Annotated in this window: 109 protein-coding genes, 5 tRNA genes and 1 other RNA gene (2 of these 115 running past the window's edge); 58 read left to right on the top strand and 57 right to left on the bottom strand. The window is 57.0% G+C overall.

What is annotated here, in order from left to right; genetic code table 11:
- Nucleotides 1-264, bottom strand: partial view of a hydrogenase maturation nickel metallochaperone HypA gene (hypA, locus tag N7V53_RS18840; RefSeq protein WP_023480549.1) — the 5' portion only. The gene continues 84 nt to the left of window position 1, outside the view; the window shows 264 of its 348 coding nt (coding positions 1-264); its start codon is at nt 262-264; its stop codon lies off the left edge, out of view.
- A gap of 197 nt (nt 265-461) precedes the next feature.
- Here hypA and hycA point away from each other — a divergent pair, with 197 nt between their 5' ends.
- The 9 genes from hycA to hycI all read left to right on the top strand — a co-directional run bounded on the left by hycA (nt 462) and on the right by hycI (nt 8,278).
- A complete protein-coding gene (hycA, locus tag N7V53_RS18835; RefSeq protein WP_279794457.1) occupies nt 462-929 on the top strand; it encodes a formate hydrogenlyase regulator HycA in 468 nt (155 codons plus the stop codon).
- A 96-nt stretch (nt 930-1,025) separates the two neighbouring features.
- Nucleotides 1,026-1,634, top strand: coding sequence for a 4Fe-4S dicluster domain-containing protein (locus tag N7V53_RS18830; protein ID WP_279794455.1), 609 nt, complete (start codon nt 1,026-1,028; stop codon nt 1,632-1,634).
- On the top strand, nt 1,631-3,445 hold the full coding sequence (gene hycC / locus N7V53_RS18825) for a formate hydrogenlyase subunit 3 (RefSeq protein ID WP_279794454.1): 1,815 nt from the start codon (nt 1,631-1,633) through the stop codon (nt 3,443-3,445). Before N7V53_RS18830 ends, hycC begins: the two co-directional genes overlap by 4 nt.
- 2 nt (nt 3,446-3,447) lie before the next feature.
- A complete protein-coding gene (locus N7V53_RS18820; RefSeq protein WP_279794452.1) occupies nt 3,448-4,374 on the top strand; it encodes a respiratory chain complex I subunit 1 family protein in 927 nt (308 codons plus the stop codon).
- A gap of 12 nt (nt 4,375-4,386) precedes the next feature.
- The gene (hycE, locus tag N7V53_RS18815; RefSeq protein WP_023480644.1) at nt 4,387-6,096 is read left to right on the top strand and encodes a formate hydrogenlyase subunit HycE; all 1,710 of its coding nucleotides are present in this window, start codon (nt 4,387-4,389) and stop codon (nt 6,094-6,096) included.
- Between the two features lie 17 nt (nt 6,097-6,113).
- Nucleotides 6,114-6,656 carry a formate hydrogenlyase complex iron-sulfur subunit gene (locus N7V53_RS18810; RefSeq protein ID WP_023480689.1) on the top strand — a complete coding sequence of 181 codons (543 nt, stop codon included), beginning with the start codon at nt 6,114-6,116 and terminating at the stop codon, nt 6,654-6,656.
- Nucleotides 6,656-7,420, top strand: a complete 765-nt coding sequence (locus tag N7V53_RS18805; protein ID WP_042714733.1) for an NADH-quinone oxidoreductase subunit B family protein — start codon at nt 6,656-6,658, stop codon at nt 7,418-7,420. Before N7V53_RS18810 ends, N7V53_RS18805 begins: the two co-directional genes overlap by 1 nt.
- Nucleotides 7,420-7,830, top strand: coding sequence for a formate hydrogenlyase maturation HycH family protein (locus N7V53_RS18800; RefSeq protein WP_054804325.1), 411 nt, complete (start codon nt 7,420-7,422; stop codon nt 7,828-7,830). Before N7V53_RS18805 ends, N7V53_RS18800 begins: the two co-directional genes overlap by 1 nt.
- The gene (gene hycI / locus N7V53_RS18795; protein WP_076769120.1) at nt 7,823-8,278 is read left to right on the top strand and encodes a hydrogenase maturation peptidase HycI; all 456 of its coding nucleotides are present in this window, start codon (nt 7,823-7,825) and stop codon (nt 8,276-8,278) included. Before N7V53_RS18800 ends, hycI begins: the two co-directional genes overlap by 8 nt.
- On the opposite strand, the gene N7V53_RS18790 is transcribed toward hycI, so the two are convergent.
- Nucleotides 8,275-9,228 carry a sensor domain-containing diguanylate cyclase gene (locus tag N7V53_RS18790; protein WP_279794451.1) on the bottom strand — a complete coding sequence of 318 codons (954 nt, stop codon included), beginning with the start codon at nt 9,226-9,228 and terminating at the stop codon, nt 8,275-8,277. The two genes, hycI and N7V53_RS18790, sit on opposite strands and share 4 nt — an antisense overlap.
- A gap of 167 nt (nt 9,229-9,395) precedes the next feature.
- Between N7V53_RS18790 and N7V53_RS18785 the strand changes: the two genes are divergently transcribed.
- Nucleotides 9,396-10,256, top strand: a complete 861-nt coding sequence (locus N7V53_RS18785) for an aldo/keto reductase family oxidoreductase (RefSeq protein WP_279794450.1) — start codon at nt 9,396-9,398, stop codon at nt 10,254-10,256.
- Between the two features lie 320 nt (nt 10,257-10,576).
- Here N7V53_RS18785 and N7V53_RS18780 read toward each other — a convergent pair whose 3' ends face one another.
- Both N7V53_RS18780 and N7V53_RS18775 read right to left on the bottom strand, forming a co-directional pair.
- A complete protein-coding gene (locus tag N7V53_RS18780; protein WP_279794449.1) occupies nt 10,577-11,572 on the bottom strand; it encodes a LacI family DNA-binding transcriptional regulator in 996 nt (331 codons plus the stop codon).
- Nucleotides 11,573-11,602: 30 nt separating this feature from the next.
- A complete protein-coding gene (locus N7V53_RS18775; protein WP_279794448.1) occupies nt 11,603-13,462 on the bottom strand; it encodes a beta-glucoside-specific PTS transporter subunit IIABC in 1,860 nt (619 codons plus the stop codon).
- A 220-nt stretch (nt 13,463-13,682) separates the two neighbouring features.
- Between N7V53_RS18775 and N7V53_RS18770 the strand changes: the two genes are divergently transcribed.
- The 5 genes from N7V53_RS18770 to N7V53_RS18750 all read left to right on the top strand — a co-directional run bounded on the left by N7V53_RS18770 (nt 13,683) and on the right by N7V53_RS18750 (nt 16,415).
- A complete protein-coding gene (locus N7V53_RS18770; RefSeq protein ID WP_200581210.1) occupies nt 13,683-13,997 on the top strand; it encodes an antibiotic biosynthesis monooxygenase in 315 nt (104 codons plus the stop codon).
- Between the two features lies 1 nt (nt 13,998).
- Complete coding sequence (locus tag N7V53_RS18765; protein ID WP_279794447.1) at nt 13,999-14,391, top strand: amino acid-binding protein; 393 nt, start codon at nt 13,999-14,001, stop codon at nt 14,389-14,391.
- A complete protein-coding gene (locus N7V53_RS18760) occupies nt 14,388-15,083 on the top strand; it encodes a winged helix-turn-helix domain-containing protein (RefSeq protein WP_279794446.1) in 696 nt (231 codons plus the stop codon). Before N7V53_RS18765 ends, N7V53_RS18760 begins: the two co-directional genes overlap by 4 nt.
- A 188-nt stretch (nt 15,084-15,271) precedes the next feature.
- Entirely contained in the window at nt 15,272-15,571 is a 300-nt protein-coding gene (locus tag N7V53_RS18755) for a helix-turn-helix transcriptional regulator (RefSeq protein WP_124967434.1), read from the top strand.
- A gap of 310 nt (nt 15,572-15,881) precedes the next feature.
- Entirely contained in the window at nt 15,882-16,415 is a 534-nt protein-coding gene (locus tag N7V53_RS18750) for a hypothetical protein (protein WP_279794444.1), read from the top strand.
- 35 nt (nt 16,416-16,450) lie between these two features.
- On the opposite strand, the gene N7V53_RS18745 is transcribed toward N7V53_RS18750, so the two are convergent.
- Together N7V53_RS18745 and N7V53_RS18740 are read right to left on the bottom strand one after the other, a co-directional pair.
- Nucleotides 16,451-16,858, bottom strand: a complete 408-nt coding sequence (locus tag N7V53_RS18745; protein WP_279794443.1) for a putative T6SS immunity periplasmic lipoprotein — start codon at nt 16,856-16,858, stop codon at nt 16,451-16,453.
- A gap of 6 nt (nt 16,859-16,864) precedes the next feature.
- Nucleotides 16,865-17,392 carry a hypothetical protein gene (locus N7V53_RS18740; protein ID WP_034813591.1) on the bottom strand — a complete coding sequence of 176 codons (528 nt, stop codon included), beginning with the start codon at nt 17,390-17,392 and terminating at the stop codon, nt 16,865-16,867.
- A gap of 336 nt (nt 17,393-17,728) precedes the next feature.
- Here N7V53_RS18740 and N7V53_RS18735 point away from each other — a divergent pair, with 336 nt between their 5' ends.
- Together N7V53_RS18735 and N7V53_RS18730 are read left to right on the top strand one after the other, a co-directional pair.
- A complete protein-coding gene (locus N7V53_RS18735) occupies nt 17,729-18,493 on the top strand; it encodes an isocitrate lyase/phosphoenolpyruvate mutase family protein (RefSeq protein ID WP_279794441.1) in 765 nt (254 codons plus the stop codon).
- Entirely contained in the window at nt 18,480-19,541 is a 1,062-nt protein-coding gene (locus tag N7V53_RS18730; RefSeq protein ID WP_279794440.1) for a methylated-DNA--[protein]-cysteine S-methyltransferase, read from the top strand. The genes N7V53_RS18735 and N7V53_RS18730 overlap by 14 nt, the downstream gene beginning before the upstream one ends.
- A gap of 19 nt (nt 19,542-19,560) precedes the next feature.
- Here the strand turns inward: N7V53_RS18730 and N7V53_RS18725 are convergent, their stop codons facing one another.
- From N7V53_RS18725 to ascF, 4 genes are all read right to left on the bottom strand, one after another.
- Complete coding sequence (locus N7V53_RS18725; protein ID WP_279794439.1) at nt 19,561-21,375, bottom strand: glycoside hydrolase family 15 protein; 1,815 nt, start codon at nt 21,373-21,375, stop codon at nt 19,561-19,563.
- A gap of 84 nt (nt 21,376-21,459) precedes the next feature.
- Nucleotides 21,460-22,353 (bottom strand): SDR family oxidoreductase, encoded by an 894-nt coding sequence (locus N7V53_RS18720; protein ID WP_023480577.1) that lies wholly within the window; start codon nt 22,351-22,353, stop codon nt 21,460-21,462.
- 136 nt (nt 22,354-22,489) lie between these two features.
- Nucleotides 22,490-23,914 (bottom strand): 6-phospho-beta-glucosidase, encoded by a 1,425-nt coding sequence (locus N7V53_RS18715; protein ID WP_279794437.1) that lies wholly within the window; start codon nt 23,912-23,914, stop codon nt 22,490-22,492.
- A 20-nt stretch (nt 23,915-23,934) separates the two neighbouring features.
- On the bottom strand, nt 23,935-25,377 hold the full coding sequence (gene ascF, locus N7V53_RS18710) for a PTS cellobiose/arbutin/salicin transporter subunit IIBC (protein WP_023480614.1): 1,443 nt from the start codon (nt 25,375-25,377) through the stop codon (nt 23,935-23,937).
- A gap of 263 nt (nt 25,378-25,640) precedes the next feature.
- Here ascF and N7V53_RS18705 point away from each other — a divergent pair, with 263 nt between their 5' ends.
- The 4 genes from N7V53_RS18705 (at nt 25,641) to hypF (ending at nt 31,797) form a co-directional block, all read left to right on the top strand.
- Entirely contained in the window at nt 25,641-26,654 is a 1,014-nt protein-coding gene (locus tag N7V53_RS18705) for a LacI family DNA-binding transcriptional regulator (RefSeq protein ID WP_279794434.1), read from the top strand.
- Between the two features lie 133 nt (nt 26,655-26,787).
- Nucleotides 26,788-27,333: an electron transport protein HydN gene (hydN, locus tag N7V53_RS18700; protein WP_023480526.1), complete on the top strand. Its 546-nt coding sequence runs from the start codon at nt 26,788-26,790 to the stop codon at nt 27,331-27,333.
- A 35-nt stretch (nt 27,334-27,368) separates the two neighbouring features.
- Complete coding sequence (fdhF, locus tag N7V53_RS18695) at nt 27,369-29,519, top strand: formate dehydrogenase subunit alpha (RefSeq protein ID WP_279794432.1); 2,151 nt, start codon at nt 27,369-27,371, stop codon at nt 29,517-29,519.
- Between the two features lie 4 nt (nt 29,520-29,523).
- A complete protein-coding gene (gene hypF / locus N7V53_RS18690; protein ID WP_279794430.1) occupies nt 29,524-31,797 on the top strand; it encodes a carbamoyltransferase HypF in 2,274 nt (757 codons plus the stop codon).
- Here the strand turns inward: hypF and norW are convergent.
- A complete protein-coding gene (norW, locus tag N7V53_RS18685; RefSeq protein ID WP_279794428.1) occupies nt 31,742-32,875 on the bottom strand; it encodes an NADH:flavorubredoxin reductase NorW in 1,134 nt (377 codons plus the stop codon). The genes hypF and norW overlap by 56 nt on opposite strands.
- Entirely contained in the window at nt 32,872-34,314 is a 1,443-nt protein-coding gene (gene norV / locus N7V53_RS18680) for an anaerobic nitric oxide reductase flavorubredoxin (protein WP_279794426.1), read from the bottom strand. Before norV ends, norW begins: the two co-directional genes overlap by 4 nt.
- A 181-nt stretch (nt 34,315-34,495) precedes the next feature.
- Here norV and norR point away from each other — a divergent pair, with 181 nt between their 5' ends.
- The gene (norR, locus tag N7V53_RS18675; protein WP_279794424.1) at nt 34,496-36,010 is read left to right on the top strand and encodes a nitric oxide reductase transcriptional regulator NorR; all 1,515 of its coding nucleotides are present in this window, start codon (nt 34,496-34,498) and stop codon (nt 36,008-36,010) included.
- On the opposite strand, the gene gutQ is transcribed toward norR, so the two are convergent.
- The 7 genes from gutQ to N7V53_RS18640 form a co-directional block, all read right to left on the bottom strand.
- A complete protein-coding gene (gene gutQ / locus N7V53_RS18670) occupies nt 36,007-36,972 on the bottom strand; it encodes an arabinose-5-phosphate isomerase GutQ (RefSeq protein WP_279794422.1) in 966 nt (321 codons plus the stop codon). The two genes, norR and gutQ, sit on opposite strands and share 4 nt — an antisense overlap.
- Nucleotides 36,965-37,738, bottom strand: a complete 774-nt coding sequence (locus N7V53_RS18665) for a DNA-binding transcriptional repressor (protein WP_042714694.1) — start codon at nt 37,736-37,738, stop codon at nt 36,965-36,967. The genes gutQ and N7V53_RS18665 overlap by 8 nt, the downstream gene beginning before the upstream one ends.
- Nucleotides 37,739-37,805: 67 nt before the next feature.
- Nucleotides 37,806-38,165, bottom strand: a complete 360-nt coding sequence (gene gutM / locus N7V53_RS18660) for a transcriptional regulator GutM (RefSeq protein WP_023480516.1) — start codon at nt 38,163-38,165, stop codon at nt 37,806-37,808.
- 324 nt (nt 38,166-38,489) lie between these two features.
- Complete coding sequence (srlD, locus tag N7V53_RS18655; protein ID WP_279794419.1) at nt 38,490-39,269, bottom strand: sorbitol-6-phosphate dehydrogenase; 780 nt, start codon at nt 39,267-39,269, stop codon at nt 38,490-38,492.
- Between the two features lie 17 nt (nt 39,270-39,286).
- Nucleotides 39,287-39,649, bottom strand: coding sequence for a PTS glucitol/sorbitol transporter subunit IIA (gene srlB / locus N7V53_RS18650; RefSeq protein ID WP_279794417.1), 363 nt, complete (start codon nt 39,647-39,649; stop codon nt 39,287-39,289).
- 10 nt (nt 39,650-39,659) lie between these two features.
- Nucleotides 39,660-40,619, bottom strand: coding sequence for a PTS glucitol/sorbitol transporter subunit IIB (locus N7V53_RS18645; RefSeq protein ID WP_279794415.1), 960 nt, complete (start codon nt 40,617-40,619; stop codon nt 39,660-39,662).
- Nucleotides 40,616-41,176, bottom strand: coding sequence for a PTS glucitol/sorbitol transporter subunit IIC (locus N7V53_RS18640; protein ID WP_042714687.1), 561 nt, complete (start codon nt 41,174-41,176; stop codon nt 40,616-40,618). Before N7V53_RS18640 ends, N7V53_RS18645 begins: the two co-directional genes overlap by 4 nt.
- A gap of 269 nt (nt 41,177-41,445) precedes the next feature.
- Between N7V53_RS18640 and mltB the strand changes: the two genes are divergently transcribed.
- The 20 genes from mltB to N7V53_RS18540 all read left to right on the top strand — a co-directional run bounded on the left by mltB (nt 41,446) and on the right by N7V53_RS18540 (nt 57,401).
- Nucleotides 41,446-42,528 (top strand): lytic murein transglycosylase B, encoded by a 1,083-nt coding sequence (gene mltB / locus N7V53_RS18635; RefSeq protein ID WP_023480659.1) that lies wholly within the window; start codon nt 41,446-41,448, stop codon nt 42,526-42,528.
- A gap of 227 nt (nt 42,529-42,755) precedes the next feature.
- Nucleotides 42,756-43,418 carry an ATP-binding cassette domain-containing protein gene (locus N7V53_RS18630; RefSeq protein WP_279794412.1) on the top strand — a complete coding sequence of 221 codons (663 nt, stop codon included), beginning with the start codon at nt 42,756-42,758 and terminating at the stop codon, nt 43,416-43,418.
- Nucleotides 43,415-44,278 (top strand): metal ABC transporter permease, encoded by an 864-nt coding sequence (locus N7V53_RS18625; RefSeq protein WP_279794410.1) that lies wholly within the window; start codon nt 43,415-43,417, stop codon nt 44,276-44,278. The genes N7V53_RS18630 and N7V53_RS18625 overlap by 4 nt, the downstream gene beginning before the upstream one ends.
- 11 nt (nt 44,279-44,289) lie before the next feature.
- A complete protein-coding gene (locus N7V53_RS18620) occupies nt 44,290-45,168 on the top strand; it encodes a metal ABC transporter substrate-binding protein (RefSeq protein ID WP_279794408.1) in 879 nt (292 codons plus the stop codon).
- A 187-nt stretch (nt 45,169-45,355) separates the two neighbouring features.
- The gene (gene pncC, locus N7V53_RS18615; RefSeq protein ID WP_023480601.1) at nt 45,356-45,853 is read left to right on the top strand and encodes a nicotinamide-nucleotide amidase; all 498 of its coding nucleotides are present in this window, start codon (nt 45,356-45,358) and stop codon (nt 45,851-45,853) included.
- Between the two features lie 90 nt (nt 45,854-45,943).
- On the top strand, nt 45,944-47,008 hold the full coding sequence (gene recA / locus N7V53_RS18610) for a recombinase RecA (RefSeq protein ID WP_279794405.1): 1,065 nt from the start codon (nt 45,944-45,946) through the stop codon (nt 47,006-47,008).
- A gap of 67 nt (nt 47,009-47,075) precedes the next feature.
- Nucleotides 47,076-47,591 (top strand): recombination regulator RecX, encoded by a 516-nt coding sequence (recX, locus tag N7V53_RS18605; protein ID WP_279794404.1) that lies wholly within the window; start codon nt 47,076-47,078, stop codon nt 47,589-47,591.
- A gap of 130 nt (nt 47,592-47,721) precedes the next feature.
- The gene (alaS, locus tag N7V53_RS18600) at nt 47,722-50,352 is read left to right on the top strand and encodes an alanine--tRNA ligase (protein ID WP_279794402.1); all 2,631 of its coding nucleotides are present in this window, start codon (nt 47,722-47,724) and stop codon (nt 50,350-50,352) included.
- Nucleotides 50,353-50,590: 238 nt separating this feature from the next.
- On the top strand, nt 50,591-50,776 hold the full coding sequence (gene csrA / locus N7V53_RS18595; protein ID WP_023480680.1) for a carbon storage regulator CsrA: 186 nt from the start codon (nt 50,591-50,593) through the stop codon (nt 50,774-50,776).
- A gap of 337 nt (nt 50,777-51,113) precedes the next feature.
- Nucleotides 51,114-51,206 (top strand) — tRNA-Ser (locus N7V53_RS18590).
- A 4-nt stretch (nt 51,207-51,210) separates the two neighbouring features.
- Nucleotides 51,211-51,287, top strand: a tRNA-Arg gene (locus N7V53_RS18585).
- 52 nt (nt 51,288-51,339) lie between these two features.
- Nucleotides 51,340-51,416: transfer RNA gene (locus N7V53_RS18580), tRNA-Arg, on the top strand.
- Between the two features lie 50 nt (nt 51,417-51,466).
- Nucleotides 51,467-51,543: transfer RNA gene (locus tag N7V53_RS18575), tRNA-Arg, on the top strand.
- Between the two features lie 183 nt (nt 51,544-51,726).
- Nucleotides 51,727-51,803 (top strand) — tRNA-Arg (locus N7V53_RS18570).
- 188 nt (nt 51,804-51,991) lie between these two features.
- Nucleotides 51,992-52,558, top strand: a complete 567-nt coding sequence (gene yqaB / locus N7V53_RS18565; protein ID WP_279794499.1) for a fructose-1-phosphate/6-phosphogluconate phosphatase — start codon at nt 51,992-51,994, stop codon at nt 52,556-52,558.
- Entirely contained in the window at nt 52,555-52,983 is a 429-nt protein-coding gene (locus N7V53_RS18560) for a YqaA family protein (RefSeq protein ID WP_023480519.1), read from the top strand. Before yqaB ends, N7V53_RS18560 begins: the two co-directional genes overlap by 4 nt.
- 80 nt (nt 52,984-53,063) lie before the next feature.
- A complete protein-coding gene (gshA, locus tag N7V53_RS18555) occupies nt 53,064-54,608 on the top strand; it encodes a glutamate--cysteine ligase (RefSeq protein WP_023480558.1) in 1,545 nt (514 codons plus the stop codon).
- Nucleotides 54,609-54,762: 154 nt separating this feature from the next.
- Nucleotides 54,763-55,278, top strand: coding sequence for an S-ribosylhomocysteine lyase (gene luxS / locus N7V53_RS18550; protein ID WP_023480587.1), 516 nt, complete (start codon nt 54,763-54,765; stop codon nt 55,276-55,278).
- 276 nt (nt 55,279-55,554) lie between these two features.
- The gene (locus N7V53_RS18545; RefSeq protein WP_023480542.1) at nt 55,555-55,926 is read left to right on the top strand and encodes a hypothetical protein; all 372 of its coding nucleotides are present in this window, start codon (nt 55,555-55,557) and stop codon (nt 55,924-55,926) included.
- Entirely contained in the window at nt 55,923-57,401 is a 1,479-nt protein-coding gene (locus N7V53_RS18540; protein ID WP_279794400.1) for an FKBP-type peptidyl-prolyl cis-trans isomerase N-terminal domain-containing protein, read from the top strand. Before N7V53_RS18545 ends, N7V53_RS18540 begins: the two co-directional genes overlap by 4 nt.
- A gap of 36 nt (nt 57,402-57,437) precedes the next feature.
- Here N7V53_RS18540 and emrB read toward each other — a convergent pair whose 3' ends face one another.
- From emrB to N7V53_RS18480, 12 genes are all read right to left on the bottom strand, one after another.
- Nucleotides 57,438-58,970, bottom strand: a complete 1,533-nt coding sequence (gene emrB, locus N7V53_RS18535; RefSeq protein WP_023480531.1) for a multidrug efflux MFS transporter permease subunit EmrB — start codon at nt 58,968-58,970, stop codon at nt 57,438-57,440.
- Between the two features lie 15 nt (nt 58,971-58,985).
- Nucleotides 58,986-60,158 (bottom strand): multidrug efflux MFS transporter periplasmic adaptor subunit EmrA, encoded by a 1,173-nt coding sequence (emrA, locus tag N7V53_RS18530; RefSeq protein ID WP_279794399.1) that lies wholly within the window; start codon nt 60,156-60,158, stop codon nt 58,986-58,988.
- A 117-nt stretch (nt 60,159-60,275) separates the two neighbouring features.
- On the bottom strand, nt 60,276-60,806 hold the full coding sequence (mprA, locus tag N7V53_RS18525; RefSeq protein WP_023480518.1) for a transcriptional repressor MprA: 531 nt from the start codon (nt 60,804-60,806) through the stop codon (nt 60,276-60,278).
- Nucleotides 60,807-61,256: 450 nt separating this feature from the next.
- Nucleotides 61,257-62,441 carry an MFS transporter gene (locus N7V53_RS18520; RefSeq protein ID WP_279794397.1) on the bottom strand — a complete coding sequence of 395 codons (1,185 nt, stop codon included), beginning with the start codon at nt 62,439-62,441 and terminating at the stop codon, nt 61,257-61,259.
- 153 nt (nt 62,442-62,594) lie between these two features.
- Nucleotides 62,595-63,590: a glycine betaine/L-proline ABC transporter substrate-binding protein ProX gene (gene proX / locus N7V53_RS18515; protein ID WP_042712559.1), complete on the bottom strand. Its 996-nt coding sequence runs from the start codon at nt 63,588-63,590 to the stop codon at nt 62,595-62,597.
- Nucleotides 63,591-63,650: 60 nt separating this feature from the next.
- Nucleotides 63,651-64,715: a glycine betaine/L-proline ABC transporter permease ProW gene (gene proW, locus N7V53_RS18510; protein ID WP_279794394.1), complete on the bottom strand. Its 1,065-nt coding sequence runs from the start codon at nt 64,713-64,715 to the stop codon at nt 63,651-63,653.
- Nucleotides 64,708-65,910 (bottom strand): glycine betaine/L-proline ABC transporter ATP-binding protein ProV, encoded by a 1,203-nt coding sequence (gene proV, locus N7V53_RS18505; protein ID WP_279794393.1) that lies wholly within the window; start codon nt 65,908-65,910, stop codon nt 64,708-64,710. Before proV ends, proW begins: the two co-directional genes overlap by 8 nt.
- Before the next feature lie 363 nt (nt 65,911-66,273).
- Nucleotides 66,274-67,236 (bottom strand): class 1b ribonucleoside-diphosphate reductase subunit beta, encoded by a 963-nt coding sequence (gene nrdF / locus N7V53_RS18500; protein WP_279794392.1) that lies wholly within the window; start codon nt 67,234-67,236, stop codon nt 66,274-66,276.
- Nucleotides 67,237-67,246: 10 nt separating this feature from the next.
- Nucleotides 67,247-69,391: a class 1b ribonucleoside-diphosphate reductase subunit alpha gene (gene nrdE / locus N7V53_RS18495; RefSeq protein WP_279794391.1), complete on the bottom strand. Its 2,145-nt coding sequence runs from the start codon at nt 69,389-69,391 to the stop codon at nt 67,247-67,249.
- Complete coding sequence (nrdI, locus tag N7V53_RS18490; RefSeq protein ID WP_279794389.1) at nt 69,364-69,774, bottom strand: class Ib ribonucleoside-diphosphate reductase assembly flavoprotein NrdI; 411 nt, start codon at nt 69,772-69,774, stop codon at nt 69,364-69,366. The genes nrdE and nrdI overlap by 28 nt, the downstream gene beginning before the upstream one ends.
- A complete protein-coding gene (nrdH, locus tag N7V53_RS18485) occupies nt 69,771-70,001 on the bottom strand; it encodes a glutaredoxin-like protein NrdH (protein WP_279794387.1) in 231 nt (76 codons plus the stop codon). The genes nrdI and nrdH overlap by 4 nt, the downstream gene beginning before the upstream one ends.
- A 265-nt stretch (nt 70,002-70,266) precedes the next feature.
- Nucleotides 70,267-70,593, bottom strand: a complete 327-nt coding sequence (locus N7V53_RS18480; RefSeq protein WP_023480666.1) for a DUF883 domain-containing protein — start codon at nt 70,591-70,593, stop codon at nt 70,267-70,269.
- 161 nt (nt 70,594-70,754) lie between these two features.
- Here N7V53_RS18480 and N7V53_RS18475 point away from each other — a divergent pair, with 161 nt between their 5' ends.
- Nucleotides 70,755-71,099 (top strand): DUF2002 family protein, encoded by a 345-nt coding sequence (locus N7V53_RS18475; protein ID WP_023480645.1) that lies wholly within the window; start codon nt 70,755-70,757, stop codon nt 71,097-71,099.
- Between the two features lie 13 nt (nt 71,100-71,112).
- Here the strand turns inward: N7V53_RS18475 and alaE are convergent, their stop codons facing one another.
- On the bottom strand, nt 71,113-71,562 hold the full coding sequence (gene alaE / locus N7V53_RS18470) for an L-alanine exporter AlaE (protein ID WP_124967464.1): 450 nt from the start codon (nt 71,560-71,562) through the stop codon (nt 71,113-71,115).
- 419 nt (nt 71,563-71,981) lie between these two features.
- A complete protein-coding gene (locus N7V53_RS18465; RefSeq protein WP_054803942.1) occupies nt 71,982-72,161 on the bottom strand; it encodes a hypothetical protein in 180 nt (59 codons plus the stop codon).
- A gap of 179 nt (nt 72,162-72,340) precedes the next feature.
- On the opposite strand from N7V53_RS18465, the gene N7V53_RS18460 reads away from it, so the two are divergent.
- On the top strand, nt 72,341-72,499 hold the full coding sequence (locus tag N7V53_RS18460) for a YqaE/Pmp3 family membrane protein (protein ID WP_023480545.1): 159 nt from the start codon (nt 72,341-72,343) through the stop codon (nt 72,497-72,499).
- 120 nt (nt 72,500-72,619) lie between these two features.
- The gene (locus N7V53_RS18455; protein WP_279794380.1) at nt 72,620-73,498 is read left to right on the top strand and encodes a hypothetical protein; all 879 of its coding nucleotides are present in this window, start codon (nt 72,620-72,622) and stop codon (nt 73,496-73,498) included.
- Here N7V53_RS18455 and N7V53_RS18450 read toward each other — a convergent pair.
- Nucleotides 73,495-74,097 carry a short chain dehydrogenase gene (locus tag N7V53_RS18450; protein WP_279794379.1) on the bottom strand — a complete coding sequence of 201 codons (603 nt, stop codon included), beginning with the start codon at nt 74,095-74,097 and terminating at the stop codon, nt 73,495-73,497. The two genes, N7V53_RS18455 and N7V53_RS18450, sit on opposite strands and share 4 nt — an antisense overlap.
- A 100-nt stretch (nt 74,098-74,197) precedes the next feature.
- On the opposite strand from N7V53_RS18450, the gene N7V53_RS18445 reads away from it, so the two are divergent.
- Nucleotides 74,198-75,094, top strand: a complete 897-nt coding sequence (locus N7V53_RS18445) for a LysR family transcriptional regulator (protein ID WP_279794377.1) — start codon at nt 74,198-74,200, stop codon at nt 75,092-75,094.
- A gap of 32 nt (nt 75,095-75,126) precedes the next feature.
- Here the strand turns inward: N7V53_RS18445 and N7V53_RS18440 are convergent, their stop codons facing one another.
- The 9 genes from N7V53_RS18440 to N7V53_RS18400 all read right to left on the bottom strand — a co-directional run bounded on the left by N7V53_RS18440 (nt 75,127) and on the right by N7V53_RS18400 (nt 85,864).
- Entirely contained in the window at nt 75,127-76,791 is a 1,665-nt protein-coding gene (locus N7V53_RS18440; RefSeq protein ID WP_279794375.1) for a methyl-accepting chemotaxis protein, read from the bottom strand.
- Nucleotides 76,792-76,904: 113 nt separating this feature from the next.
- Complete coding sequence (locus tag N7V53_RS18435; RefSeq protein ID WP_279794374.1) at nt 76,905-78,329, bottom strand: DNA cytosine methyltransferase; 1,425 nt, start codon at nt 78,327-78,329, stop codon at nt 76,905-76,907.
- Between the two features lie 66 nt (nt 78,330-78,395).
- Nucleotides 78,396-78,920: a rhodanese family protein gene (locus N7V53_RS18430; protein ID WP_279794371.1), complete on the bottom strand. Its 525-nt coding sequence runs from the start codon at nt 78,918-78,920 to the stop codon at nt 78,396-78,398.
- Between the two features lie 2 nt (nt 78,921-78,922).
- Nucleotides 78,923-79,234, bottom strand: coding sequence for a metalloregulator ArsR/SmtB family transcription factor (locus N7V53_RS18425; protein WP_042712534.1), 312 nt, complete (start codon nt 79,232-79,234; stop codon nt 78,923-78,925).
- Nucleotides 79,235-79,374: 140 nt separating this feature from the next.
- Entirely contained in the window at nt 79,375-80,382 is a 1,008-nt protein-coding gene (locus N7V53_RS18420) for a LacI family DNA-binding transcriptional regulator (protein WP_279794369.1), read from the bottom strand.
- Between the two features lie 29 nt (nt 80,383-80,411).
- Complete coding sequence (locus N7V53_RS18415) at nt 80,412-81,821, bottom strand: sucrose-6-phosphate hydrolase (protein ID WP_279794368.1); 1,410 nt, start codon at nt 81,819-81,821, stop codon at nt 80,412-80,414.
- On the bottom strand, nt 81,821-83,191 hold the full coding sequence (locus N7V53_RS18410) for a sucrose-specific PTS transporter subunit IIBC (RefSeq protein ID WP_023480595.1): 1,371 nt from the start codon (nt 83,189-83,191) through the stop codon (nt 81,821-81,823). The genes N7V53_RS18415 and N7V53_RS18410 overlap by 1 nt, the downstream gene beginning before the upstream one ends.
- A 64-nt stretch (nt 83,192-83,255) precedes the next feature.
- The gene (locus tag N7V53_RS18405; protein WP_023480624.1) at nt 83,256-84,773 is read right to left on the bottom strand and encodes a carbohydrate porin; all 1,518 of its coding nucleotides are present in this window, start codon (nt 84,771-84,773) and stop codon (nt 83,256-83,258) included.
- Nucleotides 84,774-84,937: 164 nt separating this feature from the next.
- Nucleotides 84,938-85,864 (bottom strand): aminoimidazole riboside kinase, encoded by a 927-nt coding sequence (locus tag N7V53_RS18400; protein WP_279794366.1) that lies wholly within the window; start codon nt 85,862-85,864, stop codon nt 84,938-84,940.
- Nucleotides 85,865-86,148: 284 nt separating this feature from the next.
- On the opposite strand from N7V53_RS18400, the gene tssI reads away from it, so the two are divergent.
- The 6 genes from tssI to N7V53_RS18370 all read left to right on the top strand — a co-directional run bounded on the left by tssI (nt 86,149) and on the right by N7V53_RS18370 (nt 93,474).
- Complete coding sequence (gene tssI / locus N7V53_RS18395) at nt 86,149-88,410, top strand: type VI secretion system tip protein TssI/VgrG (protein ID WP_279794365.1); 2,262 nt, start codon at nt 86,149-86,151, stop codon at nt 88,408-88,410.
- Between the two features lie 16 nt (nt 88,411-88,426).
- Entirely contained in the window at nt 88,427-88,816 is a 390-nt protein-coding gene (locus tag N7V53_RS18390; protein ID WP_279794364.1) for a DUF3592 domain-containing protein, read from the top strand.
- A 40-nt stretch (nt 88,817-88,856) separates the two neighbouring features.
- Entirely contained in the window at nt 88,857-89,246 is a 390-nt protein-coding gene (locus N7V53_RS18385; RefSeq protein ID WP_279794363.1) for a DUF3592 domain-containing protein, read from the top strand.
- A 231-nt stretch (nt 89,247-89,477) separates the two neighbouring features.
- Nucleotides 89,478-90,566, top strand: coding sequence for an ABC transporter substrate-binding protein (locus N7V53_RS18380; RefSeq protein ID WP_023480653.1), 1,089 nt, complete (start codon nt 89,478-89,480; stop codon nt 90,564-90,566).
- Nucleotides 90,567-90,641: 75 nt separating this feature from the next.
- Nucleotides 90,642-92,411: an iron ABC transporter permease gene (locus N7V53_RS18375; RefSeq protein WP_054803948.1), complete on the top strand. Its 1,770-nt coding sequence runs from the start codon at nt 90,642-90,644 to the stop codon at nt 92,409-92,411.
- Nucleotides 92,404-93,474, top strand: a complete 1,071-nt coding sequence (locus N7V53_RS18370; protein ID WP_023480677.1) for an ABC transporter ATP-binding protein — start codon at nt 92,404-92,406, stop codon at nt 93,472-93,474. Before N7V53_RS18375 ends, N7V53_RS18370 begins: the two co-directional genes overlap by 8 nt.
- 3 nt (nt 93,475-93,477) lie before the next feature.
- Here the strand turns inward: N7V53_RS18370 and N7V53_RS18365 are convergent, their stop codons facing one another.
- Genes N7V53_RS18365 through N7V53_RS18350 form a run of 4 tightly spaced genes read right to left on the bottom strand, consistent with a single transcriptional unit; the run spans nt 93,478 to nt 96,457 of the window.
- The gene (locus tag N7V53_RS18365; RefSeq protein WP_279794362.1) at nt 93,478-94,110 is read right to left on the bottom strand and encodes a DUF1109 domain-containing protein; all 633 of its coding nucleotides are present in this window, start codon (nt 94,108-94,110) and stop codon (nt 93,478-93,480) included.
- Entirely contained in the window at nt 94,097-94,648 is a 552-nt protein-coding gene (locus tag N7V53_RS18360; protein WP_279794361.1) for a sigma-70 family RNA polymerase sigma factor, read from the bottom strand. The genes N7V53_RS18365 and N7V53_RS18360 overlap by 14 nt, the downstream gene beginning before the upstream one ends.
- 8 nt (nt 94,649-94,656) lie before the next feature.
- Nucleotides 94,657-95,877, bottom strand: coding sequence for a cytochrome c biogenesis protein CcdA (locus tag N7V53_RS18355; RefSeq protein ID WP_279794358.1), 1,221 nt, complete (start codon nt 95,875-95,877; stop codon nt 94,657-94,659).
- 28 nt (nt 95,878-95,905) lie between these two features.
- Nucleotides 95,906-96,457 carry a peroxiredoxin gene (locus tag N7V53_RS18350; RefSeq protein ID WP_034813523.1) on the bottom strand — a complete coding sequence of 184 codons (552 nt, stop codon included), beginning with the start codon at nt 96,455-96,457 and terminating at the stop codon, nt 95,906-95,908.
- Between the two features lie 216 nt (nt 96,458-96,673).
- On the opposite strand from N7V53_RS18350, the gene N7V53_RS18345 reads away from it, so the two are divergent.
- A complete protein-coding gene (locus tag N7V53_RS18345; protein ID WP_279794357.1) occupies nt 96,674-98,104 on the top strand; it encodes an SgrR family transcriptional regulator in 1,431 nt (476 codons plus the stop codon).
- Nucleotides 98,105-98,495: 391 nt separating this feature from the next.
- Here the strand turns inward: N7V53_RS18345 and N7V53_RS18340 are convergent, their stop codons facing one another.
- Both N7V53_RS18340 and N7V53_RS18335 read right to left on the bottom strand, forming a co-directional pair.
- Complete coding sequence (locus tag N7V53_RS18340) at nt 98,496-98,669, bottom strand: addiction module toxin, GnsA/GnsB family (RefSeq protein ID WP_279794356.1); 174 nt, start codon at nt 98,667-98,669, stop codon at nt 98,496-98,498.
- A gap of 482 nt (nt 98,670-99,151) precedes the next feature.
- Nucleotides 99,152-99,382: a hypothetical protein gene (locus tag N7V53_RS18335; RefSeq protein ID WP_279794355.1), complete on the bottom strand. Its 231-nt coding sequence runs from the start codon at nt 99,380-99,382 to the stop codon at nt 99,152-99,154.
- A gap of 602 nt (nt 99,383-99,984) precedes the next feature.
- Here N7V53_RS18335 and N7V53_RS18330 point away from each other — a divergent pair.
- Complete coding sequence (locus N7V53_RS18330) at nt 99,985-100,266, top strand: hypothetical protein (protein ID WP_279794354.1); 282 nt, start codon at nt 99,985-99,987, stop codon at nt 100,264-100,266.
- 48 nt (nt 100,267-100,314) lie between these two features.
- Here N7V53_RS18330 and N7V53_RS18325 read toward each other — a convergent pair whose 3' ends face one another.
- From N7V53_RS18325 to N7V53_RS18300, 6 genes are all read right to left on the bottom strand, one after another.
- Nucleotides 100,315-100,515, bottom strand: coding sequence for a hypothetical protein (locus tag N7V53_RS18325; protein WP_279794353.1), 201 nt, complete (start codon nt 100,513-100,515; stop codon nt 100,315-100,317).
- A gap of 305 nt (nt 100,516-100,820) precedes the next feature.
- The gene (locus N7V53_RS18320) at nt 100,821-103,151 is read right to left on the bottom strand and encodes a primase-helicase zinc-binding domain-containing protein (protein WP_279794352.1); all 2,331 of its coding nucleotides are present in this window, start codon (nt 103,149-103,151) and stop codon (nt 100,821-100,823) included.
- An 11-nt stretch (nt 103,152-103,162) separates the two neighbouring features.
- A complete protein-coding gene (locus N7V53_RS18315) occupies nt 103,163-103,483 on the bottom strand; it encodes a DUF5375 domain-containing protein (RefSeq protein ID WP_076736647.1) in 321 nt (106 codons plus the stop codon).
- A complete protein-coding gene (locus N7V53_RS18310; protein ID WP_139567434.1) occupies nt 103,480-103,713 on the bottom strand; it encodes a hypothetical protein in 234 nt (77 codons plus the stop codon). The genes N7V53_RS18315 and N7V53_RS18310 overlap by 4 nt, the downstream gene beginning before the upstream one ends.
- A complete protein-coding gene (locus N7V53_RS18305; protein WP_279794350.1) occupies nt 103,710-104,261 on the bottom strand; it encodes a host cell division inhibitor Icd-like protein in 552 nt (183 codons plus the stop codon). The genes N7V53_RS18310 and N7V53_RS18305 overlap by 4 nt, the downstream gene beginning before the upstream one ends.
- Nucleotides 104,258-104,524 carry an AlpA family transcriptional regulator gene (locus N7V53_RS18300; protein WP_279794349.1) on the bottom strand — a complete coding sequence of 89 codons (267 nt, stop codon included), beginning with the start codon at nt 104,522-104,524 and terminating at the stop codon, nt 104,258-104,260. The genes N7V53_RS18305 and N7V53_RS18300 overlap by 4 nt, the downstream gene beginning before the upstream one ends.
- A gap of 548 nt (nt 104,525-105,072) precedes the next feature.
- On the opposite strand from N7V53_RS18300, the gene N7V53_RS18295 reads away from it, so the two are divergent.
- Genes N7V53_RS18295 through N7V53_RS18285 form a run of 3 tightly spaced genes read left to right on the top strand, consistent with a single transcriptional unit; the run spans nt 105,073 to nt 106,493 of the window.
- A complete protein-coding gene (locus N7V53_RS18295; protein ID WP_279794348.1) occupies nt 105,073-105,870 on the top strand; it encodes a capsid protein in 798 nt (265 codons plus the stop codon).
- A gap of 3 nt (nt 105,871-105,873) precedes the next feature.
- Nucleotides 105,874-106,080: an ogr/Delta-like zinc finger family protein gene (locus tag N7V53_RS18290; RefSeq protein ID WP_128483752.1), complete on the top strand. Its 207-nt coding sequence runs from the start codon at nt 105,874-105,876 to the stop codon at nt 106,078-106,080.
- Nucleotides 106,077-106,493 carry a phage polarity suppression protein gene (locus tag N7V53_RS18285; RefSeq protein WP_279794347.1) on the top strand — a complete coding sequence of 139 codons (417 nt, stop codon included), beginning with the start codon at nt 106,077-106,079 and terminating at the stop codon, nt 106,491-106,493. The genes N7V53_RS18290 and N7V53_RS18285 overlap by 4 nt, the downstream gene beginning before the upstream one ends.
- 470 nt (nt 106,494-106,963) lie before the next feature.
- Here N7V53_RS18285 and N7V53_RS18280 read toward each other — a convergent pair whose 3' ends face one another.
- A complete protein-coding gene (locus N7V53_RS18280) occupies nt 106,964-108,175 on the bottom strand; it encodes an integrase domain-containing protein (protein ID WP_279794346.1) in 1,212 nt (403 codons plus the stop codon).
- Nucleotides 108,176-108,359: 184 nt separating this feature from the next.
- Nucleotides 108,360-108,722, bottom strand: a transfer-messenger RNA (tmRNA) gene (ssrA, locus tag N7V53_RS18275).
- 573 nt (nt 108,723-109,295) lie between these two features.
- Between ssrA and N7V53_RS18270 the strand changes: the two genes are divergently transcribed.
- Nucleotides 109,296-112,127 carry the 5' portion of an Ig-like domain-containing protein gene (locus N7V53_RS18270; RefSeq protein WP_279794345.1) on the top strand. The gene runs 9,351 nt beyond the window's last position, so only the first 2,832 of its 12,183 coding nucleotides appear in the window; the start codon lies at nt 109,296-109,298; the stop codon falls past the right edge of the window.

Here is a 112,127-nt window from a genome sequence, read left to right as displayed (position 1 = left end):
GCGTACACGCTGACTGAGTAACGTCACATACTGCTGGCAAGACTCACACCAGCACTCGGCCTGTTGTTGTTCGATATGCAGTCTACAACCTTCCGCCAGGCTGCCGCGGCAGACCAGATCAAAACAAAACGTTAAAGCGTCCGTTTCGACGCAAGAAAATGCGCCCACCTTCAGCCAGACGCCGGTGACCTTGCGTGCACCATTTGCCGCCGCCTGTTGTTCAATCACCTCCAGCGCGCGCTGGCACAACGTGATTTCATGCATAACGCCTCCTTATCATTTCCCCTGTTAATGCAATAACAGTGCCACTCCCGGTTTAGTCAGGGTGACGATGACGACAATGACGAGATGACACGTCGAAACTCGCTCCTGTTTTGATAAAGTAATTGAAAATCAACCAGTTAAAAACTGGCATGGATGATGCTTATCAGCAGTTGTTTCAATTAAGCGGGTAAGCTGAGATGACGATTTGGGAAATTAGCGAAAAGGCGGATTACATCGCCGGACGGCACCACCGTCTGCAAGAGGCGTGGCGCAGTTACTGCAATACGCTGGTTCAGGGCATTACGCTCGCCAAAGCGCGTTTGCACCACACCATCGGCTGTGCGCCGGAGCAGCAGCTCTGCTTCGTACTGTTCGATCACTTCACGGTTTACATCACCCTGAGCGGCGGCTTTAACGGCCACACCATTGAGTACGCGATTGCCAATAAAGGCAGTGAAGAGAAGCGCTTAATCGCCGAAGCGCGGCTCACCAGCGACGGAAAAATTGATGGTCTGTTTGAGGTCCGCGATCGCGAAAAAGTGCTTGAGCACTACCTCGGCAAACTCGCCGCCGTGTACGACAACCTCTATGCCGCAATGGAAACCGATACGCCGGTCAACCTCACCACGCTTGCCCGCGACGGGCACTCGCCGGTGCTGGCCTGAGCTGGAGTGTCGACGGGTGTCGAGATGACACCGAAAGCGACATGTTTCGTCAAAAATGACTGCCCGTAAGCGGGCGACTCACCTGAGGATCGACTGGTGAACCGTTTTGTAATTGCCGACCCGGCGCTCTGTATTGGCTGCCACACCTGCGAGGCGGCCTGCGCCGAGACGCACCGCGCGTATGGATTGCAGGCGATGCCGCGCCTGCGCGTTATGCGCAGCCAACATGAATCCGCGCCGCAGCAGTGCCACCACTGTGAAGATGCGCCCTGCGCCGGGGTCTGCCCGGTGAACGCCATCAACCGCGTGGATGGTGCGGTGCAGCTCAATGAGAGCCTCTGCGTTAGCTGCAAGCTCTGCGCGATTGCCTGTCCGTTCGGCGCGATTGAGTTTTCCGGCAGCCGTCCGCTGGATATTCCGGCCAACGTCAACACGCCGAAAGCGCCCGCCGCGCCGCTGATGCCTGCGAAAGTGAGTTCGCTGCTCGACTGGGTGCCGGGCGTGCGCGCTATCGCCGTGAAGTGCGACCTCTGCTACTTCGACGCCGAGGGCCCGGCCTGCGTACGCATGTGCCCGACCAAGGCGCTGCACCTGGTCAGCCCGCACGATATCAATCGCGCCAGCCGCCGCAAACGCGAGCAGACCCTTAATACCGATTACGGCGATCTGGCGCGGTTTGCGCAGAATAACGGGAGTGCAAAATGACGCTTTTCTCTTTGCTGAGCGCAGCGGTCGTCACACTGAGCGCTGCTGCGCTGCTGGCGGGCCTGCTGAGCGCGTTCAAACCCCTGAGCGGCTTCTTCGCGGGGCTGGGCGGTGCGGCGGGCTGCCTGCTGGCAACGGCGGCTGGTCTTGGTGCGCTGCTCGACGGGCAAACCGTGAGCGGTATTGTGCCGCTCATCAACCTGCATCTGTTACTCACGCCGCTCGGCGCCGTCTGGCTGCTGACGCTTGGCGTCTGCGGCTTCTTTATCAGCCTCTATAACCTGGCGTGGCACCGCCATCAGGCGGTAAAAGCCAATGGGCTTTTGATTAACCTCCTGCTGGCGGCGGCGATCTGCGCGGTGAGCGCAGCTAACCTCGGCGCGCTGGTGGTGATGGCGGAGATCATGGCGCTCTGCGCGGTGTTCCTCACCGGATGCAGCGCCTCCGGCAAACTGTGGTTCGCCCTCGGGCGTCTCGGCACGCTGCTGCTGGCGCTGCTCTGCTGGCTGCTGTGGCAGCGCTACCAGAGCCTCGATTTCAGCGTGCTGAGCCTGCACCCGCTGAGCGGCGGCACCTGGCTGCTTGGCGTGATTGGTTTTGGCCTGCTGGCGGGGATTATCCCGCTGCACGCCTGGGTGCCGCAGGCCCATGCCAATGCCCCGGCTCCGGCGGCGGCACTCTTCTCCGCCGTGGTGATGAAAGTCGGGCTGTTCGGCATCCTGACGCTCTCTTTATTTGGCGGGCAACCGCCGCTGTGGTGGGGCGTGCTGCTGCTGGCATTTGGTCTGCTGACCGCGTTTGTAGGCGGGCTGTATGCGCTGATGGAACACAATATCCAGCGGCTGCTGGCTTACCACACGCTGGAGAATATCGGCATTATCCTGCTCGGCCTTGGCGCGGGCATCACCGGGCTTGCGCTGCGCCAGCCTGCGCTGGTGGCGCTCGGGCTGGTAGGCGGTCTCTATCATCTTTTCAACCACAGCCTGTTTAAAAGCACGCTGTTTCTCGGCGCGGGCGCGCTCTGGTTTGCCACCGGCTTTCGCGATATCGAAAAACTGGGCGGCCTCGGTAAACGCATGCCGCTTATCTCACTGGCGATGCTGGTCGGCCTGATGGCGATGGCCGCGCTGCCGCCGCTCAACGGTTTCGCTGGTGAGTGGGTGATCTACCAGGCCTTCTTCCGCTTAAGCGCCAGCGGCAGTTTCCTGCTGCAAGTGATGGGGCCGCTGCTGGCGGTCGGGCTGGCAATTACCGGCGCGCTGGCGGTGATGTGCATGGCGAAAGTCTATGGCGTCACCTTTCTTGGCGCACCGCGCAGCGCGCAGGCGGAAAATCCGCGCCCGCTGCCGTGGCTGATGAGTGTAAGCGTGGCGGCGCTGGCGATTTGCTGTGTGATTGGTGGGGTTGCCGCGCCGTGGCTGCTGCCGCGCCTGTTCAGTGCCGTGCCGCTGCCGCTTGAAACGGCGAACACCGTGGTGTCGCAACCGATGATTGCCCTGCTGCTGATTGCCGCGACGCTGCTGCCGCTGGTGCTGCTCGTGCTGCTGAAGGGCGACCGCCTGCCGTCCCGCAGCAGGGGGGCAGCGTGGGTGTGTGGTTACGACCATGAAGCATCGATGGTCATCACCGCCCACGGTTTTGCGATGCCGGTTAAAGCGGCCTTCGCGCCGGTACTCGCGCTGCGCAAATGGCTGGAGCCAACGCTCTCGCTGCCCGCCTGGCGGGGCGACGCCGCGCCGCTGCTGTTTCGTCGCCTGGCGCTGATTGAGCTGGCAGTGCTGGTGGTTGTGGTGATTTCCCGAGGAGCCTGAAGATGAGTTTTCTGTTTGCTGTTGTACAGGCGCTGGTGCTGTTCGCCCTTGCGCCGCTGCTTTCCGGCATCAGCCGCGTGGCGCGTGCGCGCCTGCACAACCGGCGCGGGCCGGGCGTGCTGCAAGAGTATCGCGATCTGTTCAAACTGCTCGGGCGGCAGAGCGTCGCCCCGGCGGTTTCCGGCTGGGTCTTTCGCCTGACGCCGCTGGTGATGGTTGGCGTCATGCTGACGATTGCCACCGCGCTGCCGGTAGTGACGGTGGCCTCACCGCTGCCGCTGCTTGGGGATCTGATCACGCTTATCTACCTCTTCGCCATTGCCCGCTTCTTCTTCGCCATCGCCGGGCTGGATACCGGTAGCCCCTTTACCGGGCTGGGTGCCAGCCGCGAAGCGATGCTCGGCGTGCTGGTGGAGCCGATCCTGCTGTTGGGCTTGTGGGTGGCGGCGCTGGTCGCCGGATCAACCCATATCACCCACATTACCGACACCGTTTACCACTGGCCGCTGCACACCAGCCTGCCGCTGTTTCTTGCGCTCTGCGCCTGTGCTTTCGCCACTTTTATTGAGATGGGCAAACTGCCGTTCGATCTGGCAGAAGCGGAGCAGGAGTTGCAGGAGGGGCCGCTCTCCGAGTACAGCGGCAGCGGTTTCGCCATCCTCAAGTGGGGCATCAGCCTGAAACAGCTGGTGGTGCTGCAACTGTTTGTCGGCGTCTTTTTACCCTGGGGGCAGATGACTGCCTTCAGCGTCGGCGGGCTGCTGCTGGCGCTGGTTGTCGCGCTGCTGAAACTGCTGCTCGGCGTGCTGGTTATCGCCCTGTTTGAAAACAGCATGGCGCGCCTGCGTTTTGTTGCCGCCTCGCGCGTCACCTGGGCCGGTTTCGGCGTCGCCTTCCTGGCCTTTGTCTCCTTGCTGGCGACCTATTAAGAGAGTTCATCTATGTCTGAAGAAAAGATCGGCCAACACTACCTTGCTGCGCTGCATGAAAAATTCCCCGGCGTGGTGCTGGACAGCGCATGGCAGACGAAGGATCAGCTGACCCTGACCATCAAAATCAACTATCTGCCGGAAGTGGTCGAGTTCCTCTACTACCAGCAGGGCGGCTGGCTGTCGGTGCTGTTTGGCAACGATGAGCGTAAGCTCAACGGTCACTTCGCCGTTTACTACGTGCTGTCGATGGAGCAGGGCGTGAAGTGCTGGATCACCGTGCGCGTCGAAGTGGATGCCCTGAAACCGGAGTACCCCTCGGTCACGCCGCGCGTGCCGGCGGCGGTGTGGGGCGAGCGTGAAGTGCGCGATATGTATGGCCTGATCCCGGTAGGCCTGCCCGATGAGCGCCGTCTGGTGCTGCCCGACGACTGGCCGGATGAACTCTATCCGCTGCGCAAAGACAGCATGGATTACCGCCAGCGGCCTGCGCCGACCACCGATGCGGAAACCTACGAATTCATCAACGAACTGGGCGATAAGAAGAACAATGTGGTGCCGATTGGCCCGCTGCACGTCACCTCTGATGAACCGGGCCATTTCCGACTGTTTGTTGATGGCGAGAACATTATCGACGCCGATTACCGCATGTTCTATGTCCACCGCGGCATGGAAAAACTGGCAGAAACCCGCATGGGTTACAACGAGGTGACCTTTCTGTCGGATCGCGTCTGCGGCATCTGCGGCTTTGCCCACAGCACCGCCTACACCACCTCGGTGGAGAACGCGATGGGTATTGTCGTGCCGGAGCGTGCGCAGATGATCCGCGCCATTTTGCTTGAGGTGGAGCGCCTGCATTCCAACCTGCTCAACCTCGGCCTGGCCTGCCACTTTGTCGGCTTTGACTCCGGCTTTATGCAGTTCTTCCGCGTGCGTGAAACCTCGATGAAGATGGCGGAAATTCTCACCGGGGCGCGTAAAACCTACGGTCTGAACCTGATTGGCGGCATCCGTCGCGACATGCTGAAGGATGAGATGATCCAGACCCGCCAGCTGGCGCAGCAGATGCGCCGCGATGTGCAGGAGCTGGTCGATATGCTGTTAAGCACGCCGAACATTGAGCAGCGCACGGTCGGCATTGGCCGCCTTGATCCGCAAATCGCCCGCGACTTCAGTAACGTTGGCCCGATGGTGCGCGCCAGCGGCCACGCTCGCGACACCCGCGCCGATCACCCGTTTGTTGGTTACGGCCTGCTGCCAATGACCGTCCACACCGAGCAGGGCTGCGATGTGATTTCGCGCCTGAAAGTGCGTATCAACGAAGTCTTTACCGCCCTGAACATGATTGATTTCGGGCTCGATAACCTGCCCGGCGGCCCGCTGATGGTCGAGGGCTTTACCTATATTCCGCACCGCTTTGCTCTTGGCTTTTCCGAAGCGCCGCGCGGGGATGATATCCACTGGAGCATGACCGGCGACAACCAGAAACTCTACCGCTGGCGCTGCCGCGCGGCGACCTACGCCAACTGGCCAACCCTGCGCTACATGCTGCGCGGCAATACCGTCTCTGACGCGCCGCTGATTATCGGCAGCCTCGATCCCTGCTACTCCTGCACCGACCGCATGACGGTGGTGGATGTGCGCAAGAAAAAGAGCCAGGTGGTGCCCTACAAAGAGCTGGAGCGCTACAGCATTGAGCGTAAGCACTCGCCGCTGAAATAGAAGGAGCGTTGCAAGCCATGTTTACCTTTATCAAAAAAGTGATCAAAACCGGCGCGCCGACAAGCGACTATCCGCTGTCGCCGATGCCGGTTGATAAAAATTTTCGCGGCAAACCGCAGCACAACCCGCAGCAGTGCATCGGCTGCGCGGCGTGCGTCAATGCCTGCCCCTCTAATGCCCTGACGGTGGAGACCGATCTCGCCACCGGCGAGCAGGCCTGGCAGTTTAATCTTGGGCGCTGCATCTTCTGCGCCCGCTGCGAAGAGGTCTGCCCGACGGCGGCGATTACCCTGTCGCAGGAGTATGAGCTGGCGGTGTGGAACAAGGCTGACTTTCTGCAACAGTCGCGTTTTGAACTGTGCCAGTGCCGCGAATGCGCGCGCCCCTTTGCCGTACAGAAAGAGATCGATTACGCCATCGCGCTGCTGGCGCATAACGGCGACACCCGCGCCGAAGCGCACCGCGCCAGCTTTGAAACCTGCCCGGCCTGTAAACGCCAGCAGTGCCTGGTGCCAACCGACCGGATTGAATTGACCCGCCATATGAGAGAGGCCAGCTGATGAGCCAGCTTATTGGACCGCGCGACGCAGAGGGCATTCCGCTGCCGATGACGGTGGAGGAGTCCATCGCCAGCATGAAAGCCTCGCTGCTGAAGAAGATCAAACGCTCAGCCTACGTCTACCGCGTGGATTGCGGTGGCTGCAATGGCTGCGAAATTGAGATTTTCGCTACCCTTTCACCGCTGTTCGACGCCGAACGCTTCGGTATTAAAGTGGTGCCCTCGCCGCGTCACGCCGATATTTTGCTCTTTACCGGCGCGGTCACCCGCGCAATGCGCTCCCCGGCGTTACGCGCCTGGCAATCGGCGCCGGATCCGAAGATCTGCATCTCCTACGGTGCCTGCGGCAATAGCGGCGGGATCTTCCACGATCTCTACTGCGTCTGGGGCGGAACGGACAAGATCGTGCCGGTCGATGTCTATATTCCCGGCTGCCCGCCGACGCCTGCCGCCACGCTGTATGGCTTTGCGATGGCGCTCGGGCTGCTGGAGCAGAAAATTCACGCTCGTCTGCCCGGCGAGCAGGACGATCAACCGGCAGAGATCCTCCATCCGCAGATGGTGCAACCGCTGCGGGTCAAGGTGGATCGCACCGCGCGCCGACTGGCGGGTTACCGCTATGGCCGCCAGATTGCTGATGATTACCTGCGCCTGCGCACCCTCGGCGAGCATGAAGTGATGAACTGGCTGGCGCAGGAGAACGATCCGCGCCTGACGGAGATTGTCAGCCACCTTAACCAGGTGGTGCAGGAGGCGAAAATCTGATGGGCGAAACGGTGGTCTTTAGCCAGCTGCGGCGCAAATTTATCGACGAAAACGAGGCGACGCCGCCGCAGGCGCAGCAGGTGGTCTACTACAGTCTGGCTATCGGCCACCATCTTGGGGTGATCGACTGTCTGGAGGCGGCGCTCACCTGCTCGTGGGACGACTATCTGGCGTGGATTGCCACGCTGGAGGCGGGCAGCGAGGCGCGGCGAAAAATGGAAGGGGTGCCGCGCTACGGCGAAATCGTGATCGACAGTACGCATGTGATGCTGCTGGCGAACGCCTTTGACCGCGCGCTGGCGCAGCAAAGTGAAACGCAGCAGGCGTGGAGCCGCGAGTTGTTGTCGATGCTGCATGACATTTACCAGGAGAGCGCCATCTATCTGATGGTCAGGAGGTTACGTGACTGACGTTTTACTCTGTGTCGGCAACAGCATGATGGGCGACGATGGCGCAGGCCCGCTGCTGGCGGAGATGTGCGCCGCTAAGCCTGCGGGAGAGTGGCGGGTGATTGATGGCGGTAGCGCGCCGGAGAATGATGTTGCCGCGATCCGCGATTTGCGCCCGGCGCGGTTGCTGCTGGTCGACGCTACCGATATGGGGCTTAACCCCGGCGAGATCCGCGTGGTTAACCCGGACGACATCGCCGAGATGTTTATGATGACCACCCACAATATGCCGCTCAACTACCTGATCGATCAGCTGAAAGAGGATGTCGGCGAGGTGATTTTCCTTGGCATTCAGCCTGATATCGTCGGCTTTTACTACCCGATGACGCCGCCGGTGAAGGCGGCGGTAGAGACGATCTATCAGCGGCTTGAGGGCTGGCAAGGGCAGGGCGGTTTCGCCACCCTTTAACGGCGACGTTTTTCCGCGTACATCACTTTGCCGCTCTCCTCCAGCATGTCGCGCAGGGTGGTGTACTTTTCATCCTGCTCAATCACGCCGTGAGAGTAGTTGATGTGGTAGTTTTTGCCGCCGCTCATCTCCAGCGCGTCCATTCGCGTTTGCAGATCGAAGAGGAAGGCATCGACATCGTGCTCGGCGCTGTTGCTGAGCAGCACGGCAAACTCCCCGCCGCCCATACGCGCGGCGATATCCTGCTCCTGCAGGCATTTCGTCAGCGTGCTGGCGAAGGTTTTCACCACCGCATCCCCCTCTTTACTGCCCAGCACTTCATTGATCGACTTCAGGTTGTCGATGCTGAAATAGAGCAGGCTGAAAGGGGTATTGTGCTCTTTCGACAAGGTGAAGCGCTTCTCGCCGGAGCGGTAAAAGCCGCGGCTGTTGGGCATGCCGGTCAGGGCATCGGTCATCGCCATACTGAGGATTAAAAACTCATCTTCGACGATGGCGGCGAAATCGAGCAGGGTGTTGATCTCCGCGCTGGAGAAGGGGCGCGGGTAGGTATCAATGATGCAGATGGTACCGGCAATCGCGCCATCCGGCAGACGCACCGGGCAACCGGCGTAGAAACGCACCCACGGCTCGCCGGTGACAAAGGGGTTATCGGCAAAGCGCGTATCCATCTGGGTATCTTTCACAATAAAGACGCCCTCTTCGAGGATGGCATGGGCGCAGAAAGAGAGGTTACGCGGGGTTTCGTGGGTATCGATGCCGCCGCGCGAGAGCAGCCACTGGCGATCGCGATCGAGCAGGCTGATCACCGCAATCGGCACATCGAAGGTGGTTTTCGCCATGCGGGTTAAGCGGTCGAAGCGTTCGTCATCTTTTTTATCAAGCAAATCCATCATGTATAAAGAGTGCAGACGCTCTTTTTCGTTGACTGGCATAGCTGGAAAAATCATATGACATCCTCGAGAAGGCCCGTTTTCTCAAGTGTAGACATTTCTTGTAACGATTGCGTTATATATCCATGGCTTGAGGAGCGCCTTTACCCTTCGCACAAAAGGTGCATTGCCGCCTCCAGACGCGCCGCCTACAATCGACTGACTTAACACACAGGAGCAATGCTATGTCTGAACTTTCGCTGACTTATCGTCTGGGCGACAACGAAGTGGGTCGTCTGGGTTATGGTGCAATGCAGCTCGCAGGCCCTGGCGTGTTTGGCCCGCCGGCCGACGAAGCGCGCGCGCTGCAGGTGCTGCGCGATGCGGTGGCCGCCGGGGTTAATCATATTGATACCAGTGATTTTTACGGCCCACACGTCACCAATAAATTGATCAAACAGGCGCTGCATCCCTATCCGGATAACCTGACGATTGTCACCAAAGTCGGCGCGCGCCGCGACGAGAAAGCCAACTGGCTGCCTGCTTTTAGCGACGAAGAGCTGACCCGCGCGGTGGAAGATAACCTGCGCAATCTCGGGCTTGATGTGCTGGATGTGGTGAACCTGCGCGCGATGTTTAGTGCCCACGGCCCGGCGGAAGGGTCGCTGGAGGCACCGCTGGAGACCTTAATTAAGCTCAAAGATCGCGGGCTGATTCGCCATATCGGCCTCAGTAACGTGACGGCAAAGCAGGTGGCGGATGCGCAGAAAATGACGTCTATTGCCTGCGTGCAGAATCTCTATAACGTGGCGAACCGCCAGGATGACGCGCTAATTGATAGTCTGAATGAGCAGGGCATTGCCTTTGTGCCGTTCTTCCCGCTTGGCGGTTTTTCACCGCTGCAATCGAGCGAGCTGAATGCGGTGGCGGCAGAGCTTGATGCAACGCCAATGCAGGTGGCGCTGGCGTGGTTGTTACAGCGTTCGCCCAATATTTTGCTGATCCCGGGCACCTCCTCTCCGCAGCATTTGCAGGAGAACCTCGCCAGCGCGAAGCTGGTGTTGCCGCACGAGGCGCTGGAAACATTAAACAGCATCGGCGCGTAGCAAACGATTCGGTATTTGTCGGCGTGATAAGTATTTGTAGGCCTGATAAGCGTAGCGCCATCAGGCGTTAATCGGCGGCACTGCCGGATGGCGGCTGACGCCTTATCCGGCCTACAAAGCTATCAACCGATTCGGTTTGCGTAGGCCTGATAAGCGTAGCGCCATCAGGCATTTGTCGGCGGTATTGCCGGATGGCGGCTCCCGCCTTATCCGGCCTACAAAACTCTCAACCGCTTCGGTTTGCGTAGGCCTGATAAGCGTAGCGCCATCAGGCATTTGTCGGCGGCATTGCCGGATATCCGGCCCACAAAAATCCGGTATTACCCAACCTTAACCACCGACTCGCGGCACACCAACTCGCCCTGATGGGCGCGTGGGGGCGTTTCGTCCGGCAACAACAGGATCGCCACCGCGTGGCGGATCATCTCATCCATCGGCACATGCAGGGTGGTGAGCGCCGGGTTGTAATATTTGCCAATCACCGAATCATCGAACCCGGCAAGGGATACATCCTGCGGCAGGCGCAGCCCGGCCTCCTGACACGCTTTCGCCACGCCAATCGCCATATCGTCATTCCCCGCCAGCACGCAGCTGAACGGCACATTGCGCGCCAGCAACTCGCGCCCGGCGTCATAACCGCTGTCGGTGCTCCAGCTTCCGCGCACCAGCAGCTGCGGGTCAGGCTCGATTCCGGCGTTGCGCAGCGCCTGGTGATACCCCGCCAGACGGCTGTCGCCGGTGGGCGAACCCTCGGAACCGGCGACGAAGGCAATACGCGTATGCCCCTGCGCCAGCAGGTAGGCCACCATCCTTTCACTGCTCTGCTGGTGGTCAACAAATACGCACTGGCTGCGGTTGCGGGTCAGCTCGCGGTTGATCACCACAATCGGCGTCTCGCTGGTATCGATAATCTCATCCAGCTCGTCGACGGTCAGGTATTTCGGGTAGATAAGGATCGCTTCACAGCGCAGCGACAGCAGCAGGTCGATAGCGTCCCGCTCCTCTTGCGCGCTGTGTTTTCCATCCGCCAGAACCAACTGCCGACCGTGCATTTCGCTGTCGGTCGCCGCATGGTAAATCATGCTGGAGAAGAACGGGCCGTTGTAGAGCCCGTTAGTGATCACCAGACCGACGGAGTTGGTTTTATTATTGGCAAGGTTGCGCGCCAGTTGGTTTGGCTTGTAACCCGTTTCGTCAATCGCCTGCATAATGCGGGCTTTAACCTCTTCGCGGACAAAGACTTTGCCGTTCAGCGCGCGCGATACCGTCGCTTTGGAGACGCCTGCCAGCCGTGCGACATCCAGTATCGTTACCATTCTTCATCCTCGCTCGTGTTATCTCTCTTGTCAGGCCAGCGACATCAGCGGCGCTCCCGCCGTGACGGCACCTTGTGACTGATGGTGAGTAAGCGTGAACTCATCGCTGTTCACCACCAGCACCGGCGTTGTTAAATCATACCCGGCCTGCTCAATTTTCGCCTTATCGAATGCCAGCAGAGGCGTGCCTGCGGTCACCCGGTCGCCCTCTTTCACCAGCGGCGTAAAGTATTGCCCCTGTAAATTAACGGTATTCAGGCCAACATGGATCAGTAATTCTGCGCCATTGTCACAGATCAGGCCGATAGCGTGATGGGAGTCAATTAATGTCGCGACCTGCGCATCGCACGGCGCGACCACTTTTCCCTCGGCGGGGACAATCGCGATGCCATCGCCCAGCACTTTGCCGGCAAAAGCTTCATCTTTCACGCTCTCCAGCGCAATCACTTCGCCTTTAATCGGGCTGAGCATTTGCAGTGTGCCAACGGTAACCGTCGCCGGTTTCTGCTCTGCGGGCGTCTCTTCAACCGGATCGTCAAAGCCAACAAACTGCACCATCACCACGGTGAGCACAATCGCCGTCCCGGCACCGGCCAGCTCGCCAATAAAGGACATCGGCGCATCGGTGCTGATGGCGTTCACCAGCGTAAAGAGGCCCGGCAGCGCGGCATAAGCATAATAAAGGCTGCCAAACAGGCTGGCGACCACCGCGCCGATGGCACCGCCAATACAGCCGCAGATAAAGGGCTTTTTAAAGCGCAGCGTGACGCCGTAAATCGCCGGTTCGGTAATACCAAAAATGGCCGTCACGCCCGCCGACAGCGAGGTGGCTTTCAGCTGTTTGTTACGGCTTTTGATAAACACGCCGAAGACTGCTGCCATCTGACCAATCACCGCGATGGTCTGGTAAGCCTGGAAGGAGTCATACCCCTGGGTGTCGAAGTTGGCCATGATCACCGGCGTAATGCCCCAGTGAACGCCAAAAATCACAATCACCTGCCAGACGCCGCCAATAATTGCTGCCGCCAGCGCCGGAGCGGCATGGAACAGGGCGTTGTAGCCATTTGCCACGCCAATCGCCGCCCAACTGGTCAGCGGCCCAATCACAATCAGCGTCAGCGGCACAATCACCACAAAACAGATAAGCGGCGTAAAGAGCGGGCTTATCACCTCCGGCAACCACTTTTCCACCCGGCGCTCAAACCACGACAGCGCCCAGACGAGGAACAACGGCGGCAGCACCGACGAGGTATAAACCGTTTCCGCCAGCGGGAAGAAGAGGAACTTCACTTCGTTACCGGCGGCGATTTTGCCCGCCAGCGCCGTCCACTCCGGGTTGATCAGCGCACAGCAGCAGAGCACGGCAATAAAGGGGTTGCACTTAAAGTGGCGCGCGGCGGTGATAGCGATAAACACCGGCAGGAAGGCAAACGGCGTCCAGGACATAAAGTTGAGCACCGCAAAGGTGCCGGTGGATTTGATATCCGCATCCGCAAGGCCGAGCAGGATCAACAAACCCTGTAAAATCCCGGCGGCGGCAAGAATATAGACGATCGGGGCAAACACCGCCGACATGGTGGCGATCACCGCATCGAGCCAGCGCGTTTTGGCTGGCGGCGCGTCATCGCCGCGCTCTTTCACCATGCCGCTCAGGGCGTTAAAAACATCGGCGACGTGAGTACCAATCACCACCTGAAACTGACCGCCGCTCTCAACGACCGCAATCACGCCGGGCAGACTCTGCACATTGCTTTTCGCCGTGGCGGGCGTTTCATTGAGGACGAGGCGCAGTCGTGTGGCGCAGCGGGAGAAGTTGCTGATGTTCTCTTCACCGCCAACCTCCCGCAGGATATCGCTCGCTAACTTATTGTAATCCCTGATAACGGCCATTTTTATTTACCTTTTATTATCGGAAACTGAGTAGGTGTAACTGGGTGAAACCGGTTTCATGCTAGCCTGGTGACGCACTGCCGCAACCGGTTTCATGGAAAAGTGCGAGCTAAATCACTCCTAAAAAAGAGGGGGCTGCGGCGACATTTCGTTGCCGGGCGAAGCATCGCGCCGCGCGCTGCATAACACTGGCGAGACGGAACAGTGGAGGGAGTAACCTATGATCGCAGTGTTATTTGAAGCGGATATAGCGCCTGGCGAGCAGCCGCGCTATTTGCAGCTTGCCGCAGAGCTTAAGCCGCAGCTTGCGGAGATTGACGGCTTTATCACCATTGAGCGCTTTCAAAGCCTGAGCACGGAGGGGAAGATTTTGTCCCTCTCCTGGTGGCGCGATGAGGCGGCGGTGATCGCCTGGAAGCAAAACGTCCTGCACCAGGCCGCGCAGGCGGAAGGGCAGCGCACCATCTTTTCGTTCTACCGCATTCGCGTCGCGCAGGTGTTTCGCGACTACACCTCGACCGACAGGAGAGCCTGATATGTACGATCTTCACGTTGTGCTGGATAACGCACCCGGTGCGCTGGCGGCACTTGGCAGAACGCTGGGTAGCAATGGTGTCGGTCTTGAAGGCGGCGGGGTGTTTACCTTTGAGGCGCAGTGCCATGCTCATTTTCTGGTGGAAGAGGGTGAGCGCGCAGGGCAGGTGCTGAAGGCGGCAGGCTTTGCAGTGCAGAGCGTCAGAAAGCCGCTTATCCGCAAACTAAAGCAGGAGAGGCCGGGCGAGTTGGGTGAGATTGCGCGCGCGCTGGCAAACGCCGGGATCAACATTGAGGTGCAGTACAGCGATCACGATAATCGCTTGATCCTGCTCACCGATAATGATCCACTGGCGCACAAGGTGACACAACATTGGGACGTTTCAAAAGCATGAGTTTACCTGCCGACAATTCACCGCCTGCGCTGGAGAGCGCTCTTGCCGCCATCGCCAGCGCCATGGCGGAACCGTCGCGCGCGCGGATGCTCTGCGCGCTGATGGATGGGCGGGCGTGGACCGCAACGGAGCTGTGCGCAGTGGTTGATATCGCCGCGTCAACGGCCAGCGCGCACTTAACCAAACTGCTAAACAGCGGGCTGCTGGTCTGCGTCTCACAGGGGCGGCATCGCTACTACCGGCTGGCGGGCAGCGACGTCGCCGGGCTGCTGGAAAATATGATGGGGGTCTCGATGCGCGGCGCAAAAGCGCCCGTCACCCGCACGCCGCTGGCGCTACGCCGGGCACGCACCTGTTACGATCACCTCGCCGGCGAGATCGCCGTTGGCATTTACAGCGTGATGCAGCGAGATGGGTGGATCAACGACGCGGGAGATGCGGTAACCGAAACCGGCAAGCGTGAGCTTGCGAAACTCGGCGTAGCGCTCGACCCGCACACCCGGCGTAAACCTTGCAGCGCCTGCCTCGACTGGAGCGAGCGCCGCTTTCATCTCGGCGGCGATGCCGGTGCTGCGCTGCTTATCGCCTTCGAACAACGCGGCTGGCTACAGCGCACACCGGGTTATCGTGAAGTGACGATTACTGAAGAGGGAAGAGGGGCGCTGTTCAGGGTGTTTGGTGTGCAAGGATGAGAAGAAAAATGTCGGTACGCTTGTGAAATAACCAACGATATCTTGCTTACATAGCTTGCAGGCTATAATTTTCCCCATAGCAAAAAAGCTATGAGGGAACGGGGTTTTAACGAGAAGCGGTTTTATAAAGAGATGATTAAAATTGCCGACGCAGAGTTCAGCAAGCATATGCGAAATAAGGAGTTATTATGGCAACCTTAGACGAACTATTAGCGAAACGAAGTCCTGAAAGTCTGGCGCGCATTGAAGAGCGGGTTGATGAGTTACGACGCAGCATTGTGTTAAGCCAGCTTCGTGAAGAGTTGAACATTTCCCAGACGGAGCTTGCCAGTCTGATGGGGGTGAAGCAGCCAACGCTTGCCAAAATAGAGCAGCCGGGCAACGATCCGCGTCTCTCAACCCTTAAACGCTATGTTGCGGCGCTGGGCGGCGAGTTAACCATTGATATAACGTTGCCCACCGGTAAACGGGTGGCTTTTCAGATTTGAGGCTGCCGCGCTATACCGCGTATGGCTTTCCGGTGGATGGTTGCAACATATCCAGACACCAACCACTGTGCTGGCCCCAGCTTTAACGGTCTCGATCGCCACCATTCGCGCCCAAAGTCGTCGCCTTTGTAGGCCGGATAAGGCGTCAGCCGCCATCCGGCAATGCAGCAGATTACTGCCTGATGGCGCTGCGCTTATCAGGCCTACGCAACCCAAATCGTCTGTAGGCCGGATAAGGCATATCCCTCTCTTTGTTGTGCAAAGCGATGTGCTGTAAGGTTATGTCTCGTTTTAAAGCAAGGAGAGCTCAATGCGTATCAGTGGTGTGACAACATTACTCGTAATCCTTTTTCTCAGCGCACCCGCGATAGCGGAGCCCACACAGCAAGCCTCTGAGCTGGTGAAAAAGTACACGCTGGCAGAGGATGCGGATAAAACTGCCGTGTTAGAGGATTTCGACAAGCTCGCGCGCAAAAATCCTGAAAATGTGAACGTTATTCGCAGTTATACCAGTCTGCTTGCTTCCAGAGGCGACTATCAGAAATCGCTCACTTACCTTGAGCCTGTTAACAGAGCTAACGCTAATCCATCATTATTGCTGCAAGAGTGCATGCTCAAAGAGCGTCTGGGTAAAAAAGATGATGCGTGCTATCAACGTGTAATCAGCGAATCGGAAAGTAATCATATTGAAAATATGGATTATCTGATGGCGCTGTTTTTTACCAACGACGATAAATTTCCGGCGGTTAAGCAGCGTTTATTAACAAAAAATCCGGCGCTAAGTGATGATTTCAATATCTTCTCGCAGGATAAGCGCAGTGTACTGATGGCGATTTACCCGTAAGAGAATAAATATGAGCCCAGCCACTGGGCTCAAAATCAGTTATCGCTAAATATTTCTGTATTACCGTCATTATCCTGAACGGCAAAGCCTACAGAGAATATGCGTGAAGAGGGGATTATCGCTTTCTCTCTTTTTTCGTCTGAGTCGAGGTACACGGTGAAGTTATAGGAGTGCCCTTTTTCAAACTTATAGCCATAAGTCGGCATGCAACTATCAGAGCTGGCCGCTGTATCGTTGATATCATATTTTTCAAACGCATTTTGCGGATTCCCGACTTCTGAGATTTTGACAATCGCCACTTTTTCATCGCCTTCGGGTTGAACAAGAACACAAACATTATTCGCGACGGTAACAGCCTTAGCCCGTAGCTGCGGAGGCTGTGGGTTCTGATGACAGGCTGCAAGCGATAATACTAACAGGCTTACTAACACCATTTTTTTCATTGGCTATTACCTTTGGTTTAAAAAGTGTGAAAGAACATATTCGTATTCTGGCAGGACAGTCTTATTTGTTACACCCCTGAAATTGATAAGGCGTACGTTTTTAATCCATCTGGAATACCCTAGTTTTCGAAGCAACCAATAATCAGCAATGATGGATGCTTGCTGTTCCATCGTGTAGTGATGGAGCAACCTCTTACCATCAAGGCGGTATGTATAATCAGCAACTCCGCTAAAAAGGCCGCTCAACCTTACCCACATACCTTTCTGGTGCTGCCAGACATGAGCCATTTCATGTATGAAAGTATGCTGAGATTCATCATTTCCTTGCGAGAAGTCGGATAAATAACCCTCTTTTCGAAACCACAGCTCTCCATTGGGGGCCATAGCATAAGCCGGATCTTGTAATCCGAATGGAAAGTAACTGTCACAATGTACTTTGACGTCGTTATAAAAAATTGAATTGCCATATATAGAGCGTGCCAGCACAACTTCCCCACATGTTAACGCTCTTTCAAAGCCTTCCCTGGTTTCCATCTTTATGCTCTCGGTTGTTATAAATTGCCGAGATAATCACACTTTTTGTGCGGGTATAGGCAGAGTCAAAATCTCAAAGTATTCGATGAAAAAGTCGCAAAATTAAAAAAGCTTCTGCTTTTACAGAATCGCGTACCGTCACCTTCTTCTCGAAAACACCTAACATCTTTAACTGCCCCCGATCGCCGCCCCTCGTCTTCGTAGGCCGGATAAGGCGCAGCCGCCATCCGGCAATAAACCGCGCCCGCTCAGGGTAAAAATGGTCGTCCGATTTTCGGTTGTGCGTCTATGGCTCTAAACGTCAGACTCGGCTCAACAACATCACCGGAGACGACCATGACGTTCAACGACCTTCATCAACAACCTTGCCCTTTACTGTTAGCTAACGTCTGGGATGCAAGCAGTGCCCAGGCGGCGGAGCAGGCGGGCTATGCGGCATTAGGTACTTCAAGTGCCGCTATCGCCGCACAGTTCGGCTATGCCGATGGCGAGGCAATGCTCTTCGCACACCTGCTCTTTATAGTCGAGCGCATTCGCGCCGTGAGCGACTTACCATTGAGCGTCGATCTGGAAGCGGGTTATGGCCGTTCTGCCGAAGAGATTGCGCAAAATATCCAGCAGTTAATCGCACTGGGCGTGGTCGGTATCAATCTGGAAGATAGCCAGGTGGTCAACGGCATACGATCTTTGGTTGATCCCCTACTTTTCGCGCGTAAGTTGCAAACCCTTGTCGGCCTGCTGCCCGCGGGTTTCTTTTTCAATATCCGTACCGATACCTTTCTGCTTGAGGTCGATGATGCCCTGCAGGAAACGCTGCGGCGTGGCGAACTCTATGCAGGCCACGGTGCCAATGGGTTGTTTGTGCCGGGGGTAAAACAGGACACGGATATCATCACCATTGCCAGACAGGTTGCGCTGCCGCTCAATGTGATGGCCGTACCGGGGCTGGCTGATATTACTGAACTCTCACGCTGGGGAGTACGGCGGATATCAACAGGAAATTTCCTGCATCAAGCGATACAGGCCCGGCTAAAAACGTTACTCTCAGGCATCCAGCAGAAGCAGCTTTTTGAGGAGATTTTCTGCGATGAAAATCAGTGATCCTGTTCAATGCGCGAACTGGTATCAGGCGCTGCTTGACCGCGCCTCGGAGTACACGGGCGTGTTCTTCGTCGGCGTTAAAACCACCGGTGTGTTCTGCATCTCTGTCTGCCGGGCGCGTAAGCCGAAGCGGGAAAATGTCGAGTTTTATAGCGATATGAAATCGGCGCTGGATGCGGGTTTCCGACCGTGCAAAGTGTGCCGACCAACAGAAAATGCCTGCTCTGCGCCAGACTTTATTGAGCAGGCGGTTACGCTGGTGCGTAATAACCTGAAATCCCGCATCAGTGATACGCAGCTGCGTGAACGGAATATCAGCCCGGAGCGTGTCAGGCGCTGGTTTATACAACACCACGGCATGACGTTTCAGGCCTTTCAGCGGATGATGCGCGTCAACGTTGCGTTGCAGGAGCTTAAAGGCGGTCGCAGCGCCACAGATGTGGCTTTCGACAGTGGGTATGAATCGCTGAGCGGGTTCGGTTACACCTATAAAAAACTCACCGGTGCCGCGCCGAGCGAAGGGCGGCAGACCATCATGATCCACCGCTTCACGACGCCGCTGGGTCCAATGTTTGTCTGCGCTACCGCGCGCGGGGTTTGCCTGCTTGAGTTTGTCGACAGACGTATGCTTGAAACCGAGTTTAGCGATCTGCAACGGTTGCTTAATGCCCGTATTCTTGCCGGCGAGAATGAGCATACGCGGCAGGCCGAAAAGGAGATAAGCGACTATTTTGCAGGCCAGCGCCGCCATTTTGATCTGGCATTAGATCTGCCGGGCAGCACCTTTCAACGCCTCGTCTGGCAAGGCTTGCAGGATGTGCCATATGGCCAAACAACGCACTATCAATGCCTTGCCGAGCGTATCGATAAACCGCTGGCGGTGAGGGCGGTCGCGGCGGCGAATGGTGCCAACCGGGTGGCAATAGTGCTCCCATGCCACCGTATTATCGGTAAAAATGGCACCATGACCGGCTATGGCGGCGGCATTGCCCGCAAAAAGTGGTTAATTGAGCATGAGGCGCGCCACATGCTTAACTTGGTCGGATAACGCAAGGCTCATCAACCTCTTACGAATGCTCCGTTATCGCCTGCGCGGCGCAGATCAGCGCCAGGTGGCTCAACCCCTGCGGCAGGTTGCCGCTCCATTTTCCGGTGCGCACGTCGAACATCTCGTTGAAGGTTTCGACGTTGCCTTTATCGCAGATGCACTCAAGGATCTCCTCCATTGCGGTTTTCGCGCACTCGATCTCGCCCATTGCCGCCCAGGCTTCCGCCAGCCAGAACGAACAGGCGACGAAGGTGTTCTCCTCCTCCCGCACGCCGCTGTAGCGGTAGGTCATGGCGCAGCCGTCGCCCAACTCCTCGCGGATGGCGCGGTAGGTGGATAACATGCGCTGCGGATTAACGCTGTTGCCATAGCGGTGCACCAGCGCCAGCGACGCGTCGAGGCGATCCTCGCTTTGCGGGTAAAAGAGGTAGGCCTGCTTGCGCTCAGACCAGCAGTGCTCCTCAACCCAGTCGCGAATACGGTCGCGCTCGCGCTCCCAGCGCCCCACCCAGGTCGGCTCAATATGCTTCTCGTGCGCCATCTCCACCGCGCGGTCGAGCGCCAGCCAGCAGGCCATTTTGGAATGGGTATAGTGCTGGTGCTCAGGCAGTTCCCAGATGCCGCAATCTTTTTGCCGCCAGTGATCGGCGCAGCAGTTCGCCAGTTCGCCCAGTAAACGTGACGTACGCAGATCCAGCACATGCCCGGCGTTAACAAACAGCTGCGCCGTCGCCAGCATGTCGCCATACATACTCAGCTGGAGCTGATCGCGGGCGTTATTGCCGACGCGCACCGGGCGTGAATCTTTGTAACCGCGCAGCGGCGGATAGGTCTCGGCGGGCACCGCTTCGCCCTCCAGCGTATAGCAAGCGTGGAGGCGCACACCGTGGCGAATAATCGTTTTTGATAACCAGGAGAAGGCGGCTTTGCACTCCTCCAGCGCGCCGAGAAAGGCGAAGGCTTTAATAATCAGACAGGCATCGCGCACCCAGGCATAGCGGTAGTCATAGTTTTTCTCTTTGCCGACCCCTTCCGGAATCGACGTCGTTGCCGCTGCGGCAAGGGCACCGGTCGGTGAGTACCAGAGAAACTTCAGCGCCAGCGCCGAGCGCCCGACATGATTTTCATACGCCCCGCGGTAGCTGAGACTTTTTGACCAGTCGACCCATGCGGTGTGGCTGGTCTCGATCCGCTCATCAATCGCCGCGAGGTCCGGCACCGTCAGCGGCTCCTTCTCCGTCACCAGCAGCGCCACCAGCGTGCGGCTCTCAGGCGAGGTCGTAAAGGTGCCGTGGATCTGCTCATCATCAACATCGACGATCGCCACATCCTCGCTGGTACGCAGCATCGCCATCAGATCGGCAATATGGTAGACATTGCCGTGAGCGGTTTCGTTAAGCCACGGCGAGCAGGTTTCCGCCCGCGTGCCAAAGCGCAGGGAGAGCGTCATCTTCACCTCCCCCTCAAGGCCTTCAACGCGCCGCGCCAGCTCGCTCCACGGCAGGCGGCCCGCCAGCGTGCTGTTAATCGATTCGGTGATTAGCACTTTGCCGCTGTCGGTGGTGAAGGTGGTTTCCAGCACATTGCTGTCATCACGATAGCGCCGCGTCACGCTGTAGGGCGCATCCGGCTCAAGCTGAAAAAAACCGCCGATATCGGGGTCGAGCAGGCGGTCAAACAGCGGGGCCGAATCAAGATTGGGCGCGCACCACCAGTCAATCGAACCATCCGGCGCAATCAGCGCCACGGAGCGACCCTCGCCGATGGCCGCATAATCGCCCGCCTCGACAAAGCCATTTTCCCGCACGGGAGAGGTGTATTGCGCGTTCTTCACGGTCTGTTATGTCCTGTTGAGAGGAGGGGTGAAGCGGACGTGGCCGCCGGGCGGCGACCACGAGATGCAGGATTGTGGCAATCCTTACAACGTACCGGTACCCCCGTCGGAGCACCACACCTGGCCGGAGCTGTAGCTACTTTCCGGCGACGCCATCGTTACGTACAGCGGTGCGATCTCAACCGGCTGACCGGGGCGTTTCAGCGGTGCGCTGGCACCAAACTGCTGCACTTTCTCCTGCGGCTGACCGCCACTTGATTGCAGCGGTGTCCAGTAAGGACCCGGTGCGACGGCATTGACGCGAATACCTTTCTCGCCCAGCTGCTGCGCCAGAGATTTGGTAAAGGCGACAATCGAGGCTTTGGTCTGGGCGTAATCAAGCAGGATCGGGCTTGGCTGATAAGCCTGCACCGAAGAGGTGTTGATAATGCTCGCCCCTTCCGGCAGGTGTTTCACCGCCGCTTTGGTGATCCAGAACATCGCGTAGACGTTGGTCTTAAAGGTGGCGTCGAAATCTTCCGTCGACAGGGTGAGGATCGATTCGTTGAACTGCTGGCGACCGGCGTTGTTCACCAGAATATCCAGCCCGCCAAGGCCTTTAACGGCTTCCTCTACCAGCTGCTGGCAGAAGGCTTCGGAGCGGATATCGCCCGGAATGGCAATCGCTTTGCGGCCTTCTGCTTCAATCAGTTTGATCACTTCTGCCGCATCGGACTCCTCTTCCGGCAGATAGTTAATCGCCACGTCAGCCCCTTCACGGGCATAGGCGATGGCGACAGCGCGCCCGATACCGGAGTCACCCCCGGTGATCAGTGCTTTACGTCCGGTCAAACGGCCAGAACCGCGATAGCTGGTTTCGCCATGATCCGGCACCGGGATCATCTTGCTGGCAAGGCCAGGCGGCGTTTGCGGTTGCTCGGCAAAAGGAGGGGTCGGGTAGTGCGGCGCTAAAGGTCGTTTAGTGTTTTGCTCTGCCATGCTTGCTCCTTAAACGTTATGTAGACACGTGTTTAAGCCTGGCATAGATGTGAGCGTTGTCACGTTACTGGCAGGAAAACCAGGAATATGTGAAATAAAACGGCAGCGAAAAGCGGTGTTTTCGCTGCCGTCAGGATCAGTCGAGATCCGCGCCGTTGCTGGCGATCACCTTCTTATACCACCAGAAGGATTTCTTGCGGCTGCGCGCCAGCGTGCCGTTGCCCTGGTCGTCGCGATCGACATAGACAAAGCCGTAGCGTTTGCTCATCTCGCCGGTGGAAGCCGCCACCAGATCGATGCAGCCCCAGCTGGTATAACCCATCACCGGAATGCCATCTTCAATCGCATCGCCCATCGCGCGGATATGCTCGCGCAGGTAGCTGATGCGGTAATCGTCATGGATCTCGCCGTTGGCATCGACCTCATCTTTCGCCCCCAGCCCGTTCTCTACCAAAAAGAGCGGCTTCTGATAGCGGTCATACATCATGTTCATGGTGATGCGCAGGCCAAGCGGATCGATACCCCAGCCCCATTCGCTTACTTCAACATGTGGGTTGCGCAGGGATTTGACGATATTCGCTGCGCTGGTGTTGGCAGCGTTCATCTCCGCCGAGGCGCAGCGCGAGGCGTAGTAGCTGAAGGAGACAAAATCGACGGTGTTTTTCAGGATTTCATCATCGCCATCTTCTTTAACAATCTGCACCCCTTTCTCACGGAAGACGCGTGCGGAGTAGGCCGGGTAGCTGCCGCGCGCCTGCACATCGATAAAGAAGAGGTTTTCGCGATCCTTCTCCAGCGCCGTCCAGACATCGGCCGGTTTACAGGAGTAGGGGTAGAAGTTACCGCCCGCCAGCATGCAGCCCATCTGGTTTTGCGGGTTCACCTCATGGGCGATTTTGGTCGCCAGCGCGCTGGCAATCAGCTCATGGTGCGCGGCCTGGTACTTCACCTGATCCTGGTTTTCGCCCTCTTCGAACACCAGCCCGGCACCGGAGAAGGGGCTGTGCAGCATAATGTTGATTTCGTTAAAGGTGAGCCAGTACTTCACCAGCCCGTCGAAGGCTTCAAAACAGGTGCGCGCATAGCGGGTGAAAAACTCCACCATTTTGCGGTTGCGCCAGGAGCCATACTCCGTCACCAGGTGCATCGGCACATCGAAGTGGCACAGCGTCACCAGCGGTTCGATATTGTACTTTTTGCACTCTTCAAACACCGCGCGATAGAAGGCGATCCCCTCTTCATTCGGCGTTAATTCATCGCCTTTCGGGTAGAGACGGCTCCAGGCAATCGAGGTGCGGAACACCGTAAAGCCCATCTCCGCCATCAGCGCGATATCCTCTTTGTAGCGATGGTAAAAATCGATCGCCTCATGGCTGGGATAGTACTCATCGTCGCGCAGGGCAAAACGCTTCTCCTGCCCCAGTTTCACCGCCAGACGGTTCGCGCCGTGCGGGATCATATCGACGGTGGTCAGCCCTTTGCCGCCCTCCAGATATCCCCCTTCCGACTGGTTGGCGGCCAGTGCGCCGCCCCATAAAAATCCTTGCGGAAAAACAGCCATGCGTTACCTCGCTCTATTAATCAGGCTTGTGCTTCTTTTACCGTTACCGGCTGCGCCGTCGGTGCGTTTTTCTCCGCTTCGACCGGAATATCCTCAAAGCCGAGCAGCAGCGTCAGCACAAACGACAGCACCACCGCCAGCGCCATCACGCCAAACACCCAGACGATGGTCATCGGGTTTGCCGGATCGAAGAACTGCACGCTGGTAAATAACCCCGGTGCCGCCATTGAGTGGCTGGCAAGCCCGGCGATACCGGCCACCGCGCCGCAGATAAAGCCGCTAATCAGGCTTGCGATCAGCGGGCGTTTCAGGCGAACCGCCACGCCGTAGAGCGCCGGTTCGGAGATGCCGGCGAGGATCGCCGAGGCCGCCGCCGCCATCGCTGTCTGGCGCAGCTCCGGGTTTTTCGTTTTCCACGCCACCGCTAGCGACGAGCCGCCAAGGGAGAGGTTCGCACCGATTTCCGACGGCATTACCATCCCCTCTTTGCCCGTCTCGGCAATGGTCTGAATGATAGTGGGCGTAAAGACGCGGTGCATACCGGTCATCACCAGCAGCGGCCACAGCGCGCCCATAATGGCAACCGAGAGCCAGCCGAGATAGCCGTGAATGGTGTAAACCAGCGCGGAGATGGCGCTACCGATCCAGATCCCGAGCGGGCCAATCAGCACAATCGCCAGCGGCGCGGCAATCAGCACGATCAGCATCGGCTTGAGGAAGTTTTTCGTCACCGCCGGGGTGATGCGATCGACCCAGCGCTCAATGTAGGAGAGGCACCAGGTCATCACCAGCGCCGGGATCACCGTGTAGGTATATTTCACCGCGGTCACCGGGATCAGGGCGAACTCGACGTGCTCGCCCTGCGCCGCTTTCGCCATCAGCTCAATAAAGCTCGGGTGCACCAGCACACCGGCAATGGCGATCGCCAGCGACATATTGGTTTTGAATTTTACCGCCGCCGAGGCGGCAACCATCAGCGGCAGGAAGAAGAAGGCACCGTCGCCGATCACCGTCAGGATCGTCAGGGTGGAGGAGCCTTTTGGCAGCGCGCCGGACATCTCCAGCACCATTGCCAGCAGTTTGACCATCGACCCGCCGATAATCGCCGGGATCAGCGGCGACATGGTGCCGATCAGCGCATCGAGAATGCCCGCGCCGATGCGGCGCAAGGTGAGTTTTTGTTTGGTCTGCGTCTCGACGGGCTGCATATTCTGCGGCAGCAGGCTGACCACTTCACGAAACGCCTGCGAAACCGTGTTACCGATAATCACCTGGCACTGGTTGTCGTTGCGTACCACGCCCATCACGCCGCTGATGCTTTTCAGAGTGGCGCTGTCGATGCGCGTTTCATCTTTCACCACGAAGCGCAGGCGCGTCATGCAGTGCGTTACGGCGGCAATGTTATCGACACCGCCCAGCGCATCTACCACCGAGTGGGCAAGCGCCGCATAGTTCTTAGCCATTGTTTTTTATCCTGTTTAATCAATAGGGTAATGACTTATCGCACGCCCAGGCGGCGATGAAACATGAAATAGGTAACCGGTTCCACAAAATCATGATGAGTTTATGTGAGGGAAACAAGACCTAAAAATAAGCACTTTTTCAAAGCGTGATGAAGATCACCGGATAATCACAAACGCGCGCTTTTTACCGGATGGTTAACTGTTTCAATACGCCTCGTGGCTGAAGTACACTTCGCCACAGGACATTTGCAGGAGCAGGACAGATGGCGACAATGCAGGAGGTGGCGAAGCGGGCAGGAGTGTCGAAAGCCACGGTTTCACGCGTATTGACGGGCAAAGGCTATGTCAGCGAGGAGACAAAAAGCCGCGTCTTTCAGGCGATTAGCGAGAGCGGCTACCGGCCAAACTTGCTGGCGCGCAGCCTTGCCAGCAGCACCACCCAGACGCTGGGCTTAGTGGTCACCAACACCCTTTACCACGGCGTCTACTTCAGCGAACTGCTCTCCCACGCGGCGCGCATGACCGAAGACAAAGGGCGTCAGCTGCTGCTGGCAGACGGCAAACACAGCGCGGAAGAGGAGCGCCAGGCGATCCAGTACCTGCTCGATCTGCGCTGCGACGCCGTCATCATCTACCCGCGTTTTCTCAGCGTCGACGAGCTGGATGCGATCATCGACAGCCACCCTCAGCCGATTGTGGTGCTCAACCGCCGCCTGCGAAAAAACCTCAGCCACTGCGTCTTTTGCGATCAGCACGCCGCCAGCCAGCAGGCGGTCTCGGCTCTGATTGCGCGCGGCCATCGCGATATTGCGCTGATCACTGGCTCGCTCGATTCACCCACCGGTATTGAGCGTTTATCCGGCTATAAAGATGCGCTGCTACAGCAGGGCATTGCGGTACGTAACGAATTGATTGTCGAAGGGAAATGGACACCACAAAGCGGCGCGCTCGGCGTGCGTGAACTGCTGGATCGCAAGGTCTCTTTCAGCGCGCTGGTGGCGAGCAATGACGACATGGCGGTAGGTGCCATCAAGCAGTTGCATGACAGCGGCATTGCCATACCCGGCCAGGTTTCGGTAGTGGGCTTTGATGATATCGCCATGGCCCCCTTCACCGTGCCGGCGCTCTCCAGCGTCAAAATCCCGGTCACCGGCATGATCAAAGAGACCATCAACCGCCTGATCTTTATGCTCGATGGCGGTGACTTTACCCTGCAATCCACCTTTCCCGGCGAGTTGATCCTGCGCGACTCCATCACCAGCGGCCCCTGCGCCTGAGGTGTCAGCCGTCATCGACACTTCTGTCGATGACAGCGCTGCGCTTTTACTAACATCATTAAATTCAGCCACTTAAAAAGTGGCACGCTTTATGAATACTTCAGCGGGACAAGGCTCTTAGCTGGAGAAAATGATGAACCGATTTATTATGGCCGACGCCGCAAAATGCATCGGCTGCCGTACTTGTGAGGTGGCCTGCGTGGTCTCCCATCAGGCGGATCGCGACTGCGCGGCGCTCACCCCGGAAACCTTCCTGCCGCGTATTCACGTGGTGAAAGGCGTCAATGTGTCGACGGCAACCATGTGTCGTCAGTGCGAAGACGCACCCTGTGCCAATGTCTGCCCGAACGGCGCCATCCGCCGCGATGAAGGTTTTGTGCATGTGATGCAGGAGCGCTGCATCGGCTGCAAAACCTGCGTGGTGGCCTGCCCCTATGGCGCGATGGAGGTGGTGGTGCGTCCGGTTATTCGCCACAGCGGCGCGGGCCTCAATGTGCGGGCGGAAAAAGCCGAAGCCAACAAGTGCGATCTCTGCCACCACAGCGAGAGCGGCCCGGCCTGCATTCAGGCCTGCCCGACCAAGGCGCTGGTCTGCATCGATCGTAATGTGCTGGAGCAGATGAGCGCGGATAAACGGCGTCGCGCCGCGCTCGATAGTTCGCTCTCCATTACCTTCTAACCCCTTTACTTTCACTTTTAACAGGTCTGTTACTGATGAAGAAGATCACAAGTGTTTGCCCATACTGCGGCGCGGGCTGCAAACTGAAACTGGTTGTTGATGACGGAAAAATCATCCGCGCGGAAGCTGCCGACGGCCATACCAACCAGAATGAACTCTGCCTGAAAGGCTACTACGGCTGGGATTTCCTCAACGACACCAAGCTGCTCACCCCGCGCCTGACGCAACCGATGATCCGCTATCAGAAAGGGGGCAAGCTCACCCCGGTCAGCTGGGATGAAGCGATCCGCTACACCGCTAAGCGCCTTAGCGAAATCAAAGCCCAGTTCGGCCCGCGCGCCATTATGACGACCGGTTCATCACGCGGGACGGGGAATGAAACCAACTATGTGATGCAGAAGTTCGCCCGTGGCGTGCTCAACACCAACAATGTCGACTGCTGCGCCCGCGTCTGCCATGGCCCCTCTGTTGCCGGGTTGCAGGAGACCCTCGGCAACGGCGCGATGAGTAACTCCATCAGTGATATTGAAAACTCCCGCTGCCTGCTTATTTTTGGCTACAACTGCGCCGATTCACACCCGATCGTGGCGCGAAGAGTGATTAAAGCGCGGCAAAATGGCGCGAAAATTATTGTCTGTGACCCGCGTCGTATTGAGACAGCGCGCATCGCCGACCAGCATCTGCAACTGAAAAATGGCTGCAATATGGCGCTGGTCAACGCCTTTGGCTATGTGCTGCTTGAAGAGGAGCTGTATGACAAAGATTATGTCGCCAGCTTTACCACCGGGCTGGATGCCTACCGTGAAACGGTAAAAGAGTACGCCCCGGAAGCGGTGGAACACCTCACCGGCGTGCCGGCAAAACAGGTACGCCAGGCGATGCGCACCTTTGCCGCCGCGCCGTCGGCCACCATTATGTGGGGCATGGGCGTGACGCAGTTTGGTCAGGCGGTCGATGTGGTGAAAGGGTTATCGAGCCTTGCGCTGCTCACCGGCAACCTCGGCCGCGAGCATGTCGGCGTCGGCCCGGTGCGCGGGCAAAATAACGTGCAAGGCGCGTGCGATATGGGCGTCATCCCCAACCAGTTCCCCGGTTATCAGGATGTGGTTGACCCACAGGTACGGGCGAAATTCGCCGCTGCCTGGGGGATCGATCCGGCGGTGATGGATGACCAGGTGGGCGTGCGCATTACCGAAGTGCCGCACCTGGCGCTGGAGGGCAAAGTGAAAGCCTACTACATCATGGGCGAGGATCCGCTCCAGACCGAAGCGGACCTGGGCCTGGTGCGTAAAGGCTTTGAGGCCCTCGACTTTATCGTGGTGCAGGACATCTTTATGACCAAAACCGCCGAGCAGGCAGACGTGCTGCTGCCCGCCACCTCGTGGGGCGAACATGGCGGCGTCTTTACCTGTGCCGACCGCGGTTTCCAGCGCTTCGAAAAAGCGATTGAGCCGACCTATAACGTCAAACGTGACTGGGAGATTATCAGCCTGATCGCCACCGAGATGGGCTACCCGATGCACTACGACAACAATCAGCAGATCTGGGACGAGCTGCGCGAACTCTGCCCGCTCTTTTACGGCGTCACCTACGAGAAGATGGGCGATATGGGCCATGTTCAGTGGCCGTGCCCGACCCTCGATCACCCCGGCACGCCTTACCTTTACCACGACAACAAGTTTGATACGCCGGATGGCAAAGGCCACCTTTTCGCCGCACCGTGGCGTGCGCCCGCCGAGCGCCCGGACAGCGAATTCCCGCTGGTGCTCTGTACCGTGCGCGAAGTGGGGCACTACTCCTGCCGTTCAATGACTGGCAACTGCGCGGCGCTGCAAACCCTCGCCGATGAGCCGGGCTTTGTGCAGATCAACCCGCAGGATGCCAATGCGCTGGGGATCCGCGACCGTCAGCTGGTGTGGGTAGAGTCGCGTCGCGGGAAGGTGATCACCCGCGCGGATGTCAGCGAGCGCATCAACCAGGGCAGCGTCTATATGACCTACCAGTGGTGGATCGGTGCCTGTAACGAGCTGACGCAGGATAATCTGGATCCGATATCGAAAACGCCGGAGACCAAATATTGCGCGGTACGGGTGAGTGCGATCAACGATCAGCCCTGGGCCGAAGCGTACACTCAGCGCACCTATCAACAGATGAAGACGCGCCTGCGCGATGCGGCGCTGCAATGATGATATGAGCCAAAGCCCTGGGGTTTGCTTACGCGTTTACGGAAAAGTGCAGGGGGTGGGCTTCCGCCCCTTTGTCTGGCAGCTGGCGCAGCAGCTGGCGCTGAACGGCGATGTCTGTAACGACGCGCAGGGGGTAGAGATACGCCTCGCTGGCGACGCGCAGGCTTTTATCCGCCTTCTGCACCAGCGCTGCCCGCCACTGGCGCGCATCGATCGCGTTGAGCAGCACCCCTTTCACTGGCCTGTTTTACCGCAGGCCTTCACCATCCGCGACAGCGCGGGCGGGGCAATGGATACGCAGATTGTTCCCGATGCCGCAACCTGTCCTGATTGCCTGGCCGAGATGTTCGACCCCGCCGGGCGCCGTTACCGTTACCCCTTTATCAACTGCACCCACTGCGGGCCGCGTTTTACCATCATTCATGCCATGCCCTATGACCGCCCGTTGACGGTGATGGCGGCGTTTCCCCTCTGCCCGGAGTGCGAAGCGGAGTATCGCAATCCGCTGGACAGGCGATTTCACGCCCAGCCGGTGGCCTGCGCGGAATGCGGCCCACAACTGAGCTGGCATGATGCGAGCTACCGGGCAGCGGGCGAAGAGGCGTTGCAGATGGCGGTGGCGCTAATCAAAAGCGGCGGCGTGGTGGCGGTGAAAGGCATCGGCGGCTTCCATCTTGTCTGCGATGCGGGCAACGAGGCCGCCGTGCTCTATCTGCGCGCGCGAAAACAGCGTCCGACCAAACCGCTGGCGGTGATGCTGGCGTCAAGCGACGGGCTCTCCCCTGAAGCGCAGCGCCTGCTGGCCACGCCTGCGGCACCGATTGTGCTGGTGGAGAGCGCAAGCGTCAGCGGCCTGTGCGATGCCATTGCGCCTGGGCTTGATGAGACTGGTGTGATGCTGCCTTCAAACCCGGTGCAGCATCTGCTGGCGCAGGCGTTGCAGCGCCCGCTGGTGATGACCTCCGGCAACCTCAGCGGTAAACCGCCCGCACTCACCAACGCTGCCGCGCAGGCCGAGCTGGCGTCGATAGTCGATGGTTTTCTGCTGCATAATCGCGACATTGTGCAGCGTATGGATGACTCCGTGGTGCGGGCGAGCGGTGAGATGCTGCGGCGCGCCAGGGGCTATGTACCCGATGCGCTGCCGCTGCCGCCGGGCTTTCGCGATATTCCGCCGCTGCTCTGCCTCGGCGCGCAGATGAAAAATACCTTCTGCCTGCTGCGCGGCGATCGTGCCGTGCCGGGGCAGCATTTCGGTGATTTAACCGATGAGGGCGTCGAGGCGCAGTGGCAAAACGCCCTGCGCCTGATGCAGCAGATCTACGATTTCACGCCACAGCAGGTGGTGGTGGACGCGCATCCCGCTTACCGCACTCGTGCATGGGCGGATCGTTCGGGACTACCGGTTCACACCGTGCTGCATCACCACGCCCACGCCGCCGCCTGCCTTGGCGAGTATAGCTGGCCGCTCGACGGCGGGGACGTAATTGCCATAACCCTTGATGGCATCGGCATGGGCGAGGGCGGTGCGCTGTGGGGCGGGGAGTGTTTGCGGGTTAACTACCGCGACTGCGAGCATCTCGGCGGCCTGCCAGCTGTGGCGCTGCCGGGGGGCGATCTCGCCGCGCGTCAGCCGTGGCGCAACTTGCTGGCGCAGATGCTGGCCTTTGTTGAGAGGTGGCAGGCGTACCCGGAAACGGCGCTTATCCAACAGCAGAACTGGCCGGTGCTGGAGCGAGCAATCGCGCGCGGCATCAACGCGCCGCTGGCCTCATCCTGCGGGCGTCTGTTTGATGCGCTAGCCTGCGCGCTCGGCTGCGCGCCAGAACACCTGAGCTATGAAGGGGAGGCCGCCTGCCAGTTGGAAGCGCTGGCGGCAAAGGCGGAAAACGTTGAGCACCCGGTGAAAATGCCGCTTTGCGGGAACCGGCTCGATCTGGCGACCTTCTGGCAGACGTGGCTGGGCTGGCAGGCTCTACCCTCCGCGCGGGCGTGGGCATTCCACGATGCGCTGGCGTGCGGCTTTGCCGGGCTTGCGCGCGAGCAGGCTCGAAAGCGCGGCATTACGACGCTGGTTTTCAGCGGCGGCGTGCTGCATAACCGCCTGCTCAAAGCCCGCTTACAGCACTACCTGGCCGATTTCACGCTGCTCTTTCCCCACCAGCTTCCGGCCGGGGATGGCGGCATCGCCTTCGGCCAGGGGCTGGTGGCGGCCGCGCGGGCTATTGCCCCAGCGCCTTCAGCAGCGCAAAGGCCTCTTTCATGCGATCTTCACTGACCACAAAAGCGCGCAGCTTATCATCAATGTCGATCCCTTTCGCCACCATGCCTGCGGCATCGGTAGCGATGCTCCAGCATAGGTCGGCGCGCGAGGTTTCGCCCGCCAAATGCAGCGGCATCAGAGGCGTTTTCACCTTCACCAGCATCGGCGGCAGCGTCAGTTGCGATGAGCTGCCGGTGAGGTTTTTCGCCAGCGTCATGGCGCTGAGCTGAATGGGTTGCAGGAAGGGCAGCACCTGACCGTGGATTTCGGCGCAGTCGCCCAGCGCGAAGATATGCGGATGGCTGGTTTGCAGCGTTGCGTCGACGACAATTCCGCGGCGGGTCTCCAGCCCGGCAGCTTGCGCCAGTGCGGTGTGCGGCAGCAGGCCGGTGGCGGCGACCACCACATCGGCATCGACACTGCGCTCATCATCCAGTCGCGCCCGCACGCCACTCTCCCGAGCCTCAAGCCGCGCCAGCTTTGATGCGAGCAGCAGGCGCACGCCGCTTGCCGTCAGGCAGTGTTGCAGGCGAGCGCTCACCTCCGGCGGCATCAGCGCCGGAAGGATGCTGGCGGCGTTATCCAGCAGGGTGACGGTTTTGCCCGCGCGCTGAAAATCCATCGCTAACTCACAGCCAATCAGCCCGGCACCGACAATCAGCACCCGCTTTGCCGCCCGCAGTTGCTCTTCGCAGGCGTGGTACTCCTGCAAACTGTTGAGGTTGAGCATCATTTCACGCCCCGGCAGCGGCGGCACAAACGCTTTCGCCCCGGTTGCCAGCACTAACTTATCGTACTGCCAGCTTCTGTCGGCGCTTTTCACCACCTGCGCATGGGGATCGATGGCGGTGACAAAGGTGTAGGGGAAAAGGCGCACGTTAAACTGCTCGGCGAAGTCGCCCGCTGTCTGGCGGATCAGATCCTCAGCGCGCTGCGCCTGGCTTATCACATGGCTCAGCTCCGGCTTGCTGTAATCTTCCATGCCGTCGGCGGCAATCAGCGTCAGCGGCACTTGGCTGTCCAGCTTACGGATATTTTTCACCAGCGTGCGGGCGGCGAAGCCCGAGCCGATAATCACAATCCCGGCGCTCATTTTGCCTCCACAGCCAGTTCGTCAAACACCACTTTGCCAAGGGAGCACTCCGGGCAGAGGAAGGAGTCCGGCACTTCAGACCACGGCGTACCCGGCGCGACATCCTGCATCGGCTCGCCTGTTTGCGGGTCATAAATCCACTGGCAGACGCTGCACTGCATACGCGGGCCGAGATCGGCGGCTGATTCTGCGCAGCCACAGGCGGCCTGCGCGGCGGGCTGGCTGAGCGGTTCCGGCAGCGGAGCGAGCGCCCACTGGCGGGCAATGTCGCGCCCGTGCTGGCGGCAGATCTCCAGCGCATCGACATCGGGCCGCCATTTCGCTTTCAGGCTGAGAGACATTTCAAACCCGGCATCCTGCAAACGCGTTGAGAGGCGATCGACCGCGCCGCCGCTCCAGCCGTGGGAGCCAAAGGCGCTGGCGCGCTTATTGCGAAAACGCAGGCCGGTGATCTCCTCCACCAGCCCGGCGATCTTCGGCATCATCACGTTGTTCATCGTCGACGTGCCGACCAGCACCCCTTTGGAGCGGAAGACATTGGTGAGCACGTCGTTTTTATCGCTGCGCGCGACGTTAAAGATTTTCACCGCCACGCGCGGATCGACTTCGGTAATCCCCTGGGCGATGGCGTCGGCCATCATGCGGGTGTTGTTCGACATGGTGTCGTAGAAAATGGTGATGCGATCTTCCTGATAATCCGCCGCCCATTTCAGATACAACTCAACAATCTGCGTCGGGTTATCGCGCCACACCACGCCGTGGGAGGTGGCAATCATCTCCACCGGCAGGTTAAAGCTGAGGATCTCGGTAATTTTCGGCGTTACCAGGCGGCTAAAGGGGGTGAGGATATTGGCGTAGTAGCGCTGGCACTGCTCAAACAGCTCGGCCTGATCCACCTCATCATTGAACAGATGTTCGTCGCAGTAGTGCTGGCCGAAGGCGTCATTGCTGAACAGCACGGCGTCGCCGGTCAGGTAGGTCATCATGCTGTCGGGCCAGTGCAGCATCGGCGTTTCGACAAAGATCAGCTGTTTGCCGTTGCCAATATCCAGCGTATCGCCGGTTTTCACCACATGGAAATTCCATTCAGGGTGGTGATGATGTCCGTTAATCGAGTCGATTGCGTTATGGGTGCAGTAGATCGGCGTATTGGGGATGTGCGACATCAGCTCCGTCAGCGCGCCCGCGTGATCCTCTTCAGCGTGGTTAATGACGATGTAGTCGATCATCGTCAGATCGATTTCGCCACGCAGGTTCTGCACGAACTCGCGGCTGAATTTGTGATCGACGGTGTCGATCAGCACGTTTTTGCCTTCGCGGATCAGGTAACTGTTATAGCTGCTGCCCTTCAGGGTTTTGTATTCGGTGCCGTGAAAATCGCGGACTTCCCAGTCGCGCTGTCCTACCCAGTGAATGTTGTTTTTTACGTGAATCGCCATGATCGTAGTCCTGTGCAGTTTCTCAATGTGATACATGGCTATATCAAGAGGCGTGCCAGCTTTTTATCATTTTGATATTGATATATTTTTTAAAATCCATTCAAAATTATAATGTCATTATGACTATGATAAATACAGTCAATATGACACCATGCATTGTCAAAAAGACAGTGAGGTCAGAATGAGTTTTTCACTGAATGTGCTGGCGGGCATCGCCATTGAGCTGCAAAGCGGGATCGGGCACGCGGATCGTTTCCAGCGGCTGATTACCACCCTGCGTCAGGTGCTGGCGTGCGACGCCTCGGCGCTGCTGCGCTACGAGGCGCGGCAGTTTATTCCGCTGGCGATCGATGGGCTGGCGCAGGATGTGCTCGGGCGGCGCTTTACCCTTGAAGGCCACCCGCGGCTGGAAGCGATTGCCCGCGCTGGCGATGTGGTGCGCTTTCCCGCCGACAGCGATCTGCCCGATCCCTATGATGGCCTGATCCCCGGCCAGGAGAAACTCAAGGTACACGCCTGCGTCGGCCTGCCGCTGTTTGCCGGGCAAAACCTGATTGGCGCGCTGACGCTTGATGGCATGTCGCCGGATCAATTCGACGCTTTCAGCGACGAGGAGCTGCGGCTGGTTGCCGCGCTGGCGGCAGGCGCGCTCAATAACGCGTTGCTGATTGAGGAGCTGGAGCGACAGAACATGCTGCCCGGTGCGCCCGCGGCGTTTGAGCAGGTCGCGCGCAGCGAGATGATTGGCCTGTCGCCAGGGATGGTGCAGCTGAAAAAAGAGATCGCCATCGTAGCACCTTCGGATCTCAACGTGCTGATTGGCGGCGAAACCGGCACCGGTAAAGAGCTGGTGGCAAAGGCGATCCATGAAGCCTCGCCGCGCGCCGACAAGCCGCTGGTCTACCTCAACTGTGCCGCGCTGCCGGAGAGCGTCGCCGAGAGCGAACTCTTCGGTCATGTGAAAGGGGCCTTTACCGGAGCCATCAGCAACCGCAGCGGCAAATTTGAAATGGCCGATAACGGCACGCTGTTTCTTGATGAGATTGGCGAGCTTTCGTTATCGCTACAGGCGAAGCTGCTGCGCGTGTTGCAGTATGGCGATATTCAGCGCGTCGGCGATGATCGCAGCCAGCGCGTCGATGTGCGGGTGCTGGCCGCCACCAACCGCGATCTGCGCGAAGAGGTGGTTGCCGGACGGTTTCGCGCCGACCTCTATCACCGGCTGAGCGTCTTTCCCTTACAGGTGCCGCCGCTGCGCGAGCGGGGTGAGGACTTAGTGCTGCTGGCGGGCTATTTTTGTGAGCAGTGCCGCCTGCGTTTTGGTCTGGGGCGCGTGGCGTTAAGCCCCGCCGCGCGTGCGCATTTACAGCGCTATGGCTGGCCGGGGAACGTGCGCGAGCTGGAGCATGCCATCCACCGGGCGGTGGTGCTGGCGCGCGGTACGCAGCATGCCGGGGAGATCGTGCTGGAAGCGCATCACTTTGCCCTGAGCGATGAGCCTGCGCCGCAGGCAAAGCCGGTAAGCGTGCCGTTAAGCGGGCAAAACCTGCGTGAAGCGACAGAGGCGTTCCAGCGCACACTTATCTCCCGCGCACTTGAGGAGAACGGCGGCAAGTGGGCCGCCTGCGCCAGAGCGCTGGAGATGGACGTCGCCAACCTGCACCGGCTGGCGAAGCGTCTTGGGCTGAAGGACTAGAGAATACCGGCCTGGTAAAAGTCCTGCAGGTTAATAGCGCCGACCAGTTCACCTGCATCATCCACCACCGGTGCGGCGGCGATTTTGCGCTGCATCAGGCGCTCTTTGGCATCCACCGCGCGGCTGCTGGCTTCAAGGGTAATGCCGCCCGGCGTCATCGCCTCGCTGACCGCTGCGGTTAAGGCTCCGCCCGCCACCAGCCAGCGGCGCAGGTCGCCATCCGTAAACACCCCGTGCACGTGGTGCCCGGCGTCGCAGACCGCCACCAGGCCCAGCCCGGTGCGGCTTAGCTCCAGCATCGCGTCCATCACGCTGCTGGTCAGCGTTACCTGCGGCACCTGGTCCGCTTTGCGCATCAGATGATGCACTTTGTTCAGCAGCCGTGCGCCCAGCGCACCCGCCGGATGCGAGCGGGCAAAGTCCTCTTCGTCAAAGCCGCGCGCCTGCATCACCGCAATCGCCAGCGCATCGCCCATCATCAGCGTGTTGACGGTGCTGGAGGTGGGAGCGAGGTGCATCGGGCAGGCTTCGCGCTCAACGGCGATATCCAGCACCGCGTGGGCGGCGAGCGCCAGCGGCGAACGCGGTTTCCCGGTCATCGCCAGCAGCGTGACGGCTTTCTCGTCGAGACGCGGCAGGATCAAATCCAGCTCTTTTGCCGAGCCGGAGTAGGAGATAAACAGCATCACGTCGCGGCTCTCGATCATGCCGAGATCGCCGTGCAGCGCCTCTGCCGGGTGAACAAAAAAAGCCGGTGTGCCGGTGCTGGCGAAAGTAGCGGCAATCTTTTTGCCGATATGCCCGGACTTACCGATCCCGGAGACAATCACTTTGCCTTTGCAGTTCAGCACCGTTTCAGCGGCGCGGACGAAATCGTCGCCGAGGCGCTCCGGCAGGCGGCTTGCTTCCTGTAGTTCCAGCAGCAGCGCCTGGCGGGCGGCGTTAATAAAAGAGTCACGCATTTTCTTCTCCGGCAATAATCACATCGATTCCTTTCTCTTCCAGCGCGGCACGAACGTCCGGCGGGATCCCGGCGTCGGTAATCAGCTTATCGACGCTCTCAAGGCTGCAAACAATATTGGGGCTTTTACGGCCAAACTTGGAGGAGTCCGCCATCAGGATCACTTCGCGGGCGGCGTTGCACATCGCTTTGCTGACGGTGAAGACCTCATTAAAGGTGGTCACCCCGGCGTTGAGATCGATGCCGTCGGTGCCCATAAACAGCTTGTCGAAGCTGAACTGTTCAAAGGCGTTCTCCGCCAGCTGGCCGTGGAAGGAGGCCGATTTTTTACGGAATGTGCCGCCGGGCATCAGGATGGTCTGTTCGTTATCCAGCTCTGACAGGGCGTTGACGATATGCAGGCTGTTGGTCATCACGGTGATGTTATTGAAGTGGCTGAGCAGCGGCACCATTTGCAGCACCGTGCTGCCCGCGTCGAGGATAATCGAGTCGCCGTCGTGAATGTAGCCAACGGCTGCTTCGGCAATCAGCCCCTTTTGCACGGTGTTGATCAACGTTTTGTGATCGATGGGCGGATCGGCCTCGTCTTTATTAAGCACCACCCCGCCGTAGGTGCGGATCACCGCACCGGACTGCTCCAGCGCGACCAGATCTTTGCGGATGGTCGTCCCGGTGGTATCAAAGTGGTGTGCCAGCTCTTCAACAGAACACTTTCCCTGCTTCTGAAGATGCTCAAGAATTGCCGCCTGACGCTGACGTGGTTTCATAGGCGAAGATATCCTGCGTTACGTTGCGAAATGATAATTTCGCAAGCTATTAGCGTTCACAACGAAATTATCCATGTTTCATTTTAAGCGCCAATGATAGAGCATTCTGACAGCCAGGATCATGGGGAAAGATCACATCGGGCTCTAATTCCTCTCTTTTTACGCCGATTAAGCGCTCGATTTTGCTCGGGCGGGCAAAAACCGTGAGTCCGCGCATCAGCAGCGTGTCGCTGACGCGATCGTGTTGATCGAAGGCCACCGCCAGCACCACACGCGGTTTGAAGCGCCCGCCCGAGCGCCCAACGCCGACGCGCCCGCGCTGGCAGAGGGCGTCGAAAGCTTTGTTGAACTGGCGGATTTGCCAGCCGCCAAGCGCCAGCTGGCTGAGCCAGGCGATAACGGCGAGAGTGATAAGGGATGAAACCATCGGTGTCTCCTTTATAAATCGCTGAACCCGTAGGCCTGATAAGCGCAGCGCCATCAGGCGTTAGTGCGGGCGGTTTGCCGGATGGCGGCTAACGCCTTATCCGGCCTACAAAACCACAGCGCCATCAGGCATTTGTGCGGTCGGTTTGCCGGATGGCGGCTAACGCCTTATCCGGCCTACGAAAACCCAGGTTCACATAACTCGCTGAACCCGTTGGCCTGATAAGCGCAGCGCCATCAGGCATTTGTGCGGTCGGTTTGCCGGATGGCGGCTGACGCCTTATCCGGCCTACAAAACCACAGCGCCATTAGGCGTTGGGTCGAATCAGAACATCACCTGACCGCCGGTGACGTTGATTGACTGGCCGGTACAGTAGGAGGCTTTCGGGCTGGCGTAGAACATCAGCACGTTCAGCACATCCTGATAATCGCAGCCGCGCTTCAGCGGCACTTTATCAACGTAATGCTGCTCCACTTCCTCTGCCGGGATGCCCAGCTTGCTGGCGTATTGCGGGATCAGCGACTGGAACATCGGTGACTTTAGCAGGTTGCCGAGCATCAGCGAGTGCACGGTAATGCCATACTCCGCCAGATCCAGCGCCAGGGATTGCGTCAGCCCCACGCCGCCAAACTTCGCCGCGCTGTAGCCGGAGTTGTGCTTGCTGCCCACTTTTCCGGACTTGGAGTTGATCTGGATAATGCGCCCCTGAATGCCATCGCGGATCATCAATTTGGCAAACTCGCGGGCACAAAGGAAATAGCCCACCAGGTTGACTTGCAATGAGCGGTCAAAATCCCCCAGCGCAAAGTCGCTGATAAACGCCGCTTTGGCGATCCCGGCGCTGTAGACCAGCAGATCGGCGCGGCCAAAAATCTCATCAACACCGCGCGCCAGCGCCAGCACGCTCTGCTCGCTGGTGGCGTCGGCACCAAAGCCATAGGCCATCCCTTCGCCAAACTCACTGTTAATTTCATGTGCGACCGTCGCCGCTTTATCACTCTGAATATCAACAACCGCCACGCGGTAGCCTTCTGCGGCAAGCCCACGGCTGAGGAACGCCCCGAGGGTCTGTCCTCCACCAATGACAACGGCAACCTGTTTCATACTCTTCTCCTTAGACCTTAAGCGACAAATTTTAAAATGCAGCCCGGCGCGATAGCGTCCGGTATCGGGCCGGCGACGTGCACCGTGCCCGGAAACTCCGCCTGCGTCTGTCCATCGAAACGCAGGGTGATATGGCCCAGCTCGCGCAAATTCTGCTCGGCGACCTCGCCGACGGCGGTGACGGGGTAGTGCTTTTCACCGAGCGTAAACTGCGCGCCCGGCAGCAGCGCGCCGCAGAGCGGGCCGTGGTTATGGATAAAACAGAACTCGGCGACATCGGCAGGCGCGCCCTCCCGGAAGGTGATCAGCATGTTGTCGCTGAGCGCCTCCGGTGCGCTTTCGCCAATTGCAGTTATGGTGGTTTGATAGATAACGGTCATACATCACCCCTTATTGATAGATAAAACCGGAGACAAACCAGGCGATCAGCACCGTTGGCGCACCGGTTAAAAAGCGGCTTACCAGCACGGAAGGGACACCGACGCGTACCGTCTCCTGGCGGGCTTCCGCCAGCGAGAGGCCAACGGGAATAAAGTCGCAGGCGGCCTGGGCGTTAATCGCGAACAGTGCCGGCAGCGCAAGGTGCGGAGGGATATGCCCCTGGCCTATCTGCACGCCAATCAGCACGCCGATAACCTGAGCGATAACCGCCCCCGGGCCAAGAAAAGGCGAGAGCAGCGGGAAGGAGCAAATCAGCGCCAGCGTCACCAGCCCGAGCGGATGGCTGGCCAGCGGCGCGAGGCCATGAGCGATCCAGTCGCCCAGCCCGGAAGCCATGATGATGCCGATTAGCGCCGAGACGAAGGCCATAAACGGCAGGATGGTTTTCAGCACCGTATCAATGGTGTCGCGACCGGCCTGGAACAGCACCGCCACCGCCGAACCCATGCCCATGCCGACTTTCGCCAGCAGGCCATCGCTCTGCTCGGTGATCTTTTTCGTGGTGTCGTAATCCCGCGGCTGGGGCGCGCTGGCAGCCGGAGCGTCACCCTGCAGCCGGATGTTCTCCTCTTTCACCCCGGAGACATAGATATCCTCAAGGATGTATTGCGCCAGCGGCCCCGATTTGCCCGTCGCATGAATATTGACGGTCGGAATGCGGCGTTTGGGGTAGATGCCGCAGCGCAGGGTGCCGCCGCAGTCAATTACCGCCACGCCGATCTCCTCTTCGGGCGGTTCGCCCTCTTTAAAGCCGTCCACCGCTTGCCACCCAGTCAGCTGTGCCAGTTTGTCGACAATTGCCGGGCGCGTGCCCGCGGTGATATAGACGATCTTCTTCTCGCTGCTGGCATCGATCTCCAGCGGGCCGCCCCAGCCGCCGGCACCTTTTTCAATAATGATTCGGCTCATGATTTTGCTCCGGCGAGGTGAACCTCTTGTGCAAGCTGAATGCCCATTTTTCGCTCAAAAATGCGGGTAGTGAGATCGGTGACCCAGCCACGGAAGAAGTTGGTCACCAGGCCGACCAGCAGGTAGCTCACCGCCAGCGGGCCGAGAGGTAAGCCGAGCGTAGTAAGGCCGCTGGCGATACCGAGGTAGACAAACAGCTCGCCGGGGTTGATATGCGGGAAGAGGCCGTTCATTGAGTGGCAGCTGTAGGAAGCGGCGGCGTAGTAGCTTGGTTTGTATCTCTCCGGCATAAAGCGCCCGAGGCTTAACGTCATCGGGTTACAGAACACAAATGTGCCGATGCAGGGCAGCAGTAAGTAGCGGGCGAGCGGGTTGCCCGCGCAGCGCTGGGCAAGTTTTTCAATGCGGTGTTGGCCAATAAAATTAATCAGCGCGTTCATGATCACCAGCAGGCTTATCAGCAGCGGCAAAATACCGGTCACCATGCCGGTAAAGACCTCACCGCCTTTCTGAAACAGCCCGATGAACCATTCGGCACCATGCGTGATGGTTTCCATTGTTCTCTCCTGTAGGGGGTTTTGTTATGTCACCGGGCGCTATCATAATCATGATGAAAGGTCTTAATGTGTTATTTAGATCTCACTATGAAAGAAAAAATGATCATTTTGAAAGTTTTTGCGAGATGCTTCGGTTTTAAATGAATGAAAAGGGGAGGGGATACAGAGGAAATGCGATCCTCTACGCAGGTGATGCCGCGCTTCCTTGTCGGCGGGGAAATGCTTTACCATACTTGCCCCCTGGCTGAATTCGTTTAAGTGGATATCCCATGTTGAAGCGTTGTTACGCGGCGTTATTGCCCGCGTTTGTTGTGCTCTGTGCCTGTAGCAGTAAACCCCCGCTCGCTGAAGCTCCCCAGACCGTGTCGCCCGCGCCATCCGGCGGCTTTCTGCTTAAACCGCAGCATGAGGTGGTGATGAGCGGCGGCGACTTTGCCAATAACCCGGCGGCAGAGCGCTTTATTGATGCGATGGTGAGCAAGCATGGATTCGACCGTCAGCAGCTGCGTGAGATCCTCTCGCAGGCGAAACGTCTTGATTATGTGTTGCGCCTGATGGACAAACAGGCACCGACGACCGCGGGTCCAACCGGGCCGAACGGGGCGTGGCTGCGCTACCGCAAGCAGTTCATCACGCCGGATAACGTGCAGAACGGTGTCGCCTTCTGGAACCAGTATCAGGATGCCCTTGACCGTGCCTGGCGTGTCTACGGCGTACCGCCGGAAATTATCGTTGGCATTATCGGCGTGGAAACGCGCTGGGGCCGCGTAATGGGCAAAACCCGCATCCTTGATGGGCTGGCGACGCTGGCCTTTGACTACCCGCGCCGCGCGGACTATTTCGCCAGCGAGCTGGAGACCTTCCTGCTGATGGCACGCGATGAGAGCGACGATCCGCTGGAGCTGAAAGGCTCTTTCGCCGGTGCAATGGGCTACGGCCAGTTTATGCCGTCCTCCTATAAGCAGTATGCGGTGGACTTCAACGGCGACGGCCATATCAACCTGTGGGACCCGGTAGATGCGATTGGCAGCGTGGCCAACTACTTCAAACAGCACGGCTGGGTGAAGGGCGATCAGGTTGCGGTTCCGGCTAACGGCCAGGCTCCGGGTCTGGAGAACGGCTTTAAAACCAACTACAGCCTCGGACAGCTGGCGGCGGCGGGTCTGACACCGCAACAGCCGCTGGGCGATCATCAGCAGGCGAGCCTGCTGCGCCTCGATGTCGGCACCGGGTATGAGTACTGGTACGGTTTGCCGAACTTCTACACCATCACCCGCTACAACCACAGCACCCACTACGCGATGGCGGTCTGGCAGCTCGGCCAGGCAGTTGCGCTGGCGCGTATCCAGTAATATTGCTTTCCCCTCCTGCGGGAGGGGATTGAAACATTTCGACGCACTCCCGTTACGCTCCGCGATTTACATCATTATCACTACAGCTTATTGTTACGTTATAACATATGAGGTGTGTGAATGATTCCCGTAACCCTTTTCTCCCTTTCCGCTGCGAGCCGCCTGCTGCTGGCGACAGGGCTGTTACTGCTGCTTTGGTTACTGACTGAGTGGGCGGTTGCGCTGCCATGATTGAACTGGACCACCTGGTGGCGGGCTACGACCGCCTGGCGATCACTCCGGCGCTGTGCGGCACGCTGACGCGCGGGAGTATGACGGCGATTGTCGGTGCCAACGGCTGCGGCAAATCGACACTACTGAAAACCCTTGCGGGGTTTTTGCCGCCGGTCAGCGGCGTGCTGCGCTGGCAGGGCGCGCGGCCAACCATCGGCTGGCTGGCGCAGCGCCACACGCTGGAGGCGCAATTTCCCCTGACGGTGCAGGAGGTGGTCAGCATGGGCTGCTGGCCGCGCATCTCGCTGTTTGCTGGCCTGAACCGCGATGCGCGCAAACGCGTGGCGCAGGGGCTGGAGCGTGTCGGGCTTGCAGAGATGGCTGGCGAGACCATCGACACCCTCTCTGGCGGGCAGTTTCAGCGCATGCTGTTTGCCCGCATATGGGTGCAGAACGCGCCGCTGGTGATGCTCGACGAGCCTTTTACCGGCATCGATGAAGCGACGTCGCAGCTGCTGATGGAGCAGATGGTGGATATGCACCGCGCCGGGCAGACCCTGCTGGCGGTGCTGCACGACAGCGCGCGGGTTACGCGCTACTTTCCGCAGACGCTGCGGCTGGATGAGAAGCAGGCGCAGTGGGGGGCGACGCTGAGCCTTGAGGAGAACTGCGCATGATCTGGCATCTCTTTTTCCAGCCCTTTATCGAATACGGCTTTATGCGCCGCGCGCTGGTGGTCTGCCTTGCGCTCTCTGTCAGCACTACGGCGCTCGGCATCTTTCTGCTGCTGCGGCGCATGAGTCTGATGGGCGATGCGTTATCTCATGCCATCCTGCCCGGCGTCGCGGTCGGCTACCTGCTGAGCGGTATGTCGCTGCTGGCGATGAGTATCGGCGGGTTTATTGCCGGAATTGCCGTGGCGCTGGTTGCGGGGTGGGTGAGCCGCCGGACGCCGCTGAAAGAGGATGCCAGCTTTGCCGGTTTCTACCTTGGCTCGCTGGCGCTGGGCGTGACGCTGGTGTCGCTGCGCGGATCGAACGTCGATCTGCTGCACCTGCTGTTCGGCTCAATCCTTGCGGTGGATCGCGACGCGGCGCTGTTTGTCGCAGGCGTATCCAGCCTGACGCTGGTTACCCTTGCCGTCTGCTATCGCGGATTAGTGAGTGAGGCGTTTGACAGCGCCTTTTTACAGGTCAATGCGCCGCGCTTGCCGGGCGTGCTGCACGGGCTGTTTCTGGCGCTGCTGGTGCTTAACCTGGTGGCCGGTTTTCAGGTGCTCGGCACGCTGATGGCGGTGGGGGTAATGATGCTGCCCGCCGTGGCGGCGCGCTGCTGGGCACGAACCTTACCGCGCCTGTTACTGCTGGCTGCGGCGATTGGCGCACTCTGCGCCTGGCTCGGCTTAAGTCTGTCGTGGTTGGCGGGGCTGCCTGCCGGCCCGGCCATTGTGCTGACTGCCAGCCTTATCTTCTTTTTATCCATCTTATTCGGCACGCGCAGCGGGCTGGCAAACAGCCTGCGCGCGCTTTTTACATAAAGGGGAAAATAATGAAACGTACAGGGGTGATTCTGGCGCTGGCGCTCGGGTTGATGGCGCAGAGCGCAGTGGCAAAAACCATCAACGTGGTGACCAGTTTTTCGATATTGGGTGATATCACCCGCCAGGTGGGCGGGGATCATGTGAAGGTGACCTCGCTGGTGGGGCCGGATGGCGATCCGCACACCTTTGAGCCTTCGGCAAAAGATAGCGCGCTGCTTAATAATGCGGATGTTGTGGTGGTCAACGGGCTTGGGCTGGAAGGTTGGCTCGACAGGTTAGTGAAAGCCTCCGGTTTTAAAGGCCAGCTGGTGATCGCCTCTGACGGTGTGCAAACCCATACGCTGGAGGAGGATGGTGCGACGGTTACCGATCCCCACGCATGGAACAGCGCGGCGAATGGTGCGCTTTATGCACAAAATATCCTCAAGGCGCTGGTGAAAGCCGACCCGGCGGATGAAGCGGCGCTTAACGCCTCGAGCCAGCGCTATATTGAGCAGTTGAAAGAGATGGATAGCTGGGCGAAAGAGCGCTTCAGTGCCATTCCGCAGGCGAAGCGCAAAGTGCTCACCAGCCATGACGCCTTCGGCTACTTTGCCCGCGCGTACGGCGTTGAGTTTATGGCACCGCAGGGGCTCTCATCGGAAAGCGAGGCCAATGCATCGCAAGTGGCGGCACTTATCAAACAGATTAAAGCGGATGGCGTGAAGGTGTGGTTTATGGAGAACCAGCTCGACCCGCGTCTGGTAAAACAGATTGCGAATGCCACCGGCGCGCAGCCGGGCGGCGAGCTCTACCCTGAAGCGCTGAGCGCAAAAGGGGGCGTGGCGGATACCTATCAGAAAGCCTTTCGCCACAACGTGGAAACCATTGCCAATAGCATGAAGTAAATTCTGCACGGATAGCCTGTAAACTTCCCGGTGACGCGACGGCGCACCGGGCTTCTCCTCGCCACTTTCCCGCTATATCACACTGCTTTTTTCGGAAGTCGCCTCGTAAAATTGCCATCTCATCCCCCTATTTGACGGGAAAGTGCTATCTTTCACGCCACGGTTTAATGGAGGCATGGGAGCCATCATGACGGACAGTGAATTAATGCAGCTCAGCGAGCGCATCGGGCTTGCGCTAAAGGCGCGCGGTGCGACGCTAACCACCGCTGAATCCTGCACCGGCGGTTGGGTTGCGAAAGTGATTACCGATATTGCAGGCAGCTCCGCCTGGTTTGAACGCGGGTTTGTGACCTACAGTAATGAAGCGAAAGCGCAAATGATCGGCGTGAAAAGCGAGACGCTGGATGCGCACGGCGCCGTCAGCGAGCCGGTGGTAGTCGAGATGGCGATTGGTGCCCTGAAAGCCGCGCGCGCTGACTATGCGATTTCGATTAGCGGCATCGCCGGGCCGGATGGCGGTAGCGAAAGCAAACCCGTCGGCACCGTCTGGTTTGGGCTTGCCTGCGTTAACGGAGAAGGGATTACGCGGCGCGAATGCTTCCAGGGAGACCGTGAATCGGTGCGTCGTCAGGCGACGGCTTATGCACTTACGACCCTCTGGCAACATTTTCTACAAAAGGCTTGATACTGTATGACTATACAGTATAATTGCCGCAACAAATCAGTTATTCACCACGGGGCGTAACGCGCTTCACTCTGCATGACAGGAGTAATAATGGCTATCGACGAAAACAAACAAAAGGCGCTTGCAGCTGCACTGGGTCAGATCGAAAAGCAATTCGGTAAAGGCTCCATCATGCGTCTGGGTGAAGACCGCTCCATGGATGTAGAGACTATCTCTACCGGCTCACTCTCCCTCGACATCGCGCTGGGCGCGGGCGGTCTGCCAATGGGCCGTATCGTCGAAATTTACGGGCCTGAGTCGTCCGGTAAAACCACCCTGACTCTGCAGGTTATCGCTGCGGCGCAGCGCGAAGGTAAAACCTGTGCGTTTATCGATGCGGAACACGCGCTGGATCCGGTATATGCCCGCAAGCTCGGCGTTGATATCGATAATCTGCTCTGCTCCCAGCCGGATACCGGCGAGCAGGCGCTGGAAATCTGTGACGCGCTGGCGCGCTCCGGCGCGGTTGACGTGCTGGTAGTCGACTCCGTTGCGGCGCTGACGCCGAAAGCGGAAATCGAAGGCGAAATCGGTGACTCTCACATGGGCCTTGCGGCACGTATGATGAGCCAGGCGATGCGTAAGCTGGCCGGTAACCTGAAGCAGTCCAACACGCTGCTTATCTTCATCAACCAGATCCGTATGAAGATCGGTGTGATGTTCGGTAACCCGGAAACCACCACCGGCGGTAACGCGCTGAAGTTCTACGCTTCCGTTCGTCTCGACATCCGCCGTATCGGCGCGGTGAAAGAGGGCGATGTGGTTGTCGGCAGCGAAACCCGCGTGAAGGTTGTGAAAAACAAAATCGCGGCACCGTTTAAACAGGCTGAGTTCCAGATCCTCTACGGCGAAGGCATTAACTTCTACGGCGAGCTGGTCGACCTGGGCGTGAAAGAGAAGCTGATTGAAAAAGCGGGCGCCTGGTACAGCTACAACGGCGACAAGATCGGTCAGGGTAAAGCGAACGCGACCTCCTGGCTGAAAGAGAACCCGGCTGCTGCGAAAGAGATCGAGAAGAAGCTGCGCGAAATTCTGCTCAGCAACCAGACTGCGACGCCAGAGTTTATCGTTGACGACAAAGACGCGGGCGTTGAAGAAACTAACGAAGATTTCTGATAACGTTATCCGTAATCAAGGGCTGCTGATGCAGCCCTTTTTGTTTTTATGGTGACAGGATTTTACGATGTCCGATAACTCCTCTTCTGATAACACCTCCCGCCGCAGCGCTATGGCGCGCTTACGTGATCGCGCCATGCGTATTCTGGCAATGCGCGACCACAGCGAACTTGAATTTCGCCGCAAGCTTGCAGCACCCATCATGACGAAGAAGGGCCCCGAAGCGGTTGACGCGACGCCGGAAGAGATCGATCAGGTTGTGGCGTGGTGTATAGAGCACAGCTTTCTCGACGACAGCCGTTTTGTCCGCCAGTTTATCGCCAGCCGCGCGCGCAAAGGTTATGGCCCGGTGCGTATTCGTCAGGAACTGAACCAGAAAGGCATCGCCCGGGAGACCAGCGAAAACGCCATGCGCGAATGCGAGATTGACTGGGTGAGCAGCGCCCGCGATCAGGCGCAGCGCAAATATGGCGAGCCGTTGCCCACTGAATTTGCTGCAAAAGTGAAAGTGCAACGCTTTCTGCTCTATCGCGGCTTTATGCAAGAAGATATTCAGGAAATATGGCGAAATTTTGCCGAGTGAGCGCATACGGGATTTTACTTCCCACTAAAGAAAACTTATCTTATTCCCACTTTTTCCAGTAGCGGATGCGTCTGCCATGCGATGGCGATGGTCCGCTGCCACATTTCGTTAGCTTGATTTCAGGATAATTATGAGCAAGAGCACCGCTGAGATCCGTCAGGCGTTTCTCGATTTTTTCCATAGCAAGGGACACCAGGTAGTTGCCAGCAGCTCCCTGGTACCGAACAACGACCCGACTCTGCTGTTTACCAACGCCGGGATGAACCAGTTCAAGGACGTTTTCCTTGGGCTCGACAAACGTAATTATTCCCGCGCAACCACGTCGCAGCGCTGCGTGCGTGCAGGTGGTAAACACAACGACCTGGAAAACGTCGGCTACACCGCACGTCATCACACCTTCTTTGAAATGCTGGGCAACTTCAGCTTCGGCGACTACTTCAAACATGATGCTATTCAATATGCGTGGGAACTGCTGACCAGCGAAAACTGGTTCAACCTGCCGAAAGAGCGTCTGTGGGTGACGGTGTACGAAACCGACGATGAAGCGTACGAAATTTGGGAAAAAGAGGTCGGTATCCCGCGCGAACGTATTATTCGTATCGGTGATAACAAAGGCGCAGCGTATGCGTCTGACAACTTCTGGCAGATGGGCGACACCGGTCCGTGTGGCCCCTGCACCGAGATCTTCTACGATCACGGCGACCACATCTGGGGTGGCCCGCCGGGCAGCCCGGAAGAGGATGGCGATCGCTATATCGAGATCTGGAACATCGTCTTTATGCAGTTCAACCGCCAGGCCGATGGCACCATGGAGCCGCTGCCGAAGCCGTCCGTGGACACCGGTATGGGCCTGGAGCGTGTTGCGGCCGTGCTGCAGCATGTGAACTCCAACTATGAAATCGATCTCTTCGCGAAGCTGATCCAGCAGGTCGCGAAAGTGACCGGCGCGACGGATTTGAGCAACAAATCTTTGCGCGTTATCGCTGACCATATCCGCTCTTGTGCCTTCCTGATTGCGGACGGTGTGATCCCGTCGAATGAGAACCGCGGCTACGTGCTGCGTCGCATTATTCGCCGCGCGATTCGCCACGGCAACATGCTCGGCGCGAAGGACACCTTCTTCTATAAACTGGTTGGCCCGCTGATTGAAGTGATGGGTTCCGCCGGGGAAGAGCTGCATCGCCAGCAGGCGCAGGTTGAGCAGGTTCTGAAAACCGAAGAAGAGCAGTTTGCACGTACGCTGGAGCGCGGTCTGGCGCTGCTGGATGAAGAGCTTTCCAAACTGCAGGGCGACACGCTGGATGGCGAAACCGCCTTCCGCCTGTACGACACCTACGGTTTCCCGGTCGATCTGACCGCGGACGTCTGCCGCGAGCGCAATCTGAAAGTCGATGAAGCGGGCTTCGAAGCGGCAATGGAAGAGCAGCGCCGTCGCGCACGCGAGTCCAGCGGCTTTGGCGCGGACTACAACGCGATGATCCGCGTTGATAGCGCAACAGAATTTAAAGGCTACGACCAGCTTGAACTGAACGGTAAAGTGACCGCACTGTTTGTCGATGGCAAACAGGTTGAGTCGATTGCCGCCGGCCAGGAAGCGGTTGTGGTGCTTGACGAAACCCCGTTCTATGCGGAATCAGGCGGCCAGGTTGGCGATAAAGGCGAACTGAAAGGCAACGGCTTTACGTTCATCGTCCAGGATACGCAGAAGTATGGCCAGGCGATTGGTCATGTCGGCAAGCTGAACAGCGGTTCGCTGAAAGTGGGCGACGGCGTGAAAGCGGAAGTTGACGAAGCGCGTCGCGCCCGTATTCGCCTGAACCACTCTGCCACCCACCTGATGCACGCCGCGCTGCGCAGCGTACTCGGTACGCATGTTGCGCAGAAAGGGTCGCTGGTGAATGACAAAGCGCTGCGTTTTGACTTCTCCCATTTCGAAGCCATGAAACCGGCGGAAATCCGCGCGGTGGAAGATATGGTGAATGCGCAAATTCGTCGCAACCTGCCGATCGAAACCAACATCATGGATCTCGAAGCGGCAAAAGCGAACGGCGCAATGGCGCTGTTTGGCGAGAAGTATGAAGATCGCGTTCGCGTGCTGCAGATGGGGGATTTCTCCACCGAGCTTTGCGGCGGTACGCACGCTTCGCGCACCGGTGATATTGGTCTGTTCCGCATTGTGTCTGAATCCGGCACCGCGGCGGGCGTGCGTCGTATCGAAGCCGTTACCGGCGAAGCGGCGATTGCCAGCCTGCATGCGCAGAACGATCAGCTACAGGATATTGCTCAGTTGCTGAAAGGCGACAGCCAGAATCTCGGCGACAAAGTGCGTTCAGTGATTGAACGTACGCGTCAGCTGGAAAAAGAGTTGCAGCAGCTTAAAGCACAGGCGGCAGCGCAAGAGAGCGCAAACCTCTCCGGTAACGCGATGGAAATCAACGGCGTTAAGCTGCTGGTGAGCGAGCTGGAAGGTGTCGAGCCGAAGATGCTGCGTACCATGGTGGACGACCTGAAGAACCAACTCGGCGCTTCGGTTATCGTTCTTGCCACTGTTGTTGAAGGTAAAGTTTCTCTCATCGCGGGCGTCTCTAAGGATGTGACTGACCGCGTCAAAGCAGGGGAACTGGTAGGAATGGTCGCCCAACAGGTTGGGGGCAAAGGCGGTGGACGTCCGGACATGGCGCAAGCCGGTGGTACCGATGCGGCCGCGCTGCCTGCTGCTCTCGCCAGTGTTAAAGATTGGGTAAGCGCTAAACTGTCATAATTACAAAGCGAACGCACAAGCCATAACCTCGAGGTTATGGCTTTGTTGCCACTACGCTATTGATAACGAGAAAGTCAGGTTGAAGTTGTGTATATCGGCTAAACTTACGTCTACAGAATGTAATGCCATGGCTGCTTGCATGTTATGAGTTTGTCATCGCTTATGTTTTGGCGTTGTATGACGGATAATGCCGGGATACAGAGAGACCCGACTCTTTTAATCTTTCAAGGAGCAAAGAATGCTGATTCTGACTCGTCGAGTTGGTGAAACCCTCATGATTGGGGATGAGGTCACTGTGACTGTATTAGGGGTTAAGGGTAACCAGGTGCGCATTGGCGTAAACGCCCCCAAAGAAGTATCGGTCCATCGTGAAGAGATCTACCAGCGTATCCAGGCTGAAAAATCCCAGCAGTCCAATTTCTGATGCCATTATGCGTCTCGCGGTTGTTCGGCGAGACGCAACCCTCCCGTCGATTCTCCCGCTTCTTTGTCTCATTTTTATTGCAGATTTCCTGCATCTGATACTTTCTCGCGCCATTTTTGTCTATCACACATCTGTAATGTCATGCCTGCGAGGCAGGGAATTTTTGCTGATAAAACATCCTTTTTGCCCTTTTTACCGCCTAATTGCCTGCGAAGTGTGCAAACGATTCAGGGCTGGGAAAAATTGTTTGACTTATAAGTCCCAGAAAGTAATATGTGCGCCACGCAGCGACGATGAGCTCTTAACGAACTCTTCGAAGCACTCGTAAGAGGCGTGTGGTGAGGTGGCCGAGAGGCTGAAGGCGCTCCCCTGCTAAGGGAGTATGCGGTCAAAAGCTGCATCCGGGGTTCGAATCCCCGCCTCACCGCCATTTTGCATCCGTAGCTCAGCTGGATAGAGTACTCGGCTACGAACCGAGCGGTCGGAGGTTCGAATCCTCCCGGATGCACCATCTTCAGTGAAAAGCAGTTTTCGCTTTTCATCGTTAAAGTAGTAATCCTGATGCATCCGTAGCTCAGCTGGATAGAGTACTCGGCTACGAACCGAGCGGTCGGAGGTTCGAATCCTCCCGGATGCACCATCTCAATGAAAAAGCAGTTTTGCTTTTCATCGTAAAGCAGTAATCCCGATGCATCCGTAGCTCAGCTGGATAGAGTACTCGGCTACGAACCGAGCGGTCGGAGGTTCGAATCCTCCCGGATGCACCATCTTCTGCGAGATAACAGCGAATCTGTTTTCTCAGGGGTAGCGGGCCTAAACGCAAGCACCAGGGAGGATAGCGTTGCTTCAGCAACGACCCGAAGGGCGAGGCAAAGCCGAGTCATCCTCCCGGATGCACCATCTCAATGAAAAAGCAGTGTTGCTTTTCATCGTAAAGCAGTAATCCTGATGCATCCGTAGCTCAGCTGGATAGAGTACTCGGCTACGAACCGAGCGGTCGGAGGTTCGAATCCTCCCGGATGCACCATCTTTTACGAACTTATCAAAAAACTCCTCTCTTATTCTTTCTGCTTAAATCATCATCCCCACAACTCCCACACTTTCGACGAAATTCTGCCCAAAATCATATTCCCTGAAGCTAATCTCGCGCTGGATGCGACAAAAAGCCTTGTTTACGTTAAAGTAAATGCTAGTTATCCGGTTTGTGAGAACATGATGTACGCACGTTACGCTGGTTTGATTTTTGATATGGATGGCACCATCCTGGATACTGAACCAACCCACCGCAAAGCCTGGCATGAAGTGCTGGCGCGTTACGGCATGCATTTTGACGAACAGGCCATGGTCGCGCTGAACGGTTCGCCAACCTGGCGTATTGCCGAAGCCGTTATCAAAGAAAACCAGGCCGATCTTGATCCCCACTTACTCGCTCAAGAGAAAACCGCAGCCGTGAAAGCGATGCTGCTCGATTGCGTGCGCCCATTACCGCTTATTGAGGTGGTAAAAGCGTGGCACGGGCGTCGCCCGATGTCTGTTGGCACCGGGAGTGAAAGCGCCGTTGCTGAAGCGCTGCTGGCCCATCTTGGCCTGCGACACTATTTTGATGCGGTGATTGCCGCCGATCATGTTCAGCACCATAAACCCGCACCGGATACCTTTTTACTCTGCGCCGAACGTATGGGCGTGGAGCCGTCGAAGTGCGTGGTATTTGAAGATGCCGATTTCGGCCTGCAGGCGGCGCGCGCGGCCGGTATGGACGCTGTGGATGTCCGCGTATTGTGAGCGATGCGCTGTCGCTCCTTTCACTGTTCGCCAGCAGTTTTCTCAGTGCCACGATTTTACCGGGCAACTCGGAGGTGGTGCTGGTCGCAATGCTGTTGGCGAAAGTTAGCCAGCCCTGGTGGCTTGTCGTAATAGCAACAATGGGTAATAGCCTTGGAGGGCTGACTAACGTTATTCTTGGGCGCTTCTTCCCGCAGCGTAAAGCATCGCGCTGGCAGGAGAGGGCGACCGGCTGGCTCAAACGTTACGGCGCCGCGGCGCTGTTATTGAGCTGGATGCCTGTTATAGGCGATCTGCTGTGCATACTTGCGGGATGGCTACGCCTTTCGTGGGGGCCAGTGCTCTTTTTTTTATGCCTTGGCAAAGCGTTACGCTATGTGGCTCTCGCCCTCGTAACGCTTCAGGGTATGACGTGGTGGCACTAATTGGATTGCGTGAGTGACCTTTCATCGTCAACCATTACAATTATGCTTAATAAAACGATTATTACAGGCGGGAGGTCAATTTGATCCCGGACGTATCACAGGCGTTGTCCTGGCTGGAAAAACATCCTCAGGCGCTCAAAGGCATCCAGCGTGGTCTTGAGCGCGAAACCCTACGCGTTAACGCGGATGGGTCTTTGGCGACAACCGGTCACGCGGCAGCGCTTGGCTCTGCATTAACTCATAAATGGATTACGACGGATTTTGCCGAAGCGCTGCTGGAGTTTATCACCCCGGTTGAGGGTGATATTGACCGCATGCTCACTATCATGCGCGACATCCATCGCTATACCGCCCGCCAGATTGGCGATGAGCGTCTCTGGCCGCTGAGCATGCCCTGCTATATCAAAGAGGGGCAGGAGATTGAGCTGGCGCAGTACGGCACCTCAAATATTGGTCGCCTGAAAACCCTCTACCGCGAAGGGCTGAAAAACCGCTATGGCGCGCTGATGCAAACCATCTCCGGCGTGCACTATAACTTCTCTCTGCCGATGGCATTCTGGCAGGCGAAAAGCGGCAGCACCGATAAAGAAGCGGTCTCGGAGGGCTATTTCCGCCTGATCCGCAACTACTATCGCTTCGGCTGGGTCATCCCTTATCTTTTCGGTGCTTCACCGGCGATCTGCTCCTCTTTCCTGCAGGGCAAAGAGACCTCGTTGCCTTTTGAGAAGATGCACAACGGCATGCTCTATCTGCCTTATGCCACCTCGCTGCGCTTAAGCGATCTGGGCTATACCAATAAGTCGCAGAACAGCCTCAATATTACCTTCAACAATCTTCACGATTACGTGGTAGCGCTGAAACGCGCGATCAAAACGCCGTCGGAAGAGTACGCGAAGATCGGTTTGCAGAAAGAGGGCAAGTATCTGCAAATCAACACCAACATCCTGCAGATTGAAAATGAGCTCTACGCGCCGATTCGCCCGAAACGCGTAACCCGCAGCGGCGAAACGCCGTCGGATGCGCTGCTGCGCGGCGGCATTGAATATATCGAAGTGCGCTCGCTGGATATCAACCCGTTCACCGCGATTGGCGTTGATGAAGAGCAGGTGCGTTTCCTCGATCTCTTTATGGTCTGGTGTGTGCTGGCCGATGCACCGGAGATGAGCAGCGATGAACTGCTCTGTACGCGTACTAACTGGAACCGCGTGATCCTTGAAGGCCGTAAGCCAGGCCTGACGCTCGGAATAGGCTGTGAAACCGCGCAATACCCGCTCGCCGATGTCGGACGCGATCTGTTTAACGACCTGAAACGGGTAGCGCAAACGCTGGATGGCGTGTACGGTGGCAATGAGTATGAAGCCGTATGCGATCGGCTGGTCGCCAGCTTTGACGATCCTGAGCTGACCTTCTCGGCGCGTATTTTGCGTTCGATGATTGATGAAGGCATGGGCGGAACAGGTAAAGCGCTGAGCGAGCAGTATCGTTCGCAGCTGCGTGAAGAGCCGCTGGAAATTCTGCATGAAGAGGATTTTATTGCTGAATGCCACGCTTCGCTGGCGCGCCAGGCGGAAATTGAAGCCGGGGATAAGGAATCGTTTGAAGCGCTGCTTGCGCGTCACGCGTAGTAGAAAAGAAAAAGGCCACATCGCTGTGGCCGAAATTTCATCTCTCGAAGAACAGGGATGATGATAACAAATGCGCGTCTTTCATATATTCAGACTCGCACGCGAACAAAGAGTTCAGTTTATTTTAAAAAAAATCACTATCGGAGGTGACTAAATGCCGTTACTGGATAGCTTCACTGTCGATCATACCCGTATGGAAGCGCCTGCAGTCCGTGTTGCTAAAACTATGAACACGCCGCACGGCGACGCCATCACCGTATTCGACCTGCGTTTTTGCATTCCTAATCAAGAAGTTATGCCGGAAAAAGGGATCCACACGCTGGAGCACCTATTCGCTGGCTTTATGCGTAATCACCTCAATGGCGATGGCGTAGAAATTATCGATATTTCGCCGATGGGTTGCCGCACCGGTTTCTACATGAGCCTGATCGGTACGCCGGATGAGCAGCGTGTTGCTGATGCCTGGAAAGCGGCAATGGCTGACGTGCTGAAAGTGAAAGAGCAGAACCAGATCCCTGAGCTGAACGTTTACCAGTGCGGTACATACCAGATGCACTCGCTGGAAGAGGCGCAGGAGATCGCGCGTCACATTCTCGATCGCGATGTGCGCGTCAACAGCAATGATGACCTGGCTCTGCCGAAAGAGAAGTTGCAGGAACTGCATATTTAGTTCGCCATGCCGCTTTCTGGTTAACAGGAAGCGGCATTATTATTTGTCCGCATATTTATAAGAAAGTTTTTATACATTATATCTATTTAATTCTTTTAATTATTACCCGCGCTTAATATATAAATAATATCCTTGCCGCCGCCGCGCCTTCTTATTGTTATTTCAATCTTGCCATGATAGTTTGCACCGCACGTCGCTATTAGGCGAACGTGTACCTTCTGTATTTATTTTCTGCATCTATTTCAGTGAAAAGAATGCCTGAATGACGAGGATATTATGCGGCGCTCACCCATCTCTTACTTATGTCTCTCTTTTTGTCTCTCACTCACATTAACCGGCTGTGTTAAATCAAAGGCACCCGCGCTGGTGCAGGATGCGCCGCAGAAGCAGGAGACGCAGCAGTGCTATGAACTGCTTACCGCCCTGCAGGGGCTCGACAAAACGGCATTTGAAACCTACAAACAGCAGTTCACCACCCTTAATCAAAGTTATGAAGTCTACAAAAAAAACCAGCCGATTATTGATAACAACTCGGCGGAAATAATGAAGACGGAAATTGATAACAAAATTGAAGTTGTTTGTTCGCGCGTACGCAGCGCGGTATTCGTTAACATGTCCCGGCGCGCAAATGCACTGAAACAGTTATGAGAAAATTATTATATTCGTCAGCTGTATTGCTATCAGCTATTTCATCCTCCGGGGTTCGTGCCGATCCGGCTGCATTACTTGAGCAGTTAAATAAAGAGAAGATTATCGCCGTTACACCTCAATCTCCGTTTATTAACGATCGCTTTTCGGCGCAGCCGAGCGCGACGCCTGCACCACCCGTGGAGGTGCAGAGTAAGGCGAGTGAGAGTGCGGCAGAGCGTGAGGAAGTCGCGCGGCTGAAGCGTAAGCTTGCATTAGCGCAACGCCAGATCGCCGCGCTGAAGAAAAAGCAGCGGGCTACGACGATTGTGCTGCCCGCTAAGCAGGATGCGGTGGCAAAAGAGAGTGCGTCGTTAAGGCAGCAGTTGCAGACGCATATTCAGCAACTTGCCGAAACGAAGCAGAAGCTTGCCGATGAGAGCGACGCGCTCAAACATCTGCGTGATGAGAAAAGCCAGCTGGAAGTACAGCTCAAGACCAGCCAGCAGCAACTGGCGCAGACGAACCAGAAGCACGCCGATGACACACAAGCGCTGCAGGCGTTTCGTACAGCAAACAGCGAACTGGAGCAGCAGCTGAAAAACCGCCAGCAGCAGCTGGAAGCGCGGGAAAAGCAGGGCCAGCAGCACACCGCCGTAGCACCGGCGCAAAACGCTGAGCAGGTGAAGCAACTCACCCAGGCCAAAGAGGAGATGAGCGGCAAGCTTGATCTCGCCACAAAACAGGTCAGCGACCAGGCCGCGCGTATCGCCACGCTGGAGGCGCAGCTTAAGCAGCGCACAGAGGAGAAAGCGCAGGCTGCGCAGAAGAGTGCTGCGCCGTTAGCGCCGCCAAAAGCGCAGAGCCACTATCTGCTGACAGAGAACAAATCCTCCGCCGCGAAGATGAACTACGCCTGGGGCGCCTGGTTTGCGGCGAAAGCGCAGCAGGAGAGCGTCACGCTGACCCACTCCGGGCAAAAATATCTGCCAGAGGCGTTTTTACAGGGCTTTCAGGATAAGTTCGCTGGCAGCCTGCAAATGAAGAGCGACGATATCGAAAACGTGCTGCAAAGCCTGAATAAAAAGATGGGCGATGCGCAGAAAAACGAGCTGGCGCAGAACAAGAAGCAGGCACAAAAGCTGCTCGCCGAGGCGGCAAAGCTGAAAGGCGCTGAGCGCACCGCCAATGGCATCATCTATCTGGTGGAGAAAAAAGGGCAGGGCGTTGCGCTGCTTTCCGGGGATGTGATCCGCTTTCGGGTTGATGAGAAACTGAGCTCCGGCAAGGTGCTGTCGCGCGGCGCGGTACACAGCGGGCGGATTAGCGAGTTGCCGCCGCTGATGCGCACAGGGATTGAAAAAGTGGTGGTCGGGGGGCGGATTCGAATCTATACCCCCGCTGAGCTGGCTTACGGCGAGCAGGGGATCCCGGGCATGGTGCCACCGGGCGTGGCGTCGATTATGACGCTTGAGATCCTCGGTATCGTGAAATAAAAAAACGCCTCCCTGCGGAGGCGTTTTTATTTGGTGTTAATGCGCGCCGCCGCTGCTGCCTGCACCAAACGGGGGTTTGGCAAACCACACCAGGCCAAGCAGGATCAGGAACACCCCCGCCGAGACCCAGAAAATCTCGTTCGCCGAAATGATCAGCCCCTGGTTGGTGATCTGCTGGGCAATCCAGCCTGATGACTGCTGCTGCGACATCCCCATTCCCTGCAGCTGGTTATACATCTCCTGCGCATTCGGGTTGTAGGGGTTAACGGACTCCGTCAGCTGCGCATGGTGCATCGATTCACGGTTAGTCCACAGCGTGGTGGTGATGGATGTCCCGATCGAGCCTGCCAGCGTTCGCGTAAAGTTCGACAAACTGGAGGCCGCAGCCAGCCGCTCCGGCGGCAACCCGGAGAGGGTAATCGTCGTCAGTGGCATAAAGAAGCAGGCCACGGCAAAGCCCTGAATAAACTGCGGCCACGCTGACGCGCCAAAATCCATTCCCGGCTCAAATGTATAGGCGCGCCAGTAGAAGCACACCGCATACATAATAAAGCTGAAGGTCACCAGCCGGCGCATATCCAGCTTATGCGCAAAGCGGCCAATAATCGGCGACAGCAGCACCGGGATCACGCCGACCGGCGCAGACGCCAGCCCGGCCCAGGTTGCGGTATAGCCATACACCTCCTGCAATAGCTGCGGCAGCAAGACAATCGCGCCGAAGTAAAGCATATAGGCAAGGCTGATACACAAGCAGCCGATGGTGAAGTTCCGCGACTTAAACAGCGAGAGATCGACAATCGGGTTATCGTCGGTGAGCTCCCACACCACGAGGAAACTCAGGGAGATCACCGCGACAATCGTCAGCACAATAATCTCTGTCGAGTTGAACCAGTCCAGCTCTTTCCCCTGGTCGAGCATCACCTGCAGGCTACCGATACCGACCACCAGCAATGCGAGGCCTACGCCATCAATACGCCGTTGCTCGGTACGCGTCTCACGTCCGCGCAGGCTTTGCAGCGTCAACAGCACCACCAGCGCGCCAATCGGCACGTTGATAAAGAAGATCCAGCCCCAGTGGTAGTTATCGCTGATATAGCCGCCGAGGATCGGCCCGCAAATCGGCGCAACAATCACCGTCATTGACCAGAGCGCCAGCGCGATAGAGCGCTTCGCCGGCGGGTAGTTGCTCAGCAACAGGCTCTGCGAAAGCGGGATCAGCGGCCCGGCAACAATCCCCTGAATAACGCGGAAGAAGATCAGCATCCCAAGGCTGTTGGAGACGCCGCACGCCCAGGAGGCGATGGCAAACGCCACCGTTGACCAGAGAAAGAGCCGCACTTCGCCGAAGCGTTTCGCCAGCCAGCCGGTAATCGGAATTGAGATGGCGTTCGCCACCCCGAAGGAGGTGATCACCCAGGTCCCCTGGCTCAGCGAGGAGCCAAGGTTACCGGCGATCGTCGGGATAGCCACGTTGGCGATGGTGGAATCCAGCACCTGCATGAAGGTCGCGAGTGAAAGTGCAATGGTCATAATGACCAGCTGCGCGCCTTCCAGCGGTTTCTGTTGCATGGCACTCATATAAGATTACCCGGCGTTGGCTTTCACGATGTTATTGATAAGCGTGTTGACCGGCTCAAGATTGATCTCCCGCGCGTTACTCTCATACGCTGGCGTGGTGCGTGCCTGCTTCGCCAGCACGGCGCCATCGCGCGCCGAGGTATCGACTTTCACCGTCGTGGAAAGGCCAATACGCAGCGGGTGATCTGAGAGCTGCTGGGCATCAAGCTCAACACGCACCGGCAGTCGCTGAACCACTTTGATCCAGTTCCCGGTCGCGTTCTGCGCGGGCAGCAGGGAGAAGGCGCTGCCGGTACCCATATCGAGACCGACCACTTTGCCTTTGTACTCAACCTCATCGCCATAAAAATCGCTGATAATGGTAGCGGTCTGGCCAATGCGCATATGCGCAAGCTGCGTCTCTTTAAAGTTGGCATCCACCCAGAGGTTGGTCGCCGGAACCACGGCCATCAACGGAGTGGTGACAGAAATCTGCGCGCCAGGCTGAACCGCGCGGCGGGAGACATACCCGGTGAGCGGGCTGACAATTTTGGTGCGTTGCAGCGCCAGCCAGCTATTACGTACTTCAGTCGCCGCCTGCTTCACCGCAGGCTGCTCTTCAAGGGGCGTGTCCAGCACGATCGCCTGGTTGGCGTTATATTGCTGAACCGCGACATCCAGTGCGGCCTGCGCGCTGGCAACCGCATCACGGGCGTGCTGCAACTCTTCGCGGCCAATCAGATTCGCGCTGCCAAGCGGCACGCGGCGGTTAAGATCGCTCTGCGCCTGCGCAAGGGCGGTCTTTTTCAGCTCAACGCTCGCCTGGAGTTGTTTGCTGTTGATGATCGACTGGCGGGTCTGGCGCACGCTGGTGGCCAGTTGGGTCTGCGCTTTTTCAAACGCCTGGCGGGCATCGGTTTCATCAAGCGTCACCAGTACATCGCCTTTCTGCACAAAATCGGTGTTGTCGGCCCAGACTTTCGTCACGCTGCCGGAAACCTGCGACATGATCTGTACCTGGTTGCCTGCTACATACGCATCGTCCGTCTCTTCAAAATGACGCAGGACTAAAAACCAATAAATTCCGTATGCCACGGCAATAACAACAAAGAGCAAGGTCAGTAACAGCAGCAATCCTTTACGTTTACCGCGCTTTTTGACCGGTTGCTGCGGGGTCTGGCTCTCCGCATTTGCGCTCATGATTCTCTCCACGATCTTATTTTTAGTTATGTCGGCGTGTACCGACCTTTCGTCAGAAAGGCCAGCTTAGCTGGCCCTTCACATTGCTCATCCTGGAAACTAAAGCTGCTTATCGCGTTAGCGCAGCGCCTCGAGGACCACGTCTTCTTCATCCATCTGGTCGAGACGCGACAGAAGCTTACGGGTGATCTGCTCGAGCTGATCTTTCTCAGCGTTGGTCAGGGTTGACCAGAGTTGATGCAGGCAGTTGTGCTGCGGTGGCAGAACCTGACGCAGGAACTCATGCCCTTTGTCGGTCAGTTGCAGATGCAGACAGCGGCGATCGTTGTCGCTTTCGCGGCGCTCAATCCAGCCGCGCTTCTCCAGCTCATCGGCGATACGGGTAGCGTTGGTGCGTGACGAGCCCAGCGCGCTACTCAGCTCCGACGGCTGAATGCTGTGATTTTCCTGCGACTCAAGGGTAATCAGGGCCATAAACAGTGTCTCGTTAATGCCCTGCGCTTTCAGCATCTTATTGCGGTTTTCCAGCAGCTTGCCCTGCATATGCATACAGAGGCGGGTCAATAAAATCTCCTGAAAAGGGAAATCTTCATAGCGGCTGGCGCGAAACTTAAGCATTTGCTCAATGGGCGTAAACGAACTATCCATTTGGGTATAACCTCATTAATTGCAGTCGATATAGTAACGACGGTGACAAATAAAGTAAATGTATTATTTGTGCTAATAAATTTGCTCTATCTATGCATGTGGCAGAAATTTCCAGGCGACACCGGACAGCAGTGCGCTCACTAGCGTGAAGAAGAGAGGGCGGTGACGATGCCAGAGATGGCGACCGGCGAAGCGGGCGTATAAAACGAAGGAAAATGCCACGGCGGGGTGGCTAACAATAGGGGGCAGGCGGTTTGTGATGCCTTCCGTCTGTGATGCCGCCTTTTCAGGCCCGGCGGTGTAATTCAATGAACGATCCATATCCATAAAGTTTGTTATATATCACCCACGTTAATATAACCGGGATAAACAAGTCCTATAACCTTAGCAGAGTGACGGACGTGTTAACACCCCGGTTTGGCACCGAATTGCCTAAACGTGAGCGGTTGCTTAGCTCTGCGCCTCCGTATGGCGATATCCTCGCCACCACACCAGCACATTCAGCAGAGCCAGGATACCGCCCGCAGCGCAGACGCCAGCCCAACCCGCATGCTGCCATGCCGTGGCCGAAATCAGCGACCCTGCGGCACCGCCGATAAAGTAGCTAGTCATGTAGCCAGCTGTGAGCCGGTTACGCGCTTCCGGGTTAACGCGGTAGATAATCGTCTGGTTAGTGATATGCACTGCCTGTACCGTGAGATCGAGCACGATAATGCCGATAATCAGCGCTAAGACGGAACTGTGACCAAACCAGGTTGCCACCCAAGAGAGCAGCAGAAGCACCAGACCACCTGTGGTGGTGAGATGGCCTTTGCCGCGATCCGCAAGCCCGCCCGCCTGACGCGCGCCTAATGCACCGGCGGCACCCACCAGGCCAAACAGACCGATCATCGCATCAGAGAAGTGAAACGGCGGCGCGGCGAGCAGAAAGGCCATCGACGTCCACAATACGCTGAAGTTGGCAAAGCTCAGGCAGCCAAGCAGCGCGCGGGTGCGCAGCAGTTTATTGCTGACGAAAAGGGTGAAGACGGAGCCGAGCAGCTGCGGGTAATTAAGGTGCGTTTCAGACTTGAGTTTCGGCAGGCCGCGCCAGAGCGCCAGCGCCATCAGCACCATCAATACGCTGGCGACCCAGTAAACGGTGCGCCAGCCGCCGAGGCTTGCCAGCAGCCCGGCGACGGTGCGCGCAAGTAAAATCCCCAGCAGAAGGCCGCTCATAATCGTGCCGACCACTCGCCCACGGCTCTCGGGCGTGGCAAGCGTAGCGGCCAGCGGCACAAGCAGTTGCGCCACCACCGAGAAGAGGCCGGTGAGTGCCGTCCCCAGAATCATCAGGCCGAGCGATGGGCTACTGGCGGTAATCAGCATCCCGCCCGCTGAGAGTAGCGTCATCACCACAATTAATGTGCGCCGCTCAAACATATCGCCAAGCGGCACTAACAGCAGTAGCCCGGCGGCGTAGCCAAGCTGCGCGGCGGTGACGATAAACCCGGCCTGGCTTGCGGTGATCGAAAAGGCGTTAGCGATGGTATCCAGCAGCGGCTGCGGGTAGTAGTTGCTGGCAACGGCGAGACCGGTTGCCATCGACATCAGCGCAATCAGCGCCGGGCTAGGACCGTGGTGAGTTTTTGTCATAGGTATCAACTATCAATGAGGTTTTTTGTCAGAAATCCATCATAGACAATTGCCCGGCGGCGCGTGTTGTTATCTGTGCACCCTGAGTGGATAAACGAACGCGCCACCGGGCGATAACCCGATGGCGCGTGAGAAGGTCAAAGAGTCAGCGCGTTACTTCTGCGCGGCGAGCGCCTCTTTCACCCAGCCATCAAACTGCTGCTGATGGGCTTTGATCCAGCCATCAACGTGGCCCTGCACATCTGCTTCTGAGGCTTTACCGGCGTGCATCATCGCATTCTGCGCGTTGATATCCGCCAGCGGCAGTTTCATTACCGCGAACAGCTTCGCTGCCGCCGGGTTTTTCTCCGCCCAGGCTTTATTGGCAACAATGTGCATGGTGTTCACCGGGAAGCCGTAGTTCATGCCGTTCGGCAGTTTGGTATCGATATTTTTCTGCTCGCCCGGCAGGGAGGAGAACGGTACCTGCAACCAGACGACATCTTTACCCGGCTTCAGCACATCGCTCACCCAGTACGGGGTCCAGGTGTAGTAGAGGATCGGTTTCCCTTCTTTAAAGCGGGTGATGGTGTCCGCCATCATCGCCGAGTAGTTACCGTGGTTGACCGTAACGGTGTTCTCCAGGCCATAGGCTTTGTGCTGGTGGTTAATCACCGTTTCACAGCCCCAGCCCGGCGAGCAGCCCATCATATCGGCTTTACCGTCGCCGTTGCCGTCGAACAGTTTGGCGATTTTCGGATCTTTTAACTGCTCGATATTGGTGATGTGGTACTTATCGGCGGTTTTCTTGTCGATCAGGTAGCCCTGCGCCGCGCCGGTCACATAGGTGCCTTCACGGTAGAACTTCTTATCGCCCCCGGCGGCGGCATACATATCATCATGCAGCGGCTGCCAGTTGACGGCGGTAAAGGTGACATCGCCTGCCGCCATCGAGGTGTAACCAACGTTGTAATCCACTTCATCCGGTTTTTCGACCGTATAGCCGAGCTTTTCAAGGCCGCGGCTAACCAGCAGCGTCTGGAACGCCTCTTCGGCGATGGTGCTCTGAAACGGCTTAACGGTAATGCCTTTGCCCGGCAGATCGGCGGCAAAAGCGCTGGTGGAGAGAAGGGTAGTAAACGCTGTGGCAAAAAGTACGCTATGTCGCATCGTTATTCCTTATTTTTCAGGTGTGATGTTGTTGCCCGGCCGGTGCGCCGGGCAGCAAAATTATTTGGCGAAGGGACGGGTCAGCAGGCCGAGTGGGCCAGTCTGATACCAGCGGCGGTTACCGCGGCTGCGCGAGTCGCGACCCACGGCCTGGGTCAGGCGGTCAAGAATAATCGCGAGGATCACAATCCCGACGCCGCCAACGCTGGCAAGGCCCATATCAAGGCGACCAATACCGCGCAGCACCATCTGCCCCAGCCCGCCAACGGCGATCATCGAGGCGATCACCACCATCGACAGCGCCAGCATCAGGGTCTGGTTGATGCCCGCCATAATGGTTGGCATTGCCAGCGGCAGCTGAACTTTGAACAGCATCTGGCGCGGGCTGGCACCAAAGGATCGCGAGGCTTCAATCAGATCGGCCGGCACCTGGTTAATGCCGAGGATCGTCAGGCGCACCACCGGCGGCAAGGCGAAGATAATCGTCACCACCACGCCCGGCACGTTACCGATGCCGAACAGCATCACAATCGGCACCAGGTAGACAAACGCCGGAGTGGTCTGCATCGCATCCAGCAGCGGGCGAACGATCTTCGCTGCCCGCGGGCTGCGCGCCAGCCAGATCCCCATTGGCAAGCCGATCACCACGCAGAACAGTAGCGCGGTAAGCACCAGGGCGAGCGTAATCATCGCCTGCGACCAGGCACCAATAGCGCCAATGGCAATCAGCGACACCAGCGTTGCAACGCCCATTCCGGCGCTGCTCATCTGCCAGGCGATCAGCGAGAAGAGAATAATCGCCACCGGCGATGGCATACCGAGCAGCAGCTGTTGAAAGCCGCTGAGAATGTAATCCACCGGCACGCGAATGCCCTGGAAGAGCGGGCGGAAGTGGAGCACCACCCAGTCGATCGCCTGCGTCACCCAGCTGTCGAGCGGGATCAGGGTTTTATGGAACGGATCCATAATGTTGAAGTGTTCCGGCGCGGGTGCCGGGGCGCTGTTAAGCCAGTCAGCGCTGCCGCTGTCGGCGGGTGCTGCTGCACCGCCGCCCCACGCATCTGCCGACTGTGCGGCGTTATCGGTTGCCGGTGCGCTCTGCCACGGATTGTTTTGATCAGCCATTGTTTGCCCCCTCGCGATCTAAAGCCTGTAGCAACATTCGTTTCGAAATGATGCCCACGTACTGTTGCTCTTCACCCACCACCGGCACCGCGCAGGGCGCCTGTCCGACGTGGGAGAGCAGTTCGCTGAGCGGCGTGTCTGCCTCCACCGCAAGCGGGGAGTCAATCAGCGCCGCCTCGATCCCCTGCGCGGCGGCCAGCGCCGCTTTCAGGGAGTCGATGGAGACAATGCCGACAAACTTATTGCCGCGCTCAATGACATAGCCATATTCGCGGTCCTCATCCTGCAACACTTTCAGCGCCGAGCGCGGGCCGAAACCGGGCGTTTTACGGATCAGACCCACGGGCGTACGGCGCGCAATATCTTTCGCGCTGAACACCTGGCTAATATCAACGCCGCGGAAGAAGGTGCGCACATAATCATTGGCCGGATTATTTAAAATCTCATCCGGCGTGCCGACCTGCACCACTTCACCGTTTTGCATAATCGCAATCCGGTCGCCAATGCGCATCGCTTCATCAAGATCGTGGGAAATAAAGACAATGGTGCGCTGATGTTTCGCCTGTAGCTTTACCAGCTCATCCTGCATCTCGGTACGAATTAAGGGATCGAGCGCGGAGAAGGCCTCATCCATTAATAAGATATCGGGATTGATGGCTAATGCGCGGGCTAATCCGACGCGCTGGCGCATACCGCCGGAGAGTTCATCCGGGTAGGCGTGGGCATAATTTTCTAGCCCCACCTGGCGCAGTGCGTCGAGCGCTTTTTCCTGGCGCTCCTGCGCGGGCGTGCCGGCTAATTCCATACCAAATGCGGCATTATCCAGCACCGTCATATGGGGCATTAGCGCGAATGACTGGAAGACCATTGCAATCTTTTTTCTGCGCACCTCGCGTAGCTCGGCATCGGATATTTTGGCAATATCGACGCCATCTATCAGCACCTGCCCGCGGGTGGGTTCAATCAGGCGATTGAGAAGGCGTACCATAGTGGATTTACCCGAGCCGGATAACCCCATGATGACGAATATCTCGCCTTCTTCAATGGCCAGACTGGCGTCTTTCACGCCAAGCGACAGACCCGTTTTTTCCAGTATTTCTTCTTTCGAAAGTCCTTTTTCTATATATTTGAAAGCTCTCTGCGGATGCTCGCCAAATACTTTATAGAGATTCTTAACTTCTAATTTAATTGCCATGCAATAATAGAGTTCCTGTTATTTATTATTTCGATACGCTACCCAATGAATATATTTGACTGGTCATACCCTACCACACTCTCCATCTGAGACAACCCTTCTGTGCCGCGCTTTACAGAATTTCCATGCAGTCAAATGGCATTATTTCCCATGATATAAGGGCTGGCGCGGGTAATCATTTTTTCGAATTGGACAGAAAAATTAGCCTGAATGGAGATGATTTTGCGGAATATGAACAAACCATGACAGCGCAGAGCTCCATAGTTATTTTGCTAAGAATCAGCTTAGATGGGGCGGAATAAATAGTGGTGAATTAAAAAACGGGGGGATATTCTCCTCCCGCAGCGCGAGAGGAGAGAATATTTAAAAATTCCAGTCTTCGTCTTCCGTTTCGACGGCTTTACCCATCACATACGACGAGCCGGAGCCGGAGAAAAAGTCGTGATTTTCGTCGGCGTTGGGCGACAGCGCTGACAATATCGCCGGATTGACGTCCGCCATCTCCGGCGGGAAGAGCGCCTCATACCCGAGGTTCATCAGCGCCTTGTTCGCGTTGTAGCAGAGAAACGCTTTCACCTCTTCGGCCCAGCCGCTGTCGGCATAGAGTTCGTCAGTGTAGGCAAGCTCGTTATCGTACAGCTCCATCAGCAGATCGAGGGCGAAGCTTTTCAGCGACTCGCGCTCGGCCTCGCTCACTTTCTCTAACCCTTTCTGATACTTATAACCGATGTAGTAACCGTGCACCGCTTCATCGCGGATGATGAGCCGAATCAGGTCGGCGGTGTTGGTCAGCTTGCCGCGGCTTGACCAGTACATCGGCAGCCAGAAGCCGGAGTAGAAGAGAAACGACTCCAGAAAGACGCTGGCGATCTTCTTCTTCAGCGGATCGTCAGCGCGGTAATGGCCCAGCACGATCTGCGCTTTGCGCTGTAGGGCGCTGTTCTCTTCGCTCCAGGCGTACGCGGCATCGACATCGCGCGTCTGGCAAAGCGTCGAAAATATGGAGCTATACGAGCGGGCGTGCACCGCCTCCATAAAGCTGATGTTGGAGAGCACCGCCTCTTCATGAGGCGTGGCGGCATCCGGCATCAGCGCCGGTGCGCCAACGGTGTTCTGAATGGTGTCGAGCAGCGTCAGCCCGGTAAACACGCGGATTGTCAGCTGCTGCTCGGCCGGGCTTAAGCTCTGCCAGGCCGGAATATCGTTCGACAGCGGTACTTTTTCCGGTAGCCAGAAGTTACTGGTCAGCCGGTTCCACACTTCGAGGTCTTTATCATCCTGGATTTTGTTCCAGTTCACCGCGCTGACGCGGGAGAGTGGGTTCATCGTGTTTTCCTCATAGCGCACAGGAGACGCAGCCCTGGATTTCGGTACCTTCCAGCGCAAGCTGGCGCAGGCGGATGTAGTAGAGCGTCTTAATGCCCTTTTTCCAGGCGTAAATTTGCGCCCGGTTGATGTCGCGTGTGGTGGCGGTATCTTTGAAAAAGAGCGTCAGTGACAGGCCCTGATCGACATGGCGCGTCGCTTCGGCGTAGGTATCAATGATCTTCTCTGGCCCAATCTCATAGGCATCTTCATACAGGGCCAGGTTCTCATTGGTCATAAACGGGGCAGGGTAGTAAACGCGCCCGGTTTTGCCCTCTTTACGGATCTCAATCTTCGACACAATCGGGTGAATACTCGATGTCGCATGGTTGATATAGGAGATCGACCCGGTCGGCGGCACCGCCTGCAAATTCTGGTTATAGATGCCGTAACGCATCACCTCTTCGCGCAGCTGTTGCCACATCTCGCGCGTCGGGATGGTGACATTCGCGCGGGCAAACAGCGCACGCACTTTATCGGTTTTCGGCTGCCAGTCGCCTTCAAGATAGCGGTCAAAATACTCGCCGCTGGCGTAGCGAGAGGCGGGGAAACCGGCAAAGGTCTGGCCGCGCTCGCGGGCGATCATCATCGAGGTATGCAGCGCATGCCAGGTGATGGTGTAGAAGTAAAAGTTGGTGAAATCGAGCCCTTCCTGGCTGCCGTAGGCAATGCCTTCGCGCGCCAGATAGCCGTGCAGGTTCATCTGCCCAAGCCCAATCGCATGGGAGGCGGCGTTGCCCGCTTCCACCGACGGCACCGAGCGAATATGGCTCATATCGGAGACGGCGGTTAAACCGCGGATTGCCGTCTCAACGGTGCGACCGAAATCGGGTGAATCCATGGTGTGGGCAATATTCAGCGAGCCAAGATTACAGGAGATATCGTGCCCGGTGTCGGCGTAATCGAGGTTGTCATCAAAGGTTGAGGCGCTGTTAACCTGCAAAATCTCCGAGCAGAGGTTGCTCATGTTGATGCGCCCGGCAATCGGGTTGGCGCGGTTAACCGTATCTTCAAACATGATGTAGGGGTAGCCGGACTCAAACTGGATCTCTGCCAGCGTCTGGAAGAAGTCGCGCGCGTTGATCCAGCTTTTGCTCACCCGCTCGTCGGCAACCAGCTGCTCGTAGTTTTCGCTGATCGCCATATCGCCAAACGGCTTGCCATACAGACGTTCCACATCGTAGGGGGAGAAGAGCGCCATCTGCGCGTTCTCTTTCGCCAGCTGGAAGGTGATATCCGGTATCACCACGCCTAACGACAGAGTTTTGATGCGGATCTTCTCATCGGCGTTTTCGCGCTTGGTATCAAGAAAACGCAAAATATCGGGGTGATGCGCATGCAGATAGACCGCACCCGCGCCCTGGCGCGCGCCCAGCTGATTAGCATAGGAGAAGGCATCTTCCAGCATCTTCATCACCGGGATCACGCCGGAAGACTGGTTTTCGATGCGTTTGATCGGTGCGCCGGCTTCACGCAGATTCGAGAGCAAAAAGGCCACGCCGCCGCCGCGTTTGGAGAGTTGCAGGGCGGAGTTCACCGCGCGGCCAATTGATTCCATATTGTCTTCAATGCGCAGCAGGAAGCAGGAGACCAGTTCGCCGCGCTGCTTTTTACCGCAGTTGAGGAAGGTTGGCGTCGCGGGCTGGAAGCGGGCAGAGAGGATCTCCTCCACCAACTCCTGCGCCAGCGCGGTGTCGCCCTGCGCCAGCGTTAAAGCCACCATGCAGGCGCGATCTTCAAAATCTTCCAGATAGCGTTTGCCATCGAAGGTTTTCAGCGTGTAGCTGGTGTAGAACTTCCAGGCGCCGAGGAAGGTCTGGAAGCGGAAACCGCGCGCCTTCGCTTTCGCCAGCAGATCGATGACAAACGCCCGCTCATAGCGCGCGAGCACGCTCTCATCGTAATAATTTTCCGCCACCAGCCAGTTAAGGCGCTCATCCTGGCTCGCAAAGTGAACGCTGTTGGGGCGAACGTGGTGCGCCATAAACGCCTCCACCGCCTGGTGGTCTTTTTCAAACTGAATGCGGCCATCGCGATCGTAAAGATTGAGCATGGCATTCAGGGCGTGGAAATCGGGCGTGCTCTGCATCACGCGTTCTGCGGTTGTCGTTGCCAAAATTCGCTTACTCCTGTTCGCACGTTGATGATGTCTTGCGCAGTCCCCATCAATTCAAACCGATAGAGATAGGGCACCGCGCATTTTTGCGCGATCACATCGCCCGCGCGGCAAAACGCATCGCCAAAGCTGCGATTGCCGGCGGCGATCACGCCGCGAATCAACGCCCGATTATGCGGATCGTTCAAAAAGCGGATCACCTGGCGCGGCACAGCGCCTGCCGTACCGCCGCCGCCATAACTGGGAACCACCAAAATATAGGGTTCGTCTACCTGAATGCGCTCACGTTCGTTAAGCGGAATGCGCACCGCCGGCAGCCCAAGACGCTCAATAAAGCGATGGGTGTTTTCCGAGCTGCTGGAGAAGTAGACGAGCGTGCTCATGCGGCTGCGCTGAGACGATTAATCATATCCGGGCGGAAGCCGGACCACTTTGTCTCGCCTGCAACCACCACCGGCAGCTGGCGAAAGCCCATCGCACGCAGCTGGTTTGCGGCATCCGGTACATGATCAATGTTCACCATCTCAAACTCAAAGCCGCGGCTCTCCATCGCCCGTTTGGTGGCGTGGCACTGAACACAATCATCTCGAGTGTAAATAGTAATGCGCATGATTCGTATTTCCGTTAAAAGTAATAGAGCGGCGCGATAAGTCGCGTCAGTTAGTGTATGGAGCACAAGAAGAGATACTAGATGTAGCTATAAATTTTATCAACCATACAATATATGGGAAAAAGACACAGGCCGTGCCCAGGGAAGTGGCTGAATGGGTAAGGGCGAAATGTCGCCGCGTATTGTAAAGCGGGGTGGAAAAAGGACAAAGAAAAACCCCTGCCATCCGGCAGGATAGGCAGAGGTTTCAGATTATTTGTATAAATTAACGACGGAAGCTGAGCAGCGCACCGACAAAAATACCGACGGCAGCAGCAGCACCTACGCTGCACCACGGACGGTCTTTCACAAAGCTATCGGCACAGCCGACGGCGTCACGTGCTGCTTGTTGCACACGGTTGCGACCATGCATGCGGGCGCGAGTCTCTTTCAGCAGCGCCTGTGCTTTACGGCGCGCAGATTCGCCTTCATCTTTCGCGTCGCTGCCCCAGGATTTAAGCAACTCTTCCAGGCTATCAGCTAACTGGTTGACATCATTATTGATATCTTCAACACCTTCATCTACTTCACGGCGTGTGGGTCTGTTTAACATAGTAGCCTCCCTTTTTTTGGTGTGCTTTTAAGCGTAGACCATAATTTTACAGGCCAAACGGCAAACGCCCTTTTACGCGCAGTTTGTGGAATTTTCTGAGTCACTGACCATGCTCAGTACTGTAAGGTTGCGAAGCAGTTGAGAGATGATGAGGAAAATCTATGTATTTACGACCCGATGAAGTGGCGCGCGTGCTGGAGAATGTCGGCTTTACGATGGATGTGGCGACCAACAAAGCGTACGGTTATCGCCGTGGCGAAAACTATGTTTATGTTAACCGTGAAGCTCGTATGGGCCGCACGGCGCTGATTATCCATCCAACCCTGAAAGAGCGCAGTTCATCGCTGGCCGATCCCGCATCGGACATTAAGTTGTGCGATCACTACCACAATTTCCCGCTCTACCTGGGCGGTCATGAACAGGATCATTACGGCATTCCGCATGGTTTCAGTTCGCGTATGGCGCTTGAGCGCTTCCTGACTGGCCTGTTCGGCGAACAGCACTAATCGAGAGCTGCCATCAGGCTTTCGCCTGGTGGTAATGACTCACCCGGAAGAGACGGCGGCAGTAGTCGAGGAAATAGCCGTACACCGCACCCATCAACATCGAAATCACGATATTTGAACTGACCGCCGCCATAATCTGCTGCCAGTCCGCACCGACCGACCATAAAATCGCCACATACACCGGCGACTGAAAAGTGACATACGCCAGCACATCCGCCAGATTTTTCATCCAGCCTGCGGGGCTTATGCGGCGCGCATAGTGCATAAAGAGATCGCGATAAAAGCCATAAGGCCAGGCAATAATAATGTTAACCGGGATCGCCACCAGACGAGAGGAAAGGGACTGCTCAAAGCTCATTCCGGAGAGGAATATTTCAATCACCATGTTCACTACTGAACAGTAGACCACCATCGCGAAAGTGTCCGCAGCGGCGTGGCGCAGGCGAGACTGCGAAGAGAACATGATGAAGCTCCTTGAAAAATGATGGCGCAATGAAGATGCTTAGCGTTTTAAAACGGACTTATTTACGCGCATAGCGTATCTGTCTGATTTAAAACTCTCAACTAGCTATTAATTTTTATTTTTGACTGCCGCCTGGATAAAGTGCTCTGCAACTGCTGCAATTTTACGCATTGCCCTATTATTGTTGGGGCCTGGTATGAAAGCTTTAATTTTCATCGTGTTACAGCTTTTGCTTGCGGGGTGTAACGGTCAGCGCAGCGCGCTATGCTTTGGCGAAGAGTGAAAAGCGTTGAGGCAGTATGTTTTATGCTAGTAAGGCGTTTTTAGCAGCATAAGATGCGGTCTGGAGGAGTTGGGGTTTTACGCGTCAGAAGTGGGTATGTATGCCGTTAGGCGGCGGGCGAGCCCACCGCAATCACTCAGCAGACACCAAAGTCGCCCTCTTCTTTGTACAGCTCGACGTCATCGGCTTTAAGCGTCAGCTTTTCCGCCTGTTCGTCGTGAGTGGGCACCGCAACAATCTGGTCATCATGCACTTCGAGCACTTTGAGTTTCGGGCCGCCAATGCGTGGTTGAACGATATCGCCTACAGCAAACATACGTCTCTCCTTTGTAACGAGGTTGTAAGAGTAAACATAGACTGAACAGCGAGCGTGGTACAGCGTAAAAGAGGGTAAACCTCTTGATGGCTGATTGGCACTGTGGCCTGTAGCGGCTACGCTTAAACAGATTGTGTAAATTATCAATCACCTGGAATTTACTTTGCACAGGAGGCTATATGGGCTTTTGGCGTATTGTCATTACGATTCTTCTTCCGCCGCTGGGCGTACTGCTCGGGAAAGGCTTAGGCCTGGCGTTTCTTCTTAACATTCTGCTCACGCTGCTGGGTTACATCCCGGGCCTGATCCACGCCTTCTGGGTGCAATCCCGCGACTGATCCTTCCGGGGCGGTTCTCCGCCCCACGCCGATCAAGTGCACATTTTTTCGCCAAAACCTTAAAGAGAATGCTGATGACGTCGATAAATATCACGTTAGCAATCACTTTTAGGAAGCGAAATGAGCATTCAGGAAGTCAGTGCCTCTGCGGCAGCGCAGTCGCAATATGAAGTGCGTGCGTCAAAAACAATAACGTTTGGTGGCAAAGAGATTGTCACCGAGAGTTCGATTTCTGTCTCTATCTCTGCAGAAGCGCTGGCGCGCGGCGCAGAGAGCCAGCCAAAACCAACCAAAGAGCAGAGCGAAAAGGTCGCCCGCGAGATGGCCGTCCTGCGTAATAACGATATGGCCTCTTATGCACGCGGGCCGAGCCTTGCCAGCGCCTTCTATGGCGACCCGGCGACCGCCAACGACGCGGTAAGCTTTATCGACTTTTTCCAGCACTCCACCATCAATGCCGATGACATGGCCACGGCGCTGCACCAGGCGTTGACCTCGCCGCAAGGCAGCGGTGATGAGACCACCCTCGGCATGGATGTCGCGATGACCCAGGTGAAACTCAATTATGTGGTAGATAAGTTTGTCTCTGCGGATTACCAGCAGCAGGCGCGCGATTTCGTCGCCGGGTTTGTGGCAAAGAAAGGCGAACAGGCGGATCAGACCAACCGCGCGGTGCTGACCCAGTCGGCGGCGCTGGCGCAAAGCCGTGGCGACACCGCTCAGGCGAAACAGAGCCAGCAGGCGATCGAACAGCTTGATGCCGGAACACACTCCTCGCAGGCGGACCGCAAGGCGATGCTGGCGATCACCGCTAACGCTGGCGACAGTAAGAGCTGGTTTGCGCAGATGAATCAGCGGGTGGAAAACAGCGGTTCGCTGCCGTTTATCACTGCGCTTGAGAAAAACCACATCAGCGCGTTACAGCAGCAGTGGACGCAGTTCACCACCCTGTTGAAACCGGCGGAGCAACCGGCGGGCGACGAAAGCCAGCGCGCTTAATACCCGACGGTAAAGGTGCGGCCTGTCTGCACGCCGTGAACACTGCGTCGATAGGCCAGCGCAGCGCGCGCGGCGGGCACACTTTCAAACCCCGGGAAGAAGGCGCCATATTTTTCAACGGATTCGCTGAGCACCGTCGGGCTGACGACGTTAATGCGTAAGCCGCGCGGTAACTCGCACGCCGCGGCACGCACAAACCCCTCCAGTGCCGCATTGACCGCGGTAGCATTCACCCCCTGCGCAATGGGTTCACTGCGGATAATGCCGCTGGTCAACGTGATCGAGCCGCCATCATTAAGATAGTGCTGACCTATAAGCGACAGCCGCACCTGGCCCAACAGTTTGTCGTTAAGGCCAAAAGCAAAATCCTCTGCGCGCATTGCCGTCAGCGGGCCGAAAAAGAGCGAGCCAGTAGTGGCGATAATCGCGTCGACGCGTCCGGTCTGCGCGAACAGCGCCTCAACGCTCTCATCACGGGTTAAATCGACCTGTAACTCGCCGTGGGTTAACCCGACGCTTATCACCTCGTTATCTTTACCCAGCTCAGCCACCACTGCGCGGCCAAGGGTGCCGGTAGCACCGATTACGATAATCTTCATTTCAGCTCTCCTTCAGTGTGCGGAGTGGTCATTTTTTCGCTAATCATTGATAAGATAAATGCTCTGAATGTTTATTCATTCCTAACTAATGGTTTGCACTATGGATAAGCTGCGCAGTATGGCGGTGTTTGTCGCCGTGGTAGAGGCGGGATCATTTACTCAGGCCGCCGCCAGGCTGGAGATCTCTGCGGTGATGGTTGGTAAATACATTGCTCAACTCGAAAACAGCCTGGCGACACGCCTGCTGGCGCGCAACACCCGACGTCAGAGCCTGACGGATGCCGGTCGCGTCTTCTATGAGGAGGCGCGGCGGGTGCTGGAGCAGGTGCATATTGCCGAAACCTCGGTCGAGCGGCTGCGCGCGGCACCTGCCGGTACGCTGCGCGTCAGCGCCTCAACTACCTTTGGCGGCTGCGTTATCGCACCCATCACCGCCACCTTTCTCACGGCGTGGCCGCAGGTGCGGGTCGATCTCGATTTGAGTAATCGCAGTGTCGATCTGCTGGAGGAGGGGTTCGATCTGGCGATCCGCATCGGCGCGGTGAACAGTGAGGACGTGGTGGTAAAACCGCTCTGCCTCTACCGGATGGTGATATGTGCCGCACCTGACTATCTGGCGCGTTATGGCGAGCCGGCCTCACCCGAGGCGCTGCGCGATCACCGCTGTCTGTCGAATGGGGTGTGGAACCGGCGCAATGAGTGGAAATTGCCGGGCGAAGCGGGAGAGATGAGCTGGCAGCGCGATCCGGTGCTGCGCTGCAATGACGGGCAGGGGTTACGGATGGCGGCGATTGCCGGAGCGGGGCTGCTGTTGCAGCCGGAAATCCTGGTGCGCGAGGAGCTGGCAAACGGCACGCTGGTGCGCATCATGCAGCCCTTCACGCCCAGGCCGCGGCCGGTGAATCTGGTTTATCGCCAGGACAGCCGACCGCTCCCGAAATTGACGCGGTATATCGAACACTTACATCACGAGATTACGCAGTGGGTGGCAGCGTAACCCGCGCGACAGCTTCATCGCGCGGGTGTCTGTCAGAAGGTTTCCCAGTTGCCGTCACCGCTGCCCGCGCTGGCGGTAGCCACCGGGCGCAGCGGCGCGACGCTCGGTTTACCCGGTTTGGCATTCAGCAGCGCGCTGTGCCCGTTGACGCGAAACACGGCAACGGCCTGGCGCAACTGCTCTGCCTGCTCTTCAAGGGCGGCGGATGCAGCGGCGGACTCCTGCACCAGCGAGGCGTTCTGCTGCGTCACGCTATCCATCTGCGACACGGCCAGGCTCACCTGCTCAATACCTTTGCTCTGCTCATCGGATGCTGAAGCAATCTCGCCCATAATATCCGTCACGCGGGTAACGGCATTGACGATCTCTTTCATGGTATCGCCCGCTTCCGCTACCAGCGTGGTGCCGGAGTTGACGCGGTTCACAGAGTTTTCGATCAGCGTTTTGATCTCTTTTGCCGCCTGCGCGCTGCGGCTTGCCAGCGTGCGCACTTCGCCTGCGACCACGGCGAAGCCACGGCCCTGTTCACCCGCGCGCGCCGCTTCAACGGCGGCGTTCAGTGCCAGGATATTGGTCTGGAAGGCAATTCCGTCAATCACGCTGGTAATATGGGCGATCTGCTGGGAACTGTCAGAGATCTCGCTCATCGTACGCACCACATTGCTCACCACCTGGCCGCCGCGTGCAGCGGTATCAGACGCGGTTTTCGCCAACTGCGACGCCTGACGGGCGTTATCGGTGTTCTGTTTCACCGTTGCGGTCAGCTGCTCCATGCTGGCAGCGGTCTCTTCCAGCGACGCCGCCTGCTGCTCGGTACGTGAAGAGAGATCGTTATTGCCGGTCGAGATTTCGCTGGCCCCGGTATAGATCGAATCTGAACTGTTGCGCACCGCGCTGACGGTTTTCACCAGCGAAGATTGCATCTCATGCAGACCGGCCGCCAGCTGGCTCATCTCGTTACGTCCTTGCGCCGCAATGGACTGTGTCAAATCACCCCCGGCAATGGCGCGAATATGGTTCATCACGCTGTGCAGCGGGCGCAACAGCAGGTGTTGCAGGCCGAGCCAGATCATCACCATCACCGCAATCACGGCCAGCAGAATCACCCCCAGCGTCCACTGCATGCTGGTAAAGCTGTGCTGGTTCTGCTGCGCGGCTGCCTGCAGGAAGGTGTTGTTTTCGGTACGCCATTTGGCATAACTGGCATCCATATCATCCTGCGCCTGCTGCGCATCCAGGTTGCCATAGGCTTCATAATTGTTGGCACGCAGGAAGGCGATCGACTGCTGCAACACATCGTGCATCTTAGTGATGTTTTGCGCTACTTCGTCCGCCAGTGCGCTCTCCTGCCCGGCGACGCGCGGCGTGCTTTTATAGTTACTGAAATAGGTTTCAGATTTCTGCAGGGAATCGGTTGCGGTGTTGAGCAGCTTTTCGATACTGGCGAGGGAAGCCGGATCGCGCTGGTTTTTCAGAAAGCGAATCGCCACGCGGGTGACGGTAACGCGGGTTTTGATCAGCGTATTCACGCTGTCGCCAAGGTTTTCTTGCTGCGCATTCAGCACGCCGGTGTTCTGGAAATTGACCCGGTCGTTATTGACCGCCGAGTAAAAAAGACCCCCGGTGACCAGTTGAAGAAGGCAAAATACCGAAAGGGCGATAATAATGCCGGTGATAACACGTATGTTTTTGAGCATGGCCATAGTCCGTAAGAGAGTCGGGATTGCTCAAGAATTATCGACCTGGCCTGGCTTAACTTTACGATCGCTTATTAAACACTTCACTCAGGCAGAGTGAAGTGTATTCTGCGTCACAGATTGCTCTTCTCTTTGCGCCGTTTCACCGCCAGATCGATGCGCGGCGCCAGCAGTTTTGCCACTGCGGCAAAGACCGGCACCACCACCGAGTTGCCAAACTGGCGGTAAGCCTGGGTGTCGGAAACCGGGATGCGAAACGGCTTTTCGCCCACTTTCTCAAAGCCCATCAGGCGGGCGCATTCGCGCGGTGTCAGGCGACGCGGACGGCGCGCCTGGTTTTCAGCATGGGTAAAGTCTGCCTCGCCCAGCGCTTTATCCCAGCCGCGGTCGATAAGAATTTCGGAACCATCTTTGTGATAGCGCGCCGACAGGGTGCGCGCCACGCTGGCGGCATTAGCCGGATCGACCAGCCCAAAACCGAAACCGTTGCCTTTGGCGGCGTGCTTCTTCGCATAGCGATAGAGGTAATCCCACAGCTTGGGCGAGAGCACATATTTGCTGTCGACGGTCGGCTCCAGCAGTTCGCCAAAGGTCGGGTGCTGCTGCGGGTAGAGGCGGTCGATATCGCGCAGCGTAAAGCCGTCGGCGAGATCGAGGTCGCGGCGAAAACCGACCAGCACAATGCGCTCGCGGTGCTGCGGCAGAAAGTGTTTGCCGTCGATAATCTTCGGATCGTTCTTGCCCGAGGCTTCCGCGTCGGCGACGTCGTAACCCAGCTCATCAAGCGTATTCATGATCACGCTGAAGGTTTTGCCTTTGTCGTGGCTCTTGAGGTTTTTGACGTTCTCCAGCACGAAAATTGCCGGGCGGCGGGCTTTTATAATGCGCGCGACGTCGAAAAAGAGCGTTCCCTGCGCTTCGCACTCAAAGCCGTGCGCCCGCCCGAGGGCATTCTTCTTGCTGACGCCCGCAAGGCTAAAGGGCTGGCAGGGGAAACCGGCTAATAACACATCGTGTTCAGGAATATGCTGCGCGATATGGGCGTAAGCCTGCGCTTCAGAGATAGCAGGATTGCCGCTCAGCGTCACTTCGCGGATATCCTGATTAAAAGTGTGCGTGGCGCTGTCGTTATACCAGTTGGCTTTGTAGGTGCGCACCGCGTTTTTGTTCCACTCGCTGGTAAAGACGCACTGCCCGCCAATCGCCTCAAAGCCGCTGCGGATGCCGCCGATACCGGCAAAGAGATCGATAAAGCGAAAGCGGTAATCGGGATGGTGCGCGGGCGGGGAGGGCAGCAACTCGCGCAGCAACTTCTCCTCGGTAGCGGTAAGGGTTTTCGCCGCGCCTTTGCCATTAACCCAGCGGTTGAGCGCTTCGCGGCTCCACTCCGATTTGCCCGCTTTTTTTAACTGCTCCGCCACATACTTTTGACCATAGATGTCGAGTACCTGGTTGAGCAGGGCACGATCCCGTGCCTGTTGCTGCAAAGCCTCTGCCTGCGCCAGCTCTTCCTGCGCGAGTGAATCAAATTCCGCCATGGCGTCTCCTTGGGTTTAGGCCGGGAAATATATCACTCATTTGACCCGGAGGAGAAATGCCGCACATCAGGATCGGTTCCACGGCATCTTCGCCAGCAGCAGCGCCATGCCGCACCAGCCGCTTAATCCGGCGAACAATAAGCCTGCGCCGACAAACCCCGAGAGCAGAAAGAAGGCCGGATTGAGCAGGTAGCCGAGCACCACGCCAAGTAGCACCAGGCTGCCCGCAACGATCTGCACCTGCTGCATCAGCGGGCGCGGCTGAGCTTTGTCCTGCACCGTCGGCAAGCCCGCGCGCTTCCAGTTCGCCAGCCCGCCTTCCAGCAACAGCACCTGCGCAGGCGCGGCAGCCTGAATCAATGCTTCAACATTTTTCTGGGTACGCATCCCGGACTGGCAGTGGAAAATCACCGTTTGTGCGGCGACCTCAGCGCTCAGGCGTTTACCGGCCAGCAGATCGTCCAGCGGCAGGGAGAGGGCATCGGGCAGATGTTCGCGGCGAAACTCATCCGGCTGGCGAATATCAATCAACGGCACGCCCTGCTGCTGTTGTATCCGCGCATCGTGCGGGGAAATGGATGTGTAGGACATATTCAGACCTCCGGGCAGTAGATGCCCTTAAGTGTGTTGACGATATGGTTCACGGCGGGATCTTTGATGAAGTAGGTGATGCGCTGCGCCTGGCGCACGCTCTCAATCAGCCCCTCATCTTTCATGCGCGTCAGGTGCTGCGAGGTGGCCGACGGGCTAAGGCCGGTCAACGCCGAGAGTTCGCCCGCAGGAGTGCCGGGCGCGTCACAGAGCATGCACAAAATCAGCAACCGGCGCGGGTGGCTCATCGCTTTCAGCAGCGCAGCGGCCTGCTCTGCCTGGTTCTGTAACTGGGTAATATTCGATGGTGGCATTTTTATTTTAGATTTTTCTAAATTTAGGGAAATCTAAAATACAAATGTGAAAGAAGCAAGCGCAACGTACTCCCGTTGCGCTTAAATGCTAAGCCGATTCTTATCTGGCTGGCGCGGTAATATCGCGCCAGGGGGATGAGTTACGGATGACGCCAGCGCAGCGTGGCGGGCAGAATGCGCTGCGGCGTGGTCGGTTCGTTGCCGTCCACCAGTTGCGTGATGATATCGAAGCAGTCCTGCGCCAGGCGCGGAATGTTCTGCTCGACGGTATCGATGGGCAGCGAGAGCGAATCATAGAGGTAATGATCGTCGAAGCTGGCGATATGGATATCGCTCTCCAGCAGGTGATGCTGGCTCATATAGCGCAGCACCCCTTCCAGCAGGCCGCAGGCGGCGGTAAACAGCGCTTTCGGCGGGCGGCCGAGGCGCGCGCAAAGGGCGGCGAACATCTCATACCCGCTGCTGGGGTGATAATTGCCGTGAATGATCCACTCCGGGCGCGCGGTGACACCGGCACGCTCAAGCCCCTGCATAAAGCCTGCAAGACGATCTTTGGTCGGCGATAAGCGCGGCTGGCCGCCAAGAAAATAGATCTCGTCCGGGTTGGCGCGCGCCAGGCGCTCGACCAGCTCGGCAGTGGGTGTGAGTGAATCGGTGATCACCAGCGGCAACTGGGTGTCGCTGATATGGCGGTCAAACAGCACCACCGGCAGCTGTTCGCTCAGTTTTACGTAGTCGGCGTCGTTTAACATGCTGGAGGCGACAATCAGGCCATCGACCTGGCGCGACACCAGGTTATTGACCACCACGGTCTCCTGGCTGGCGTTTTCATCGGTGCAGGAGATAAGCAGTTGCAGGCCCGCTTCGCGACAGAGGTTTTCCAGTTCGTGAGAGAAGACGGCGAAACCATAGTTAATGATTTCCGGCACCACCAGCCCCAGCGTATGGCTGCGGTTTTCACGCAGCAAGCGCGCGTAAATACTGGGCTGATAGTGGTGCTGCTGGGCAATCGCCTGCACGCGCTCGCGCGTCTCCTGGGCGACGCGCAGCTCTTTGCCGCGGCCGTTAAGCACCAGGCTGGCGGTGGCTTTTGACACCCCCGCCAGCGCGGCAATATCACTGATGGTAACGCGTTTAGGTTTTCTCACGGTTTTGCATCGCTCAAAGAAACAAGCGCTTATTCTACCATGCAAGCACGTAACGACCAGTAGCGCGCCCGCACTTCTGCGTCACCCGCAAGCGTTAAGCGTGCAGGCTGCTGCGGGAAGTAGCGGCTGCTCATCACCCCTTCGCCATCATTGATAAAGATCTCCACGCTTGAGCGGTCGCAGAGGATCTGCAACTTGTGCGCCGCACCTTGCCAGTAGCGGTAGTGCCACTCGCCGCTCTCAAAGCTTCTGCGCGCGAGGCGCAGTTCACTCTGACGCCACTCAAGGATCAGCGTGTCGGCAAAGTTCAGCGTGAGATCGCCTGCGCTCTCTACAATCAGCTCCAGCGACGCGGTATCCAGCGCGGGCAGCGCATCGGCCTGGCCGTTGAAAATCTGCTGCTCGCCGCGCAGCGCCTGAAGTTCGATAACTGGCTGTTGATAAAGCTTACCGTTGCGCGAGGTTAATTCGCGCAGGCAGGTCATCTGGTGGATCCAGCCGTTGGCGACGGTAGGCTGGCGCATCTCTTCCCCGTCCGGCACGCCCATCCAGCCAACCAGTAAACGGCGGCCATCTTCGCTCTGCGTGGTTTGCGGCGCGTAGAACTCAAACCCGGCGTCCAGCTCGTGAAACTCGCCGTGACGGAACTGCGTGTTGTCGTAATCCAGCTCGCCGCTGAGATAAGCGCTCGGGTGGGTGTTGAGCCAGCGCTTCTCGTCGCGCGTAATCCCCTGCGGGCAGCAGATAAGATAGGTGCTGTCGCCAAGCGCGAAGAGATCCGGGCACTCCCACATATAGCCCGCGTCGCCCAGCCCGTTGAGGCCGCTACCGGCGATCTCACCGAGGTTCTGCCAGTTCCACAGGTTTTCCGAGCGCAGTAGCAGCACTTTGCCCTGCAAATTGGGATCCTGCGCGCCAAGCACCATGTACCAGAAGTCGCCGTGTCGCCACACTTTCGGGTCGCGCACGTGTCCGGTGTAACCGTTTGGCAGTGGGATCGCCGGGCCGAGTTTATCGAAGCCACCCGCGCTGTTCTGCACCGCCAGACACTGCCAGGCGGTACGCGTGCCGTCGTCAAACTTGACGTTGCCGGTGTAGCAGAGCGTCAGCACGCCGTCGTTATCCACCGCGCTACCGGAGTAGCAGCCGCTGCGGTCATACTCTTCGTCCGGCATCAGCGCAATCGGCTCATGCTGCCAGTGGAGTAAATCCGCTGAACTCCAGTGCCCCCAGCATTTGTATTTATGCTGGCAGCCCAATGCGTTCCATTGATAAAAAAGATGGTAACGCCCGCCCAGCTGGATAAATCCATTGGGGTCGTTGAGCAGCCCGGTGACCGGCGCCAGGTGCCAGCTCGGGTAGAAGGGATCGCTCAGCGCTTTCGGCTGGCCTTTCATCACCGCCTGTAAAATGGCGGGCAGTAGAGAGTCAGATGCCATTATTCCGCGTCCGTTTTGTATTTCAGCAAGAAGGAGAGAATGAAGGCGACGCTAAATGCGATAGCCATACCGATAATATAGTTAAGCAGCGAACTGGCCTGCACAATCGCCAGACCCGGCAGCCCGGTGAGACCTACCGCCGTCATATAAACATGCATCGACACCACCCATGCGCCGCCGACCGCACCGCCAATTAATCCGGCGATAAACGGCTTCATAAAGCGCAGGTTGATACCAAAAATCGCCGCTTCGGTAATGCCGAGCATAGCCGAGAAGGCGGACGGCAGAGTAATCGCTTTGATCTTCGCGTCTTTGGTTTTAAACCACACCGCCAGACACGCGCCGCCCTGCGCAAAGTTGGCCATCGCCCAGATCGGCAGCAGGAAGTTGACGCCAATCGACGGGTTACCGAGCAGCCCGGCCTCAATGGCGTGGAAGCTGTGGTGCACACCGGTAATCACAATCACCGAGTAGAGCCCGCCAAACAGCAGCCCCGCCAGCCAGCCCGCGTGGGCAATCAGCGTGCTGAGCACAAACGAGATGCCGTCGCCCAGCGCGCGACCCGCCGGGCCGATAATCAGCATGGCGATAAAACCGGAGATAATCACCGTCAGGAACGGGGTGAGGATCAGATCCAGCGCGTCCGGAATCACCCGGCGCAGCTGTTTTTCCAGCATGCTCATAAACCACACCGCCAGCAGCACCGGGAAGACCGTGCCCTGGTAGCCGATCATCGCCACTTCGATGCCGAAGAAGTTCATGGTGTGGAAGCCCGCCGCCACGCCCCAGGCGTTGGTCAGCGCCGGGTGGGTGAGGATGCCGCCAAGCGTTGCGCCAAGATAGGGGTTGCCGCCAAACTCGCGCGCGGCGGTAAAGCCAATCAGGATCGGCAGAATGATAAACGCCGCCGAGCTGAACATGTCGAGCATGATATAGAGCGCGTTATCCGGGTTGACCCAGCCGTAGGTCTTCACCATCCCCAGCAGGCCCATCAACAGGCCGGAAGCAACAATCGCCGGAATAATCGGTACGAAGATGTTCGACAGCAAACGGGCGATGCGCTGGAACGGGTTCAGTTTGCGCGCAGCGATGTCTGCGGCTTCCGATTTGCTCGACTCGCTGATCCCCGCCTCGGTAATAAACGCGGCGTAGACTTTGTTCACCACCCCGGTGCCGAAGATGACTTGTAACTGCCCGGCATTGCGAAAACAGCCCTTCACGCCGTCGAGTTTGCCAATCGCGGCGGTGTCTGCTTTCGCGTCGTCCACCAGCACCAGGCGCAGGCGCGTCGCACAGTGCGCGGCGCTGGCGATATTCTCTTTGCCGCCGAGCAAGGGCAGCAGCGAGCGGGAAATTTGTGCAAAATCCATAACAACCTCTGTCTTGTTTTTAGGCTTTCAGACTACGCAAACGGCCCCCGCAGGGGCCGCGCTATCAGAACCAGGTTTCCATCTGTACGCCGAAGTTCCACTCGCCGCCGGCCTTGAAGCCAGCGCTGCCGAAGGCGTCGTCACCGGCGTAGTTATCCAGCCGGTGATCCCAGTCCATCCAGGTAGCAAACAGGCGGATTTCCGGGCGTTTCAGGAACTCACCGACATCGCCCGCTTTCAGCGTTGGCGCAACGGTCAGTTTGTAGAAGCTGCCGCTCACGTTATTGCGGCCGTTGTATCCTTCCGGGCGCAGATCCATGTACTGATACGTCCCTTCATACTGCATTTCAAAGTTTTCCGTCAGCCCCTGAATCAGGCGCACGTTGGCGGTCGCCCACTGGTAGCTGTCGCCTTTGACGTAACGATCTTTACTGCTCTGCGCCAGCACCGCCGGGGCTATGTGCCAGCCGCCGCCGAGCGGCGTGATGCCGTAGCTCGCCAGGCGCCAGGTATCGGCCTGCGACAGCAGCGCGCCGTCGGAGCCGATGGCTTTCACTTCCGCACCGAGGCCGTGACCGTAAAGCAGCGCGGTTTTTGCTGAACCTTCACGCAGGCCGTAGAAGCTGTCGTTATGCAGGCCGAGCAGGGCGTGAACACCGTTATCCGCCGCGTCGCTCTTCACTTTATTACCTTCCAGATCGAGGCGGTCGTCATTATCCTTCGCGCGCATGCCGCTAACCATCAGTTGCACCGGGCCGTAGTAGTTGTTCAGGGAGAGGATGTAGTTCTGCGCGGTGTTTTCGCTGTTTTCGATATCGCCAAAGGTGCGGCCATAGAGGGAGAGGTTGCTGCGCGCCTCGTCGCTCCACTTCATGTCGTACACCCCGGCACCGGTCCCGGCGAGGAACACCACATCGGAGTCGATCCAGTGGATATCGAAGTTATCGCGGTCGAAGCGTTTCCCCGCCCAGACGGTGGAGTCTTTAAACGCGCCGGTAAAGCTCGGCAGATGGCCGATCTCCGTAAAGGCCTGGCGCAGGTTGAGATCGCTGCTGGAGGCGGTCCAGTCGTTATAGGTGCGCTGGCCGTCGGCGAGCATCACTTTAAAGCGGGTGGTCGCGCCGTTGGCGAGGGTCTGTTTATGTTCGAGGTTCATCTCGACATAGGTATCCGGTTCGTTACCCAGACGACCCACATGGCCGCCGGTCTCACCGGCTGGCGTCACGGTCGGGCCGCCCTGGGTTTTGCTCGCCGAATCGCTCATCAGCAGGCCGGAGCGGGCATAGCCGTGGAACTCAAAGCCGCCTTCATCGCTGGCTTTCTGCTCCAGTTTGGCGGTGCGCTGCTCAACTTGCGTGGTGGTGGTGTCGGTTTTTTGCTGTGCGGCCGCTAACTGCTGGGCCTGTTTTTCCGCAGCCTGCGCGCGGCTTTCGGCGGCATTAGCGCGCTGCTCAGCGGCCTGTAAACGCTGCTCCAGCGCGGCAAGACGTGCCTCAATGCTACTCATGCTCGGGTCGGCGGCCTGTGCCGCTCCCGCGCTGAGAATAAGACCAAGGGTTATGGCGAGCGTGCTTTTTTTCATCATTTTGCATCCCTAAGGAAGAGCCATCATCACAGAGTTATTTTTGCTAAACCGGTTTAGGTGTCGAATCATAATCGCGCATAATTTCAGGACGCAATGAAATTAGCTAAACCGGTTTAGTGAATGTGAGACGGCTCGCAAAACGAGACGTTAGGCCGCACGCGTCAGGCGAGTTGCTCCTCAAGCTGGTGGCGCCAGGGCAGGGCAGTCATCGCCCCTTTGGCGGTGGTTGCCAGCGCACCGCAGATTTGCGCGCTCGCCAGCCGCGCGGCTAACTGCGGTTCGCTATCGGGCAGGCCGTGCTGCGCCAGTCCCCACAGCAGACCGGCGACAAAGGCGTCGCCCGCGCCGGTGGTATCAACGCTGATTACTGGCAGCGTCGGGTAGTGATAGCACTTACCGTTCAGGCAGGCTTTTACTCCAGCTTTGCCCTGAGTGACCAGCAGCAGGGTGATGCCGTAACGCGCCGCCAGCTCAGGCAGGCTCACCTCCTCATCAGGCGCGTCGGCGATAAATGCCAGCTCCTCTTCCGAGAGTTTCACCACATCTGCCAGCACCAGCGCGCGCTCAATGCAGTGGCGCAGCTGGGCGCTGTCGGCCCATAAATCGTGGCGAATATTGGGGTCGAAGCTGACAAACCCGCCCGCGCTACGCACCCGCTCCATCGCGCTGAAAGTGGTGGAGCGCGAAGGCTCAGCCGCCAGCGCAATCGAGCAGCAGTGCAGCCATTCGCCGCGGGCAAACGGCGGCAGATCTGTTTCAGCCAGGAACAGGTCGGCGCTCGGGCGTACCATAAAAGTAAATGAGCGCTCACCCTCTTCATCCAGCGCCACCACCACGGTGGAGGTGCGGTGCTGCGCATCGGCACGCATATAAGCAGTGTCAACCTGCTCTTTCGCCAGCGTCTGGCGCATAAAGTGACCGAAGGGATCGTCGCCGACGCGCCCGATAAAACCGCTATTTCCCTGTAAGCGCGCAATGCCGACCGCTACATTGGCCGGCGCGCCGCCGGGGCACTGCATCAGGCAGGCATCGCCCTGCGGCAATAGATCCACCACGGCGTCACCCAGACACCAGACTCGAGCTGACATGATTTTCTCCCGATAATGAGTATCGCTAAACATTAACTAAACCGGTTTAGCTCTTCAACACTGTTGGTGGGTTTATTGCGTTTTAGGGAGCGAGATCTGTTTTCTTTTCGAGGTCCAGGGGAATGACGCTCCGGTCTGAACGCATGCACCGTTGCATGCTTAATCGCAAATGACAACGAATGTCACAATCTTTGGTTAGATTCAGCAGAATACTACCTTTGTTGGATACGCACGTGTGTATGGCAACGCAGGGGATTGTTTACTGTTCTCCAGGGGATGATGGAATGAATAAACGTATTTCCGTACAGCTTCCTGCAACAAGTGAGTTGCTCTTTTGGCAGTTGACCGGGCGTGAAGCGATCTCTGAGCCTTTTGTTTTTAATCTGACTTTACTCAGCGAAGATCCCCGTCTCGATCGCAGTAAACTGCTTGGGCAATCCGTAACGGTAGCATTACCAACCCAGAATCTGTCTATGCCCCGCTACCTTAACGGCAAGGTAACCCGGGCAGGCGTCCGGCCTGTAGAACTATCCGGTACTCGCTACGCTGCTTACAACTTAATTGTTGAGTCTGACCTTTGGCCGATGAAACGCGACCGTAATATGAGGATTTTTCAGAGCCAGACGGTCCCTGAAATAGTCAAAACGCTGTTTAGCGAATATCAAATAAACGTGGATGACAGGTTGACCGCGAGTTACCGCGTTTGGGACTACTGCGTTCAATATCAGGAAAGCAGCCTGGATTTTGTCAGCCGCCTGCTGGAGCTTGAGGGAATTTCTTATTGTTTTCATCATGAACAAGGCCACCATCAATTGGTTCTTTTCGATACCGGTTCCGCTTTTGATGCCTTCCCTGGTTATGAAACGATCCCCTACCATTCGACTGACTCAGGCGGCGTAACGGGTGAGGAGGGGATTAGCCAGTGGGCGATGGAAGATAGCGTTACACCGGGTAAATTCAGCCTTGAAGATTATGACTTTCGCCAGCCTAATGCCTGGCTCTTCCAGGCTCGGCAAAATCCTTCGTCTCCGAAGCCGGGCGATATCGATGTATACGAATGGCCGGGGCGTTTTAATGACCATGTTCATGGGGAAAAATATGCGCGCATCCGTCAGGAGCGATGGCAGGTTGACCATCAACATATTGCGGGTTCGGCGACTGCAACCGGCATTGCACCCGGTTATATATTTAAGTTAAGTAGCGCGCCTTTCGTCGGTGATAACGGTGAATATCTGGTCACTGCCGCTGAATATGATTTTCGCGAAAATCCCTACGCTTCAAACGATACGGGGGAAACAATGCACCGCATTGAGTTCTCCGTTATTCCTTCTTCCACGCCCTATCGACCTGAAGTCAAAACGCCCTGGCCACGCACCTATGGCCCGCAAACGGCGAAAGTGGTAGGGCCATCAGGTGAAAGTATCTGGACCGATCGCTATGGTCGCGTAAAGGTTAAATTTCATTGGGATCGCCTGGCGAAGGGCGACGATTCAAGCTCCTGCTGGGTGCGAGTATCAAGCGCCTGGGCGGGCCAGGGCTTTGGTGGTGTCCAGGTTCCGCGCATTGGCGATGAGGTCGTTGTTGATTTCATTAATGGCGATCCCGACCGTCCTCTGATCACAGGACGCGTCTACAACGAATCGAGCATGCCGCCATGGGAACTGCCTGCGGCTGCAACCGTTATGGGCTTTATGACAAGAAGCAAGGATGGCAGCAAAGACAACGCCAGTTACCTCTTTTTCGAAGATAAACCCGGCAGCGAAGCCGTGCAGCTGCATTCTGAGAAAGATATGTCTGTCTCTGTCGAAAACGATCAAACGGTGGATATTGACGGGCATCGCACTACCACAATTAAAAAGACGCAGACTGATAATGTCACGCAGGATGCGACTTTTAACTATCTCGCAAAGCGCACCACAACGGTCACAAAAGCGGAAACCAAAACCTTTAACGATAGCGAGACTACAACTATCCAGAATGGGCGAACGCTAAAAATTACCAGCGGCGGTGATAAGGTGACTATTCAGGGTGACCGCACTACTGATGTGACTGGTAATGAAACGCACCATGTAACGGGCACCTTGACGCAAAATTTTGACAAATCTCTTACCACTACGATTAAATCGGGGAAAACTGAAACAATTGATGGTGGCGTGACCATCAATGTCAACAGCGGTGATTGGTATCAGGATGTCAAAAACGGGACGATCACAATTACTAGCCCGAAAACAATAACTCTTCATAGTGATGTTGCTATAGATCTTGATGCACCTAAATCGTCTTACACGGTGGGGTGGCATAAAGAGGTCGTTGCAGGAAATAGCGCCAGTGCTACCGGTTTTTCTGAAAGCCTGACTGGAGTATCTTTTGAAATCAAAGGGGTATCTGCTGGATTTGCTCATAGCGCATATTCGCGAAATGTTATTTCTTATAGTCATAAAACGTTTGAAGGAAAAAATAATTCAATTGAATTGAAACGGGTAGGCGTAATGCTCAAAAGTGGTACGCTACGGTGGAGCTCGGTTGCGTTAATTCTTATTGCATAAAACAAGGAGTATTTTGATGGAATTCCGATGGATGTATCTCTTTTACCTCTTGTTCGTGTTAATGGCTATTTTGGTTGTTAGAGATGTTTACTCCTCTTTTGGTGCTTATATTCGGCAGATATTTGTGGAATCTAAAGTATGGAAAACAGGTATTGCTGTTAATGCGGATATCATTTCAAGGACCAGAACCGGTAAGTTCGATGCAAATATCCCTATTTACAGGCTTACCTTTAGTTTCACTACCAGGGAAGGTGTAAAAGTTCAATCCACACTTGATCGAGCACTCGATGCCGAAGGCGTTATGCGTTATGCCCCTGGCAACGGCGCGACGCTGAAATATGATCCTAAAAACCCAAAGCGCATTGCGATGGACGATAATGACAAGCCACTCATTTTGGGTGATTAACAGACGTTAACGCCCCTGGCTATAAAGGTTAGAAAAGAATATGTCGTTTGAATGGATCTACCTGGCCTACCTTTTTTTCTTTTTGGTTGCGATGGGCATGCTGCGTTTAGCCTGGACGATGATAATGCCCGGCATTCGCCAGTTCAGAATGGAGTCTGCGGTGCGCAAAACGGGCATCGGCGTGAATGCGGATATTATCCATCGCCGCAAAACCGATCTCATTGATGGCGAAATGCCGGTTTATCAGCTGACTTTCGCATTCAAAACACGCGAAGGAGTAGACGTTCAGGCGAGTCTTGAGAGGCCGTTAGATATGGATGGTTTTATGCGATACGCGCCTGGAAACGGCGTAGCGCTGAAATACGATCCCCAAAATCCGCAACGCATAGCGCTCTACCCGAACGATCGCCCCCTTATCCTCGGCGACTGATTTGTTAAAAAGCGTAAACAACTCTTACCTCTTTGGCTCGCCATTTTTCATCCTGAGCAAAACGCCGTTCTGAATAAAATGCAGCTAACTCTCGGTAAAATAACGGCGTAATTGGCTTAAATCCCTTCAATGTCACAAAACCCGCAAAAAAGACCCCATCGCGTTGCATCGGGTGGCTAAGGCGCTATATGTTAAATTTGTGTTTACAAAATGATAAATAGGGGTTTGTTCATGGAGATGAAAAAAAGCGTACTGGCGGGCGTAGTAGCGGCGCTCTTTTCCTCTGCCGCTCTCGCAGCTGTCCCTGCGGGCTACCCGGCGGATTATCAGAAAATCGTCGATGCCGGCACCAAAGAGGGCAAAGTGGTGGTCTACTCAACGACCGACACCAAAGCCGCTGGCCCGCTAATCAAAGGGTTTGAAGCGCAATATCCCGGTATCAAAGTTGAATATAACGATATGAACAGCACCGAGCTGTATAACCGTTATCTTAGCGAGCAGGCCTCCGGTGGCGGCAGCGGCGACGTAGTGTGGAGTTCGTCGATGGACACCGCGCTGAAGCTGGCAACCGAGTACGCCGATGAGTATGCCTCCCCTGAACAGAGCAAACTGCCGAAATGGGCGGTCTGGAAAAATAAAGCCTACGGCACCACCTACGAGCCGGTGGTCTTTATCTATAACAAACGCCTGATCCCGCAGGGCGACGTCCCGGATTCCCACACCGCGTTGGCGAAGCTGATTGCCAGCCAGACCGATAAATTCAAGAGCAAAGTGACCACCTACGATATCGAAAAATCGGGGCTCGGTTTTATGCTCGCCGTTGAAGACAGCAAACACGATAAAGAGTATTTCACCCATCTTGCGGATATCGCCAAAGGCGGCCTGACGGTGCAATCCTCCACCGGCACCATGATGGAGCGCGTCTCCTCCGGTGAAAACCTGGTCGGCTACAACATCCTCGGCTCCTATGCTGAAGCGCGCGCGAAAGCGGATAAATCCTTAGGTGTCTCCTACCCGAAAGATTATGTGCTGGTGCTGTCGCGCGTCTCCTTTATCAGTGCCGAAGCGGAGCACAGCAACGCGGCGAAATTGTGGTTTGACTATGTGCTCTCCGAAAAAGGGCAGAGCATTCTCGCAAGCCAGGCGGATATCCCCTCCCTGCGTAACGATATTGAAGGCAGTAATGATATCGACGGCATGACCAAACTGCTCGGCGATGCGCTGAAACCGATCCCGGTTGATGAGTCGCTGCTTGAGTATCTGGAGCCGAAAAAGCGTCTCGAATTTATTAAACAGTGGCGCACCGCCGCCGGGAAATAGAGGCGTTGCCGGTTGTGTGCGGCGCTGTTCGCACACAACCCTTTATCTCTCATCTTCTGACCACAGGGATTTTCTATGAATATCGTGCGCAGAAAATGGCAAGGGTTACCGCGCGGCGTAACGGTCCTGATTACCGCCCTGGTGATCTACGTTCCGTTATTATTTATCGTCGTACAGAGTTTTCTTTCAGCGCCTTTCTTCTCCCGCAGTAAGGAGCTGAGCCTCGAATCCTTCGCCTTTATCTTCACCGACCCCGATTTTTACCTCGCCTTAAAGTCCGGCTTTATTCTCGCCTTTGGGCTGGTGTTTATTGCCATTCCGCTCGGCGGCATTCTCGCCTTCTTGATGGTGCGTACCGACCTGCCGGGGCGGCGCTTTATTGAGCCGCTGATCCTGGTGCCCATTTTCGTCTCGCCGATGGTGCTTGGCTTTGGCTATGTCGTCTCCGCCGGGCCGGTGGGCTTCCTGTCGCAGTGGGCGCAGCAACTGCTCGGCTTTGTGCCGTGGAACATCTACTCGATGTTCAGCATCGTGGTGATCGCCGGGCTAACGCACGTCCCGCACGCCTATCTCTATATCTCGTCGGCGCTGCGCAGCGTTGGCTCAGATGTCGAGGAGGCCGCGCGCACGGTGGGGGCCTCGCCTTTACAGGTGATGACCTCCGTCAGCCTGCCGATGGTGCGCCCCTCAATCCTTTATGCCTGCGTACTGCTCTTTTTCCTCGGGCTGGAGGTGTTCGGCCTGATGCTGGTGCTTGGCGATCCTGAAGGCAACATGGTGCTGGCCACCTATCTCTATAAGTTGACCAACAAGCTCGGCACCCCTTCTTACCACCTGATGGCCGCCGTGGCGGTGGTGCTGATCTGCATCACCATTCCGCTGGTGATGCTGCAACGGCGCTTAATGCGCACCGCCAACCGCTTTGTCACCATGAAAGGCAAAGCGTCGCAGGCACGCGCGCTGCCGCTGGGCAAATGGCGCTGGGTGGCGGGTGCAGTAGTGGTGGCGTGGCTGACTGTCACTATCGGTGTGCCGCTGCTCGGCGTGGTGCTGCGCGCCTTTATCTCCCACTGGGGGGTTGGCGTGCCGCTGTGGGATAACGTCTCGCTGGAGACCTTCCGCAATATCTGGCAGCAGCCGAACTTGCTGCGGGCGATCGTTAACTCAATGGCGATAGGCGTCTTCGGCGGCGCGCTGGCGGTGATCTGCTATCTGTTTGTCGGCATCGCGATGCACCGCAAGCAGGATAACGTTACCCGTTTCCTCGACTACAGCGTGCTGGTACCGCGCGCGGTGCCGGGGCTGCTCGCCGGTCTCGCCTTTTTGTGGGTCTTCCTCTTCTTACCGATGTGGCTCGATCAATCCCTGAAAAACGGCTGGCTGTCGGGACTGCCGGTCTCTGAGTGGCTGCGTGACAACCTGATTGTCTGGCTGCGCTCGCTGCGCAACACCATCTTCAGCGTCTGGCTGGCCTACACCGTGGTGTGGATGGCCTATGGCCTGCGCCTTATCTCTTCAACCCTACTGCAAGTGGGGCCGGAGCTGGAAGAGGCGGCGCGCAGCACCGGTGCAACACCGGGGCAGGTGACCCGTCATGTGACGGTGCCGCTGTCGCGCTATGGCCTGATCGGCTCCTGGCTGCTGATGTTTTTGATCTTTGAGCGCGAATACTCCACCGGGGTGTATCTGCTCTCGCCCGGCACGGAAACCATCGGCTCGATGCTGGTGTCGCTGTGGGCAGCAGGCGCTATCGATATTGTCGCGGCCCTCTCGTTTATCAATATTTTGCTGGTGGTCATCGGTCTTGGTGTGGCCCTGCGTTTTGGAGTGAAATTACATGATTGAGCTAACGGTAGAGAACTTACACCTGACCTACGGCGACAACCCGGTATTAAAGGGCGTGTCGATGGATCTCAAACGTGGCGAAGTGGTCTCCCTGCTTGGCCCCTCCGGCAGCGGGAAAACCACGTTGCTGCGCGCCGTCGCCGGGCTGGAGAAGCCCACCCAGGGCCGTATCACCATTGGCAAAAATGTGGTTTACGATGGCACACCGCGCAGCGAAGTGCCGGCGGAAGAACGCAATCTCGGGCTGGTGTTCCAGTCCTACGCCCTGTGGCCGCACAAAACCGTGTTTGAGAATGTCGCCTATCCGCTGAAGCTGCGCAAAATCGCCGCTCATGAGATTAGCCAGCGGGTGCAGAGCGTGCTCGATCAGCTTGGCCTCGGCGCACTCGGCCAGCGCCACCCGCATCAGCTTTCGGGCGGTCAGCAGCAGCGCGTCGCCATTGGCCGCGCGCTGGTCTATAACCCGCCGGTGATCCTGCTCGATGAACCGCTCTCCAACCTCGACGCCAAGCTGCGCGAAGAGGCGCGCGTCTTCCTGCGTGAGTTGATCGTCAAGCTCGGGCTGTCGGCGCTGATGGTGACTCACGACCAGAATGAGGCGATGGCGATTTCCGACCGCATTTTGCTGCTCAACAATGGGGTGATTGAGCAGCAGGGCACGCCGCAGGAGATGTACAGCAAGCCTTCAACACTCTTTACCGCCGAGTTTATGGGCAGCAACAACCGCCTGCATGGCAAGGTGACGGAAGTCTCTAACGGCCGGGCGCGTATCGAAGGGGCGCAGTGGGCACTGTGGGGCGTGGCCGGGCCGGGCGTTAGCGCAGGGCAGGAGGCGACGGCGGTGATCCGCGTGGAGAGCCTGCGGCTGACCGAGACGCCGCAGGATAACTCGCTGGATCTGCCGATGCTCACCAGCATGTATCTGGGCGACCGCTGGGAGTATCTCTTCCGCACGCCGGTTGATGACTATGTGGTGCGTGTTTACGGAACGCAGTCGCGCGCGGCGCAAAACTACCGCGTGGTGCTGCCTGCCGATCAGCTGTGGATCTTCCCGAAAAAGTGACGGTTACGGCAGGGAAACCCAGCGGTAACCAAGCACCACGGTGAGCAGCACAATGGTGCTCACCGCGGCGATATGCATCAGCAGATCTGCTGCGCTGATGTGCGTCGGGTGGCAGAGCGAGAGCAGGGTCAGCGCCATACAGGCGACCCCTGCACCCGCCGCGCCAAGGCTGCGGGCGGGAAAGAGCGTGCGGGTGCGGCGCAGGTAGCCAACCACTATTGCCGCCATCGGCACGCTCACCGCCAGCATAAAGAGGTAGCAGTTTGGCCCCTCAACTATGCCGCTTGCCGGAACGCGATGCAGATGGAGATTCAAAAACGTTGTCGCCAGCCAGAGGCTGACCAGCGGCGCAAACCAGCCCCAGCCAAGCGGGCGCTGCCCGGCAATGCTGAGCAGAAAGGCGTTGCGGATCGCCAGCGTGCCGGTAGCAAAGGTGAGCAGTAGTTGCAGCATCGCCCACGCAGCGCCTGCGTGCGACCAGTCGGTCTGTGTTCTGTTTAACAGCAGGCTGACTATCACCCCGCATGGCAGCGCCACAGCAAGCCAGCTTGCCACCCGCCAGCCGCTGCGCCAGGGCCGTTTTACCGGCTCTGCCGAACGGCCAAGTTTCTCAATTAACCACTCATGATCGGCCATGAAGGGCTCCTAACCGACGAAGATTATTCAGGGCGCGGTGCAGCAGCGATTTGACGGCGGAGACCGTCAGGTTGTGCCGCGTCGCGGTTTCAGCAAGGCTCATTTCGCGCAGGTGAAAATGCTCAATCACCTCGCGCTGGCGTGCGGGTAGCTGGGCGAGCAGCGTCGCCAGTTCCTCTTCATGCAGGATGGGCTGAGCAGCGGCGACCGGCTCCGGCAGTAGTTCGTCCGCCACTTCCCGCTGTTGATGGCGGCCGCGTTTTCGCAGCGCATCCACCGTGCGGGCATGGGCAATCGCCATCAGCCACGGTAAAAAGGGGGCGGCGGGATCGTAGGTGTGGCGAACCCGGTGCAGGGTCAGCAGCACATCCTGAATCACATCCTCGACCAGTTCATCATCGGCTACCTGCTTACGCGCAAGCGTGCGGACAACCGGCACCAGCGCTTTAAGCAGGCGGGTGTAGGCCTGGCTGTCGCCAGCCTGCGCCTGCGCCATCAGATGCGGCCACTCTTCCCGCGCTGCCTCCGCTTTTTCCATCATCCGCCTTAGGTTTTTTTGCCGCTCGCTGCGTTAAGGGCATTGACCACAATCGTCGGTGTTAACACCTGCGGCAGAATGGTCGGCGCGCCGCCATCCGCCGGGTAGACAACATAGAGCGGCAGGCTGCCCTGGCCCAGCTCATTGAGCGCGTCATCAATATCGGCATTAAATTTCGTCGAGTCCGCCACCATATAGAGCGTGCCGCTCTTCGCCAGCGCCGTTTTGACCGCCTGGGTTGAGAGCGAAGTCTTCTCATTCACCTGGCAGGTGATGCACCAGGAGGCGGTGAAGTTGACGAAAATCGCTTTCCCGTGGCCGCGATTCTCCGCCACTTTTTGCGGCGACCAGCTGGTCTCCTCCACCTGCGACGAAGCCAGCGCCGCGCCGTTGTTCACCACCGTTGGCAAAGGCGCAATGGCGGCGATGATCAGCAGTGCGGTGGCGGCGAACAACCCTTTATGGCCACGCCCGGCGAAGCGGCGCTGCTGCGCCATGCCATAGAGCCAGGCGGCGAAGCTCACCACCACCGAGGCGGCAATGATCGCCGCCAGCGCCGTGGTGCCCGCCTGCTGCGCCAGCACCCACACCAGCCAGCCGAAGGCACCAAACATCGGAAAGGCCAGCCCGCGTTTCAGGATGTTCATCCACGCGCCGGGTCGCGGCAGCCATTTGCCGAGAGCGGGGAACAGCGAAATCAGGCTAAACGGTGCGGCAAAACCGAGCGCGAGGGCGAAGAAGATCGCCAGCGCGACAGCGGGCGGCTGCACCAGCGCATAGCCAATGGCACCCGCCATAAACGGCGCGGCGCAGGGCGTTGCGACAATAATTGAGAGCGCGCCGGTCAGCGCCGCGCGGATAAACGCCCCGCGTTCGATCTGGATCTCCCCGGCCCGCTGCGCGGAGAGGCCCACTTCAAACACGCCGAGCAGGTTAAGCGCCGCCGCCAGCACAATCAGCGCCAGTGCGGCGATAACCAGCGGCGACTGTAGCTGGAAGCCCCAGCCAACGGCGCTGCCGCCAGCGCGCAGCGCAAGCAGGATACCGGCGAGGATCAGCATGGTCGCCACCGTACCGAGTAAAAACCCCAGCCCTTCGCGGCGGGTCTGCCCCGCATCCCCGGTATGGCGCAGCAGGCCCAGCGCTTTCAGCGAGATAATCGGAAACACGCAGGGCATAAAGTTGAGAATAATGCCGCCTGCGAAGGCGGCGAGCATGGCGGTTAACATAGTGATTCTCTGCCGGAAAAAGGGTTAGTTACGAATGGTTTTTCGCATACTGTTTCACCGCGTCCATCGTTTTCTGGATATGCGTTTCCGGGTTTCTGTCAGTGTAGCTCAGCAGGATCTTGCCGTCCGGCGCGATAACGTAAGAGGTGCGATCGGAGAGGGTTTTGCCCTTCATCTCCATCAATGTGTCGTACTGCGCCGCCACTTTCGCGCCCGGGTCGGCAGCAACGGTAAATTTATCGCGGCACTCCTCTTTAGAGAAGGCATCTACCTGATCGGTGTTACCAGCGGTGACGCCAATCACCGTTGCACCGAGCTTCTTAAAATCATCCGTCGCTTCGGCAAAAGCGTGGGCTTCAATGGTGCACCCTTTACTGAATGCCGCCGGGAAGAAGTAGAGCACCACCGGCCCTTTTTGCAGCGCTTGCTTGAGTGAGAAGGTGAGCGGTTTTCCCGCCAGCGCGCCCTGCAACTGGAAATCGGGGGCCTGCGAACCGGTGGGCAGCGCCGCCTGTGCGCTGGCAACATTCAGCAGGGCTGCGGCAGAGAGGCTCAAAAAGAGTTTTTTCATCGGGGTCATCATGCGCTCCAGGTCAACGTTAAGTGTGCGTTCATCTACAGTTCGCTGGCGCAGAGGAAAAGGTTTCGCGGGCAGCGAAAAAAAAGTGAAAAATCTCATATGACCGCGCGGCGGGCGGGCAGAATCATAAGATTTATCTAATATGCTATATTCACTACTGCACTCTCCATCGTATCGAATCCCCTGTCGTCAGCTGTTTATCATGGTGAATAACCAATGGTTTATTACTCCGCTATTGAGAAGGGTAGCCTGCTGCGCCGTTATAATCGGCTGCTGGCGAAATACAGTACGCACCGGCATGAGTTATCCCTGGCGCAAATCGCCGACACTTTAGCCTGCACGGCACGCTATGCGCGTTCCCTGCTGCAAGAGATGCAGGAGGAGGGGTGGCTTATCTGGCGCTCCAGACCCGGGCGCGGCGCGCTCGGCGTGTTGCAGTGCCAGATGAGCGTAGCGGCGCTGGAGAATATGCTTGGCAGCAATACCCCTGCGGCTGAGGCGAAAAGCGTGCCGGTAAATCAGGGGGCGTGTTACTCCAGCGATGGCTTTCACTACCACATCTCTTTCTATCGCCCGCTACAGGCACCCGTACCCTCTATTCATACCGATCGCGCCGGGCGGCATATTCTACAGATGGTGCATGCCGGGCTGACGCGCCATCTGCCGGAGCAGGCTGAGCCGGTTCCCTGTCTCGCGCACACTATTCGCGTCAGTGAAGATGGGTTGAGCTGGCACTTTATGCTGCGCCGCGGGCTGGTGTGGCACAACGGCGAGCCGCTCAAGCCTGCACAGCTTCAGACCACCCTTCAGCGTTATGCGGGCGGGCCTGGCTTGCCCCACGTTACGGATGTCATCGTGCAGGATTATGTGTTGATCATGCACCTTAATCAGCCGGACGCGATGCTGCTCTATCGGCTGGCAAGCCCGGTTTATGCCCTGTCGCACCCGGAAAATGGCGTGGTGGGCCTCGGGCCTTTTCGGCTTGGTAGCCATTCCGATGCGCAGATGATCCTCACCCGCGCGCCCGGCTGGCATGGTGAAATGCCGCAGGCGAGCGAGATCGTCTACAACACGCCGCTGGCCGCCACACCTTCGCCAGCGCTGGTGCGCCTCGATACGCCCCGCTCACAATTAACCCCGGAACCGACGGTGACTCGTGAAAGCAGCGATGCGTTTTACTATGTCACCTTTAATCAACGGCGCGGCCGCTTGAACCTGGCGCAGCAGGCGGTGATCCGCCAGATTGCGCACTCCCTCGCCCGCGCGCTGATGGAGCGGGAAGAGACGCTGGTACCGCTACCGGAGTGGTTAAAGCCACTGAAAGAGGCACCCGCCCAGGCGCTGCTGCCCGCCACGCTCAACATCACCTACTTTCGATCTACCGAGATGAAAAAGCTGGTGGATGAACTGGTAAAAAGCCTGCGCTATCGCGGCTGTACGGTAAACACCAACCCAATCAGCGTTTCGCACTGGTTACTGCCCAACCAGCGCTGGGAAGAGGAGGATCTCTGTCTCGGCTTTCTGCGCTTCGACCAGCATGAAACCTTCAGCCTGGAGGAGCGCTATCGCCATAGCGAGATGTGGACCTGGTTTTGGGGGCACTCGCAGTGGCTGCGCTGGCGGAGTCTGAATCAGTTCGCTAATTGATTGAATTAATTTGTTTTTAATGAATTAAACTTTCAATTGTATACCTAAACGTGTACCAATTATTGAATTTCATTGCTATCTTGCCTGTCTAAAGCCGTCGATTACTCTTAATCTTTATCATTTTTAGCTATCAACACTGCCTGGAAAAAAGTTTTTTTGTGTTTTACTGTTCATAGTGTTCACTAAGTGTTTTTTTAATTTATTTTCATAGTGTTAGCGTGTGAATGCTCAGTGAACAGTGAACACTCTACTATTCACCGCCACAGGCTTATAGATGCAAACGTTATAGTCTGCTGTGAGCGAACAGCGGACGTTGCTACCAGCATTCCGTGCGAATCAATGGGGAGCAGGTCAGAGCAATAAAAATGGCCGCCTAAGCGACCTATTTGTTTTACATAAGCTTTATTTTTACTTTATACCCCTCAAGACCGGACATGGTCTCACTCGGGATTAACTCGATCTCAGAAACTTCCTTGCCTGTTTTATTCCGTAGCTCAGTGATTTTTTTAGTAATAAGAGCAGAAATTTCTTGCTCAGCTTTACGCTCCAGTTCTTCAGGTTTCATATGTACTCCTTTTTCACACCCAACCTTTTATAAATCATAGGTTATCTTCCATGAGTGCGCTCAGAAATAATCCCTCACACCACTGGTAAATCGGGAGTGGGTTGCAATGCGCACACTGCCGATGCCGATGCCGTCGCCTCGTTCGCAGGACATCTGGTGTCAAGCCGGAACAGAGGCTTGACAGATTTTTCCTGTCATTATCACAGACACACAGTGAATGCCTGTTGTAATGCAGTAATAGTCTTTCCTCTGCCGTTAATAAAAATTTTTGTATTAGTCTTCCGCTTACGCTTGTTGTAAATGGTTTGTAGACCATACTTAGCAGGCATCTTAAATGGTGCGCAACCCGACCTAGGGAATGGCTTATGGATGAGCCACACCTTCAGAGAGAATTGAGGGAATTGAAAACAAGAACCAATCCCGTATCTCAAGTTTGCCTTCGTTTAGAAGGCTTTTTTATTTGAGAAAATAGCAAGCTCGAGCTATTTCAAAATTTTGTTTGCAGCTTCGACGATTTCATTTGATGTAATTTCTCTGTCTGAGGCTACACAAAACTCAATATGATCGCCAGTTAGCGAATGAACTCCCGCATACCTAATCTTAAGATGAGTTTCCTCACCATTCGGGTATTCGCGGAGTATTGTGGTAGTGCCATCTTCAACCCTGACAACCACTACTTGCTGCCGATTGAAGAACACCATAACATTTTTCATAGGCATCCCTATTGTTGAGAAAAGGCCACAATGAGTGGCCTTTGATTAGTATCAGCTTGAAGTCAGAATATTGATTCGCAGGAGCCATCCGAGCGATTCATGTTTTTTAATCCGCCAATAACCGCTACCTTTCTGGTGTAGGTAAGGCGGCGGTGAATTGAGTCTACAGAGTTTTAATGTTTTCACATGATAAAGGGCAAGATGATGTTGGTTATGCTGCAACTTTTGATTTGCATCTGCGATTAAACTGTTTCGGCAGTTTTAACCACTGCAATTCGTGCACGTTTGCCCCTCAAATCTGCGCCCACAAATAATGCAGTGCGGGCTTAGTAACGTCAGCTTCTGGCACAAAAGATCCTTAATCAGAAACATACGCACGATAATTTAAGAATCATCACCATCCCGATAGAGCCTGAATGAAAGACGTAGCCGTGCTGTTTAAAATTCTGGCAGGCTGGTCTCACTCTGTTACACTCAGGGCAGATATGATTTCACATTTTCAGCCAGGTCAGTGCTGCACCTGAAAATCAGACAAAGGCAATGACCACTCAAAAGCAATAATGCTTGTCCGCCGCGACGGACTTTTACCGCCAGGCAACAGGATGGTTGATATGTTCAGGAGTGAAAAAGAAATCAATATCGTTATTGGCGAAGCCATATTAACGCTGCTTGAGGGCGATGATGACGTCAGCGCGCGCACCCTGGCCCGACAACTGAAACAGATGCTTGAGGTGGAGACAGAGGCTGCCCGTCGTGAAGTTATTAAAGAAGCAATCCGGCAGACCATCAGACTTCTTGCCACAGCCCTTTGTTCGGGTAATTTTGGGGCTGAAATAAAGCTGTTATCCCGCGAATTTCCTAGCCATCAGAGTTACGGGCACTGATAGTGCTCAGGCATCTTTACTACACCGGGTACGTTCTGCCTTACTAAATCAATGTTCCCGGTCACTCAGCATCTTAATTGCCCTTATGCTGTTTTCCCGCACACGCGGTTCAGAGGTGCTTTTGCTGAGAAACTCCAGTGCATTTATCAGGTTATCCTTCCGTACTATGCCTTTCTGGCTGAGGAGCCTGCGGGCAATGCTACCAATCAGTTCCAGTATTTTTTCATTATCAACCTCGCCCGAATCCATAAATTCTCCGCTAAACGAACCAGCTATAAATATAGCATTGTGTTAGGTGGCGAAGGTTACTGTGTCCGTATTAAGGAGCTGATAACCTCATAAAGCCCGAGGGTCAAAGGGCGCAAGTTTCTGAAAGATACGCAAACCTATGGTCTTTTCCCAGTGTATTATTACATTCAAGTGTTAGCAACGTCCGCTTCTGGCACTGAGCGACCTGACAACTTTCGAGGGTAAAAAGGATTCTCTAGGAAAACTGCTCACTCTGACCGGTGTATAAGTAAAAAAGACCGGCAATCGCCGGTCTGTGGTGGTTATTACATTGCGGGTTCGTCACATTTCGGCAGCCAGTCGCCGTTGCTTTCCTCTTTCAGCGTCAGGTTAGTCTGCATGCCCTGATTCGTCCTGCGCTTGTCATAATTCAGGCCGTACTCTTTCAGCATGGTTGGCAATCCCTTACCGAACATCGTCAGGCTCAGGGTGTTCTTGTAGCCGTGCGCCTCCATGTACACCAGATAGGCGTGATACAGATAAAGCCTCGGTTGGCGTGGAATAATGTTCGCATTACCCATATACATGCCGTTAGCGTCAGGCAGTGCCTCCAGATAGCCGCAGAAATCAAAGGCCGGATCGGCATCGCGCTTGATGCTCAGTGCCTCGTCTGAGTTCTGCTGCGACTGGAGCAGCGTGCGGGCGCTCATCGGGTCGCTGAACCGCTGCATGAGCTGGCGCACAATGACCGCCAGCTCGCGGGCGATTTTGTCCTTCAGGTGCGGGTCGCGCTCCGCCGGGGCTATCTGCTCCGGGAAGTGGATTATCACCCGGCGACGGGACACGCCACCGCTGCGGTCGGTGAAGCGCATCGGGTTGTTGTTCACGGCCAGAATCACCGCCGGAATATGCGTGGAATAGGCGTCGCGGTATTTCGGATCAACCGACACCGCATCGCCCCCGGTGATGGCCTTGAGTCCTGCCCCGTCCCCGCTCCATTTCTCCTGGTCAGGCAGGCGGATGAGCGAAAAGCCAATCAGGGCGGCGCGCTCGCGGGGTGATTCCAGCGTCTCGATGGTCGCCGAGGTGGCGTTGTCCTCGCCTGCGAGCATGGTCGCAACCTCGGCCAGAATACTCTTGCCGCTTCCGCCTGGCCCGGTCACTTCGAGGAAGAGCTGCCAGTCATAGCGGTTCGCCAGCACCATAAACAGCGCGGCCAGTATCACATCGCGTTTGTCGGCACTGCCACCGGCAGCCCGGTCGAGCCACTGCCAGAAATGCGGGGCATGGGATGCCAGCGTTTCGCCCGCCACCGGCGGGGTGAAATCCACGTCGCACAGGGTACGCAGCCAGTGCGATTTGCTGTGCGGGCTGAACGTGCCGGTTTTTGTGTCCAGCACCCCGTTACGGAAACCAATCAGACGCCGCGCCGGTGCCTCCTGCTGCGGGATAATCAGTTTCAGGGTCTCCACCACCGATGCAATGCGTCCCGAGGAGAAGGGGGCGCGCAGGCGCTGAAACAGCCCGGCCACGTCGCGGGCAAAGTCTGAGGGCGGTATCACCTTCCAGATACCGTTTTCATACCGGGACAGGAGCTGGCCGTTCGCATCCACTGCCAGCGCCTCGCCGTAATGCTCATGCACCCGTATGGCCTTCTCACTGGTGCTCATGGCGGTAAATTCCGCCTCGCTCATGGTGTCGAACGGACTTGCAACCGGCGGGCGGATGGCGTCGTAAACTGCGCGGCGCGTGGCGTCCTCCCCGTTCAGGGTAAAGGCATCATTCCAGTCCCCGAACACCGGTGGCAGCGCAACCACCCCGTTGCAGGCGTCTGCGGCCGCTGCGGCTTTGGCCTGACCGTCTCCGCTCAGGTCACGGTCGGCGGCGAGAATAATCTGACAGGCCGGGTGCTGGCGGCGGGCAAGGCTCGCCAGGGAAAGGAGGTTCACGGACGAGAGCGCCACCATCACGGTCTCGCCGGTCAGGTGATGTACGGTCAGCGCGGTCGCGTACCCCTCCGCTATCCACAGGCGTTTTCCCGCCTGTTTCTGGCCTTCGATGATGTGGCATGCGCCTTTCACCGCCCCGCCTTTCAGGGTGCGCTTTTCCCCGTCAGCGTTAATGAGCTGGACGTTAACCAGTGCCCCGGTGTCGTCATGCAGGGGGACAACCACATCCCCGGCGCGGTAGCTCACGCCCCCGGTTTTGTGCGTGGTGGCGAGGGTCAGGCATTCGCGCTCAGCCAGTCCCTTGCGGGTCAGGTAGGCGTTGCCGGTGGCCGGGCGGGCTGATGCCACGAGCTCAGCCGCCCGTGCGGCCGCCGCTTTTCGCGCGGCGTCCGTTCCGGTGTCTGCGGTCGCGGTGGCTGCCGGGGCAACCGGCGGCAGGGTGCCGGTCACGGCATTCACCTTCCCGGCGGCCTCGGACGGGGTCACACCGAACACCTTTTCAACCAGTTTCAGCCCGTCACCCGCGCCGCACTGGTTACAGAACCACGTTCCGCGCCCCTCCTTGTCGTCAAAACGGAAGCGGTCAGAGCCGCCACAGACGGGGCAGGCCTGATGCCGGTTTCTGATGACCGGGACGCCCAGCGCCGGGAGAATGCGCGGCCAGTGGCCGCACGCCATGTTAACGGTGTCCGTTACGTTCATTTTCATTGGTGTTTTCCTCAGTGCAGGACAGGCACGCTGATATGGCGGGCGCAGAGTTCATCCATCACGGCCAGACCGAGAAAGGACAGCGACGGGGCGGCTTTCAGGGGACCGGCATCCATTAAATCTTCCAGCAGGGCACAGGCAATCAGGCGGCCTTTCTCCTCGCCGTGCTGGCGCAGGTAGAAGCCCTCCAGCTCGGCGGCAATGGCCGACTCCAGTGCATCGAGGGTGAGGTGCGGGTAGCGGTGCTGACGATGGCACACGGTCAGCCAGGCACAGGCCACGGCGCGGCGGTAAAGCGCGGCGCGCAGAACGGGTGTTAACGGGGTTTTCATACGCCGACCTCCTCACTGAGCCAGCGCTGCATGCAGCGCTCCACCACGCCGTCAAGCTGGGTGGTCATGAGGTAAATCACGGAGGAGAGCTGCGCCTGGTGCGCCGGTTCCCGGCTGACCGTCACGCTGTCATTTAACAGCGTCATGGCATTCACGAACTGGCCGACGTTACGCAGGTGCTCCAGGCACGCAAGCTCATCGCGGGTGAGGGTCAGGGTCAGGTCTTTCACGCGCACACCTCCGCCACCGGCAGACGCCCGGCAAAGGCGATAATGTAATCCCGGACAAGGGAGCGGCGTGCAGCGCGCTCGTCACCGGCAACGGTGCGGAGCATACAGATACGGGGGGTGCGGTCTGCGCGGCGAACGGCTGCGAAGACGTAGACAAACTGCGGGTGTGACAGGGTGAGGTGGGTAGCCATGGTGGCAGCCTCCAATGTTTGCGTTTTAACGCTACCACCGGAAACGCCAATTTCACTGGTGGTAGCCCAGACGGGGTTGGCGTAACCGGCAACATTGGAAACCGGCGCTTCATAAGAAGCCCCCGCCTGAGCCACCATTACTCTATAGATCCAAAGGTGGAAGAACCTTCGAACCAAAAATGGATGCACTAAGGCATAGACACAAAAAAAGACGCGTGACGCGTCTGGTGTCACCAATGTTGTATACGGGACGCCAATCCCGGCAGCCGATTTTGCGGCAGCGGGAAAACTATACCTGGAAACGGCCAGAAGAAGCAAGCCAGGAAAAGGCAGTTTTTGCAGGGCGATCATCATCATGCGTCACAGCCCCGGTTACGGTCGGCTATACGGGCAGTCATCCAGGCTGTGACTTCGCTGTGCAGCCAGGCGACATTTTTACCTCCGAGGGAGACCTGCTGCGGAAAGGCATTCCGGCTGATGAGATCGTAAACAGTGGAGCGCGACAGACCGCACAGGTGCATCACCTCGGGCAGGCGCAGAAAGCGCTCCTGAGCGTGCTCAGTCCCCGGCATTAGCGGGGCGGCAGGGGCGGAAATCGGGGAAGAAAAAGCGGTGTGCATCGGGCTACCTCATAAAGTCCGTGTGGTGCCGGTCATGTCTTTCCGGCGTCAGGTAGCGCTCTATTTTGTGAATATTTTCAGCGGGAGCAACAGGTTATTTTGCTGTCACTCTTTTCTTAACAATTTGTTAACATGCAAATGGCAAACAGTGGCAAACGCTGACAAACTCTGGCATTTCCTGATAACAATCTGGCACATTTCTAATTATCTATGGTTATAGATAACCTATCTTTTATGGCAATAAAGTATAAATGGCGTAAATGTCCCCAAAAACAGCCGGTGAACAGTGGTGAACAGTGGGTGAACAGTCAGACCTTCAACTGTTCACCCCTTAACTTACTGTATTACTTACTTTTTATATTCTTAGTGAACAGTGTGAAGAGTTAAACACAGAAAAACAAACAGGGAGAGGGGTTTTCCTGCGACCTCTTTCTGGCGAGCCGGTTTTTTCAGCAGCTTTCTGTACCATCCCGGCCACAACAGCAACAGCTCGTGATGTTGTGCAGGCCACGGCAGAATGCCCTCACACTGAAAAGAGAGAGCCCGCCATGAAAACTGAAATTATCACCGCCCTGATGAAAACCGTTGCCAGCACCCGGCCTGCCCCTGACCGCGCCCTTATCGAGAATGCCGTTGCGGTCACCACTGAAAAGGCTGCGCAGAAGAATGCCGCCGCCGTGAGTGAAGCGCTCTCCCGCTTTACAGAGGCGAAAGCCGCCCACACCGGCAGCATGATGACGCTGAACGACATCAATGCAGCCATCACCCGCAGCGAAAAGGAACGGCAGACTGCGCTTGAGGAAAGCGCGGAGGCTGACAAAAGCTGGCGTACCCGCCTGCGCAGCCTGGGCGGAGCCATGACACCGGAGCTGAAAGCCGAACACGGCCGCCGCATGGCCGGGCGCGAGCTGGCAGAGGAGTTCACCGGCCTGATTGCCGAACTGGAAACAGACAAATCCCGTGCCATGCTTGAGGCGTGTGCGACCGGCAGACAGTATGTCGATGAGCATGCGACCGCACTTACCGTCTGCGCACAGGCGGCCTGGACAGAAGCGATGGACACCATCAGCCCGGCGCTGGTACGCGCTTACCGTCTGCGCCTGCGTGAGCTGGAGCTGAAAGGTGAGCCACGTCCGGGTGACGTCCTGGCTGAGGAGCTGCAACAGCATGTTGCCTTACAGGCACAGTTCTATACCTTCGACATGGACAATGAGCCGGTAATCTCTCAGCTCGGCCTGCACCGCCCGCCGCTGACCGGCGTGGACATGACGCTCTATAAAAGCCCTGCCAGACGTATGCAGCTTGCCGCGGAGCTGGCCGCCCGGAAAAAGCAGGCGGAGAGCTGAGCCATGTTTCACTGCCCGTACTGCAAGCAACCCGCACATACCCGTACCAGCCGGTATGTGTCGGAGAACCTCAAGCAGCGCTATCACCAGTGCACCAGCCTTGAATGCTCGGCCACGTTCCGCACCTCCGAGACGCTCGACGGGGTGATACGTCAGCCCGCCATGCCGGAAAACGCCGTGGCGCTTTTAACCGCAGGAGAGAGACCATGACCAACAGCCTGACGCTGACGCAGGCCGCAGAGGCCTGCCTGCACCACCGTGCCGTGTGGCTGAGCCGCCGGGAGATGCCTGGTGCCCCGGAGGAAACCCGGCAGGCCGCACGGCAGTATATCCGCGCCCATGAGACCGTCCAGGCGCTCAGTATCCGCCACCGGCTTGATGGCTTCATGCATCAGCACGGCGCAGAGCTGGCCGCCATTCTTGCCCCGGAGCTGATACATATCCGCAGCCTCCCGGCGCACCTGCAACACCGGGCGCTCGACCGGGCAACGCATCACCTGCGCGATGCGCTCGCATCGTGGCTGGCCGCCGGTAACGGGATTAACCCTGACGGCTGCGCGGTGCTGAATGCCGTCGGCATCAGGCCTGATAAAGCATCGCGCACCGACTGCCAGCAGCCATAATTCCCCGAAAAATGCGCCCCGGTCATCCCCTGCCGGGCGCACCCTCCCGCCCATGAAAAATAGCCGAAAAATCCATAAATAATTAAAAAAATACCGTGCATGCATACCCTGCATTTAACTGCATTTATTTCTGCGCCTGCCTCATGCCCGCCCGCACCAGCCCCGGCGCGGCCTGAGCCCGGTCATGCATCTGCATTTAAACCGACCCGTGAAGCGGGCAGGCGAGGAGGGGAAAGCACTGCGCGCCGGGTAAGTGAACGGTTATTAAATAATTTCTGAGTGGGACTGCTATTTAGCTATGTTTATGATTAATCAAAATGATGATTATCGAGAGATAAAGATTGCGGGGATCTTTTGCTGGAAATAAAGTATGGGATAGGGATTACTTAAAATTAAATATGGAGTAAGTATAGGGATATACAATAAACAGTTTCAGTTTATTGTATATCGATTACTTGTGCTTCTGTATATTATTTGCTTATGGTAAATTGCTGATCACGATATACACATTCACCCCACCATTTCATTAGCTCTATACGTTGCTCGAGGTAAGTTGAGCGGTTATAAGCTCTCCGAACCTCATTTTTGTCGCTATGTGCGAGTGCAGATTCAATAACATCCGGGTTAAATCCTGCTTCATTTAATGCTGTGCTTGCTATTGATCTTAGCCCGTGAGCTACTAATTTCCCTCGATAGCCAATTCTTTTCAAAGCAGCATTTGCTGACTGGCTATTCATAGGTTTCTTTGGATCATATCTACTCACAAAAACAAAATCACGATGGAAGCTGATAGGTTTCATCAATTCAAGAATTTCCAGCGATTGAGAAGATAAAGGAACTATATGTTCTCGTTTTGCCTTCATTCTTTCAGCGGGAATGATCCATATCTTCTTTTCGAAATCAATTTCTGTCCATCGTGTGCCTGATGCTTCTGAAGGCCTAACAAGAGTTAACAATTGCCATAAAATTAGGTAGCGCGTCGTGATTGGCAAATTCGACATAACCAGCGAACGTACTAATTCTGGTAGTTCCTCGGGACGTAGGGTAGGCATGTGTTGCCTTTTGGGCTTCTCAAAAGCCATACCTACACCTGAAGCAGGATTAGAATCAATCAGGCCTGTGTTTACTGCGTAAATCATAATTTCATTAATACGATAAACCATGCGTCTAACAGTTTCGAGCGCTCCGCGTGCTGTGATTGGCTCTAGTGTTTCTATCAATATACGTGCTTTGATTTCTTGAATTGGAATGTGGCCTATAGCTGGAAGAATATCTTTTTCTAAAGAACGCCAAATATCTTTCGCATAATCATTTGAGATACTGTTGCGCTTTGTAGCAAACCATTTTGTTGCCACATTTGTGAAAATGCTTGAAGTAGCAGTCTGTTGCTGTAGTTGTGATTTTCCTGCTTCAATTTGCGGATCTAAACCACGTGCTAATAATGAATTATATTCAGCTCGTAAGTTCCTTGCCTCTGCTAATGATAGAGCAGGGTAAGGCCCAAGACTGATCATTGTTCTTTGCTTAGTTGCTGGTCGCTGATAGCGAAAGCGCCATAGCTTCTTACCGCTAGCTTTGACTATGAGAAAAAGACCGTCGCCGTCGTGCAGCGTCAGATCTTTATCATGGGCTTTAGTCCGTAAGACTTCGGTGTTGGTAAGGGGACGTGTTGTCCTTGCCACAATCATCGCTCCATCGTGAATTGGTATACAGTTTTGAGCATACATACTAGCGTATACCTATATGTATACCAATCTTCACTGGATTAGGACGGATGATTTAGGACGATGTCAGACACAAAAAAGCCCGCGTAGCTGATGCTGCACGGGCTTTCAGGATTTCACCGGACGTATCCGGATCATAATGTGGTGGAGCTGGCGGGAGTTGAACCCGCGTCCGAAATTCCTACATCCTCGGTACTACATGCTTAGTCCGTCTTTACATTCGCCGGCCAGCTGCGGAAGGACACGCCACTGACAGACTAGCCTGATTAGTTTTAGCACTTCAACCCCAGGCAGGGCATCCGCGCGATCTCTTTTGGGTTTGACCTCTCTTGATCCCCGTCCTAAGAGCGGAGGCTAGGGAGAGAGGGCTCTAAGCAGGTTATTAAGCTGCTAAAGCGTAGTTTTCGTCGTTTGCGACTATTTTTTTGCGGCTTTTTACGAGGCCAACCGCCCCTCGGCATGCACCTTGGGTTTCGCGAATCCCGTCGAATCCAGAATCAGCCCCAAAAGTGTGAGAAGGAGTATAGCAAACTTTCACCGCGACATGCCAGTCCATATCCGCAACGTTTTTACTTTCAACCATTTGCCTGTTTTTTAACCATCTGGTTAAGCAGGATAGTTATATAGAAAAACAATTATTTCAGACGTAAATAAATAAGAGGTGATACAGGGATAATATAAATTAGCTTTTTCTAATATATTATACATTGTAAATTTCTTTACAGTTCAGCCCTGATTATTTCATTTTCAATTAATTCACTTATGCCCGAAATTAAGCCCCGCTAACTTTCTGAAATATACCCCTGAAATATATTCTGTATCTCGCTGAAATGTTATCAATTTGTGATTTGAAACGTTGCCTAATTACAATTGGTTGTTTATATCTTTCTTAATGTAAAAATTTATTAAATGATGATGGATTAACATAATAAATGAAAAACAACGACTTAGCTATTTCTCATCTCGTATGTCCCACACCCGCTTCCTGTCAATCCTGGTGAATTGGTAAACCGTAATCCTGCGCAAAAACAGATGCCCGCAGGCGCTCTAATATTGCTTTCGCATCCGAGGTGAAAATATGGCCCCGCAAAATAGTCTTCCTGGTTCCGTCGACGTAATAAACCAAAAAACTGGCGATGTTGTTGCGCAATATGCGAAAGGCAGCGACAGGGTAGTAAATTTAACTGACACGAGTATTGTGCGCGTTAATGCGTCGCAGGAGTCAGTAAATTTCTTCGAGCGTGAAGGGAACGACCTGATCGTCCATATGAAAGATGGTTCCACGGTGCGTTACAACAGCTTCTTTACCGTGGATGGCGAGGGCTTGCACAGCGAGATGGTTTTTGAGGATGAGCTGGGCACACATCAGGCCGCCTTCCCCTATGCGGCAGCCGCGGGGCCGGCCACTGCGGAGACCATTGTTCCGGCATTCAGCGAAGTGGCGCTCGGATCGCTGGTGGGTACCAGTGGTCTGTCGGCCCTCGCAGTGCTCGGCGGCGTGGCGGCGGTTGGCGCTGCGGTGGGCGTGGCGGCCGCAGCGAGCAGTAGCGGTGGCGGTAGCAATAACAACAACGGAGGTGATAACGGCAGTGGAGATGGTGGCAACGGTACCGGCGGTGGAGACAATGGCGGTGGTGAAACGCCTGTTACCCCCACCCTCAGGATCAACGCCATTGCCTCCGATAACATCATTAACCTCGCCGAATCTGGCGAACCACAGCTGCTCAGTGGTGTAACGGAAGCGGTAAATGCAGGCAGTACCGTTACCATCAGCGCCAACGGACAGACCTGGACCACCACAGTCCAGGAGGATGGCCGCTGGAACGTCTTACTCATGCCTGAAGATATCAGCGCCTTTGGGCAGGGCTTCCATGTTCTGAGATTTGCTCTGTTCTCGTTCTCGGGTGCGGTTGCCACGGCAGATTCAGAAATCATGATCAGTACCACGCCGCCGGTGCTTGAGCTTACTCCCTTCACACCGGGCGATATTCTCGATCAGGATCAGCACGTGGCGGATAAAATTGTCCGCGGCTATGTCGGTGCAGAGGATGCCGGCAGCACCATTTTTGTCACCCTCAACGATCGCACCTACACGGCGATTGCCAACGCTGAAGGGCAGTGGGAGCTGGTTATTCCCGCGGCAGACATGGCGCTGCTGGAAGACAGGCAGAGTTACACCCTGCTTTATCGCGCGGTGGATATTGCCGGTAACGTCTCTGAAGAGACGCGCGCTTTCAGCACCAACTTCAACACCCCGGATATCACCATCAATCCGGTTGCCACCGATAACATCATCAACAGCGCCGAAATCCTTATCACGCAGGTGCTCTCCGGCCAGACCTACAACATCCCACCGGGCCAGCTGGTGATCATTACTCTCAACGGCAAAACTTACTATGCCGAAGTGATGGGGGACGGCAGCTGGAAAACCTCAATACCTTCGGGCGATCTTGGTTTATTGCCGCAGGGTGACAGCGCACTGACCGTCAGCGTTAACGATGCGGATGGTAATGCGATCGTCAGATCGGTTCCGATTAACGTCGACACCACTCTCACCGGTGTCGCCATCGCCATTCTCTCTACTGATGACTATCTCAACGCCAGCGAAGCGGAAAACCCGCTTGAAGTACGCGGCGTTACCACCGTCTTTGGTGAAGGCGTGACGATTTATGTCACCGTCAACGGTATCAACTACACGGTGACCAGCATTGATGCCGCCGGGCGCTGGAGCGTCACCATCCCGTCGGAAGACTTGCTGCGCCTTGAAGATGGGGCGAATGTCATCACCGCCACGGTAGTGCTGAATGACGAAAGCGCGCAAGACTCGCGCACGCTGAATGTGCAGGTTCACCGCTTGCCTGAGCCGGTAATGGATGCGCCGTTTGGCGACGGTTATCTCAATGCGGCAGAGAAAGGCGTCGATCAGGTGTTGAGCGGCAACACCGGCGTGACCAGCATCGGGCAGCGCGTCACCGTGCAGGTGGCGGGCAAAACCTACCAGGCAACGGTCGATAACGACGGCACCTGGAAAGTGACCATTCCAGCCGGCGATCTGCAAACCATCACGGATGGCCTGGTCACTGTGACGGTTAACGCCAGCGATGCGGCCGGAAATACGACGCCGCTCACCGAGACGGCGATTGTCGATACCCAGTTCCCGGCGCTGAGCCTGCTGCCGCTGACCAATGACGGCAAACTGAATGGCGCAGAGCTGGGCCAGGATCAGATTTTAAGTGGCGTCAGCGGCGTCAGCGAGCAGGGGCAGACCGTCGTTATCACCCTGAATGGCAAAACCTACACCACGGTAGTGGGCAGCGACGGTAACTGGCAGCTTCCTTTGCCTGCCGCCGATCTGAGCGCGCTGCAAACCGGTAGCTACCCATTGACCGTTACGCTGACCGATGCTGCTGGCAACAGCACCACCGTTACGCAGCCAATCAGTGTCAAAACCAGCGGCGTGGAAATCGGCGTGCAGGCGCTGACGGACGGCAACTCCCTTGACGCGGCTGAAATCAAAGTCGACCAGATCCTGCGCGGCACCTCCAATGCGGAGGAGGGGAGTGTGGTTACCGTGATCCTGAACGGCGTGCGCTATGAAGGCGTGACGGATATTCAGGGCAACTGGCAGGTGACGCTCCCGGCCGTTGAACTGCAAAAGCTGGGCGACGGCGGCCAGACCCTAACCGTCAGCGTGACGGACGGTTTCGGGCAGAACAATACCATTGAGTCGCCCTTCAGTGTCGATACCACCAGCGATGCGGTGGCGATCAACATTATCGCCAGCGATGACTACCTCAACGCCAGTGAAGCGGCTGATGGCTTAACCATCCGGGGTAACAGCGCAGGGCTGCCTGCGGGCACGGTCGTTACCGTCACGCTGAACGGCGTGAACTATGCGGCAACGATCCAG

It is taken from the genome of Kosakonia sp. HypNH10, from assembly GCF_029850615.1.
Lineage (GTDB): Bacteria > Pseudomonadota > Gammaproteobacteria > Enterobacterales > Enterobacteriaceae > Kosakonia > Kosakonia cowanii.
This window is presented reverse-complemented; position numbering and strand designations above follow the sequence as displayed.

Excerpts from the sequence above, each read along its gene's own strand:
- hycA (WP_279794457.1), top strand. The coding sequence starts at position 462 with ATGACGATTTGGGAAATTAGCGAAAAGGCGGATTACATCGCCGGACGG.
- hycC (WP_279794454.1), top strand. The coding sequence starts at position 1,631 with ATGACGCTTTTCTCTTTGCTGAGCGCAGCGGTCGTCACACTGAGCGCT.
- N7V53_RS18820 (WP_279794452.1), top strand. The coding sequence starts at position 3,448 with ATGAGTTTTCTGTTTGCTGTTGTACAGGCGCTGGTGCTGTTCGCCCTT.
- hycE (WP_023480644.1), top strand. The coding sequence starts at position 4,387 with ATGTCTGAAGAAAAGATCGGCCAACACTACCTTGCTGCGCTGCATGAA.
- N7V53_RS18810 (WP_023480689.1), top strand. The coding sequence starts at position 6,114 with ATGTTTACCTTTATCAAAAAAGTGATCAAAACCGGCGCGCCGACAAGC.
- N7V53_RS18805 (WP_042714733.1), top strand. The coding sequence starts at position 6,656 with ATGAGCCAGCTTATTGGACCGCGCGACGCAGAGGGCATTCCGCTGCCG.
- N7V53_RS18800 (WP_054804325.1), top strand. The coding sequence starts at position 7,420 with ATGGGCGAAACGGTGGTCTTTAGCCAGCTGCGGCGCAAATTTATCGAC.
- N7V53_RS18790 (WP_279794451.1), bottom strand. The coding sequence starts at position 9,228 with ATGATTTTTCCAGCTATGCCAGTCAACGAAAAAGAGCGTCTGCACTCT.
- N7V53_RS18785 (WP_279794450.1), top strand. The coding sequence starts at position 9,396 with ATGTCTGAACTTTCGCTGACTTATCGTCTGGGCGACAACGAAGTGGGT.
- N7V53_RS18780 (WP_279794449.1), bottom strand. The coding sequence starts at position 11,572 with ATGGTAACGATACTGGATGTCGCACGGCTGGCAGGCGTCTCCAAAGCG.
- N7V53_RS18775 (WP_279794448.1), bottom strand. The coding sequence starts at position 13,462 with ATGGCCGTTATCAGGGATTACAATAAGTTAGCGAGCGATATCCTGCGG.
- N7V53_RS18770 (WP_200581210.1), top strand. The coding sequence starts at position 13,683 with ATGATCGCAGTGTTATTTGAAGCGGATATAGCGCCTGGCGAGCAGCCG.
- N7V53_RS18765 (WP_279794447.1), top strand. The coding sequence starts at position 13,999 with ATGTACGATCTTCACGTTGTGCTGGATAACGCACCCGGTGCGCTGGCG.
- N7V53_RS18760 (WP_279794446.1), top strand. The coding sequence starts at position 14,388 with ATGAGTTTACCTGCCGACAATTCACCGCCTGCGCTGGAGAGCGCTCTT.
- N7V53_RS18755 (WP_124967434.1), top strand. The coding sequence starts at position 15,272 with ATGGCAACCTTAGACGAACTATTAGCGAAACGAAGTCCTGAAAGTCTG.
- N7V53_RS18750 (WP_279794444.1), top strand. The coding sequence starts at position 15,882 with ATGCGTATCAGTGGTGTGACAACATTACTCGTAATCCTTTTTCTCAGC.
- N7V53_RS18745 (WP_279794443.1), bottom strand. The coding sequence starts at position 16,858 with ATGAAAAAAATGGTGTTAGTAAGCCTGTTAGTATTATCGCTTGCAGCC.
- N7V53_RS18740 (WP_034813591.1), bottom strand. The coding sequence starts at position 17,392 with ATGGAAACCAGGGAAGGCTTTGAAAGAGCGTTAACATGTGGGGAAGTT.
- N7V53_RS18735 (WP_279794441.1), top strand. The coding sequence starts at position 17,729 with ATGACGTTCAACGACCTTCATCAACAACCTTGCCCTTTACTGTTAGCT.
- N7V53_RS18730 (WP_279794440.1), top strand. The coding sequence starts at position 18,480 with ATGAAAATCAGTGATCCTGTTCAATGCGCGAACTGGTATCAGGCGCTG.
- N7V53_RS18720 (WP_023480577.1), bottom strand. The coding sequence starts at position 22,353 with ATGGCAGAGCAAAACACTAAACGACCTTTAGCGCCGCACTACCCGACC.
- N7V53_RS18715 (WP_279794437.1), bottom strand. The coding sequence starts at position 23,914 with ATGGCTGTTTTTCCGCAAGGATTTTTATGGGGCGGCGCACTGGCCGCC.
- ascF (WP_023480614.1), bottom strand. The coding sequence starts at position 25,377 with ATGGCTAAGAACTATGCGGCGCTTGCCCACTCGGTGGTAGATGCGCTG.
- N7V53_RS18705 (WP_279794434.1), top strand. The coding sequence starts at position 25,641 with ATGGCGACAATGCAGGAGGTGGCGAAGCGGGCAGGAGTGTCGAAAGCC.
- hydN (WP_023480526.1), top strand. The coding sequence starts at position 26,788 with ATGAACCGATTTATTATGGCCGACGCCGCAAAATGCATCGGCTGCCGT.
- fdhF (WP_279794432.1), top strand. The coding sequence starts at position 27,369 with ATGAAGAAGATCACAAGTGTTTGCCCATACTGCGGCGCGGGCTGCAAA.
- hypF (WP_279794430.1), top strand. The coding sequence starts at position 29,524 with ATGAGCCAAAGCCCTGGGGTTTGCTTACGCGTTTACGGAAAAGTGCAG.
- norW (WP_279794428.1), bottom strand. The coding sequence starts at position 32,875 with ATGAGCGCCGGGATTGTGATTATCGGCTCGGGCTTCGCCGCCCGCACG.
- norV (WP_279794426.1), bottom strand. The coding sequence starts at position 34,314 with ATGGCGATTCACGTAAAAAACAACATTCACTGGGTAGGACAGCGCGAC.
- norR (WP_279794424.1), top strand. The coding sequence starts at position 34,496 with ATGAGTTTTTCACTGAATGTGCTGGCGGGCATCGCCATTGAGCTGCAA.
- gutQ (WP_279794422.1), bottom strand. The coding sequence starts at position 36,972 with ATGCGTGACTCTTTTATTAACGCCGCCCGCCAGGCGCTGCTGCTGGAA.
- N7V53_RS18665 (WP_042714694.1), bottom strand. The coding sequence starts at position 37,738 with ATGAAACCACGTCAGCGTCAGGCGGCAATTCTTGAGCATCTTCAGAAG.
- gutM (WP_023480516.1), bottom strand. The coding sequence starts at position 38,165 with ATGGTTTCATCCCTTATCACTCTCGCCGTTATCGCCTGGCTCAGCCAG.
- srlD (WP_279794419.1), bottom strand. The coding sequence starts at position 39,269 with ATGAAACAGGTTGCCGTTGTCATTGGTGGAGGACAGACCCTCGGGGCG.
- srlB (WP_279794417.1), bottom strand. The coding sequence starts at position 39,649 with ATGACCGTTATCTATCAAACCACCATAACTGCAATTGGCGAAAGCGCA.
- N7V53_RS18645 (WP_279794415.1), bottom strand. The coding sequence starts at position 40,619 with ATGAGCCGAATCATTATTGAAAAAGGTGCCGGCGGCTGGGGCGGCCCG.
- N7V53_RS18640 (WP_042714687.1), bottom strand. The coding sequence starts at position 41,176 with ATGGAAACCATCACGCATGGTGCCGAATGGTTCATCGGGCTGTTTCAG.
- mltB (WP_023480659.1), top strand. The coding sequence starts at position 41,446 with ATGTTGAAGCGTTGTTACGCGGCGTTATTGCCCGCGTTTGTTGTGCTC.
- N7V53_RS18630 (WP_279794412.1), top strand. The coding sequence starts at position 42,756 with ATGATTGAACTGGACCACCTGGTGGCGGGCTACGACCGCCTGGCGATC.
- N7V53_RS18625 (WP_279794410.1), top strand. The coding sequence starts at position 43,415 with ATGATCTGGCATCTCTTTTTCCAGCCCTTTATCGAATACGGCTTTATG.
- N7V53_RS18620 (WP_279794408.1), top strand. The coding sequence starts at position 44,290 with ATGAAACGTACAGGGGTGATTCTGGCGCTGGCGCTCGGGTTGATGGCG.
- pncC (WP_023480601.1), top strand. The coding sequence starts at position 45,356 with ATGACGGACAGTGAATTAATGCAGCTCAGCGAGCGCATCGGGCTTGCG.
- recA (WP_279794405.1), top strand. The coding sequence starts at position 45,944 with ATGGCTATCGACGAAAACAAACAAAAGGCGCTTGCAGCTGCACTGGGT.
- recX (WP_279794404.1), top strand. The coding sequence starts at position 47,076 with ATGTCCGATAACTCCTCTTCTGATAACACCTCCCGCCGCAGCGCTATG.
- alaS (WP_279794402.1), top strand. The coding sequence starts at position 47,722 with ATGAGCAAGAGCACCGCTGAGATCCGTCAGGCGTTTCTCGATTTTTTC.
- csrA (WP_023480680.1), top strand. The coding sequence starts at position 50,591 with ATGCTGATTCTGACTCGTCGAGTTGGTGAAACCCTCATGATTGGGGAT.
- yqaB (WP_279794499.1), top strand. The coding sequence starts at position 51,992 with ATGTACGCACGTTACGCTGGTTTGATTTTTGATATGGATGGCACCATC.
- luxS (WP_023480587.1), top strand. The coding sequence starts at position 54,763 with ATGCCGTTACTGGATAGCTTCACTGTCGATCATACCCGTATGGAAGCG.
- N7V53_RS18545 (WP_023480542.1), top strand. The coding sequence starts at position 55,555 with ATGCGGCGCTCACCCATCTCTTACTTATGTCTCTCTTTTTGTCTCTCA.
- N7V53_RS18540 (WP_279794400.1), top strand. The coding sequence starts at position 55,923 with ATGAGAAAATTATTATATTCGTCAGCTGTATTGCTATCAGCTATTTCA.
- emrB (WP_023480531.1), bottom strand. The coding sequence starts at position 58,970 with ATGCAACAGAAACCGCTGGAAGGCGCGCAGCTGGTCATTATGACCATT.
- emrA (WP_279794399.1), bottom strand. The coding sequence starts at position 60,158 with ATGAGCGCAAATGCGGAGAGCCAGACCCCGCAGCAACCGGTCAAAAAG.
- mprA (WP_023480518.1), bottom strand. The coding sequence starts at position 60,806 with ATGGATAGTTCGTTTACGCCCATTGAGCAAATGCTTAAGTTTCGCGCC.
- N7V53_RS18520 (WP_279794397.1), bottom strand. The coding sequence starts at position 62,441 with ATGACAAAAACTCACCACGGTCCTAGCCCGGCGCTGATTGCGCTGATG.
- proX (WP_042712559.1), bottom strand. The coding sequence starts at position 63,590 with ATGCGACATAGCGTACTTTTTGCCACAGCGTTTACTACCCTTCTCTCC.
- proW (WP_279794394.1), bottom strand. The coding sequence starts at position 64,715 with ATGGCTGATCAAAACAATCCGTGGCAGAGCGCACCGGCAACCGATAAC.
- proV (WP_279794393.1), bottom strand. The coding sequence starts at position 65,910 with ATGGCAATTAAATTAGAAGTTAAGAATCTCTATAAAGTATTTGGCGAG.
- nrdF (WP_279794392.1), bottom strand. The coding sequence starts at position 67,236 with ATGAACCCACTCTCCCGCGTCAGCGCGGTGAACTGGAACAAAATCCAG.
- nrdI (WP_279794389.1), bottom strand. The coding sequence starts at position 69,774 with ATGAGCACGCTCGTCTACTTCTCCAGCAGCTCGGAAAACACCCATCGC.
- nrdH (WP_279794387.1), bottom strand. The coding sequence starts at position 70,001 with ATGCGCATTACTATTTACACTCGAGATGATTGTGTTCAGTGCCACGCC.
- N7V53_RS18480 (WP_023480666.1), bottom strand. The coding sequence starts at position 70,593 with ATGTTAAACAGACCCACACGCCGTGAAGTAGATGAAGGTGTTGAAGAT.
- N7V53_RS18475 (WP_023480645.1), top strand. The coding sequence starts at position 70,755 with ATGTATTTACGACCCGATGAAGTGGCGCGCGTGCTGGAGAATGTCGGC.
- alaE (WP_124967464.1), bottom strand. The coding sequence starts at position 71,562 with ATGTTCTCTTCGCAGTCTCGCCTGCGCCACGCCGCTGCGGACACTTTC.
- N7V53_RS18465 (WP_054803942.1), bottom strand. The coding sequence starts at position 72,161 with ATGTTTGCTGTAGGCGATATCGTTCAACCACGCATTGGCGGCCCGAAA.
- N7V53_RS18460 (WP_023480545.1), top strand. The coding sequence starts at position 72,341 with ATGGGCTTTTGGCGTATTGTCATTACGATTCTTCTTCCGCCGCTGGGC.
- N7V53_RS18455 (WP_279794380.1), top strand. The coding sequence starts at position 72,620 with ATGAGCATTCAGGAAGTCAGTGCCTCTGCGGCAGCGCAGTCGCAATAT.
- N7V53_RS18450 (WP_279794379.1), bottom strand. The coding sequence starts at position 74,097 with ATGAAGATTATCGTAATCGGTGCTACCGGCACCCTTGGCCGCGCAGTG.
- N7V53_RS18445 (WP_279794377.1), top strand. The coding sequence starts at position 74,198 with ATGGATAAGCTGCGCAGTATGGCGGTGTTTGTCGCCGTGGTAGAGGCG.
- N7V53_RS18440 (WP_279794375.1), bottom strand. The coding sequence starts at position 76,791 with ATGCTCAAAAACATACGTGTTATCACCGGCATTATTATCGCCCTTTCG.
- N7V53_RS18435 (WP_279794374.1), bottom strand. The coding sequence starts at position 78,329 with ATGGCGGAATTTGATTCACTCGCGCAGGAAGAGCTGGCGCAGGCAGAG.
- N7V53_RS18430 (WP_279794371.1), bottom strand. The coding sequence starts at position 78,920 with ATGTCCTACACATCCATTTCCCCGCACGATGCGCGGATACAACAGCAG.
- N7V53_RS18425 (WP_042712534.1), bottom strand. The coding sequence starts at position 79,234 with ATGCCACCATCGAATATTACCCAGTTACAGAACCAGGCAGAGCAGGCC.
- N7V53_RS18415 (WP_279794368.1), bottom strand. The coding sequence starts at position 81,821 with ATGGCATCTGACTCTCTACTGCCCGCCATTTTACAGGCGGTGATGAAA.
- N7V53_RS18410 (WP_023480595.1), bottom strand. The coding sequence starts at position 83,191 with ATGGATTTTGCACAAATTTCCCGCTCGCTGCTGCCCTTGCTCGGCGGC.
- N7V53_RS18405 (WP_023480624.1), bottom strand. The coding sequence starts at position 84,773 with ATGAAAAAAAGCACGCTCGCCATAACCCTTGGTCTTATTCTCAGCGCG.
- N7V53_RS18400 (WP_279794366.1), bottom strand. The coding sequence starts at position 85,864 with ATGTCAGCTCGAGTCTGGTGTCTGGGTGACGCCGTGGTGGATCTATTG.
- tssI (WP_279794365.1), top strand. The coding sequence starts at position 86,149 with ATGAATAAACGTATTTCCGTACAGCTTCCTGCAACAAGTGAGTTGCTC.
- N7V53_RS18390 (WP_279794364.1), top strand. The coding sequence starts at position 88,427 with ATGGAATTCCGATGGATGTATCTCTTTTACCTCTTGTTCGTGTTAATG.
- N7V53_RS18385 (WP_279794363.1), top strand. The coding sequence starts at position 88,857 with ATGTCGTTTGAATGGATCTACCTGGCCTACCTTTTTTTCTTTTTGGTT.
- N7V53_RS18380 (WP_023480653.1), top strand. The coding sequence starts at position 89,478 with ATGGAGATGAAAAAAAGCGTACTGGCGGGCGTAGTAGCGGCGCTCTTT.
- N7V53_RS18375 (WP_054803948.1), top strand. The coding sequence starts at position 90,642 with ATGAATATCGTGCGCAGAAAATGGCAAGGGTTACCGCGCGGCGTAACG.
- N7V53_RS18370 (WP_023480677.1), top strand. The coding sequence starts at position 92,404 with ATGATTGAGCTAACGGTAGAGAACTTACACCTGACCTACGGCGACAAC.
- N7V53_RS18365 (WP_279794362.1), bottom strand. The coding sequence starts at position 94,110 with ATGGCCGATCATGAGTGGTTAATTGAGAAACTTGGCCGTTCGGCAGAG.
- N7V53_RS18360 (WP_279794361.1), bottom strand. The coding sequence starts at position 94,648 with ATGGAAAAAGCGGAGGCAGCGCGGGAAGAGTGGCCGCATCTGATGGCG.
- N7V53_RS18355 (WP_279794358.1), bottom strand. The coding sequence starts at position 95,877 with ATGTTAACCGCCATGCTCGCCGCCTTCGCAGGCGGCATTATTCTCAAC.
- N7V53_RS18350 (WP_034813523.1), bottom strand. The coding sequence starts at position 96,457 with ATGACCCCGATGAAAAAACTCTTTTTGAGCCTCTCTGCCGCAGCCCTG.
- N7V53_RS18345 (WP_279794357.1), top strand. The coding sequence starts at position 96,674 with ATGGTTTATTACTCCGCTATTGAGAAGGGTAGCCTGCTGCGCCGTTAT.
- N7V53_RS18340 (WP_279794356.1), bottom strand. The coding sequence starts at position 98,669 with ATGAAACCTGAAGAACTGGAGCGTAAAGCTGAGCAAGAAATTTCTGCT.
- N7V53_RS18335 (WP_279794355.1), bottom strand. The coding sequence starts at position 99,382 with ATGAAAAATGTTATGGTGTTCTTCAATCGGCAGCAAGTAGTGGTTGTC.
- N7V53_RS18330 (WP_279794354.1), top strand. The coding sequence starts at position 99,985 with ATGGTTGATATGTTCAGGAGTGAAAAAGAAATCAATATCGTTATTGGC.
- N7V53_RS18325 (WP_279794353.1), bottom strand. The coding sequence starts at position 100,515 with ATGGATTCGGGCGAGGTTGATAATGAAAAAATACTGGAACTGATTGGT.
- N7V53_RS18320 (WP_279794352.1), bottom strand. The coding sequence starts at position 103,151 with ATGAAAATGAACGTAACGGACACCGTTAACATGGCGTGCGGCCACTGG.
- N7V53_RS18315 (WP_076736647.1), bottom strand. The coding sequence starts at position 103,483 with ATGAAAACCCCGTTAACACCCGTTCTGCGCGCCGCGCTTTACCGCCGC.
- N7V53_RS18305 (WP_279794350.1), bottom strand. The coding sequence starts at position 104,261 with ATGATGATGATCGCCCTGCAAAAACTGCCTTTTCCTGGCTTGCTTCTT.
- N7V53_RS18300 (WP_279794349.1), bottom strand. The coding sequence starts at position 104,524 with ATGCACACCGCTTTTTCTTCCCCGATTTCCGCCCCTGCCGCCCCGCTA.
- N7V53_RS18295 (WP_279794348.1), top strand. The coding sequence starts at position 105,073 with ATGAAAACTGAAATTATCACCGCCCTGATGAAAACCGTTGCCAGCACC.
- N7V53_RS18290 (WP_128483752.1), top strand. The coding sequence starts at position 105,874 with ATGTTTCACTGCCCGTACTGCAAGCAACCCGCACATACCCGTACCAGC.
- N7V53_RS18285 (WP_279794347.1), top strand. The coding sequence starts at position 106,077 with ATGACCAACAGCCTGACGCTGACGCAGGCCGCAGAGGCCTGCCTGCAC.